The organism is Allobosea sp. 2RAB26, assembly GCF_052115465.1.
In the GTDB taxonomy this organism is placed as follows: domain Bacteria; phylum Pseudomonadota; class Alphaproteobacteria; order Rhizobiales; family Beijerinckiaceae; genus Allobosea.
Genome location: NZ_JBFRGS010000015.1, coordinates 1 through 113,781 on the forward strand (window position 1 = coordinate 1; position 113,781 = coordinate 113,781).

Annotated in this window: 100 protein-coding genes and 2 pseudogenes; 62 read left to right on the top strand and 40 right to left on the bottom strand. The window is 65.3% G+C overall.

Annotated elements, in window-relative coordinates; genetic code table 11:
- Positions 1–223, bottom strand: a pseudogene (locus AB4118_RS24695) (hypothetical protein); the annotation flags it as partial.
- A gap of 730 nt (positions 224–953) precedes the next feature.
- On the opposite strand from AB4118_RS24695, the gene AB4118_RS24700 reads away from it, so the two are divergent.
- From AB4118_RS24700 to AB4118_RS24710, 3 genes are all read left to right on the top strand, one after another.
- A complete protein-coding gene (locus AB4118_RS24700) occupies positions 954–1,322 on the top strand; it encodes a hypothetical protein (RefSeq protein WP_441492217.1) in 369 nt (122 codons plus the stop codon).
- A gap of 151 nt (positions 1,323–1,473) precedes the next feature.
- Positions 1,474–1,782 carry a BTB/POZ domain-containing protein gene (locus tag AB4118_RS24705; RefSeq protein ID WP_441492218.1) on the top strand — a complete coding sequence of 103 codons (309 nt, stop codon included), beginning with the start codon at positions 1,474–1,476 and terminating at the stop codon, positions 1,780–1,782.
- Between the two features lie 345 nt (positions 1,783–2,127).
- Complete coding sequence (locus tag AB4118_RS24710) at positions 2,128–2,262, top strand: hypothetical protein (protein ID WP_441492219.1); 135 nt, start codon at positions 2,128–2,130, stop codon at positions 2,260–2,262.
- A 23-nt stretch (positions 2,263–2,285) separates the two neighbouring features.
- Here AB4118_RS24710 and AB4118_RS24715 read toward each other — a convergent pair whose 3' ends face one another.
- Entirely contained in the window at positions 2,286–4,241 is a 1,956-nt protein-coding gene (locus AB4118_RS24715) for a DUF2252 domain-containing protein (protein WP_441492220.1), read from the bottom strand.
- Between AB4118_RS24715 and AB4118_RS24720 the strand changes: the two genes are divergently transcribed.
- Entirely contained in the window at positions 4,168–5,688 is a 1,521-nt protein-coding gene (locus tag AB4118_RS24720; RefSeq protein ID WP_441492221.1) for a phospholipase D family protein, read from the top strand. The two genes, AB4118_RS24715 and AB4118_RS24720, sit on opposite strands and share 74 nt — an antisense overlap.
- Positions 5,689–5,797: 109 nt before the next feature.
- Here the strand turns inward: AB4118_RS24720 and AB4118_RS24725 are convergent, their stop codons facing one another.
- Positions 5,798–7,180 (bottom strand): TAXI family TRAP transporter solute-binding subunit, encoded by a 1,383-nt coding sequence (locus AB4118_RS24725; RefSeq protein WP_441492222.1) that lies wholly within the window; start codon positions 7,178–7,180, stop codon positions 5,798–5,800.
- 503 nt (positions 7,181–7,683) lie between these two features.
- Between AB4118_RS24725 and AB4118_RS24730 the strand changes: the two genes are divergently transcribed.
- Positions 7,684–9,120: a DUF1254 domain-containing protein gene (locus AB4118_RS24730; RefSeq protein ID WP_441492223.1), complete on the top strand. Its 1,437-nt coding sequence runs from the start codon at positions 7,684–7,686 to the stop codon at positions 9,118–9,120.
- A 504-nt stretch (positions 9,121–9,624) separates the two neighbouring features.
- Positions 9,625–10,671: a sensor histidine kinase gene (locus AB4118_RS24735; RefSeq protein ID WP_441492224.1), complete on the top strand. Its 1,047-nt coding sequence runs from the start codon at positions 9,625–9,627 to the stop codon at positions 10,669–10,671.
- 210 nt (positions 10,672–10,881) lie between these two features.
- Here the strand turns inward: AB4118_RS24735 and AB4118_RS24740 are convergent, their stop codons facing one another.
- Genes AB4118_RS24740 through AB4118_RS24755 form a run of 4 tightly spaced genes read right to left on the bottom strand, consistent with a single transcriptional unit; the run spans position 10,882 to position 15,364 of the window.
- Complete coding sequence (locus tag AB4118_RS24740; protein ID WP_441492225.1) at positions 10,882–12,015, bottom strand: serine hydrolase domain-containing protein; 1,134 nt, start codon at positions 12,013–12,015, stop codon at positions 10,882–10,884.
- Between the two features lie 55 nt (positions 12,016–12,070).
- The gene (locus AB4118_RS24745; protein WP_441492226.1) at positions 12,071–13,588 is read right to left on the bottom strand and encodes an aldehyde dehydrogenase; all 1,518 of its coding nucleotides are present in this window, start codon (positions 13,586–13,588) and stop codon (positions 12,071–12,073) included.
- A 20-nt stretch (positions 13,589–13,608) separates the two neighbouring features.
- Entirely contained in the window at positions 13,609–14,964 is a 1,356-nt protein-coding gene (locus AB4118_RS24750) for an NAD(P)/FAD-dependent oxidoreductase (protein WP_441492227.1), read from the bottom strand.
- A complete protein-coding gene (locus AB4118_RS24755; protein ID WP_441492228.1) occupies positions 14,951–15,364 on the bottom strand; it encodes a RidA family protein in 414 nt (137 codons plus the stop codon). Before AB4118_RS24755 ends, AB4118_RS24750 begins: the two co-directional genes overlap by 14 nt.
- Before the next feature lie 258 nt (positions 15,365–15,622).
- Between AB4118_RS24755 and AB4118_RS24760 the strand changes: the two genes are divergently transcribed.
- From AB4118_RS24760 to AB4118_RS24790, 7 genes are all read left to right on the top strand, one after another.
- Positions 15,623–16,759, top strand: coding sequence for an NAD(P)/FAD-dependent oxidoreductase (locus AB4118_RS24760; protein WP_441492229.1), 1,137 nt, complete (start codon positions 15,623–15,625; stop codon positions 16,757–16,759).
- A gap of 189 nt (positions 16,760–16,948) precedes the next feature.
- A complete protein-coding gene (locus AB4118_RS24765) occupies positions 16,949–18,619 on the top strand; it encodes a peptide ABC transporter substrate-binding protein (RefSeq protein ID WP_441492230.1) in 1,671 nt (556 codons plus the stop codon).
- 10 nt (positions 18,620–18,629) lie between these two features.
- Positions 18,630–19,580, top strand: coding sequence for an ABC transporter permease (locus AB4118_RS24770; protein ID WP_069881350.1), 951 nt, complete (start codon positions 18,630–18,632; stop codon positions 19,578–19,580).
- A 3-nt stretch (positions 19,581–19,583) separates the two neighbouring features.
- Positions 19,584–20,474 (top strand): ABC transporter permease, encoded by an 891-nt coding sequence (locus tag AB4118_RS24775; protein ID WP_441492231.1) that lies wholly within the window; start codon positions 19,584–19,586, stop codon positions 20,472–20,474.
- 84 nt (positions 20,475–20,558) lie between these two features.
- Entirely contained in the window at positions 20,559–21,461 is a 903-nt protein-coding gene (locus tag AB4118_RS24780; protein WP_441492232.1) for a LysR substrate-binding domain-containing protein, read from the top strand.
- Between the two features lie 377 nt (positions 21,462–21,838).
- The gene (locus AB4118_RS24785; RefSeq protein ID WP_441492233.1) at positions 21,839–24,007 is read left to right on the top strand and encodes a TonB-dependent receptor; all 2,169 of its coding nucleotides are present in this window, start codon (positions 21,839–21,841) and stop codon (positions 24,005–24,007) included.
- Positions 24,007–25,218, top strand: coding sequence for an ABC transporter substrate-binding protein (locus tag AB4118_RS24790; protein ID WP_441492234.1), 1,212 nt, complete (start codon positions 24,007–24,009; stop codon positions 25,216–25,218). Before AB4118_RS24785 ends, AB4118_RS24790 begins: the two co-directional genes overlap by 1 nt.
- A 102-nt stretch (positions 25,219–25,320) precedes the next feature.
- Here the strand turns inward: AB4118_RS24790 and AB4118_RS24795 are convergent, their stop codons facing one another.
- Together AB4118_RS24795 and AB4118_RS24800 are read right to left on the bottom strand one after the other, a co-directional pair.
- A complete protein-coding gene (locus tag AB4118_RS24795; protein WP_441492235.1) occupies positions 25,321–25,545 on the bottom strand; it encodes a hypothetical protein in 225 nt (74 codons plus the stop codon).
- 1,081 nt (positions 25,546–26,626) lie between these two features.
- Entirely contained in the window at positions 26,627–26,944 is a 318-nt protein-coding gene (locus AB4118_RS24800; RefSeq protein ID WP_441492236.1) for a hypothetical protein, read from the bottom strand.
- Between the two features lie 346 nt (positions 26,945–27,290).
- On the opposite strand from AB4118_RS24800, the gene AB4118_RS24805 reads away from it, so the two are divergent.
- The gene (locus AB4118_RS24805) at positions 27,291–27,866 is read left to right on the top strand and encodes a YHS domain-containing (seleno)protein (protein ID WP_441492237.1); all 576 of its coding nucleotides are present in this window, start codon (positions 27,291–27,293) and stop codon (positions 27,864–27,866) included.
- A gap of 75 nt (positions 27,867–27,941) precedes the next feature.
- On the opposite strand, the gene pip is transcribed toward AB4118_RS24805, so the two are convergent.
- Entirely contained in the window at positions 27,942–28,904 is a 963-nt protein-coding gene (gene pip / locus AB4118_RS24810; RefSeq protein ID WP_441492238.1) for a prolyl aminopeptidase, read from the bottom strand.
- A 172-nt stretch (positions 28,905–29,076) separates the two neighbouring features.
- Between pip and AB4118_RS24815 the strand changes: the two genes are divergently transcribed.
- From AB4118_RS24815 to AB4118_RS24830, 4 genes are all read left to right on the top strand, one after another.
- Positions 29,077–29,748, top strand: coding sequence for an HAD family hydrolase (locus AB4118_RS24815; RefSeq protein WP_441492239.1), 672 nt, complete (start codon positions 29,077–29,079; stop codon positions 29,746–29,748).
- Positions 29,749–29,850: 102 nt separating this feature from the next.
- A complete protein-coding gene (locus AB4118_RS24820) occupies positions 29,851–30,231 on the top strand; it encodes a VOC family protein (RefSeq protein WP_441492240.1) in 381 nt (126 codons plus the stop codon).
- A 128-nt stretch (positions 30,232–30,359) separates the two neighbouring features.
- On the top strand, positions 30,360–30,884 hold the full coding sequence (locus tag AB4118_RS24825; RefSeq protein ID WP_441492241.1) for a hypothetical protein: 525 nt from the start codon (positions 30,360–30,362) through the stop codon (positions 30,882–30,884).
- A 128-nt stretch (positions 30,885–31,012) separates the two neighbouring features.
- Positions 31,013–32,602 carry an arylsulfatase gene (locus tag AB4118_RS24830; protein WP_441492242.1) on the top strand — a complete coding sequence of 530 codons (1,590 nt, stop codon included), beginning with the start codon at positions 31,013–31,015 and terminating at the stop codon, positions 32,600–32,602.
- A gap of 158 nt (positions 32,603–32,760) precedes the next feature.
- Here the strand turns inward: AB4118_RS24830 and AB4118_RS24835 are convergent, their stop codons facing one another.
- The gene (locus tag AB4118_RS24835; RefSeq protein WP_441492243.1) at positions 32,761–32,961 is read right to left on the bottom strand and encodes a hypothetical protein; all 201 of its coding nucleotides are present in this window, start codon (positions 32,959–32,961) and stop codon (positions 32,761–32,763) included.
- Between the two features lie 159 nt (positions 32,962–33,120).
- Here AB4118_RS24835 and AB4118_RS24840 point away from each other — a divergent pair, with 159 nt between their 5' ends.
- Positions 33,121–33,960 carry a carbon-nitrogen hydrolase family protein gene (locus tag AB4118_RS24840; RefSeq protein WP_441492244.1) on the top strand — a complete coding sequence of 280 codons (840 nt, stop codon included), beginning with the start codon at positions 33,121–33,123 and terminating at the stop codon, positions 33,958–33,960.
- A gap of 125 nt (positions 33,961–34,085) precedes the next feature.
- Positions 34,086–34,871, top strand: coding sequence for an ATP-grasp domain-containing protein (locus tag AB4118_RS24845; protein ID WP_441492245.1), 786 nt, complete (start codon positions 34,086–34,088; stop codon positions 34,869–34,871).
- A 24-nt stretch (positions 34,872–34,895) separates the two neighbouring features.
- Here AB4118_RS24845 and AB4118_RS24850 read toward each other — a convergent pair whose 3' ends face one another.
- Positions 34,896–35,732, bottom strand: coding sequence for a helix-turn-helix transcriptional regulator (locus tag AB4118_RS24850; protein ID WP_441492246.1), 837 nt, complete (start codon positions 35,730–35,732; stop codon positions 34,896–34,898).
- Positions 35,733–35,829: 97 nt separating this feature from the next.
- On the opposite strand from AB4118_RS24850, the gene AB4118_RS24855 reads away from it, so the two are divergent.
- The 3 genes from AB4118_RS24855 to AB4118_RS24865 are packed head-to-tail and all read left to right on the top strand — an operon-like array spanning position 35,830 to position 38,403.
- Entirely contained in the window at positions 35,830–37,293 is a 1,464-nt protein-coding gene (locus tag AB4118_RS24855; protein WP_441492247.1) for an MFS transporter, read from the top strand.
- Positions 37,290–37,463 (top strand): hypothetical protein, encoded by a 174-nt coding sequence (locus tag AB4118_RS24860; protein WP_441492248.1) that lies wholly within the window; start codon positions 37,290–37,292, stop codon positions 37,461–37,463. The genes AB4118_RS24855 and AB4118_RS24860 overlap by 4 nt, the downstream gene beginning before the upstream one ends.
- Positions 37,464–37,515: 52 nt before the next feature.
- Complete coding sequence (locus tag AB4118_RS24865) at positions 37,516–38,403, top strand: aldo/keto reductase family oxidoreductase (RefSeq protein ID WP_441492249.1); 888 nt, start codon at positions 37,516–37,518, stop codon at positions 38,401–38,403.
- 76 nt (positions 38,404–38,479) lie between these two features.
- Here the strand turns inward: AB4118_RS24865 and AB4118_RS24870 are convergent, their stop codons facing one another.
- A complete protein-coding gene (locus AB4118_RS24870; protein WP_441492250.1) occupies positions 38,480–39,175 on the bottom strand; it encodes a FadR/GntR family transcriptional regulator in 696 nt (231 codons plus the stop codon).
- 233 nt (positions 39,176–39,408) lie between these two features.
- Here AB4118_RS24870 and AB4118_RS24875 point away from each other — a divergent pair, with 233 nt between their 5' ends.
- The 6 genes from AB4118_RS24875 to AB4118_RS24900 all read left to right on the top strand — a co-directional run bounded on the left by AB4118_RS24875 (position 39,409) and on the right by AB4118_RS24900 (position 44,056).
- Positions 39,409–40,401 (top strand): ABC transporter substrate-binding protein, encoded by a 993-nt coding sequence (locus AB4118_RS24875; RefSeq protein ID WP_441492251.1) that lies wholly within the window; start codon positions 39,409–39,411, stop codon positions 40,399–40,401.
- A gap of 91 nt (positions 40,402–40,492) precedes the next feature.
- On the top strand, positions 40,493–41,311 hold the full coding sequence (locus AB4118_RS24880; protein ID WP_441492252.1) for an ABC transporter permease: 819 nt from the start codon (positions 40,493–40,495) through the stop codon (positions 41,309–41,311).
- A gap of 17 nt (positions 41,312–41,328) precedes the next feature.
- Complete coding sequence (locus AB4118_RS24885) at positions 41,329–42,132, top strand: ABC transporter ATP-binding protein (protein ID WP_441492368.1); 804 nt, start codon at positions 41,329–41,331, stop codon at positions 42,130–42,132.
- A 9-nt stretch (positions 42,133–42,141) separates the two neighbouring features.
- A complete protein-coding gene (locus AB4118_RS24890; RefSeq protein WP_441492253.1) occupies positions 42,142–42,894 on the top strand; it encodes an ABC transporter permease in 753 nt (250 codons plus the stop codon).
- Between the two features lie 32 nt (positions 42,895–42,926).
- Entirely contained in the window at positions 42,927–43,631 is a 705-nt protein-coding gene (locus AB4118_RS24895; protein ID WP_441492254.1) for a fumarylacetoacetate hydrolase family protein, read from the top strand.
- Positions 43,632–43,825: 194 nt separating this feature from the next.
- The gene (locus AB4118_RS24900; protein WP_441492255.1) at positions 43,826–44,056 is read left to right on the top strand and encodes a hypothetical protein; all 231 of its coding nucleotides are present in this window, start codon (positions 43,826–43,828) and stop codon (positions 44,054–44,056) included.
- A 49-nt stretch (positions 44,057–44,105) separates the two neighbouring features.
- Here the strand turns inward: AB4118_RS24900 and AB4118_RS24905 are convergent, their stop codons facing one another.
- The 10 genes from AB4118_RS24905 to AB4118_RS24950 all read right to left on the bottom strand — a co-directional run bounded on the left by AB4118_RS24905 (position 44,106) and on the right by AB4118_RS24950 (position 59,865).
- The gene (locus AB4118_RS24905) at positions 44,106–47,267 is read right to left on the bottom strand and encodes an efflux RND transporter permease subunit (RefSeq protein ID WP_441492256.1); all 3,162 of its coding nucleotides are present in this window, start codon (positions 47,265–47,267) and stop codon (positions 44,106–44,108) included.
- Between the two features lie 2 nt (positions 47,268–47,269).
- A complete protein-coding gene (locus AB4118_RS24910) occupies positions 47,270–48,400 on the bottom strand; it encodes an efflux RND transporter periplasmic adaptor subunit (protein WP_441492257.1) in 1,131 nt (376 codons plus the stop codon).
- A gap of 184 nt (positions 48,401–48,584) precedes the next feature.
- Complete coding sequence (locus tag AB4118_RS24915; protein WP_441492258.1) at positions 48,585–48,848, bottom strand: hypothetical protein; 264 nt, start codon at positions 48,846–48,848, stop codon at positions 48,585–48,587.
- Between the two features lie 156 nt (positions 48,849–49,004).
- Positions 49,005–51,188 carry a hypothetical protein gene (locus AB4118_RS24920; RefSeq protein ID WP_441492259.1) on the bottom strand — a complete coding sequence of 728 codons (2,184 nt, stop codon included), beginning with the start codon at positions 51,186–51,188 and terminating at the stop codon, positions 49,005–49,007.
- Complete coding sequence (locus AB4118_RS24925) at positions 51,179–52,165, bottom strand: family 8 glycosyl hydrolase (RefSeq protein ID WP_441492260.1); 987 nt, start codon at positions 52,163–52,165, stop codon at positions 51,179–51,181. The genes AB4118_RS24920 and AB4118_RS24925 overlap by 10 nt, the downstream gene beginning before the upstream one ends.
- A 29-nt stretch (positions 52,166–52,194) precedes the next feature.
- Positions 52,195–54,675, bottom strand: coding sequence for a cellulose biosynthesis cyclic di-GMP-binding regulatory protein BcsB (locus AB4118_RS24930; RefSeq protein WP_441492261.1), 2,481 nt, complete (start codon positions 54,673–54,675; stop codon positions 52,195–52,197).
- Positions 54,672–56,855 carry a UDP-forming cellulose synthase catalytic subunit gene (gene bcsA / locus AB4118_RS24935; protein WP_441492262.1) on the bottom strand — a complete coding sequence of 728 codons (2,184 nt, stop codon included), beginning with the start codon at positions 56,853–56,855 and terminating at the stop codon, positions 54,672–54,674. Before bcsA ends, AB4118_RS24930 begins: the two co-directional genes overlap by 4 nt.
- A gap of 26 nt (positions 56,856–56,881) precedes the next feature.
- Positions 56,882–57,880 (bottom strand): cellulose biosynthesis protein BcsN, encoded by a 999-nt coding sequence (gene bcsN, locus AB4118_RS24940; protein ID WP_441492263.1) that lies wholly within the window; start codon positions 57,878–57,880, stop codon positions 56,882–56,884.
- Between the two features lie 280 nt (positions 57,881–58,160).
- Positions 58,161–59,072 (bottom strand): NAD(P)/FAD-dependent oxidoreductase, encoded by a 912-nt coding sequence (locus AB4118_RS24945; RefSeq protein WP_441492264.1) that lies wholly within the window; start codon positions 59,070–59,072, stop codon positions 58,161–58,163.
- Positions 59,073–59,079: 7 nt separating this feature from the next.
- Positions 59,080–59,865: a transglutaminase-like domain-containing protein gene (locus AB4118_RS24950; RefSeq protein ID WP_441492265.1), complete on the bottom strand. Its 786-nt coding sequence runs from the start codon at positions 59,863–59,865 to the stop codon at positions 59,080–59,082.
- Between the two features lie 214 nt (positions 59,866–60,079).
- Between AB4118_RS24950 and AB4118_RS24955 the strand changes: the two genes are divergently transcribed.
- From AB4118_RS24955 to AB4118_RS24980, 6 genes and pseudogenes are all read left to right on the top strand, one after another.
- Positions 60,080–60,340 (top strand): GlsB/YeaQ/YmgE family stress response membrane protein, encoded by a 261-nt coding sequence (locus tag AB4118_RS24955; protein ID WP_441492266.1) that lies wholly within the window; start codon positions 60,080–60,082, stop codon positions 60,338–60,340.
- 23 nt (positions 60,341–60,363) lie between these two features.
- On the top strand, positions 60,364–60,840 hold the full coding sequence (locus tag AB4118_RS24960; RefSeq protein WP_441492267.1) for a YidB family protein: 477 nt from the start codon (positions 60,364–60,366) through the stop codon (positions 60,838–60,840).
- Between the two features lie 192 nt (positions 60,841–61,032).
- The gene (locus AB4118_RS24965; protein WP_441492268.1) at positions 61,033–61,461 is read left to right on the top strand and encodes a VOC family protein; all 429 of its coding nucleotides are present in this window, start codon (positions 61,033–61,035) and stop codon (positions 61,459–61,461) included.
- Between the two features lie 82 nt (positions 61,462–61,543).
- Positions 61,544–62,467, top strand: a pseudogene (locus tag AB4118_RS24970) (hypothetical protein).
- Positions 62,468–62,623: 156 nt separating this feature from the next.
- Positions 62,624–64,243: an OpgD/OpgG family glucan biosynthesis protein gene (locus AB4118_RS24975; RefSeq protein ID WP_441492269.1), complete on the top strand. Its 1,620-nt coding sequence runs from the start codon at positions 62,624–62,626 to the stop codon at positions 64,241–64,243.
- A 153-nt stretch (positions 64,244–64,396) separates the two neighbouring features.
- Positions 64,397–65,053, top strand: coding sequence for a DUF1345 domain-containing protein (locus AB4118_RS24980; protein ID WP_441492270.1), 657 nt, complete (start codon positions 64,397–64,399; stop codon positions 65,051–65,053).
- Positions 65,054–65,534: 481 nt separating this feature from the next.
- Here AB4118_RS24980 and AB4118_RS24985 read toward each other — a convergent pair whose 3' ends face one another.
- Complete coding sequence (locus tag AB4118_RS24985; protein ID WP_441492271.1) at positions 65,535–65,777, bottom strand: hypothetical protein; 243 nt, start codon at positions 65,775–65,777, stop codon at positions 65,535–65,537.
- Between the two features lie 297 nt (positions 65,778–66,074).
- Between AB4118_RS24985 and AB4118_RS24990 the strand changes: the two genes are divergently transcribed.
- Both AB4118_RS24990 and map read left to right on the top strand, forming a co-directional pair.
- Positions 66,075–66,287: a ParD-like family protein gene (locus AB4118_RS24990; RefSeq protein WP_441492272.1), complete on the top strand. Its 213-nt coding sequence runs from the start codon at positions 66,075–66,077 to the stop codon at positions 66,285–66,287.
- Complete coding sequence (gene map, locus AB4118_RS24995) at positions 66,284–67,084, top strand: type I methionyl aminopeptidase (protein WP_441492273.1); 801 nt, start codon at positions 66,284–66,286, stop codon at positions 67,082–67,084. Before AB4118_RS24990 ends, map begins: the two co-directional genes overlap by 4 nt.
- A gap of 122 nt (positions 67,085–67,206) precedes the next feature.
- On the opposite strand, the gene AB4118_RS25000 is transcribed toward map, so the two are convergent.
- A complete protein-coding gene (locus tag AB4118_RS25000; RefSeq protein WP_441492274.1) occupies positions 67,207–67,683 on the bottom strand; it encodes a hypothetical protein in 477 nt (158 codons plus the stop codon).
- Between the two features lie 263 nt (positions 67,684–67,946).
- Here AB4118_RS25000 and AB4118_RS25005 point away from each other — a divergent pair, with 263 nt between their 5' ends.
- Complete coding sequence (locus AB4118_RS25005) at positions 67,947–68,375, top strand: DUF1236 domain-containing protein (RefSeq protein ID WP_441492275.1); 429 nt, start codon at positions 67,947–67,949, stop codon at positions 68,373–68,375.
- Between the two features lie 94 nt (positions 68,376–68,469).
- Here AB4118_RS25005 and AB4118_RS25010 read toward each other — a convergent pair whose 3' ends face one another.
- Positions 68,470–69,798 carry a PQQ-dependent sugar dehydrogenase gene (locus AB4118_RS25010; protein WP_441492276.1) on the bottom strand — a complete coding sequence of 443 codons (1,329 nt, stop codon included), beginning with the start codon at positions 69,796–69,798 and terminating at the stop codon, positions 68,470–68,472.
- Between the two features lie 203 nt (positions 69,799–70,001).
- On the opposite strand from AB4118_RS25010, the gene AB4118_RS25015 reads away from it, so the two are divergent.
- The 3 genes from AB4118_RS25015 to AB4118_RS25025 all read left to right on the top strand — a co-directional run bounded on the left by AB4118_RS25015 (position 70,002) and on the right by AB4118_RS25025 (position 70,843).
- Positions 70,002–70,190, top strand: coding sequence for a hypothetical protein (locus tag AB4118_RS25015; protein WP_441492277.1), 189 nt, complete (start codon positions 70,002–70,004; stop codon positions 70,188–70,190).
- A 68-nt stretch (positions 70,191–70,258) separates the two neighbouring features.
- Positions 70,259–70,471, top strand: coding sequence for a hypothetical protein (locus tag AB4118_RS25020; RefSeq protein ID WP_441492278.1), 213 nt, complete (start codon positions 70,259–70,261; stop codon positions 70,469–70,471).
- A 108-nt stretch (positions 70,472–70,579) separates the two neighbouring features.
- Positions 70,580–70,843 (top strand): hypothetical protein, encoded by a 264-nt coding sequence (locus tag AB4118_RS25025; RefSeq protein ID WP_441492279.1) that lies wholly within the window; start codon positions 70,580–70,582, stop codon positions 70,841–70,843.
- 87 nt (positions 70,844–70,930) lie between these two features.
- Here the strand turns inward: AB4118_RS25025 and AB4118_RS25030 are convergent, their stop codons facing one another.
- From AB4118_RS25030 to AB4118_RS25040, 3 genes are all read right to left on the bottom strand, one after another.
- Positions 70,931–71,122 (bottom strand): DUF3008 family protein, encoded by a 192-nt coding sequence (locus tag AB4118_RS25030; protein WP_441492280.1) that lies wholly within the window; start codon positions 71,120–71,122, stop codon positions 70,931–70,933.
- 284 nt (positions 71,123–71,406) lie between these two features.
- Positions 71,407–71,829 (bottom strand): hypothetical protein, encoded by a 423-nt coding sequence (locus tag AB4118_RS25035; protein WP_441492281.1) that lies wholly within the window; start codon positions 71,827–71,829, stop codon positions 71,407–71,409.
- Between the two features lie 376 nt (positions 71,830–72,205).
- Positions 72,206–73,264: a hypothetical protein gene (locus AB4118_RS25040; protein ID WP_441492282.1), complete on the bottom strand. Its 1,059-nt coding sequence runs from the start codon at positions 73,262–73,264 to the stop codon at positions 72,206–72,208.
- A 371-nt stretch (positions 73,265–73,635) separates the two neighbouring features.
- On the opposite strand from AB4118_RS25040, the gene AB4118_RS25045 reads away from it, so the two are divergent.
- From AB4118_RS25045 to AB4118_RS25055, 3 genes are all read left to right on the top strand, one after another.
- Positions 73,636–73,968: a potassium channel family protein gene (locus tag AB4118_RS25045; protein WP_441492283.1), complete on the top strand. Its 333-nt coding sequence runs from the start codon at positions 73,636–73,638 to the stop codon at positions 73,966–73,968.
- Between the two features lie 255 nt (positions 73,969–74,223).
- Positions 74,224–75,276, top strand: coding sequence for an alpha/beta fold hydrolase (locus AB4118_RS25050; protein WP_441492284.1), 1,053 nt, complete (start codon positions 74,224–74,226; stop codon positions 75,274–75,276).
- A 288-nt stretch (positions 75,277–75,564) separates the two neighbouring features.
- Complete coding sequence (locus AB4118_RS25055) at positions 75,565–77,967, top strand: multicopper oxidase family protein (RefSeq protein WP_441492285.1); 2,403 nt, start codon at positions 75,565–75,567, stop codon at positions 77,965–77,967.
- A 218-nt stretch (positions 77,968–78,185) separates the two neighbouring features.
- Here the strand turns inward: AB4118_RS25055 and AB4118_RS25060 are convergent, their stop codons facing one another.
- Positions 78,186–78,626, bottom strand: coding sequence for an HD domain-containing protein (locus tag AB4118_RS25060; protein WP_441492286.1), 441 nt, complete (start codon positions 78,624–78,626; stop codon positions 78,186–78,188).
- A gap of 520 nt (positions 78,627–79,146) precedes the next feature.
- Between AB4118_RS25060 and AB4118_RS25065 the strand changes: the two genes are divergently transcribed.
- Positions 79,147–80,772 (top strand): MFS transporter, encoded by a 1,626-nt coding sequence (locus AB4118_RS25065; protein ID WP_441492287.1) that lies wholly within the window; start codon positions 79,147–79,149, stop codon positions 80,770–80,772.
- A gap of 167 nt (positions 80,773–80,939) precedes the next feature.
- On the opposite strand, the gene AB4118_RS25070 is transcribed toward AB4118_RS25065, so the two are convergent.
- Together AB4118_RS25070 and AB4118_RS25075 are read right to left on the bottom strand one after the other, a co-directional pair.
- Positions 80,940–83,912 (bottom strand): autotransporter family protein, encoded by a 2,973-nt coding sequence (locus AB4118_RS25070; protein ID WP_441492288.1) that lies wholly within the window; start codon positions 83,910–83,912, stop codon positions 80,940–80,942.
- A gap of 583 nt (positions 83,913–84,495) precedes the next feature.
- Complete coding sequence (locus tag AB4118_RS25075) at positions 84,496–84,813, bottom strand: hypothetical protein (RefSeq protein WP_441492289.1); 318 nt, start codon at positions 84,811–84,813, stop codon at positions 84,496–84,498.
- Positions 84,814–85,030: 217 nt separating this feature from the next.
- On the opposite strand from AB4118_RS25075, the gene AB4118_RS25080 reads away from it, so the two are divergent.
- Positions 85,031–85,678 carry an SGNH/GDSL hydrolase family protein gene (locus AB4118_RS25080; protein WP_441492290.1) on the top strand — a complete coding sequence of 216 codons (648 nt, stop codon included), beginning with the start codon at positions 85,031–85,033 and terminating at the stop codon, positions 85,676–85,678.
- Positions 85,679–85,788: 110 nt separating this feature from the next.
- On the opposite strand, the gene AB4118_RS25085 is transcribed toward AB4118_RS25080, so the two are convergent.
- Positions 85,789–86,406, bottom strand: a complete 618-nt coding sequence (locus AB4118_RS25085; RefSeq protein ID WP_441492291.1) for a GntR family transcriptional regulator — start codon at positions 86,404–86,406, stop codon at positions 85,789–85,791.
- 105 nt (positions 86,407–86,511) lie between these two features.
- Here AB4118_RS25085 and AB4118_RS25090 point away from each other — a divergent pair, with 105 nt between their 5' ends.
- The 3 genes from AB4118_RS25090 to AB4118_RS25100 all read left to right on the top strand — a co-directional run bounded on the left by AB4118_RS25090 (position 86,512) and on the right by AB4118_RS25100 (position 90,685).
- Positions 86,512–87,375, top strand: a complete 864-nt coding sequence (locus AB4118_RS25090; RefSeq protein ID WP_441492292.1) for an alpha/beta hydrolase family protein — start codon at positions 86,512–86,514, stop codon at positions 87,373–87,375.
- Between the two features lie 43 nt (positions 87,376–87,418).
- A complete protein-coding gene (locus tag AB4118_RS25095; protein WP_441492293.1) occupies positions 87,419–88,957 on the top strand; it encodes an ABC transporter substrate-binding protein in 1,539 nt (512 codons plus the stop codon).
- 132 nt (positions 88,958–89,089) lie between these two features.
- Positions 89,090–90,685 carry a gamma-glutamyltransferase family protein gene (locus AB4118_RS25100; protein WP_441492294.1) on the top strand — a complete coding sequence of 532 codons (1,596 nt, stop codon included), beginning with the start codon at positions 89,090–89,092 and terminating at the stop codon, positions 90,683–90,685.
- A 64-nt stretch (positions 90,686–90,749) separates the two neighbouring features.
- On the opposite strand, the gene AB4118_RS25105 is transcribed toward AB4118_RS25100, so the two are convergent.
- Complete coding sequence (locus tag AB4118_RS25105) at positions 90,750–91,637, bottom strand: GntR family transcriptional regulator (RefSeq protein ID WP_441492295.1); 888 nt, start codon at positions 91,635–91,637, stop codon at positions 90,750–90,752.
- Between the two features lie 439 nt (positions 91,638–92,076).
- On the opposite strand from AB4118_RS25105, the gene AB4118_RS25110 reads away from it, so the two are divergent.
- The 6 genes from AB4118_RS25110 (at position 92,077) to AB4118_RS25135 (ending at position 98,920) form a co-directional block, all read left to right on the top strand.
- On the top strand, positions 92,077–93,627 hold the full coding sequence (locus AB4118_RS25110) for an ABC transporter substrate-binding protein (protein WP_441492296.1): 1,551 nt from the start codon (positions 92,077–92,079) through the stop codon (positions 93,625–93,627).
- A 131-nt stretch (positions 93,628–93,758) separates the two neighbouring features.
- The gene (locus AB4118_RS25115) at positions 93,759–95,264 is read left to right on the top strand and encodes a serine hydrolase domain-containing protein (RefSeq protein WP_441492297.1); all 1,506 of its coding nucleotides are present in this window, start codon (positions 93,759–93,761) and stop codon (positions 95,262–95,264) included.
- 68 nt (positions 95,265–95,332) lie between these two features.
- Positions 95,333–96,418, top strand: coding sequence for an isocitrate/isopropylmalate dehydrogenase family protein (locus AB4118_RS25120; protein WP_441492298.1), 1,086 nt, complete (start codon positions 95,333–95,335; stop codon positions 96,416–96,418).
- Positions 96,419–96,480: 62 nt separating this feature from the next.
- Positions 96,481–96,918, top strand: coding sequence for a cupin domain-containing protein (locus tag AB4118_RS25125; RefSeq protein ID WP_441492299.1), 438 nt, complete (start codon positions 96,481–96,483; stop codon positions 96,916–96,918).
- Between the two features lie 266 nt (positions 96,919–97,184).
- Positions 97,185–98,024, top strand: a complete 840-nt coding sequence (locus tag AB4118_RS25130; RefSeq protein WP_441492300.1) for a hypothetical protein — start codon at positions 97,185–97,187, stop codon at positions 98,022–98,024.
- Positions 98,025–98,287: 263 nt separating this feature from the next.
- Positions 98,288–98,920 carry an HAD-IA family hydrolase gene (locus tag AB4118_RS25135; protein WP_441492301.1) on the top strand — a complete coding sequence of 211 codons (633 nt, stop codon included), beginning with the start codon at positions 98,288–98,290 and terminating at the stop codon, positions 98,918–98,920.
- Between the two features lie 186 nt (positions 98,921–99,106).
- Here AB4118_RS25135 and htpG read toward each other — a convergent pair whose 3' ends face one another.
- The 3 genes from htpG to AB4118_RS25150 all read right to left on the bottom strand — a co-directional run bounded on the left by htpG (position 99,107) and on the right by AB4118_RS25150 (position 103,580).
- Complete coding sequence (htpG, locus tag AB4118_RS25140; RefSeq protein ID WP_441492302.1) at positions 99,107–100,987, bottom strand: molecular chaperone HtpG; 1,881 nt, start codon at positions 100,985–100,987, stop codon at positions 99,107–99,109.
- Between the two features lie 201 nt (positions 100,988–101,188).
- On the bottom strand, positions 101,189–103,366 hold the full coding sequence (gene katG / locus AB4118_RS25145) for a catalase/peroxidase HPI (protein ID WP_441492303.1): 2,178 nt from the start codon (positions 103,364–103,366) through the stop codon (positions 101,189–101,191).
- A gap of 79 nt (positions 103,367–103,445) precedes the next feature.
- Entirely contained in the window at positions 103,446–103,580 is a 135-nt protein-coding gene (locus tag AB4118_RS25150) for a hypothetical protein (protein WP_441492304.1), read from the bottom strand.
- 91 nt (positions 103,581–103,671) lie between these two features.
- Here AB4118_RS25150 and AB4118_RS25155 point away from each other — a divergent pair, with 91 nt between their 5' ends.
- The 7 genes from AB4118_RS25155 (at position 103,672) to AB4118_RS25185 (ending at position 111,179) form a co-directional block, all read left to right on the top strand.
- Positions 103,672–104,577 carry a hydrogen peroxide-inducible genes activator gene (locus AB4118_RS25155; RefSeq protein WP_441492305.1) on the top strand — a complete coding sequence of 302 codons (906 nt, stop codon included), beginning with the start codon at positions 103,672–103,674 and terminating at the stop codon, positions 104,575–104,577.
- A gap of 143 nt (positions 104,578–104,720) precedes the next feature.
- Positions 104,721–105,728 (top strand): substrate-binding domain-containing protein, encoded by a 1,008-nt coding sequence (locus tag AB4118_RS25160; RefSeq protein WP_441492306.1) that lies wholly within the window; start codon positions 104,721–104,723, stop codon positions 105,726–105,728.
- A gap of 79 nt (positions 105,729–105,807) precedes the next feature.
- Positions 105,808–107,091 (top strand): extracellular solute-binding protein, encoded by a 1,284-nt coding sequence (locus AB4118_RS25165; protein WP_441492307.1) that lies wholly within the window; start codon positions 105,808–105,810, stop codon positions 107,089–107,091.
- Positions 107,092–107,167: 76 nt separating this feature from the next.
- Positions 107,168–108,016: a carbohydrate ABC transporter permease gene (locus AB4118_RS25170; protein ID WP_441492308.1), complete on the top strand. Its 849-nt coding sequence runs from the start codon at positions 107,168–107,170 to the stop codon at positions 108,014–108,016.
- A complete protein-coding gene (locus AB4118_RS25175; protein ID WP_441492309.1) occupies positions 108,013–108,819 on the top strand; it encodes a carbohydrate ABC transporter permease in 807 nt (268 codons plus the stop codon). Before AB4118_RS25170 ends, AB4118_RS25175 begins: the two co-directional genes overlap by 4 nt.
- 11 nt (positions 108,820–108,830) lie before the next feature.
- The gene (locus AB4118_RS25180; protein ID WP_441492310.1) at positions 108,831–109,877 is read left to right on the top strand and encodes an ABC transporter ATP-binding protein; all 1,047 of its coding nucleotides are present in this window, start codon (positions 108,831–108,833) and stop codon (positions 109,875–109,877) included.
- 3 nt (positions 109,878–109,880) lie between these two features.
- Positions 109,881–111,179, top strand: a complete 1,299-nt coding sequence (locus tag AB4118_RS25185; protein WP_441492311.1) for an MGH1-like glycoside hydrolase domain-containing protein — start codon at positions 109,881–109,883, stop codon at positions 111,177–111,179.
- 125 nt (positions 111,180–111,304) lie between these two features.
- Here AB4118_RS25185 and minE read toward each other — a convergent pair whose 3' ends face one another.
- The 3 genes from minE to minC are packed head-to-tail and all read right to left on the bottom strand — an operon-like array spanning position 111,305 to position 113,168.
- Positions 111,305–111,580, bottom strand: a complete 276-nt coding sequence (minE, locus tag AB4118_RS25190; RefSeq protein ID WP_441492312.1) for a cell division topological specificity factor MinE — start codon at positions 111,578–111,580, stop codon at positions 111,305–111,307.
- Positions 111,577–112,392, bottom strand: coding sequence for a septum site-determining protein MinD (gene minD, locus AB4118_RS25195; RefSeq protein WP_113516688.1), 816 nt, complete (start codon positions 112,390–112,392; stop codon positions 111,577–111,579). Before minD ends, minE begins: the two co-directional genes overlap by 4 nt.
- Before the next feature lie 35 nt (positions 112,393–112,427).
- Positions 112,428–113,168: a septum site-determining protein MinC gene (gene minC, locus AB4118_RS25200; RefSeq protein ID WP_441492313.1), complete on the bottom strand. Its 741-nt coding sequence runs from the start codon at positions 113,166–113,168 to the stop codon at positions 112,428–112,430.
- Positions 113,169–113,781: the final 613 nt, after the last annotated feature.

Sequence of the window (113,781 nt, forward strand, 5' to 3'; positions counted from 1 at the left end):
TCGACTTGCCCGAGCCTGAGGGTCCGCAGATCACCAGCTTCTCGCCGCGCGCCACCTTCAGGTTGATGTCGCGCAAGACATGGAACTCGCCATACCACTTGTTGACCCCGATCATCTCCACGGCCGTATCCGTGTTCAGGGAGGTCTGCCTCAGCCCGACAGGGCGATCGGCCGTCGCGCCGTGATCTCCCGGGCGAGGGTGCGCGGTGGTCGCATGTGCCATGAAGAGCTGATCCGAAGTGAGTGTATCTTTGAGCCGAGCATAGGAACCACGCCCCGGCGGGCAATCCGCCGGCAGGCATGACTTCATGCCGGAATGTTATGCCGGCGGGCGCCCACGATCGCGACGCCGGGGAACGCCCCTCATCGGCGCCGTCGATGGCGCCGCTGCTCCACGCGAGGCTCCCGTTCTGACCCGGCTGCTCCATGGGCGCAGGGCGCGGCGGCGATTGGCCCGGGCGCCATGCCGTGATCGCATCGACTGTGGCATCCCTGCTCCTTGTGGGCTCCGGGCGGGTAACAAAAGCGTAATCGGGTAGAGAAATCCCTGTACAAATTTTCGTACTTGACGTTTCACTGCCCCGCTTTCTCAGGGGATATCAGGCTTTTAAAAGGTATTCATTCCTCTGGTGATTTTTTGATCATGAAATCTGTCCGAGATTAAAGTTTGATCGGAAAGATCTGGCTGTAATGAGTATTTTAGTTGCAGTTCTTGGTGATCGTCCACTTCTGGTAGAGGGCATCGCAGCTCTGCTGAAACGTCGCGCGGGATCGCGAGATCGCCAGCGCAGTCTTGCTCGGCGAGATGACGATCACGAGGCCTGCACGAAACCGGATGGACAGGATGGGGGCTCGCAACGCGTCGAGGCGGTGATCGCAGCACGGGCGTTACCGCCCGGGCGTGCCTGAACTCCGCGCCGACCCGTGACCGGATGGAAGGACTGCCGATGCACATGATCCCGATCGTGGCCGCGGTTTCCGCCCTCGCACTCACCGGTGCCGCCCAGGCCCAGGCTCCGCCTGAAGAAGCTGCTGTCGACCGCGAGGTCGGGCTCAGTCCCGTGGCTGCATCGGGACCCTTGAGGAACCGGTCGGTGATCGTCGTCGATATCCGCGCGCTGCCAAAGCCGGAACGGCTACGCGTCACCCGGATCGTCGCAGCACGCGGCGATGACGAACTGCAGAAGCTCCGGACGGCGATCGATGCAGCACCGCTCCTCGCCCTTGCGCTTCGGGCGCAGGGGCTGTCATCGCTGCAGGTGCTCGTCGCCGAGACCGGTGCCAATGGGCGGCTGACCCTGATCACCAGGAAGAAGTTCTGACGGCGATGGCGGCCGGCAGCGCCAGGGGGCGTGAACGCCCTGGCCTCGTCGCGGCGGCTGTATTCCCGGCTGGCGACCTTATCGGCATGACCCGGCAACCCCATATCCTGGCGACCGGCGCAAGCGCGCAACCGGCCGGCCGGAGGCGTTCATGGACATCGTCGTCACGCAGCTCGAGCACAGCGTTTGGGAAATGAAGGACCGGCTCGGTCGCCATTTCGGAACGATTGTCGCGGAGCGGGATGACGACTTCTGGATCGGCCCGCAGAACCGCGGCGTGCTGGCGCTCCCCATGATCCGGTTTGGCCCCTACGCCTCGCTTGGCGCCGTGATGACCGCGATCCAGGCCTATATGCGCTACGAGACCGGCGACCTCAATCAAAGGACGAGCTTCGCACCGCGGCGCCCCCGCGATCGGTTCACGGTCGTGCCTGTCAGCCCGTCGGCAGTCCGCGCCTGAGGCGTGGCCAAGATGACGCGGGCGGGCTGCTTGCTTAATCCGCCGATTGAGCGTCCAGTGAAGGGGCCGTCTCGCTTCGGACCGAACTGAGACCAGCCCCGACGCCGACCTTGCCTCGGCCCACCGCAATTCCAGTCGAGCCCGGCAAGGGCCAGGCATTTGGCGCGATCCCGCGCCATGTCCGATGCCGCTTAGATGATATCGCCGGCGGCCTGACCCAGGTCTCCGGACGATCGCTCGCGGAGCGGCGACCAGCCTCGGCCTTGGCCTCAGCTTTAGCCTCAGCCTTAAGGTTCAGCCTCTCCGCGGATGGTCCGATCCCGGCAACATGCGATGGAGACCACCATGACAAGCCTGTGGTCGAGTCTGGATCATTGCCGCGCGCTCGGGCTGTGGATGGCACCGCGCTATCCCGCCTGGCTCGCTCTCTTCACCCTTGCCGCAGCCTTCGCCCTGATTGCGGCGGTCGTGATCCATTGAAGCGCCATCCGTGACCGGTTCCGCTAGGCGTCCAGATAGGCCTTGACCTTGCCCAGGCGCACGGCGGCCTTGAGGGCGGCATGGTCGCGCTCCGCCTGGTCGGCATAGCTCACCGAGAAATCGCCCAATGCCTCGTCGAACTGGTCGTTCGATCCGAGATAGCCGCTGATGCCGTCGGCGTTGCCGGCGACAGCATGCGCGCGTGCCAGCACCCAACCGCAGGCGAGGGCGTAGCTCAGGAGCAGCTCGGCGTCGAAGGTCACGACCAGCGGCTTGATCTTGGCGTCGCGCAACTGGCGCACATAGAACTGCTTGCCTGAAAGCTCGGCGGTGACCCAGCCCAGGAACAGATCCGATGCAGGCTGCATCAGGCGCTGCCCGACGACGACGCGCTGGCCGTGCTGGGAATAGGCGCTCGTGCCGGCATAGGGCTCTAGCACCGAAGCCACCGCCTCCTTGAACTGCAGGAACAAGGGGTCGTTGCAGGAGGACATCATTAGGACAACCCAGCAGCGGCGCCCGACACTGCCGACGCCGACGACCTTGATGGCTGCGTCGACCAGATGATAGCGGTCCAGCAGGACGCGACGGTCCTCGGACAAGGTCTCCCGATAATCGCGGAAGATCCGCTTCAACTGCTCCTCGAAATCCGGACGCCGCGATCCCTCGGGATGGTAGATCAGGGGCGGCATGTCGCGAATGCGGACGCGACCGCCAACCATGTCCGTTATCTTGGGAAAATCGGTTTCCGAGCCGTCCTGCTGGGCCGCCTTCGCGATCCGCTTCTGAATTCGGCCCCGTTCGCGCGCGGGCGCCACGGAGACGAGATCGTCTCCCGTGACGCGCGCGTACCAGACGTCGAGCGGATGCATGTCCGCGTAAGTCGCAAGGTGCCTGCGGTAGCTGCGCACGCAGGCGATGGCGGTGTCCCGCGCGGTCCTGGCCGGCAATCCGATCGACCGGGCCGCGAGGACGAACGAGGTCGCGAGCCGCTTGATGTCCCACTCCCAGGGGGCGGGCAAGGTCTCGTCGAAATCGTTGATGTCGAAGAGGATGTTGCGTTCGGGCGTGGCAAAGCCGCCAAAATTCATCAGGTGGCAGTCGCCGCAGGCCTGCACCTGGATGCCGGTGTTCGGCGTGGTGCTGAGATCGGCTGCCATGATGCCTGCCGATCCCCGGTAGAAAGCAAAGGGCGACTGCAGCATGCGCCCATAGCGGATGGGGACGAGCTCGGGAATGCGATCGGCATCCGCCGCCTGAAGAAGGGCGAGCGGGTCGGGGCGGCTTCCGTTCGGCGCCCATGTCCGATGCTGCGGGCGGGGGACGCGATCGCGAAGCGCCTTTCCGGCCTCCATCCGCTCCGCCAACGACATCACCCGCGTGAATTCATCCGGTAGCGGCCGATTGGTGAGGATCTCGTCGGCGCTGGCGCCGTGCAGGACCTCCAGCTCAGACCTCTTTGGCGACGCGAGCCTGTTCGATTTTGCAGACATGACGCCCCCACACAGAAAACAGCCGGCGCAATCTTTGCGTAAGGTACGCCTTTTCGCGAATTCGAGAACTGCCTTTGAGGCCCTGATCGCACCGAATTGTCGGCTCGTTCCGCGCGTCGTCTCTCCGGTGTGGGCAGCGCCACGCCACAACCGCCGCGCCTGGCCGGGCATGGCCCAATATCCTTGCAGTATCCCCCACCGCATTGGCCGTGATTTTTCGAGGCACAGGCCAATTGGCCCGCGGCTTGTGCTTGACGGATTGCCCGCTGCCGCGCTTGCTTGCCAGCCAGGGATGGTGGAGAGCACCATGCGCCGCGAAAAGCCCAGCCCGATACGCGCCGATACGCAAGGAACCAGCCGTTCTGCAGGGTCGGTCCGGCCTCGGGCGCCCGGCGCGCGCGCAATCCCGCGCATGGTCGTGAATTGGCTGGGTAGGGTTTTCACCGGCCGCGCTGCCCGCCCTTGGTCCGACGACCAGCGCAGCATATCGACGGCGTTCGGCGACCCCGCCTCGACCAGGCTGGGACAATCCTTCGGCGCGGCTGCCGATCAACATCCCGGCCTCTCCGGCTTCAGCCTCCTGATCCACGGGCGTGAGGCCTTCATCGCCCGTCTCGCGCTGGCCGACCTGGCCGAGCGCAGCCTCGATATGCAGTACTATTCCTGGGACGGCGATATCACCGGCCGCATCATCGTCGACAGCGTGATGAAGGCGGCCGATCGCGGGGTCAGGGTTCGTCTTCTCGTCGACGACGCCTTCTACAAGGCCAGCGATGCCGTCAAAGCCGCCCTCGACGCGCATCCCAATGTCGAGATCCGCCTGTTCAATCCGGTGACAAACCGGCGCTGGTCTGCGCTCGACTATATCGTCGATTTCGGCCGGCTGAACCGCCGCATGCACAACAAGCTGATGGTTGCCGACAATGCTGCGGCGATCGTGGGCGGCCGCAATATCGGCGACATCTATTATGGCGTGAACACGATCGCCAGCTATCGCGATCTGGACGTGCTGGCGGTCGGGCCTGTCGTGCGCAATCTGTCCGATGTTTTCGACCGGTTCTGGAACAATCCCTCGACCGTGCCGATCGCGACGATCGTCGAGCGCAGCTATGGCGCCGCCGATCTCGATGCCATCCTCATTCGCCTGCGCGCGGAGATCGCCGCCGCCGAATACCCTTATCCGATCGACCAGGACCTCGACGAGCTGGCACTCCAGAGCGCGGAGCTTCGCGACAATCTCGTCTGGGCACAGGGCCGGGTCATCGCCGACGATCCGGAAACCATCGCGCCGGGCATCGAGAGCGACCATGTGGTTGCGTTCATCCGCGGGCGTGTCGCCGAGCTGAAGCAGGAATTGCTCGTCGAGACGCCGTATTTCGTGCTTCCCGCCAGGGCGCAGGCAACCGTCAAGGCGCTGCACGAGCGCCATGTCCGGGTGCGCGTGCTGACCAATTCGCTGGCTTCGAACGACATGCTGCCGGCGCATTCCGGCTACGCCAAGACCCGCCGGCGGCTGTTGGAGAACGGCATGGAGCTCTACGAGCTGCGCCCGGATACCGACGCCTACCGGCCGGGCTGGTCGCTCCGTTCCGGCCGGTCACCTGCAGCCTTGCATACCAAGGCCATGGCCTTCGACCGGCAGGCCGTGTTCATCGGCAGCTTCAACCTCGATCCGCGCTCCGCCGTGATCAACACCGAGGCCGGGCTCTATATCGAGAGCCCGGAGCTGGCGGAGAGGCTGGTCGCCTACATGGCGACCGGCGTCGGGCCCGCCAACAGCTACCGTGTTCTGCTCGAGCCGAATGGCGGGATCGTCTGGGAGACGGCGCGGGAGGGGCAAAGCGTCCACTATCGGGGCGAGCCCGAGACCCGTTTGCGCCGGCGCCTCGTCGCCGACCTGTTGAAGCTCCTGCCGATCGACTCGCAACTCTGACGCCCACAACCCGGCTCGCGCGGGCAATGTCCGGGTGCTCGTGGGCGGGGCATTCATCGCGAGCGTCCTTGCCGGGGCGGCCATCAGCGCCGTGCGACAGGGGCAGCGCTCACGGGCTGCGCTCCCGTTGCAGTGACTGGGGCCGCGCCACGGCTTCCGATGCCATGTCGCCGCGAGCCGTGGGCGGCGGTCCGGCGCGCAGTGCCGCGACAGCGTCCCGCGCGCTCTCATAGGCGAGTTGCAGCGGCGCGAACTCCTCGTAGCTGCATCGGCGCTTGTAGCCGAGGGCTGCCATGTCGATCGCCAGGACGCCGAGTTCCTGCGACAGCCCTTGCGCGTCGGCTGGATCGGTCGAGGCGCCGGCGCGTTCCGTGATGTCCTTCAGGCGGGACAGGATCCCGCCCATCGGATCGGCGCCGCCCTGGTTGAGGAAGCCGCCGGCGGCGGCGAGCATCGAGCTGATGACCCCGCCGACCAGCACGACATTCCAGATCTGTTCGCTGAACAGGGTCGACCAGCTCGTGTCCGTATCTTCCAGATAGGCGGCGGTTCCGGGGTGAAGTGGAAAGCGCGCGTCCTTCTCGCTGTCGGGCGGGGTGATCAGGCTGGCCAGCGGCACCTCGCGCGCCAGCTCGCTGCGCCGCTCCAGCAGGCCGCGCGTTACCTCCATGATCGCGTTGTTGTAGAGCCGCACGCGCATGGGGCCGGTCGAGGCGCGATTGGCGGCCAGCGCGGTTGGAACCCCGACCGTGTCGACATCGTCGTCGGGAATGGACAGGCGCGGAAAGGCGTTCTTCTCGATCGTCTCGGAGCTGGCGGCCGGGGTGTTCTGCTTCAGGGACTCGCCAAGCTCGATGCTGAGGATGGTCGGGGGTGTCTTGCGCTTGTCGCCGACCGCGGCGACCACGTCCCTGACCACGGGATCGGCCGGCACGCCGAGCACGACGACGCAATCGAGCTGTCCGCCGGCGACGAGCCGGGCGACATCCTCGGGCTTGATGATCGTCATGCGAACATCTGCCGGTGTGAGGCCCACCATGTCGAGCAGCCGGACGAAGGACGGCTCATCGAGCGGTGAGCGGGAGACAAGGCCGAGGCGCTTGCCCTTCACGTCGGCGAGGGTCTCCAGCTTGAGCCTGGCCGGTGCTGCAGCGATCATGAGATTGGTGCGCAGCATTGCGACCAGTGCAGCCCCGGTCGGTAGGGGATCGTCGAGCCGCAGCACGGCGAGGTCGACCTCCCGTTTCTCCAGCAGCTGACTGCTTTCGTGCATGTCGGCCGTCGTGACCAGGTCCAGGCGCGCCCCGGCCCGGTTGACGTCGAGCAGGCGATTGAAGGCGATCAGCAGCTTGGCATCGATCCCGTCCTTGGGGCCGGCCGCGACGCGCAGATGCAGGGGCTGCGACCAGGAGAGATAGCCGACGACGGCGGCGGTGAGCAGCGCGAAGGCCGCCGCGGAGATCAGCAGGAGACGCGACATCGAGATGTTCATGGCACATGTCCCGAACTGCGCCTCGCTTCGAAGACGTCGGCTCAGCACCTGCAAGCCAGGATAAGTCGGACCCTGAACCCATTCAGCAGGGGCAGCCCACGAGCTCGGCAGGGCAAGCTTAGCGCACTATACGGCCACGTCACCCATGGCATTGGCACGTGCTCCGCTCTCGCAGGGCTGCAGAGCCGCGCATTCGGATGGTCGGGATGGCGAACTGGCGCAGGAGGCCAGCAGGAATGGCGCCGAGGCGCGTCGCGTAACGGCCAGGATCGGCCTTCATGGCAGAGGCCAAGCATGTCGGCTCTCCCGCTCCATTACGAATTGACGCGGTCTCCTTCTCAGTCACAATGAATTCTGCGTGGCCTTTGTCGACAACAAATGTTCGCCGACTATCAAAGCGTTGATTATTATAGATCGGCGCATCGGTATCCTGATCTACGGAAGATAAATTCTGAGTTTCCGAATTTAAGCTCTGACATCTCTAGCGGAAGCGGGAGAGTGAAATGAATAAAATTGCGATTGGATTGTCTCTGGGTGTTCTTCTTGGTTTTGGATCTGTACATATCGCGATCGCTCAGGGTTCGCAGCCGGCGCTGACCGAAACTGAGGCGCAAGCCATTGGGGTCGATGCCTATCTCTACTTCTATCCGTTGCTCTCCATGGACGTAACCCGCAAGCAATCCACGAACATCGAGGCCGGAAAAGAATTCGGAAAGGGCCCGATGAACATGTTCGTGAACGTGCCGGCGTTCCCGCCGGCCGATATGAAGGTCGTCGTCCGGGTTAATTTCGACACGCTCTATTCCATCGCCTGGCTCGATCTGACCAAGGAACCGCAGGTCGTCTCCGCGCCCGACACGGGCGGCCGTTACTATCTTCTGCCCATGCTCGACATGTGGACCGACGTCTTCGCATCGCCGGGATGGCGGACGACGGGGACGCAAGCCGGCAATTTCCTGATCACACCTCCTGGCTGGACCGGGACGGTACCAGCCGGGATGGCGCGTATCGGCGCGCCGACGCCCTATGTCTGGATCATCGGCCGGACGAAGACGGACGGTCCGCCGGATTATGAGGCCGTTCACAAGGTCCAGGCCGGCTACAAGGTTACGGCCCTGTCCGACTGGGGTAAGGCGCCGAAGCCGGTCGAGGTGAAGATCGATCCCAGCATCGACATGAAGACGCCGCCGAAGGTTCAGGTCGACACCATGCCGGCGGCTAAGTACTTCGCCTACGCCGCCGAGTTGTTGAAGCTTCATCCGCCGCATTCCACGGATCAGCCGATCATCGCTCAGATGAAGCGCATCGGCATCGTGCCGGGCGAGAGCTTCGATATCGACAAGCTCCCGCCGGCGGTAAAGAAGGGCCTCGAAGCTGCACCCGAGGCCGGGCAGAAGCTCATGGAATGGAAGATCCCGACGCTCGCCCGGGTGGCGAACCATTGGTCGATGAACACCGATACCATGGGCGTCTACGGAAACTACTATCTCAAGCGCGCTATCGTTGCGCAGGTAGGCCTGGGCGCCAATCTCCCCGAAGATGCGGTCTACCCCCTCAATCTCGGTGACGAAGCTGGCAAGCCGCTCGACGGCGCCGGCAAATACACGCTGCATTTTGAAAAGGGCGCCCTGCCACCCGTGAACGCCTTCTGGTCGGTCACGCTCTACGACCCGGAGGGATTTCAGGTCGCCAACAGTCTCGATCGCTTTGCGGTCAGCAGCTGGATGCCGTTCAAATTCAACGCCGACGGATCGCTCGACCTGTATTTCCAGAATGCCAATCCGGGCAAGGACAAGGAGGCGAACTGGCTTCCGGCGCCGAAGGGCGAGTTCAATCTGACGATGCGGCTCTACGGCCCGAAATCCGAGGTCTTGACCGGCAAATGGAACCCCCCAGCCATCACCAGGGCGCAGGGGCTTCCGGCCGTGGTGGGCCAGTAATCCCCAGGAGAGGGCACCGGAACGAACCCGCTCCGGTGCCCCGGCATGTGAAGCCCTCGGTCTCGCGGTTGCCCCGCGTGAGTGAATGGCGCGGAGGCTGCGGTCGGTCAGTCAGCCCTGGTCGCGGCGGGGCAATCCGCAAACGCCCTTCGACCGGACTGGACCCGCTAAGGCATCGGCCCGAAAAGTGGATTGCGGTTTTCGAGAAAGCCGATGCAAACACAAAGGGTTAGATCATCGAACCGGATACGATATCCGGTCCGATGATCCAGGACGTCAGTTACTCCAGACCGCAGGCTCGGCGGTGATCGAAGACGGCCATCGGCGGTGTCATTCGCGATGAGGGCATTGGACCCTTCTGGAAGTCCGAAACCCCCGCTCGGGCTGCGACAGTGATCACTGCAAGGTGTATCATCCCTCAGAAACGGGCCGGTTGCCGGCCCGAGAATGCGCTTGTGATCCCCGCCGGGGGGCTTGCCGCGTCCCAGAAGGATTTCTCAAGACATGGCAGACCCACGCACATTGGCGCAGGCGATCGTCAATACGATCCCCGAGCCATTTGCTGTGCTCGACGATCAGCTTCGTGTCCTGGCAGCCAGCAACGCCTTCTGCACCGCCTTCCGCATCGATCCTGACGAAGCGCCGGGCCGTCCGCTCTCCACTCTGGGCGACGGCCAATGGGACATCGCTGCCCTTCGCGTTCTTCTGGAACGGATCATTCCCACGCATGCCGTCATGGACGGGTTCGAGGTCGAGCATGATTGTCCCGATCTCGGCCGGCGGACCATTCTCCTGAATGCCCGGCAGATGGTCGACGAAGACGGCTCGGCCACAAGGATCCTGCTCACCTGCACCGACGTCACGGCGCGTCGGGCGGTCGAGCGGGAGAAGGAGGAGCTTCTCAGGCAAACCGAAGAGCTGCTGCGCCAGAAGGATGTCCTGCTTCAGGAAATCCAGCACCGCGTCGCCAACAGCCTCCAGATCATCGCCAGCATCCTGCTGCTGAAGGCGCGGGCTGTCTCATCGGAGGAAACCCGCCGGCATCTGAAGGATGCGCATCAACGCGTCATGTCGGTCGCCGAAGTGCAGCGGCATCTCCACACCTCCGAGGCGATCGACCAGGTCGAGGTCAACTCCTACCTCACCAAGCTTTGCGGCAGCCTCGCTTCGTCAATGGTCGGGGAGGGCCAGCCCATCACGGTCAAGGTGATGGCGGATTCAGGGGCGATCCGTTCCGATCAAGCCGTGAGCCTCGGCCTTATCGTCACCGAGCTTGTCATCAATGCCATCAAATACGCATTCCCCGTCGTCCGGGCCGATGCCATGATCCTCGTCACCTACGAGATCAACGGTGCCGACTGGAAGCTGATCGTCTCCGATAATGGCATCGGAAAGACGGCAAGCGACGCCGGCACCGGACTGGGCACGGCTATTGTGCAGGCGCTCGTCAAGCAGCTCGACGCCGTCATGGAGGCGCAGAGCGGGGCCGGGGGCATGAAGATTTCGATCACCCGGGCGAGCTTCATCTCGCGCATGCCGAGCGCGGCCTGAAACTCCCTTGAGGTCTCCCGGGCGCTGGATGCGATGAGCAGCCTATTGCCCGGACAAGCTGCGTGATCTGTCGTCGCAGACCTACCTGCTCGTCGGTTCGCCTCTGCCCTCTTCTCGCAATCCAGGCCAATATGGTGCCAGTTCGGGCAACAGGATGCCGCGCGAACGCCCTTGTCCATCGTTGCGGGAAACGCACTCCAGCCCTGTCCCTCACAAGGCGCGGGCAAGCGCCGCGAAAAAGGCGTCGTCATTGATCTCGAGGCGCTGACGGTAGCTCGGCTTCGAGCGCGCGCTCAGCACCACGACGACCAGGCGCTTCTGCGGGTTGATGTGGATGTACTGGCCATAGATGCCCTCGGCCTGGAAGGTGCCCTTGAGCGCGGGATCATCGAGGACGGGAATCCACCACATATAGCCATAGGGGATGAGGGTGTCGCCGATCGGGAAGGGCGAACCCGCTTCGCCGGTCCAGCCTTCGGGCAGCAGGGTCTCGCCGCCGATCCGCCCGCCATCGAGCACGAACTGCCCGAAACGGGCGTAATCGCGCATGGTCGCGTGCATGCCGCTGCCCGACACGGTCATTCCGTCCGGGCTCTCCGACCACCAGGTCGCGTCGGCTTCCGCGCCCATGCGCGACCACAGCCGCGTGGAGAGGTAATCGGCGAGGTTCGTGCCGGTGGCGCCTTCCATCACCGCGCTGACGAGGTAGGATTCACCGGTATTATAGGTCCAGGACTGCCCCGGCGCCGTCTCGGCGGGGAGGCCGGCCATATGCCGGGCGATGCCGCCTTTCTGCCACTGCATCTGGATGTCCAACAGCTGCCTGCGGTCGGAGGTCGGGTCGGTATAGGCCTCGCGCCAGCGGATGCCGGACGCCATGCGCAAGAGCTGCCGGATCGAGACCTGCGCATAGACGCCGCCGAGCGGGGCGTAGCGCGTCACCGGGTCGTCGAGGCTCGCGATGGCGCCCTCGCGCAGCGCGATGCCGACCAGCGTCGCGGCCACCGATTTGGCGAGCGAGCAGGAATTCCACATCGTCTGCGGGCCGATGCCCAGTGAATAGCTCTCCTGCACCACCTCGCCATCGCGCAGCACCATCAGCCCGGCGACGCGGTTGACCGAGAGATAGTCGTAGAGGTCGAAGCTCGTGCCGTGGTCCTGGATGGCGAGCGGTGGCAGGGCCTGGCCGGATCGTTTCAGCACGGACGGCGTCGATGCGCGTGCGATGGTTCGCGAAGGAAACCAGCCGCCATCGGTCGACATCGTCGCGACCATCTCGTCGGGCAGCAAGGTGCCGTCATAGAAGCGCTCGATCTGAGCGCGGGTGGAGCTGTCCATGCTCATCGCCTTATCCATTGCCCGTTCCTGGCCATGATCCCGGCCTGCCTGTCCCGCCACATCATCCCTGCCGTGTCGGCGCGCTGATGCTGATCCAGGTCGTCTTCGTCTGCAGGTACTGCCCCATGGCTTCCAGGCCCTTGTCGCGCGCCAGCGAGCCCGAGCGCTTATAGCCGCCGAACGGCGTCTTGAGATCGCCTTCGGTGAAGCCGTTGATCGCAACGGTGCCGCAGGCCAGCCGCCGGGACATGAACAGCGCCCGGTCGAGATCCCTGGTGTAGAGCGTCGCGTGCAGCCCGTAGTCGCTGTCATTCGCGACCGCCAGCGCCTCGTGCAGACCGTCGACCGGGAGCACGCCGAGCACCGGGCCGAAAATCTCCTCGCGCGCGATCGTCATCTGTGGGCTCAGGTCGCCAAAGACGGTCGGGCCAAGGAAATGCCCGGGCCGCTCCTGTAGCGCTTGCGAGGATGCCAGGACGCAGCGCGCGCCCTCGCGATGCCCGGCCTCGACAAAGCCCAGCACCGTCCGGCGATGCTCGGCCGAGACCATCGGGCCGAGTTCCGTCGCCGGATCGAGCGGATCCCCGACGACCAGCGCCCGGGCGCGTTCCGTGACCAGATGGAGATATTCCTCCTGGCGGCTGCGGTCGATGATCTGGCGCATATTGGCGGAACAGTTCTGGCCGCCATTCCAGAAGGCCGCAGTCACGGCGTTCTCGATCAGCTCCGGCGAAAGTTCGGCATCATCGAGCACGATGAAGGGGCTCTTGCCGCCCATTTCGAGGCCGATCGATTTCAGGTTGCTTTCTGCGGCATAGCGCAGGAACAGCCGGCCGACCTGCGTCGAGCCGGTAAAGGAGACGGCGTCGATATCGTTGTGCAGGCCGATCGCCCGGCCGGTGGTCTCGCCGAGACCGGGCAGGACGTTGAGCACGCCGGCGGGAAGACCGGCATCAGTCGCCAGCTCCGCCAGCCGCAGCAGCGACAGCGCGGTCTGCTCGGCCGGCTTGACGACGACGGAGCAGCCGCTGGCCAGCGCCGGCGCCAGTTTCCAGGCCGCCATCAGCAGCGGGAAATTCCAGGGCAGGACGGCACCGACGACGCCGATCGGCTCGCGCGTGATCAGGGCACAGGCGTCTTCGCCGGTGGGCGCGACCCTGCCAAAGCTCTTGTCGATCAGCTCGGCATACCATTGGAAGGTGGCGGGAACCTCGATCGCGATCTCCTTCAGGCAGTCCCTGATCGGCTTGCCGCTGTCGAGGCTTTCCAGCACAGCGAGTTCGGTCGCGTTGCTGCGGATCAGCTCGGCGAGCCTGAGCAGCACCGCCTTGCGCAGCTCGGGCGTGGCGCGCGACCAGGAGCCATCGCGAAAGGAGCGCCGCGCGGCGGCCACGGCCCGGTCGACATCGGCAGGTCCGCAATGCGCGATCGTGGTCAGCACCTCGCCCGTCGCCGGGTTGACGGTTTCGAGGAGCTTTCCGTCGGCCGGGCCGGCGCGCGCGCCGTCGATGAAGGCCCCGGCGGGCAGCGCCAGGCTGCCGGCGATGGCCCGGTAATGGGCCGCGGTCTCAAAATTCATGACGACATCCCGGATGAGGCTCAGAGGGGGGCGTGCGGGCGCGAATAGGTGCCGCGCGCGAAACGGTCGAAGCGCAGCGGCGCGAGGATCGCGGCCGGAGCGTCACCGCTGGCGAGGCTGGCGACATGGCGTCCGACGGCCGGGCCGAGGCCGAAGCCGTGCCCGGAGAAGCCAGTCGCGACGATCAACCCGGCGATCTCCGAGGGGCTGTCCAGGACCGGCAGCGCGTCCGGCATCACGTCGATCTGGCCGGCCCAGGATTTCACGATCTCGATGCCGTCCGCTCCGGCGAAGAGCTGCCTGACGCTCTCGCCGGTCCTGGCCGCCCGCGCCTCATTGGCCGGGATGCGCGGACGCCGGCGCGCCACCGGCCGCTCGCGCTTCGGCACGGATAGGCGCTCATGCAGATCGTCGAGGAGCGGCCGCCCGAGCCTGAAGGCGAAGCCGCTGCGGTAGCGCAGCAGCTCGGGCAGGAAAAAGCGCGAGGCTCGGAATGAATCGAGGGAGAGATCGATATCCGAGCTTGAATCGGCCGCGATGATGCAAGAGCCGTCGGCGCGCTGCCGCAGCCCGATGCCGAAGCCGCAGAAACAGGCGTCGCTGAGCGGCGGCAGCGGGGCGGTGAGCGAGACCGTGCTGCGCACGCCCTGCTGTGGCAGGACGAGGCCGAGCGGGGCGAGCAGGCGGTGGCTTTGCAGGCCAGCCGCGCAGACCACGGTGCCGCAGCGGATCAGGCCATGCTCGGTGACGACGCCGCTGACCCGGCCGCCGGAGACCTCGATGGCGAGCGCCCCGCAATCGTCGAGCACGCGGACGCCGCGCCGCATCGCCGCCCGGGCGAAGGCCGTGGTCGCGAGCGCGGGCTCGGCCTGTCCGTCCGAGGGGGTGTGCAGCGCGCCGGGCGCCTGGCCGCGCAGCGACGGCATCAGGCTCGCGAGCTGTGGGCCAGACAGCATCCGGGCATCGACGGCGATGTCGCGCGTGACATCGTGCCAATGCGCGAAACTCTGGAGCTCCGCGTCGGTCTCCGCCACGAAGATGCAGCCGGTCCGGCGCCAGCCGATCGGCTGGCCGAGTTCCTGTTCCAGCTCCGGCCAGATCCTGAGCGCCTCGATCGCCAGCGGCAATTCGAGCGGATCGCGATACTGCGTCCGCACGAAACCCCAGTTGCGGCCCGATTGCTGGGACGAGACCTTGTCCCGCTCGATCAGGATGGTGCTGAGCCCGGCGCCGGCGAGATAATAGGCCGATGCCGCCCCCATGATGCCGCCGCCGATGACGACGACATCGGCCTGGCGCGGCAGCGCGACCGGTTCGGCGCCGAGCTGCGCGACGACATCGTCGGGGGCGTGCGGGAACAGGCTAAGCGCGGACATCGAGGATGGCATCCATGTCCATCTCGACGAGGATCTCCGGATCGAACAGCCCGGCCTCGACCGTCGTGCAGGCAGGGTTCACGCCCCGGAAAGTCTCGGCGAAGACGGCCATGATCTCTTCGTAGTGAGCGGCCTGGGACAGATACATCCGCACCCGCACGACATCGGAAAGCGTCGCGCCGGCCTGGGAGAAGGCGGCCGAGGCATTGCGGAAGAGCTGCAGGGTCTGCTCGCGGGCGCCCTTTGCCAGCGTGCTCGAGGCATAGTCATAGCCCGTGGTGCCCGACAGCATGACATGGGGCCCGACGACCACGGCCCGGCTGTAGCTATAGGTCTGTTCGAATTCGCTGCCCGAGGAAATCAGGCGCCGGCCGCCCGTTGATGGTCTGGTGTCGCTCATGATCGCTTTCGCATGACGTTGCCTTGCGCCAAGAGGGAGCGCGGCGACGGGCGCCTTGTCGATTTCAATTATTGGAGGCGGAGGGCCAGAAATTCGGTCCGGGAATTTGGGGCGGGAAAGCGGGCGAGGGCGGTCCCAGTTTTTCAGCCCTCGACCTCCAATTATTGAAATCGACAAGCCGGCGTCCCGGTGCCCTCCTTCAGATCAGCGCAACCGGTCGTCGGTTGCCGGGCAGCAGTGCAGGGAAGCGTTCGGCCGATGCAGGTTGACGTCATCATCATCGGCGGCGGGATAGCGGGCGCGTCAGCGGCCTATTTCCTCTCCGCCCATGGCTCGGTCGCCGTGATCGAGCGTGAGGAGCATTTCAGCTATCACAGCTCCGGCCGCACCGCGGCCCAGTTCACGGTCGGGATCAGCGCCGCGACCATGCGCAAGATGGCGCAGGCGAGCCGCGCCTTCCTGGAGACGCCGCCCGAGGGCTTCACCGATCACCCGATCATGACGCCGCGCGGCTGCCTGACGGTTGCGAAGGCGGGGCAGGAGGCGGCGCTCATCCGCCTGCGCGACAATCTCCACTCCGTCGGCGCCCGTGCCGAGTATCTCGGCGGTCGTGCCGCGCTCGCCCATTTCCCGGCGCTGGTCGCCGACAAGGTCGATGCGGGGGTCTATGAACCCGATGCGATGGATATCGACGTCAATGCGCTGCTGCAGGGCTATCTGCGCGGCGCGAAGGGCAATGGCGCCTCGCTCCTGACCAAGGCCGATGTGCAGTCGATCCGCCGGGAGGGCGAGTTCTGGAGCGTGCGCCTGGGCGATCGCGAGCTGCGCGCCCCGCTGCTGCTCAACGCGGCCGGCGCCTGGGTCGACGAGGTAACGCGGCTGGCGGGGCTTGTCGCGCTGGGCGTCGTGCCGCACCGGCGGACCGCCTTCACTTTTGCGCTGCAGCCCGGCTTCGACACGCGCGACTGGCCGCATGTCAGCAATGTCGGCTACGGCTGGTATGTGAAGCCGGAAACCGGCTGCCTGATGGGAAGCCTGGCCGACGCGGTGCCGACCGAGCCGGGCGATGTCTATCCCGACGACATGGATGTCGCGCAGGCGATCGAGATTATCGAGCAGGATACGCTTTTGCGGGTCGGCCGGCCGCTCAGCCAATGGGCGGGCCTGCGCAGCTTCGTCGCCGACAAGAACCCGGTGGCCGGCACGCGGCCGGACGCGCCGGGCTTCTACTGGCTGGCGGGGCAGGGCGGCTGCGGCATCCTGACCTCTCCGGCCATGGGGCAGGCGATCGCCGCGATCATGGCCGGAAGCAGCCTTCCGGCGAACCTTTCCGAACTCGGCCTCACCGCCGCGGATCTTTCACCGATGCGGGACGGGCTGCAACGAGCGGCCTAGAGCGTGCCGCGAAAAGTGGCGACGGTCTCTCACGAGAAAGATGCTCTAAGATATTGGATTTGATTACGTATTCTGCGTTTTGACGTACTTTCCTGACCGCAGAAGACGTGATCCAGGGCCTTTGCCGGCACGAGCCGGCCATCCTTCGAGGCTGAACACAGCCCGTGCCGATAAAAGGGGATAGAAGCGATGATCGATAGCAAGGCAGGCAGCGGCGCCAGTCGCCGTGAACTTCTGGGCCTTGGCCTCGGCGCCGGAGCAGCCTCGCTGCTCGGCGGGCTCAACGCGGCCCAGGCGCAGGCCCGTCCATTGGTGCAGCCGCAAAAGCCGCGTGGCCAGGTGATCGCGGGGATTTCGCAGGAACCGACCGTCTTCAATCCGCTGATGCCCGGCAGCGAGGTCGACCAGGGCGTCTGGTGGCAGCTTTTCAACCCGCTCTGGTCGATCGATCCGCAGGGCAGGCTCGTCGCCGATCTCGCGACCGAGGTTCCGAGCGTCGGCAATGGCGGGCTTTCCGCCGACGGGCTGATCTGGAAGATCAAGCTGCGCCGGGACGTGAAATGGCATGACGGCACGCCGTTCACCGCCGAGGACGTCAAATACACGCTCGACCTGATCAACACCCCCGGCTTCAGGGTCCGCAACCGCGTCGGCCACAGCCTCGTCAGGGATATCGTCGTCGTCGCCCCCGACGAGATCCACTGGCGCATGGAAAGCGCTTATTCGCCCTATCTCTCGATCCTGGCGCTGACCTTCATCGTGCCCAGGCACATCCTGGAAAAGGCGCAGGATCCGAATACGGCGCCGTTCAACAGCGCGCCCGTCGGCACCGGCGCCTTCCGCTGGGGCGAGCGTGTCGCCGGCGACCACCTGCTGCTCCAGGCCAACCCGGCCCATCACGGCGAGGGCCCCTATCTCGAGCGCGTCGTCTTCAAATACATCCCCGACCTGACGATGCTCTACACCCAGTTCCGGACCGGGCAGATCGACTATCTGGGGCTCAGCGGCATCTCCGCCCATTTCGTCAAGGAGGCGCAGGGCTTGCGCGGCCGCAAGCTCTCGCTGTCGCCGACCGCCTTCATCGAGCATATCGCGCTCAACCTCGAATTCGCGCCCTTCGCCGACAAGGCGGTCCGGGAAGCGCTCTATCTCGGCATGAACAAGCAGGCGCGGATCGAGGCCTTGTATTACGGCCTGCCGGTGCCGACCGAGTCCTTCCTGCCGCAGCAATCCTGGGCCTATGATTCAAGCCTGCCGGCGCAGCGCCATGATCCCGCCAAAGCCAACGCGCTGCTCGATGCCGCCGGCTGGGCCCGCGGCTCCGACGGCATCCGGCAGAAGAACGGCGCGCGTCTCGAATTCGCCAACTCGACCACGGTCGGCAATCCCGGCCGCGAACAGTCGCAGGAGCTCCTGATGCAGGATTGGCGGGCGCTCGGCGTGGCCATGCGCATCAACAACATGCCGGGAGCGGTGATCTGGGGCGAGTTCTGGCAGAAGTCGAAATTCGAATCCGTGATGGTCGGCTCCAACTTCATGCTCGGCAACGATCCGGACGTGACGCCGCGCTTCAGCAGCAGGGCGATCCCGGCCAAGGCCGGCAGCGGCCTGAACACCTATCAGTACCAGAACCCCGAGATCGACCGGCTGCTGGCCGAGGGCGCGAGCCAGTTCGACCAGGCTGAGCGCAAGGCGACCTATGGCAAGATCCAGAAGATCATCCGCGACGATCTCGTCCTGCTGCCGATCTACCAGACGGTGATGGCCGAAGGCATCAAGGACGGGCTGCAGGGCTTCGCCGCCAATATCAACTGCTCGTCGAATTGCTGGAACATGCGCAGCTGGTTCTGGGCTTCGTGAGCGGGCACTGATGATCCCCTTTCTCCTGAGGCGGCTCTGGCAGTCCCTGATCCTGCTGACCATCGTCTCGATGATCGGCTTTGCGATCCTCTATCTGGCGCCGGGCGGGCCGATGTCGCAATTCGCCCAGTCCGCCCAGATGTCGCAGGAGGATCTCGACCGCATCGCCCGCCAGCTTGGGCTCGATCGGCCCTTGCCGGTGCAGTACTGGGACTGGCTGCTGCGCATGCTGAGCGGCGACTGGGGCCGCTCCTTCCGCGACAACAGCCCGGTCTGGAGCGTCATCGGCTCGCATCTGCGCGCCACCTTCGAGCTGATGGCGGTCTCGACGCTGATTGCCATCGCGCTCGGCTGCTGGATCGGCATCCTGGGCGCGATCCGGCGCTATTCCATCTTCGACATGGTGGCGACGGTGGGCGCGATGGTGGCGCTCTCGATCCCGACCTTCTGGTTCGGGCTGATCGCGATCTACCTGTTCTCGGTCCAGCTCGGCTGGCTGCCGGCCGGCAATCGCCAGACCATCGGCGACGGCTCCTTCCTCGATGTCGCGCATCATCTCATAGCGCCGGCGCTCGTGCTGGCGTTGGTCGAGACCGCGATCTGGGCCCGCTTCATGCGCTCGGCCATGCTCGACGTGATCGGCCAGGACTATATCCGCACCGCCCGCGCCAAGGGGCTGCCGGAGCAGGCGGTGCTGCGCGGCCATGCGATGCGCAATGCGCTGCTGCCGCTCATCACCCTTGCCGGCCTGCAGTTCCCGACGCTGCTCGGTGGCGCGCTGGTGACCGAGACGGTCTTCACCTGGCCGGGAATGGGGCGGCTCTTCCTCGATTCCGTGGAATACCGCGACTATCCCGTGGTCATGGGCATCCTGATGTTCTCGGCCGTGATGGTCCTGCTCGGGTCGCTGCTGGCCGACATGCTCTACGCGGTGGCTGATCCGCGCATCCGGATGGGGTGAGCCATGACCGACGCAGCAAGCCTGATCGACCTGGCCGACACCCGCGCGGGAAGCGAGCACAAGAGCGCCTGGAGCCGCTTCCGGCGCCACAAGCTCGCCATGGCCGGAGCCGTGACGATCGCGATCCTGGTACTCGGCTCCTTCCTCGGGCCCTATCTCCTGCCCTTCGACGACACCCATATCGATGTGATGCATCGTTTCGCGCCGCCGCTGTCCGGCGCCCATGTCCTCGGCACCGATGAACTCGGCCGCGACATCCTCGCCCGGCTGATGATGGGCGGGCGGATCTCGCTCGCGATCGGCTTCACCGCCATGGCGATCGCGATCGCGGCAGGGACCGGGGTCGGGATGATCGCAGGCTATTACGGCGGCATCATCGGCTCGCTCCTGATGCGCTTCGTCGATGCGATCCTGTGCTTTCCGACGATCTTCCTGCTCCTGGCGCTGGCCGCACTGGTCAAGCCCGGCCTGCTCTCGATGACGCTGCTGATCGCGGCGACATCCTGGATGAATGTCGCGCGCATCGTCGAGGCGCAGATCAGGGCGCTGCGCGACCAGGATTACGCGGTCGCCGCCAGGGCGATGGGGGCGTCGAGCCTGCGGATCATGTGGCGCAACCTCCTGCCCAATGCGGTCGCGTCGATCGTGGTTGCAGCGACGCTCAATGTCGCCAAGGCGATCCTGCTCGAATCCTATGTCAGCTTTCTCGGCTACGGCATCCAGCCGCCCAACGCGAGCTGGGGCAATATGCTCAACAACGCGCAGATCTACCTGTCGAGCGCGCCCTGGCTTGCCATCATGCCCGGTCTCGCCATTACACTGGCGGTGACGAGCTTCAATTTCGTTGGTGATGGCCTGAGGGATGCCCTCGACCCGCGCATGGAGATCAGCTGAAGACGTCGCCGGGGCGTGGTGACGCCTTCTGGCGCGGCCGGCAGCGGCCGGCTCCGCGACCCGGACACATAGCAGGAGGTCGCTTTGACCCGCAGGCTCCCCTCATTGAATGCGCTGCGCTGCTTCGAAATCGTGGCGGCCGAGCTCAGCATCAAGAAGGCCGCACTCGCTCTGCATGTCAGCGAGAGCGCGGTGAGCCGCCAGGTCCGCATCCTGGAGGAGCAGCTCGGCGCCCAGCTCTTCCTGCGCACTCACAATGGCCTGGAGATCACCGATGCGGGCCAGCGTCTCGCGGTCAGCGTCAAGGAGGCGTTCGATCATATCGCCAATGCGGTGAACCCGTTCCAGAACGACCGCGAAGCCGTGACCATCAAGGTGCTGCCGACCTTCGCGCTGCGCTGGCTGCTGCCGCGGCTGCGCTCCTTCCAGGAGCGGCACCCGCTGATCAAGGTGAATGTCCAGACGCGCCTGAACGACATGACGCTGAACGATACCGATGCCGATCTCGGCATCCGCTATGGCGTCGGCAACTGGCCGCGCGACTACACGACCGAGCTCTATGCGGAATGGATCCTCCCGGTCTGCGCGCCGGGCTATCTCGCCGGGCGCCAGGCCAGCGAGACTGACCTCGCCCAGGCGACGCTGCTCCACCCCTTGCCGGATCGACAGGACTGGGCGACCTGGACGGAGAAATCGGGGACGAATCTCGATCCGCGCAGCGGCCTCGATTTCGACGCCCTCGACATGGCGCTCAGCGCCGCCGAAGCCGGGCTCGGGGTCGCCATGACCGATGTCGTGCTGGCCCATGAGGCGATCCAGGCCGGCAGGCTGGTCGTGCCGCTGCGCAAGGCGGTGCCGACCGGCGCCTCCTATTACCTCGTCCGTCCGCCCGACATGCGGCGCCGGCGCGAGGTCAAGCTGGTCGACGAATGGATCTGCGACGAAATCTCGTCGGCGCGCGATCTCGTCCGTCTCTACGCGGCCTGACGCTGCCGCCCTCCCGTCGGTCGGCTGCCTCTGATTTTGTCCGGGCGGCCTGCAAAAATTGAAATCGACTGGCCCTCGGGAATCCGGTGCGAGTGCCCGGCCGGCGCGAGCCGGGGCCTGCGCCGGTGTGCATGATCCGTTTTGGGCTGAAATGGGCTCGCGCCAAGTGGTTGTCTGGTCAGATTTATTTCCTGATATCGAAGTCATTTTTGAATTAGTCGAAAGTAATAATCGACACTACGAATGATGTTTAAAATGTATGTTTGTACATCATTCCCGTGTTGTTGACGGTTAATAAGGATTGATCGATACGAAGCCCCATGAACCACGCCGCTATTGTTCGATGCGGCATGTTTTTGAATTTTCATGAGGGCGTGATGAAGCTTCGAAGCGATCCAATGGTGAGCCGCGTGGTCCCGGCGCTGCTGGGCATGGGGATGTTCGGCCTGGGCGCAACGGGCGCCCTGGCTCAGGGCGCCGCGCCGACGCGCGTGCAGCTCGACGAGATCGTCGTGGACGGGCAGGGCACGAAGAGCGAGGTCCCGCCCCCCTTTGCCGGCGGCCAGGTGGCTGAAGGGGCCAGGCTCGGCCTGCTCGGCAATACGCAGACCCTGAAGTCGCCGTTCAACATGACGAGCTTCACGGCAGCCCTGATCCGGAACCTGCAGGCGGCGACGGTCGCCGATGCGCTGATCCTCGATCCCTCGGTGCGCAGTTCGCACCCGTCGGGCGGAATCGTGGATTCCTTCAACATTCGCGGCTTTCCGATCTCGGAAGGCAATAATGGTGAGATCGCTTTTGACGGCGTCTTCGGCGTTGCCCCGAACTATCGCGTCTTCACCGATTATGCCGAGCGGATCGAGGTCCTGAGGGGGCCCGCGGCGGCTCTCGGCGGCATCGCCCCGAATGGCGGTATCGGTGGGATCATCAACATCGTGCCGAAGCGGGCGGAGGGCGATCTCACCCGGATCGGCGCGGAGTTCGCGTCAAAAGCCTATGGCGGCGCCACATTCGACGTCGCCCGGCGCTATGGCGCGGGCCGCGAGTTCGGTGTCCGGGTCAATGGCAGCTTGCGCGGCGGCGATACCGCCGTCGACCGGCAGTACAACGGCACGGGCATCGGCTCGCTCGCGCTCGACTACCAGGGCGAGCGCTTCCGCAGCTGGCTCTATGTCCTGGCGCAGCGCGATTACTGGGACGCGCCCACGCGACCCTTCCTGGCCAGCCCCGGCGTTGCGGTGCCGGCGGCCCCGAGCGGGCGGCGCAACGTGATCCAGCCCTGGGAGCATTCACGGATCGACGACGGCTCGGTGCTGTTGAAGAACGAGTACGATCTCACTGATAATGTGACGGTTTTCGCCAATGTCGGCGGCTCGCAATCCCATGTCGACCGGTTCTTCGGCAACTCGCCCTTGCCGACGATCCTGAACGGCCGAGGCGATGTCACCTACACCCCGCAATATCTCGATCTGGCGATCGGCCGGCAGACCTATGATGGCGGCCTCCGGGCCCGCTTCGAGACGGGCTTCATCAAGCATGAGCTGACCTTCCAGGCGTCCTATTATCACGACGAGATCGAGCGGGCATTGACCGCCGGCCGGCCCGTGAGTTCGAACATCTACGCCCCCGTCCTGACCCAACCACAATATGCGACCCGCGTCCCCCGCGCGCGAACCTCGGACAGCGATCTCACGAGCGTTGCGCTGGCCGATACGCTCTCCATCCTGGACGAGCGCGTCCTGCTGACGCTGGGGGTGCGCCGCCAATCGGTGGAGACGAACAATTACTCGACCACGACCGGCGCCGTGACCTCGTCCTATGACGAGCAGGCCACGACCCCGGTGGTCGGACTCGTGCTGCGTCCGCTGAGCAACGTCTCGCTCTATGCGAATTATGTCGAAGGGCTGAGCCGCGGCGATATCGCGCCGACCAATGCGACCAATGCCGGCGAGGCCTTCGCGCCCTATCGGGCAAAGCAGTACGAGGCGGGCGTGAAGGCGCAGTTCGGCACGTTCGGCGCCGGCATCAGCGCCTTCCAGATCACCAAGCCGAGTGCCGAGCTGAGCGGCAGCGGAGTCTTTTCGGTGAGCGGGGAGCAGCGCGTGCGCGGTCTCGAGCTCAATGTTTACGGGGAAATCACCCCCGAGCTTCGGCTGCTTGGCGGCGCCACCCTGCTGGATGGAGAACTGACGAAGCCGGCGCTCGCGGCCAATCTCGGCAACCGGCCGATCGGCGTTCCCTCGATGCAGCTCAATCTCGGCGCCGAATGGGATCTGCCCTGGGTGAAGGGGCTGACCCTGACGGGCGCGCTGATCCACACCGGCAAGCAGTTCATCAATACGGCCAACACCCAGTCGCTGCCCGACTGGACAAGGGTCGATCTCGGCGCGCGCTACGCAACCGAGATCGCCGGGCGCAAGACGACCTTCCGCGCCACCGTCCAGAACGTCGCCGACACCAGATACTGGTCGAGCGTCGCCTCGTTCGGGACGTTCTATGCGGGTGCGCCGCGCACCTTCCGGCTCTCGATGTCGGTCGACCTGTAATGGCGGGTCGCGGCGAACTCGATCGGCGCCCCGGTATCGGCGCATGCGGGCAGGGGCTCGCGGCGCTCCTGCACTGCCTCGCCCTGGTACTCGTGGTGATCACGAGTGCCGTGCCGGCATCGGCCGAGCAGGTCTCCGTGACCGATGTGCTCGGGCGCGTCGTCACGGTGGCGGTTCCGGTCCAGCGCGTGATCCTGGGTGAGGGGCGGCAGATCCACGCCGGCGCCGCCCTCGACCGGGAGGCGCCGTTCCGCCGCATCGTCGCCTGGCGCGACGATTTGCAAAAGGCCGATCCGGACAGCTACCGCGCTTATCTCGAGCGCTATCCCATTATTGCGGCGCTGCCGGCGCTCGGGGCCATGAGCGAGGGTAATCTCGATATCGAGACGGTGATCGCCCTGAAGCCCGATGTGCTGTTCCTCAATGTCGAGGCCCAGATCGCGAGCGCGGAGACGAAGCTTGTCGAAAAGCTCGCTTCCGTCGGCATTCCCGTGGTCTATGTCGATTTCCGCCATGCGCCCTTCGTGAACACGGAACCGTCGCTCCGGCTGATGGGCCGCCTGTTCGGCCGCTCGGAGATCGCCGAGGAACTCATCGCCTTTCGCTCTCGCGAGATCGCGCGCGTCACCGATCGCCTGGCCGGGGTGGCCGATCTCAGGCGGCCGCTCGTCATGGTCGACCGGATACCCGGCTATTCCGACGATTGCTGCATGACGTTCGGGCCGGAGAATTTCGGCAGAATGGTCGAGGTCGCCGGTGGGCGGAATCTCGGCAGCCTCCTGCTGCCCAGCACCTTCGGCACGGTGAACCCCGAAACGATCATCGCCATGAATCCCGATGTGGTGATCGCGACCGGCGGCAATTGGAGCGCGCTGGCGCCGGGCGGCGCCTGGGTCGGGCTCGGGCCAGGCGCGGACCTCGCGGAGGCGAAGCGAAAACTCGCCAATCTCGCGAAACGCCCGGCCTTCGCCCATACGGCCGCGGTGAAGAGCGGGCGCGTCCACGCGATCTGGCATCAGTTCTACAACAATCCCTATCAGTTCGTGGCGATCCAGAGGATCGCCCGCTGGCTCCATCCCGATCTGTTCCCGGATCTCGATCCCGAAGCCACGCTGCGGGAACTCCACGAGCGCTTCCTGCCGCTGCCCTATCAGCCGGGCTACTGGGTCGAGCTTGGCGGGGAGGGAGGAGCCGGCCACGCCGCGCCCTGATTGCCGGCGGCCGGCTCGCGCGCTTCGGCACCGGCGTAGAGCCGGCATCCAAAAAAAGAGGGGCCGCTGGGGCGGCCCCTGCCTCCGAGAGGTGCTTGCCTCTCAGCTGTGATGGCGCCGCATCGCCGGTGCGTAATATTGATGCTCACGCAGCTCCTTCATGTGCTCATGATAGGCGCGATACTGCTGCTGCTCCTGCAGGGCGAGCGGGTTCTCGTACTGCTCGTGGATGATGCTTTCGGGGCCGAACTCGTAGGCCTGCGCCGTGTTGGCCATCCCGAACAGCGCGAGAAGGCCTCCGACAAGGGCAATCCTGTAAGTGATCATGACTGATCTCCTGCGTTCCAAAGCACGAGGCCGGGTTGAAATCCGACTTCGTATCCATATTACCGTCGCGAAGCTGAAATGTTCATGCAAATAACCGTGATCTGATTTCCTGCGAAATTCATCAAATACGCAAATTGCCGCCTCAATGTGGGATTCAATCTTGGATTAAATCTCTGTGAACAGAGCATTAACAAATGTTAACTTGATGATGCCAAGACTTCGGCACTGCGTGTCTTTGCTGGCAGACCTCTCGTCGAGTGAAATAAAACCGGCGAGAGCGGCAAACCAGGCACGCGTTCTGTGAGCGGAGCTTGCGACAAGCGGCCCGGAGATGTCTTCCCTAAGTTGCACGAGCGAGCCGGCACGACAGTAGAGGCCGCAAGGAATGACAGTACCTCGCAGTCGCGAAAGATTTTGTGCTGCAGCGCACTCGTCATTGACTGAGACGGCGAGGGCGGGTTGGGGCGCCGGAATCGCCGCCCTTCCGCCCAGGGGCCGAACCGGCCGCTATCGCTTGCGCATGATGGGCGCAATCATCCTCCGCGACTGCGTCAGGTGCGAGAGTGTCAATCGAGATGCCCTGGGGACGCTGAGCGACGGTGAAACCCTTGTTCAGGCAAGCCGTTACGCAGCGTGAAACATCTCGTATCTGGTTCCGCGAACAACAAGCCCGGCGAGTAGACGCTGCTCATGCAGGTCGCCTTGGCGTTGTCGCTCTCTCGATGCAGTTCGACACTGAACATTGTCTCCCCGATGCATCCCGAGAGAACCGCAACTGACGCGATGACAAGGGCATATCGGGTGTTGATCATCGCGGCTCGCGGGCAAGGCAGGAGGAGAAACCGGGTGAGCATGGCATCGTGACATGAAGGTCCACGTCAATCAGGTGCACGATATGGTCTCATGAAGTGCTGTCGGTACCGTTGCGCTCAACTGACACCGGAGATGGGGGGCGTCGTATTCGCGGATTCCGGTTTTCCTCTTCTGAGTTCCTGCACCACGCCACGCTCTGTTCTTTGAAACCGAGGGCGGCGCGGGCTCCCAGATGAAACCGGTCATTGGACCGGAAACTACAACCAACCTATTGCGCAAATGACGTCCACACCGACATCGCCGTAACGGTCAGGCCGAAAAGCGAATAGAGCAATGACCCAGATAGCTCCTTCAAGCTCGCTGCGAGCGACGCATCGTCGGAATGTCCGCCCTCCGTTCGCTTGACGAGCGTTTGCATCGCGACAAACGCGCCTGCGAAGAAGAAGCTAGCTGCGCCGATGTGTTGAATGGGCCCCATGTCTTGAAACAGGTCCGGGAATCGCACGCTTGCGGCCGCAATCAGGATGCCCAAAAGGAAACTCACCGAACCAACGGCCTTTGCCACCCTGGAAAAACTCAATTCCATCTCCTCGTATCGCGGTGCTGGGGACGTAGCGCAGGACTGTAAACAAAGCTGCTCGGCGGCTCCGGCGGGATTTCTGCGAAGGGGGGCGCGCAGATCACGAAAGGGCCGAGAGAGTTCTGGGGTGGAGGCTGGCCGTTTCCATGTGCCGCGGGAACAATGGGCRCACCCGATCCTTCCACGCCGCGATGGTCGAAGCTGCGACCCAGGGCTGTGCCTGGCGATGGTTGTGTCGGCACTCATCTCCGTCCCGGCCAGGCGCTCACGTCTGCGTGACGGTGTAACCAAATCGCCCCGCCGAGCGATCTCTCCCCAAAGCCGCCTGGGGCGGCTGCGCCGGAGAGACGAGATGCACCACGAAACGATGTCACCGGTCCGCAGCACGGGGGCGGCCGAAGACGATCTCGGCACAGGACGCGCGCTCGTCGCGAACGGCGAGAGGGACGGGAGACGCGCCATGCTCGGCAGGCGCAGCTTCATCCTGCTCGCTGGCGCGGTGCTCGCAGCATCGGGTGTCCGGGCCGATATGCCCCGCCCGGTCAACACGCTCGGCTCACCGGACGGGCTCGCGATCCGCGGCTACGATCCCGTCGCCTATTTCCACGATGGCGGCCCGAGGCTGGGCAGGCCGGAATTTTCCGTCGCCCTTCACGGCGCCACCTGGCGCTTCGCCAGCGCCGAGCACAAGGCCTTGCTCGAAGCCGATCCGGCGCGCTACCTGCCGGCCTATGGCGGCTTCTGCGCCTATGGCACCTCGCGGGGCTATCTCGTGAAGATCGAGCCGGAGGCCTGGTCCATCGTCGATGGCACGCTCTACCTCAACTACGATCGCGATGTCCGGAAGACCTGGCTCGGCGATCCCGCAGGGTTTATCGCCAAGGCCGAGCGCCATTGGCCGCAATTGAACGCGGCGCATATCCAGTAGGAGACGCGGCCGCCGCGTAGCCACAGGCCTTCACGCACCAGAAAGCAGATGGACGGGGCAGGGTTGCCGCGCCCGTCACCGACCCTGCGCGAATGCATCGAGCGCGAGGCGCATCTGCTCGTAGCATTGTGGCCCGCCATGCCCTTCGGCCTCGACGATGACCAGGCGACTGGCCGGCCAGCGCTGGTGCAGGTTCCAGGGGGTGATCGCGGGTCCGCTGACATCGCGACGGCCATGGATGAGAACGGCGGGAATATCGGCGATCTCGGCGATACGGCGCAGGATCTCCTGCCCATTCCGCAGAAACCCGTCATGGGCCCAGTAATGCGTGACGAGCGTCGCAAACGCCAGGCCGCGTTCGTCGTCGGGCGGTTGGCTCGGCGGCTCCCAGCCCGGGTCGAGCGAGATATGGGTCGCTTCCCATGTGTTCCAGGCGCGGGCTGCGAGCACGCGCTCCTGGAGGCCGCAGGTGGCCAGCCGCCTGGCATAGGCTTCGACGACGCGCTCGCCGGGGCGCCGGCCCGAATCCCGCTCGAAACGTTGCCAGGCTTCGGGAAACAGGCGCCCGACGCCTTCGGTGATCCAGTCGACCTCCTCGCGGCTGGTCGTGGTGACCGCGACCAGCACCAGTTCGGAGACCCTGCCGGGATGCGCCTGCGCATAGGCCAGCGCCAGCGTCGAGCCCCAGGAGACGCCCGAGACGAGCCAGGACGCGATACCGAGATGCGTCCTGACGGCCTCGATATCCCCGATCAGCGCCTGCGTCGTATTTCGGTGCAATTCGCCGGGAGCGTCCGAGGCGAGGGGGCGGCTTCGTCCGCAGCCGCGCTGGTCGATCCCGATGATGCAGTAGCGTTCCGGGTCGAAATGGCGGCGATAGCTGCCCGAGCGGAGCCCGCTGCCCGGGCCGCCATGCAGGTACAAGGCGGGCTTGCCGTCGGGGTTGCCCGAGATTTCCCAGTAGATTTCGGTTCCATCGCCGACGGCGAGAAGCCCGGCATCGAACGGCTCGGGCAGGGGGCGGGGTTCTGCGTTCATGCCGGTGCTGTGGGGCAGCGGGGGAAGCGCCGTCAACCGGCCGATGGACCTGCTCGTCCTGGAATGCGGCCGATCGAGCCTTCCATGGTTGCATCGGCCTTCTCGAAAATCGCAATGCACATTTCGGGGCGATGCTTTAGCGAGGACATCGCCTGAAACCGGACGGCCCTCGATGACGCTCATCATCTTCGATTGCGACGGCGTGCTTGTGAACAGCGAGGAGGTCTATCTCGCTGCCGAGCTTGAGTTCCTGGCCTCGGTCGGCGTCGTCCTCGAACGCGATGTCTATACGGACACGTTCATGGGGCTGTCCCCGCCGTTGTGGCAGGCAAGGCTCCAGTCGATCATCGCGGAGCAGCGCAGCGCGCCCCTGCCATCCGATTTCTTCGTGCGGCTGGATGACCACACGACGGCACGCATAGAGGTGCATCTGGCCGCCCTTCCGGACGCCCGGCAGACCATCGATGGCATCGAGGCGCGCCGTTGCGTCGCATCGAGCACGCCGTCCGCGCGGCTGCGCTGGAAGCTGCAGCAGACCGGCCTGATCGGCCTGTTCGATCCGCATATCTTCTCCTCGGACATGGTCGCGAACGGGAAGCCCGCGCCCGACCTGTTTCTCCATGCCGCAGCCGCGATGGGCGTGCAGCCCGGTGAGTGCGTGGTTGTCGAGGACAGCGTCAACGGCGTCATGGCGGGCAAGGCCGCCGGCATGCAGGTCATCGGCTTCACCGCTGGCGCTCACTGCGCCGGCAATCATGGCGACCGTCTGGGGATGGCGGGGGCCGATCGCATCGTCGGCAGCTATGGCGATCTCGCCGCCGCATTGGACGGGTTGGGGGCATAGTGACTGCTCGGGGCCGCCCGATAGCCTTGGCCACGGCACAGGCGGTTTGTCGCGCTTTCTCCGTCGGTGGATTCCGGCCCCTGCCGAAACTAAACTGCGACAATGACCATTACGCGCCTCGACCACGTGCAACTCGCCATGCCAGCCGGCGGCGAAAGCGAGGCGCGCGCCTTCTATGCGGACATTCTCGGCATCAGCGAAGTCGCCAAGCCCGCTCATCTCGCCGGCCGGGGCGGATGCTGGTTCGAACAGGGGGCGTTGAAGGTCCATTTGGGAGTGGACGCCGATTTCAAGCCAGCCCGCAAAGCGCACCCGGCCTTCATCGTGAGCGATCTCGCAGCGCTGGTCACCACGCTGAAGGCGCGCGGCTACCACGTGGCCGAGGACCAGCCCTTGGACGGATATGACCGCATGTATGTGGACGACCCGTTCGGGAACCGCATCGAGTTGATGGAGCCGCTGTCGGCGGCGAAGCTCGGCTGAGGCTGAAAACAGCGACCCGGATGCCCTGCCTCCTGCGGTGCTCGATTGCGGCTCGGGGTCAAAATGATGCGGGGCGTGGGGATGTGTCGCTTGCGGGCGGCGCGCATCGAGGGTTCGATGCGCGGATGATGAGCGAGCAGGCCACGGCAACCGACGACAAGGCTCTGACGGAGCAGGTGGGACATGTGCTCCGCCACATCTGGGACCCGATCGGGCTCGGCGCGGAAGGGCCGGCCGATGAATATGACAGCTATGTGCCCGGCCTCATTGCGCTGGTGCGGAGCACGACGGCGTCCGAAGCCGAGATCCTGGCCCATCTCCTGCTGATCGAGAGCGAGATGATGGGGCTGGCTCCCGCGAGCGTCCCGGCGACACGGGTTGCGCGGGCGCTGCTCGGGCTACGCGATGCGTGGAGGCGAAAGCCCGATGTCCTCGTGAGCCAGGTCTTGAGCGCGGACGGGCTACATTGCCTTTGGCTGTTTCGACGTCCCGACGGCCTCTATTCCTACGAGCATGCGGCACTTCGGCACGAGGTGGACGTGAACGGCTCCTGGTCATGGTGGGCTGGGGCGGGCAAGGGGCGATCGGGACTCTTTGCCACCACAGACGCTGCCGAGCACGATGCGCGCAGCGTGACCGACTGGATGTGCTGAGGGCGGCCATCCGCCAAGGCCGTCCAGACCGGCCGTTCCCGCTCACGCAAGCTTTGCGCAAATACCGATTGGCCTCCCGGGCGATGCGGCACTAGCCTGAGTTTCTCTGCCTGACCAAGGAGGAAACCATGGCGACCGATGGACCGGACCTTATTCGCAGACGCATTCTTCTAGGCGGCACCGCGCTTGCCGCGTCGGGCCTTGCATCCGCCCCGACGATCCAGACAGCGCAGGCCCAGCAGCCCGCGCCCGCGCCGGCCTCCGGGCGCAAGCCCAATATCCTGATGATTATGGGCGACGATATCGGCTGGTTCAATCCGAGCATCTATCACCGCGGCATGATGGGCTATCGCACGCCGAATATCGACCGCATCGGCAATGAAGGCGCGATGTTCACCGACTGGTACGGCGAACAGAGCTGCACCGCCGGGCGCGCCGCCTTCATCACCGGCCAGTCGCCGATCCGTACGGGCCTCACCAAGGTCGGCCTGCCCGGCGCCGATATCGGCCTGCAGCCGCAGGATCCGACGGTGGCCGAACTGCTGAAGCCGCTCGGTTATGTCAGCGGCCAGTTCGGCAAGAACCATCTCGGCGACAAGGACGAGCACCTGCCGACCAATCACGGCTTCGACGAGTTCTTCGGCAATCTCTACCACCTCAACGCCGAGGAGGAGCCGGAGAACCCCGACTACCCCAAGGATCCGGAGTTCAAGAAGCGTTTCGGACCGCGCGGCGTCATCCGCTCCTCGGCCGACGGCAAGATCGAGGATACCGGGCCGCTGACCAAGAAGCGGATGGAAACCATCGATGACGAGACGACCGCCGCCGCGATCGACTTCATCGACCGGCAGAACAAGGCCCAGAAGCCGTGGCTCTGCTACTTCAACTCGACCCGGATGCACGTCAACACGCATCTCAAGCCGGAATCCGCCGGCAAGACCGGCAAGGGCATCTATCCCGATGGCATGGTCGAGCATGACGGGCATATCGGCCAGCTCCTGAAGAAGCTCGACGATCTCGGCATCACCCAGAACACCATCGTCGTCTATACCAGCGACAACGGCGCCGAGGTGATGACCTGGCCGGATGGCGGCTCGACCCCGTTCCGCGGGGAAAAGGCGACCAATTGGGAAGGCGGTTTTCGCGTGCCCACCCTCATTCGCTGGCCCGGCGTGATCAAGCCCGGCACGATCTATAACGAGGCCTTCTCGCATTACGACCTGATCCCGACCTTCTGCGCTGCGGGCGGGGAGCCGGATGTCGTCGCCAAATGCCTGAAGGGGCACCAGGCCAATGGCAAGACCTTCAAGGTGCATCTCGACGGCTTCAACCTGATGCCGTTCTTCACCGGCAGCGCCAAGGATTCTCCGCGCCGCGATTTCCTCTACTGGAACGACGACGGCGAGCTGGTCTCGGTGCGCATCGCCGACTGGAAGGTCGTGTTCAAGGCGCAGGAGCACGAGGGCATCGATGTCTGGCGCCGGGAGTTCACCAATCTGCGGGTGCCAAAGCTGTTCAACCTGCGTGCCGATCCTTTCGAGCGCGGCGATGTATCGCTGGAATACGAGAAATGGCTCGTCGATCGCTCTTTTGTCGTGGTCCCGACACAGGCGGTTGTCGGGAAATGGCTGGAAAGCTTCAAGGAGTTCCCGATCCGGCAGAAGCCGGCGAGCTTCAACCTCGATGACGTCATGCGGAAGCTGACGCCCAAAAACTAGTCGGCGCAGAGAGTGGCCGCCGCCGATGCTGTCCATTGGAGAGCAGTGTCAGCGGCGGCCGTCATGGCCCGGTCCGCGAGCAGCCCAGCAGACAAAGGCCAGTCCGCCTGCGAGGCCAGCTAGATCATCGAGCCGGAAATCGTATCCGGACCGATGATCTAACCCTTTGTGTTTGCATCGGCTTTCCCGAAAACCGCAATCCACTTTTCGGGCCGATGCTTTAGCAGCAGGAAGGCAACGACGCCGGTGTGCCAAGCGGTCACTTCGTAGAGCCCGACGAGCACGCTCACGCCGAGCAGGACGGCGAGGCTCGGGCGGAGCTGCACGCGCCATACAGAGCTGATGATCGATTTCAGCACGGGCATGAGCTCCGTCGCGGTGCGGTTTGGCACGTGCTGACCTCAGCCCGGGTTCCGGCATCATGATGCAAGCGCCACAGGACTGCCCCCCTGCGGTAAGCGGTTTCACTCCGCTTCACATCTTGCGAAGTCTATGGGACGAGACGGAAGGGGGCGCGAGTGTTGAGGATAGCGGCCGCACAAACCGTTGTTTCGCCCGACATCGCCGCCAATGGCAGCGCCATCCGCGCGATGATTGCGCGTGCGGCGGGCGAGGGGGCTCGCCTGATCAGTTTCAGCGAAGGGGCGCTGTCGGGCTACGCAAAGAGCCAGATCCTGAAACAGGGGCATTGGCAGGCCTTCGATTGGGCCATTCAGGAAGCCGAGCTTCGCGCGATTGCTGAGCTTTGCGGGCAGCTCCGCATCGTCGCGGTCGTCGGCGGGGCCCATCGGCTCGGTCGGGGATATCCGCCGCACAACAGTCTCTACGTCTTCTCCGATACCGGCGCTCTGCTCACCCGATACGACAAGCGATTTCTCTCGAATACCGAACTTGCTGGCTGGTACACGCCTGGAACGGAGCCGGTCATGGTCGACGTCGATGGCTACAGGTTTGGCTGTGCGATCTGCATCGAATCCCAGTTCCCCGAGATCTTCAGCGACTATGAGCGTCTCGGCGTCGATGGGGTTCTGTTCGCGTCATACGGCCTTCCCGCGTATTTTCAGATCGCGCTCCGGGCTCATGCCGGCCTGAACTGCATCTGGATCGCTGCTGCCACCCCCGCGCAGGACGCCGCCAAGGGCCCTGCCGGCATCATTGGACCGGACGGGGCATGGGCCGCGCAATCGTCGCCATCCCCAGAGCCTGGTCTGGCCATGGCAATGCTGGACCGGAACGACCCCGCCTACGAAATCGCGCTTCAAAGGGCGCGGCCCTGGCGCGCCAGGGCAAGAGAAGGCGAGATCTATCGCGAAAAGCTGGCCGACGATCCCAGGAGCGCAAACCGAAGCGGATATTGAACCGTCCAAGTCCTTGGCGGGAATTGAGACCCGCCGCTGTGGTGCCTGACACTGCAGTGATGCTACGGCAGCTTCGTCAAACAGCGTCTTGATCGTCCAACGGGTTGCAAAGGGCAAGTAACAGGGTGCAGTGGCTTCTCCAGGAATTCGAGGATACCGCCAAGCTGGCCGAGGCGCTTGACCGGCTCGGAATCTCCTACACCTGGCACAAGTTCGTGCCGTTCGTCGGAGAGCTTATCCCTGAGCCGATCGTCGCGGATCCTGGCTCAGTGGTCATGTTCGGCTCCTACACGCTGTGGAAGAACGCCGAGGTGAACGGTTACTGGCCCGGCGTGTTCAAGCTGCGTCCCTTCGTTCAGGAACAGGTTTGGCACCCATACCTCCTCAACGGAGCTGACGCACTGTTCATGACCCTTAGGGACATCCCCGAGGGTCTGGCTGACGACGGGAGGGACTGGTTCTTGCGTCCGGTCGATGACAGCAAGGCGGAACCTGGCAACGTCAAATCGACCGGCGAAATCATCCGCATGGCGGAGAGGGTCCTTGCGCTGGACGAAGATGAAATCCCGATGGGATCACTTCGCCACGACACGCGCCTGATGCTCACCAAGCCTGTTCGCATCCTGCGGGAATGGCGCCTCTGGGCCGTCAACGGTCGGATCGTGACCTATTCGCTCTACAAGGATGGATCGCGCGTCGTCTACCGCCCCGAGATCGACGACGATGCACTGGATTTCGGGCAGCGCATCGTGGACATCAATCCGGGCTATTCGCCGGCTTATGTCATCGATCTCTGCCGCACCGAGGAGGGACTGAAGCTCCTTGAGACGAACTGTCTCAACGCCGCTGGGTTCTACGCCGCAGATCTCGTGAAGCTCGCGACGGCGATCGACGGCCTGGTTCGCGACTGACGTTTCGCAGAGGGCGCGAAGCGCTCAGCTCTGCTCCAATGCAGGCAGGCACTCGGTCCGTTCGTTGGAGGTTTGAGCGGCAAGGGCGGCATAGACCACCAATCTCAGATGCCGTCCGCCATCGACGGTGAGCGACGTGTGTTCGAAGGTGACGGGGCGGCCCCCGACGCGAAGCGTGCGCGTGCCGGTGCAGGGTGCGTGGACGTCCGGGCTGCGCCACCATGTCTTGAATTCCGGCGAGACATCTTCCAGTTCCGCGACCAGGGCGCGCATATCCGCATCGCCGCGCGCGCCTGCAAAATCCCGGCGAAAGCTCGCCAGCATGGCTTGCGCCTGGTTTTCCCAATCCACAAGCGTATCGGCGAGGTGCTGATCGCAGAACAGCATCCACAGCAGGTTGCGCCGGTTTGAAGGCTGGCTGCCGAACCGGAACAGGGCTTCGGCCGCGTCGTTATAGGCCAGCACGTCCCAGCGCAGGTTGAGAATATAGGCCGCGTGTGGGGCGAGGTCGTCCATCAGCCGGTTCACGAGGGACGGAACCGTGCACCATGTCTTCCCCGGCTCGGCCGGTGGGCGCTCCTGGGCGAGCAGGAAGAGATGCCGTCGCTCAGCACCATCGAGCTTCAGCACCCTGGCGAGATTGTCGAGGAAACCGGAGGAGACGCCGATATTGCGACCCTGCTCGAGCCATGTGTACCAAGTCAGGCCCACCCCGGCGAGCGCGGCAACCTCCTCGCGCCTGAGGCCGGCCGTACGCCGACGCTTGCCGGAGGGTAAGCCGGCATCCTCGGGCGTCAGCCGCTCGCGGTGCGCACGCAGGAACTCTGAAAGCTCGGGTCGGGTCCGATCGAAGGTCGCCATGGCCCAATCCGTACAAAAAGTAATAGCATAATGAGTTAAATTGTATCAGCGTCAATGCCGCTTCATGGCTGTTGCGTCGTTAATCCGAGGACGCAACATGAGTTCCGATACCGCTACGGCCCAAACCCTGCGCAGCCCGGCAGAAAGCTGCGGGGTCCGCCCGCCCTGGCTCGGTTTGTCCGTTCTGCTTCTGGCGGGATTCGTGACGATCTTCGATCTGTTCGTGGTCAATGTCGCGATCCCGGCCATGCAGGCCAGCCTCGGCGCCAGCCTGTCACAGATCGGCTTCATCGTCGCGGGCTATGAACTTGGCTTCGGGGTGCTGTTGATCACCGGTGGGCGGCTCGGCGACATTCACGGCCGCCGGCGGCTCTTCGTCGTCGGAATTGCCGGTTTCACGCTCGCCTCGGCGCTCTGCGGATTGGCGCCGACGATCGAAATCCTCATCGCTGCGCGCGTGGTGCAGGGACTGACGGCAGCACTCCTGTTTCCGCAGGTCTATGCCTCGATCCGGGTAAGTTTCTCTGCTGACGACGCTCGTCGCGCCTTTGGACTGCTCGGCATGACCTTGGGCCTTGCCGCCATCGCGGGCCAGGTGGTCGGCGGCTTTCTCGTCGAGGCGAACCTGTTCGGTCTCGGTTGGCGCATGATCTTCCTCATCAATGTTCCTATCGGTGTCATCGCCATCCTGATGGCGCCGTTCATTCCCGAGACCTACGCGCCGGAGCGTCCGAGCCTCGACTGGTCCGGCGTGGCCCTCGTGAGCCTGGGGCTGACGCTTTTGCTCGTGCCACTGATCGAAGGGCCGGCGCAGGGCTGGCCGCTTTGGACCCTTGCATCGCTGGCAGGGGCCGCCGTCCTGATCGCTGCGTTCTACGGGCAGCAGGAGAGCCGGCGCCGGGCGGGCGGCGAGCCTCTCGTCGATATGAAGCTCATGCGTCAATCGCGCTTTGCCCAAGGCGGTCTGTTGGTCGTCCTGATCTATTCGACATCGTCCTCGTTCTTTCTATGCTTTGCTCTCCTGGCGCAGACCGGGTTCGGTCTCAGTCCTTTCGAGGCGGGTCTCACTTTCGTCCCCTGCAGCATCGGGTTCGTCATCGCCTCCATGGCGGCGCCCCGTCTCGTCGCGCGCCTTGGCACAGCCGCAATTGCCGCAGGCGCACTTCTCTATGCCGTGTCGCTTGGCATTCTGATCGCGCAGGTCTGGCTTGCCGGAGCAGGGCTCGTGGTCGCGCATCTGATCCCGGCCTTGATCGTGGTCGGCGCGGCCCAGGGCCTCATCATGACGCCGCTGCTCAACCTCGTCCTCGGTTTTGTGGGGGAGGGACAGGCAGGCATGGCCTCTGGCGTCGTCGCAACGCTGCAGCAAGTCGGTGCGGCGCTGGGAGTGGCCGTCGTCGGCATCCTCTTCGGTGCGGCGCTTGCCGCCGGCATCGACGCAGGAGGGCAAGCCCAGCTCTACGCCTCTGCCTTCGTCGGCGGGATGGCCTACAACCTCGCCGCCGCGATCGTCGCCGCTGTCCTGATCTTTGGGATTGCGCGCAGGAGATTGCCGCGATGACCTTGAAGCCTGGCCTGGGATCGAGGCTCAAGCCGTGCCCGGACCTTCCCCAGATGATCGCCCTCGCCAAAACCCTTGGCACGCGCAACAATGTCGGGCGCCTTGAGGTCTTCGAGATGGATCTGCAATGCATGGAATTCCGCCTGGCCGGCGCCGATCGTGCGCTCTGATCCGGCGGTCATCCAGTCGCTGTCTCGTGCCTTCATCGACAGGAGAGCGACCATGTCTGGCAGGAACCCATCTCCGACCTGGCGCCTCGGTGCCCGCCAGGTGAGAAGGCTCGGCTACGGTGCCATGCAGCTTGCCGGGCCTGGCGTATTCGGCCCGCCGAAGGACCGGGATGCGGCGCTCGCGGTGTTGCGCGAGGTGATTGCCTGCGGCGTCGACCATATCGACACGAGCGATTACTACGGCCCGCATGTCACCAACCAGCTGATCCGCGAGGCGCTGTCGCCCTATCCCGACGATCTCGTCATCGTCACCAAGATCGGCGCCCGGCGCGGCGCTGACGGATCCTGGCTTCCCGCGATCTCGCCGGACGCGTTGCGGCAGGCCGTGCACGACAATCTGCGCAATCTCGGGCTCGAGGCGCTCGATGTCGTCAACCTGCGGCTCTGGGGCGATGGCCATGGCCCGGCTGAGGGCAGCCTGGCTGCCGAGCTGACCGTGCTCGCCGAACTCCAGCAACAGGGCCTTGTCCGCCATATCGGTCTCAGCAATGTCACCGCCAGGCAGGTCGGGGAGGGGCGCGGCATCTGCGAGATCGTCTGCGTCCAGAACCACTACAATCTCGTTCACCGCACAGATGACGCGCTGATCGACGAGCTGGCGGCTGCGGGCACGGCCTATGTACCCTTCTTCCCGCTCGGAGGCTTTTCGCCCCTGCAATCGGCTGGGCTGACCGAGGTGGCGGCGCGGGTCGGCGCAACGTCGATGCAGGTCGCGCTCGCCTGGCTGCTGCAGCGCGCGCCGAATATTCTGCTGATCCCGGGCACCGGCTCGGTCCCTCATCTCCGCGAGAATATCGCCGCCGGCGCGCTGGACCTGAGCGGTGAGGCGATCGCGGCGTTGAACACCATCGCAGCGGGATCCGCTTCGGTCCGGACCTGACGGCAGCGCGTGGGGCATGCTTGCCGGGCCCATGCGCGATGGCGGTATCAGACGGCAATCGAGGAGGTGCCCTGCCTCAGGGCGAGCGCCCGATCAGCCGGTCCTCGACATTCTGCAGATGCCGGCGCATCGCGTCCGCGGCGCCCCCGGGCTCGCGGTGGGCGATCGCGTCGACGATCCGGTCATGGTCCTCGAAGCTGTGATGATCCGCAGGCGGGCTTGAATGGCTCGGTCGCGGCCGCCCCCAGGTGACGGCGCGGCGCACAGCGTTCAGCGTTTCCAGAAGCGCGATCAGGATCGGGTTATGCGCGGCCTCGGCGATCTGGTGGTGGAAGCGCGCGTCATAAGCCTCGTATTCGCGCCAGCTCGTCGCGGCGCGGCAGGAGGCGTTCAGTTCGGCGAGCGTCGCGATCTCGGCCACCGTGGCGTTGATCGCCGCGAGGCGTGAGAGCTCGGGCTCGAGGCCGATCCGCGCCTTCATCACCTGGACCGGATTGCTGCGCTGCACCAGGTCCGCGATATCGACCAGTTGCGGCGGCTTGGGGCCGACGAACGTGCCCTTGCCGACGTGGCGCCAGAGCTGGCCCTCGCGTTCGAGCGCGGCGAGGCCCTTGCGCAGTTCTGTGCGCTTCACCCCTAGCAGTTCGGCCAGCTCCCGCTCCGGCGGCAGGCGCCCGTCATCCGGCAGCTGCGCCGCGGTGATGTAGCCATAGAGCTGCGTCAGGACGCCCGAGACATCGGCATCGGGCGGGATGGGGGCTTTCTGATCCATGATGTGCGACCGGCAATGGGGAACGTGATCGTGATCCCATGGATCGCGGGCGAGCGCAACCATTTTGAATATTGGTTGTGATTATTGCTGCGCTGCGCAAGGATTATCGGGCAAATTACTGCAAATCGAAGTCTTGACAGGATCAATCCGGCACATGACAGTGCCCAAAATAAAATTGGTTGCGACCAAGATCGCGCAAAAAACCAAAACAGAACTCTGGGAGGAGTCAGATCATGAAGCTGTTGAGGAGAAGGTCCGTCCTGTTCGGCGCCGCCGCAGTCAGCGCTGCGCTGATGCTCGGAAGCGCCGCCGCGCAGGCGCAAGCGAAGGTCAGGGTTGCGCTGGGAGACGTGCTGTCGACCGAGACGCTCTCGATGATCATCGCGCTGGAGCGCGCCAAGGAGAAGGGCGTCGATTACCAGGTGACGCATTTCTCGAAGGAGGACCTTGCCATCCAGGCCGTGATCAACGGCCAGGCGGATCTCGGCGTCGGCACGCCCTACGCGGTCGTCCAGAAGAGCAAGGCGCCGCTGCGCGTGCTCTTCCAGGGCACGCGCCTCGTCTTCTTCCCGGTCGCGGACAAGTCCTACAAGACCTGGAAGGACATGAACGGCCAGCCGATCGCCTTTCACGCCCGCGCCACCGGAACCGAGGCGATCGGCAACATTATCGCCAAGCGTGAGGGCATCCAGTTTGGCGAGCGCAGCTATGTGCCGGGCTCGGAGAACCGGATCATCGGCATGATGAAGGGCCAGATCAAAGCCACCATCGTCGATCTCGCCAACAAGAACCTGCTGCTGGAGAAGGCGGGCGACCGCTTCCATGTCCTGCCCGGCGTTAGCGAGCCGGCTTCCGACGAGACGCTGTTCGGCCGGACCGACTGGATCCAGAAGAACGAGAAGCAGGTCGATGTCATCGTCACCGAATTCCTGCGGCTCTGGCAGGAAATGGCGGCCAATCCGGCGATCGTCGAGCAGGAGAGGGTCAAGCGCAAGCTGATGGCCGACCAGCCGAAGGAGGTACTGGAGGGCATCACCAAATTCTACACGCTGGCGACCAAGGAAGGCGTCTATGCGCCGGCCGGCGGCAGCGCCGAGGTCGCGAAGGCCGATTTCGAGTTCTACACCGAGGCCGGCCAGCTGCAGGGTCCGGCCGCCGAGCTGAAGGTCGAGGATTTCTGGTACCTCGCGCCGCTGGAGCGGGCACGCAAGGCCCTGGGCAGCTAGCCTCGTCCGGACCCGTCCCCGGGCCGGTGCATGCAGCATCCGGCCTGGGGACCCCTCGTTTCGAAAACGCGCACAAGCGGAGTGCTCTCCCTTGCAGATTTCCGAACTTGCTCCTGCCCTGCCGGCGCTTGGCAGGGCTCCGGCCCAGCGCTGGCGCGATCTCCTGATCCATCCGCTCGTGCTGCGCCTGGTGTCCTTCGCGGCCGCTCTCGCGCTTTGGGAATATGCCGGGCGGATACCGCTCAGCCCCGCCTTTCCGACTTTCCTGGAAACGCTCGGTGGTCTTCGCGCGATCATGGCCGATGGAACCCTGTTCAAGGCCTTCCTGATCACACTCCACCCGCTCGTCATCGGGCTGACCGCCTCGATCCTGTGCGGCGTCGCGCTTGGCGTGCTGATGGGGTTGCACGAACCCTCGGAATGGCTGTTCGCGCCGATCTTCGTGATCGCCCAGGCGGCGCCGCTGGCGGCCCTCATCCCGATCCTGACCTTCGCCTATGGCATCGGGCTGACCGCCAAGGTCATGACCGTCTGCATCATGGCGATGCCGGTCATCGTGCTGAACACGCTCGGCGCCGTGCGCAACACGCCGAAATCGCTTCTCGAAATGGGCAGCTCGTTTCTCGCGACGCGCAGCCAGAGCATCCGCCTCATCATCCTGCCGGCAGCCAGCCCGATGATCTTCGCAGGCCTTCGGCTCGGCTGCGCCGCCGCCTTCATCGGCGTGATCCTCGCCGAACTGCTGATCACGCCGACCGGCATCGGCGACGTGATCTCCTACAACCAATCGGTCGCCGACTATCCCAAGATGTACGCGGCCATCCTCGCCATCATCGTGTTCTCGGTCCTGTTCATCGAGCTGCTCGAGCGGATCGAAGTCACCCTGTTTCGACCGGAGGTGCGCAGATGAACCCCAACGCAGCCATCATGCCGCAGCACCTCGGTGACCGTCCGCCGTTTCCCGCCCGCGCGGCCCGGCCGATCGTCGAAGTGCGCAGCGTCTCGAAAACCTATGCCGGCGGCGTCGAGGCGCTGAGCGGCATCTCGCTCGAGTTTCCGGAAGGGCGCCTGACGACGCTGCTCGGCCCCTCGGGCTGCGGCAAGACCACGCTCCTCAAGATCATCGCGGGCCTGATCCCGGCCACCGGCGGCCAGGTCCTCGTCGATGGCCGCGAGGTCACCGGACCCGGCCCCGAACGCGCCTTCGTCTTCCAGGATTTTGCGCTGATGCCCTGGGCCAGCGTCATCCGCAACGTCGCCTTCGGGCTCGAGCTGCGCGGTATCGCCCATAGCGAACGCGAGGCGATCGCGGAACGCCATATCGCGCGCGTCGGTCTCAAGGGTTTTGAAAAGAAGTACCCGCACGAACTCTCCGGCGGCATGCGCCAGCGCGTCGGCCTGGCGCGTGCGCTGGCGGTCGATGCCAAGGTCGTGCTGATGGACGAACCGTTCTCGGCCGTGGATGAGCAGACCCGCCGCAAGTTCCAGGAAGAGCTGCTCGAACTCGTCGCCAATGAAGGAAAATCCTTCATCTTCGTCACGCACAGCATCGAGGAGGCGGTCTATGTCTCCGACCGGATTGCGCTGCTCTCGCGCCGGCCGAGCCGCGTCTCGGCGATCATCGAGCCGCAGATCGTCCGTGGCGGCGACCCCGAGAAGATCAGGCGCGACAGCGCCTATCTCGATGTCGTCGAGGCGATCTGGCAGCAGCTCCGGCATTACTTGGACTAGGAGTCGGCCATGGTCATTTCAGGTATCCGCCTGCCGATGATGGCGGCGCTTCTCGTCTGGGCCGTGATCTGGGAGATCGCCGGTCATACCGATGCCGGCTTCATCCTGCCGCCGCTGTCGCGCATCATCTGGCGCGTCTTCGAGATCGTCCCGACAGCCTCCTTCCTCGACGCACTGCTGATCACCGGCCGCGCCTTCCTACTCGGCAACACGATTGCGATCTGCGTCGGCGTCCCGCTCGGCATCGTGATGGGCCGCTCGGTCATTGCCGACCGACTTCTCCTGCCCTGGGTGAATCTCTTCCTCTCCGCGCCGCTCAGCGCGCTGGTGCCGGTGATCATGGTGCTGTTCGGGCTGGGCGAGACGACGATCGTGCTGACCGTCGTGCTCTTCTCGATGTGGATCATCGTCCTCAACACGCGCGCCGGCATCCGCGCCATTTCGCCCTCGCTGGTCGAGATGGCGCGCAGCTTCGGCGCCAATCGCTGGCAGGCCTTCAGCCGGATCTATCTCTGGGCGGCACTCCCCGAAATCCTGGCGGGCATCCGGCTCGGCATGATCCGCGCCGTCAAGGGCGTGGTCATCGGGCAGCTGCTGGTCTCCGTCGTCGGCTTCGGCACGCTCTTCGAAATCTACCAGTCGCATTTCCTGATGGAGCATTTCTGGGCGCTGCTGCTCGTGCTCTTCGCCTTCGCCTTCACCCTCAACGAACTGCTCGCCCGGCTCGAACGTCGGTTCGGCTATTACGCCGCCGCGCGCTGAAGACCTCTCTTGCCAACGAAGGATCCCGCAAGATGAATATCGCCACGCCTCAGAACCATGTCGTCCAGGCCCCGGAACAGGTCACGGTCCCGGTGCGAGGGACGCAAAGCCGTTTCCCCGTTCACCGCATCTACTGCGTCGGCCGCAACTATGCCGCCCACACCATCGAGATGGGCGGCGACCCCAATCGCGAGGCGCCGTTCTTCTTCCAGAAGAACCCCGACAGCGTCGTCCTCGATGGCGCCGATTTCCCCTATCCGCCGCGCAGCAGCAATGTTCACCACGAGATCGAGATGGTGGTCGCCCTTGCCAAGGGCGGCAAGGATATCCCGGTCGAGCGCGCGCTCGAGCATGTCTATGGCTATGCGGTGGGCCTCGACATGACGCGGCGCGATCTGCAGGACGAGTGCAAGAAGGCGGGCCGGCCCTGGGAGATCGGCAAGGCCTTCGAGCATTCCGCGCCGCTCAGCGGAATCGTGCCTGCGAGCACGATCGGCCATCCCGAGAACGGTGCGGTCTGGCTCAAGGTGAATGGCGAAATCCGCCAGCAGGGCGATCTCAACCACATGATCTGGAAGGTGCCGGAGATGATCTCGTATCTCTCCGGCCTGTTCGAGTTGCAGCCGGGCGACCTGATCATGTCCGGCACGCCGTCGGGCGTCGGCGCCATCGTCCGCGGTGACGTGATGGAGGGCCATGTCGAGGGCATCGGAACGGTGCACGCCAAGGTCGCCTGAGCGCGGCGACCGCGCCCCTCACGGCAGGCCGGCCTCGGCCGGTCGTGCCGTGAAGGGGCAATTTGCCTGATGGGCGCCGGCCGGTTTCAATATCGCGGCGCGACCGTCGGCGCCTTCGGCCAGGGCTGTTGCCGATAACGCCCTGGAACAGGTTCGCTGGCTGGCGGGTTACCCTGGAAACCAGGGAGGCTCCAATGGCCAAACAACCCGAATCCCTTGCCACCTTCGCGGCAACTGCCCGCAATGACGGCAAGAAGCCCAAGGATATCGGTCTCACTGCTACGCCCGAGACGGCACCTCTTCCCGGCGACACGAAGAAGGAGGCCGACGCGGCCACCAAGGTTCTGCGCGAAGGCGTGCTCAAGAAGGACCAGGGCGCGGACGAGGCGATCGACAAGCTCCCCGACCGCACGCGGGATCTGTGACCGAAGCTGAGCCGAGGGTGGAACGGACGCTCCGGCCCCGGACCCGGGCTCAGTGTCCGGGCCCCGGGGCAGGGGCCGGCTCGCTGGCCGTGGCCGCGTCCTTCGGCCCGCCCTTGCTGCGCTCGCGCATTCGCTGGAACACGACATAAAGCATCGGGATCAGGAAGATGCCGAAGATCGAGGCGAAGAGCATGCCGCCGAAGACCGGTGTGCCGACCGCCCGCCGGCTGAGTGCGCCGGCCCCTGTGGCAATCACCAGCGGCAGCAGGCCGAGGATGAAGGCAAAGCTCGTCATCATCACCGGGCGGAAGCGCAGCCTGGCGCCGGACACGGCGGAATCGATGATCGACTCGCCCTTGGCGCGTTGATCCAGCGCGAATTCGACGATCAGGATGCCGTTCTTCGCCGCGAGCGCGATCAGCACGACGAGGCCGATCTGGGCGTAGACGCCGAGGCTGACGCCGGTCAGCGCAACCGAGGCGACTGCGCCGAGCACCGCGACCGTGACCGAGAGCAGCACCGCGATCGGCACGTTCCAGCTCTCGTAGAGCGCGACGAGGAAGAGATAGGCGAAGAGCAGGGCGAGCGCGATGACGATCGGGGTGCCGCCGCTTGCGGCCTTCTCCTGCAGGGCCGTGCCGGTCCATTCGAAACCGAAGCCCGCCGGCAGGGTCGTCGCCGAGATGCGCTCCATGGCCTGGATCGCCTGACCCGAGCTGACGCCGGGCTTCGGCGAGCCGTTGACGATCGCGCCCCGGTAGCCATTGTAGCGCGTCAGAGCCTGCGGCCCGGTGACGAGGCGCACCTGCGAGAGCGCGTTCAGCGGCACCATCGCGCCGGTTTTGCCGCGGACATAGATCTTGCCGATATCGGTCACAGCCCGGCGGAAGGGCGTCTCGGCCTGGACATTGACCTGCCAGGTCCGGCCGAAGACGTTGAAGTCGTTGACGTAGAAGCCGCCGAGCGTCGCCTGGAGGGCGTTGAAGATGTCGGCGATCTGGACGCCGAGCACCTGCGCCTTGTCGCGGTCGATATCGAGATAGATCTGCGGGGTGTCGGCGGCGAAGGTGCTGAAGACCGCGGCGAGCTCGGGCTGCTGGTTGGCGGCGATGAGCAGGCCGCGCATCGTGGCTGCGATATCGGTCGGCGACTGGCCCTGCAGGGCTTCGAGCACATATTGGAAGCCGCCGGTGCTGCCGAGCCCGATGATCGGCGGCAGGTTGAACGGAAAGACCGTTGCCTGCTGCACGGCGGCAAGCTGCGGCCGCAGCGCCCCGATGATTGCGCCGACCCCTTGCGCCGGATCCTTGCGGTCCTCGAACGGCTTCAGGCGGATGACGAAGAAGGCCTGGTTGGAGGAGGCGAGGCCGTCGATGAAATTGAAGCCGACGACGGAAAGCACGCCCTGGACGCCGGCGACCGGCCGGACGATGCTCTCGACCTGCTCGACCACGGCCGCGGTCCGGTTCACCGAGGCGCCTTCGGGCAGGCGCATCGCGATGAAGAAGGCGCCCTGGTCCTCTTCAGGCAGGAAGCTCTGCGGCGTGGTCAGGAACAGCCCGCCGGTCGCGGCCAGGATGCCGGCGAGCACGAACAGGACGACGACGGCGACCCTGACCAGGCGCCTGACGATCGCGGCATAGCCGTCGCGGACCTTGTCGATGCCGTTCATCACATAGCGCATCGGTCCGCCGCCGCCATGGCCGCGCTTGATCAGGATCGAGCAGAGCGCCGGGCTCAGCGTCAGGGCGTTGATTGCCGAGATCAGCATGGCGGTCGAGACGGCGACCGCGAATTGCCGGAAGAGCTGGCCGCTGATGCCGGGAATGAAGGCGACCGGCACGAAGACCGCGAGCAGCACGAAGGTGATGGCGATGATCGGCCCGGTGATCTCGGCCATCGCCTTCTTGGTCGCGTCCGCGATCGAAAGCTCCGGCTCCTCCTCGACGACGCGCTCGACATTCTCGATCACCACGATGGCGTCGTCGACGACGATGCCGATGGCGAGCACGAGCGCGAGCAGGGAGACCGTGTTGGCGGTGAAGCCGATCACCAGCATGACGGCGAAGGTGCCGATGATCGAGACCGGTACCGCGACCAGCGGGATGATGGTGGTGCGCAGCTTGCCGAGGAAGAGGAAGACGACGAGGCCGACCAGCACGAAGGCTTCGAGCAGGGTGCGGATGACCTCGTCGATCGTGGCGCTGACGAAGACCGTGGTGTCGAAGAAGATGCCGTAGGCGAGATCCTCGGGGAAGCGCTTGGAGAGCGCTTCCATCGTCGCCCGCACCTTCTTGGCGACATCGATCGCATTGGCGCCGGGCGACTGGTAGATGCCCATGGCGGCGCCCGGCGCGCCGTTGAAACGGCTGTAGCGATCGGCCGTGCGGGCCCCGATCTCGACGCGCGCCACATCCCTGACGCGCACGACCGAGCCGCCCGGATTGGTGCGCAGCACGATATTGGCGAATTCCTCCGGCTTGGTGAGGCGGCCCTGCGTCTTGACCGTGAGCTGGTATTGCTGGTCGCTGCTGACCGGGGCGGCTCCGATGCGGCCGAGCGCCGCCTGCACGTTCTGGCCCTGGACGGCGGAGATGACGTCGCTCGGCGTCAGGCTGAGCGCCGTCAGCCGGTTCGGATCGAGCCAGACCCTGAGCGAGTAATCGAGCGGGCCGAACAGGCTGACCTGGCCGACGCCGTTGATGCGTGCGAGCGCGTCGACCAGGTTGATCGTCGCGTAATTGCTGAGATAGAGCGAGTCGAATGTGTGCTTCGGCGAGTGGATCTCGACCACCTGCAGCAGCGCGGCGGATTTCTTGCGGACGGTCAGGCCCTGACGCGTGACCTCGGTCGGGAGCTGCGGCTGGGCCAGCGACGAGCGGTTCTGGACATTGACGGTGTTGATGTCCGGGTTGGTGCCGAGCGCGAAGGTGACGTTGAGCGTGTAGCTGCCGTCGGCGCCGCTGGTCGACTGGTAGTAGAGCGCGTTGTCGACGCCGTTGATCTGTTGCTCGATCGGCTGGGCGACGGTGGTCTCGACCACCTCGGCATCGGCGCCGGGATAGCTCGCGGTCAGGGTGACCTGCGGCGGCACGATATCGGGGAACTGCGCAACCGGGATCGTGAAGATGGCGATGAGGCCCGCCAGCGTGATGACGATCGAGACGACGAAGGCGAGGCGCGGCCGGTCGACGAAGATCGACGAGATCACGTCTAGCTCCCGCTCGCCGGAGCAACGGGCGTGGCGGATACGGTCAGGCCGGGGCGCACCTTGAGCAGGCCTTCGACGATGACGTTCTCGCCCTCGGTCAACCCGGATTCGACGACGACATCGGCGTCCTGCTGCGGGCCCAGCTTGATGCGGCGCTGCTGGGCCTTGCTGTCCTTGTCGACGACCATGACGTAGCTGCCGGCCTGATCGACCTGGACGGCCGCCTGCGGCACGACGAGGCGTGCCTGCTGGCTCCGCTCGCGGACCTCGACCGAGACGAATTCGCCGTCGATCAGCTGGCGATCGGGGTTGGGCAGCGAGGCCCGCATGGTCACGGTGTCGGTCTGCTGGTCGACCTGCGGGTCGGTATAGTTCCAGACGCCGGGATGAGGGTATTCCTTGCCGGAGGACAGGCGAACGGTGATCGCGATCTTGCTCTGGCTGCCATCCTCGCGCCGGCGCGCCTCGCGGAGTTCCTCGAGCTGGCGCACGCTGACCTGGAACAGGACATACATCGGGTCCTGGCTGACGATGGTCGCGAGCGGGTTGCTGCTGGGGCCGACGAGATTGCCCTGCGTATAGGCCGTGCGGCCGATCCGGCCGGCGATCGGGGCGATGATGTCGGTGTAGCCGAGATTCTCCTTGGCCTGGGTCAGCGCCGCCTGGTTCTGCAGCACCGAGGCATGGGCGACGTCGAGAGCGGCGCGGTTGCTGTCGAGCGTCGCCTGCGAGACGGCCTGCGTCTTCACCAGGTCCTGCGAGCGCGCATAGGTGAGCTGAGCGTTGAGCTCCTGGGCTTTGGCGGCGGCGAGGTTGGCCGTCGCCTGGTCGAGCTGCGCCTGATATTGCACCTTCTCGATCTGGTAGAGCGTGTCGCCGGCCTTGACCTCCTGCCCCTCGGTGAACTGGATCTTGTCGAGGAAGCCCTGCACGCGGGCGATCAGCGCCACGCTTTCGGGCGCCTTGATGCGGCCGACGAAGGAATAGGACCAGGTCACGCCCTTCTTGGTGGCGGGCTGGATGCCGACGGCGGGCGCAGGCGGGGCGGCCGGAGGTTGCGCGGCTTGCCGGTCGTTGCAGGCGCCGAGCGCCAGCGCCATCAGCGCAATCGAGACAAGCAACCGGAACGTCATCCGCATGCCCCGCAATAATCAATCCCGGGGATGCAAGCCCCCAGGAACCCAAGTCCCGTAGGATCGAGACCCGCTGGGACCTGCGCCCATGGTGACAAACTTCCGGGCGCTTGCACAGAGCCCGGCTGATGCCGAAACCGCGAGGGGCTGGGTTCGCCGAGGCTGTCGGCGTCTCCGTGGCGGTTCAGAGCGGTTCGACCACGTCCGGATTCATGGCGATGAAGAGTTCAGCCTGACGCGCGAACAGCATCCAGGCCGGATCATTCTCCGAGCGTCCGGAGTGGCAGTGCATGATCGTGAAAATCGCCACCGTCCCGGCCGGTTGTTCAGGGTCGATCCGCGCCGCGCGACACATCGCCCTGGCAATTCTCTGGATGCGCGGATCAGCCCGACGACCTGCCGCGCTCACCCCCGCGGCTACGGGTTTCAATTCGTCGATCAGAGGCATGGCGGACCTCCCGTCCTGGCATAAGCCGATGCGAGACAGTCAAACGATCGGCCCGGCCATCGGTTCCCGCGGCAAAGACGCGCGCCTTTGTCGGTTGGCCATACGCGGGAGATGAAGCGGTGCTCGCCCGGTCTCAGTCACTGGCCGCGCGCGAAATCAGTACCTGTTCTGGCGCGTCACATCGCCGATCGCGGTCAATCCGGCCAGCGCCTGCGGCGACCCGTTGCTCCTGTAGAGCGCCGTGAAGACCCTGCTGGCATCGGTGTAGCGGCCGAGATGGAAGTAGGACCAGCCGCGCATCATCATCAGGTCGGTGGTTTCGGGAGCAAGACGGGCACGTTCCGACAGGGTCACCAGGGCGCCGTTGAAGTCCTTGTTGTCATATTGCGCATAGAACCGCTCGGAGAGCAGCAGCGCCGAGAGTTCGCGGCGCTGCGCGGGAGCGGGATTCGCCTGCGCGGCCGCGACATTGGCCTCCGCCGTCAGCCCCTGCTGAAGACTTGCATAGGTCTTGCCCATCGCCGCATCGGCCGCGACCTGAGCCGAGCCGGTGCGCATGGCAGCCTCGAAGGCAGCGGCTGCCGCTGCAGGGCGCTTCAGGTTGAGCAGGCACCAGCCGCGCTGCAAGGCGGCTGCGCCCGACTGACCATTGCCGCAGCTGCCGGCGACGGGCGCTGCCGCCTGGCGGCGCCGGACAGGCTCGGCGTCGATATCGGCCTGGACGGTCTGCCGGGCTGCCCGGGAGCGCAGCGGACGGCTCGGTGCGGGTTCGATCGGGTCTCGCTCGCGTATGACCGGCACCGCCGGCGCGGCGACATCATCTCGGCGCTGCTGCTGGTCACGCGCATCCTGGACTCGCGCATCTTGCCCGCGCGAGGCGCGGTTGCGGCGCGGATCGAGCAGCGCGGCAATCCGTTCCGAGCGGCCGCCCCAGTCGTTGACGATCGCGCGCAGGCCGGCCTGATCGCGCAGGCGCTGCCGTGCCAGGGCAAGCCCATAGGCGGCCGGCTCATAGCCACGGTCCCAGGAGAGGGCGGTTTCGAACCATGTCTCGGCCGGGGAGGTCTGGCCGGCATTATAGGCATACCAGCCGAGGCCGGCCGCGCCCGGCGCGTAGCGGTCTGTCGCAACGGTCTTCGCGATCCGCTCGACGACGGCGCGATCCAGTTTTGGAGCGGGCTCCTGCGTGATCAGCGACGTCACCGCGTCGAGATAGGCCTTGCGGTTGGCGGCGCCTGCGTCCAGCCATTGCGAACCCAGCGCCTCGGCCTCGCGATATTTGCGATTGGCGGCCAGCGCGAGCACCGCGCCTTCGGCCGCCTTCGCCCCGCCCTTGCGCTGCAAGGCGGACTGGAACAGCGCTTCCGCCTTGACCGGATCATTGTGGCGCAGCGTGTAGAAGCCGAACAGGATGGCATCGTCCGGCGTCGTCGCGGCGTTCGCAAGCGCCTCGACCCGCCGGATGTCGTCGGCGGATACGGTGAGCTTGGTATCTTCGGCAGCCCGCCCGATGCGCCGCCGCGCGATCTCGTCGCGGATGCTGGAGAATTCGGTCTGCCTCTCCTGCGCCAGAAGCGCGTCCGTCAGCGGGTCGGGCAGCGTCGCCAGCGCCTTCTGCATCGTCCCGATCCGTTCTGCGGGGGTGTTGCAGTTGCCCAGCACATAGGCATAGGCGTCCCGGGCCCGCTCGGGCTTGCCGGTCTGCACGAAAGCCTCGGCCACCCGCCACAGCGCGTCGACATTCGCGCAGGTCAGCAAGGCCGGCGTCTCGGTGCCGATCCGGATCACCTGCTCCCATTGCCGCGCGTTGGAGGCATTGACCAGCCGCTGCGCGGCTTCGGCGGCGTCGAGCCGGGCGACGAGATCGACAGGCGCACGCCAGTTCGGCTCCCTGGTGCCGCGTTGCGCAATCGCGGCCCGGACCTCGGCGATCTTGCCCTCAGAGAAGAGCTTCCACAGCCGCTCGAGCTCGGGATCGCCGGTTTGTGCCGGAGACGTCAGGTCGGCGGGCGGCTTCCATTCCGGGTAGAGGGCTCGCAGCCGGGCTAGCTCGGCCTCCAGGCGCCGCGTGTCGCCCTGAGATGCGAAATAGCGCAAGGCACTCTCGTCGACGACGGGGGGCCGCTGCGCCGGTTGGCCGGGCGGGGTCGCCGGCGCCTGCGCCTGAGCGAGTTCCGGCGCGGGTTGCTGGCTGTCAGGGGAAGAGCTTCCGGCCGCGGCCGCCTGACGGATCGCCGCAGGCGGCGTCAACGACAGATCGACCTCCCGGCCATGGCGGCCGAAGGCGTAGAACGCGGCACTCGCGAGGGCGATCGCCAGGACGGCGTATTTCACATGCATTGCGGATACCTCTCGCGGAGCATCGAGAGGGACAAAAGATGCAGGGTCGAGGGATAATAGGCCGTCGGCTGGAAGGTCTTCAATTCCGCCGGGATCGCGGTCTTGTCGAGCGCGCAGGCCATCGCGGCCGCGAGAATGCGATAGCCGGCGTCGGGCAGCGGCTCGACGGGATTGCCGGTCTTGACGTCGATCACGGCAGTGCCACCGGCCCATGCCTTGCGGAAGGGCTCCATGCGCGCCTTGTCGGCAAGCCCCGCCCGCATCAGATAGAGCGGGATGCGGATGGCGTTGTAGCCGAACTGGGGCGGGAAGCCGTCGGCAGGCCTGGGCGTGTCCTTGATCGAGACCCAGTCCGGGGCCAGCATCTTGGCCTTGGCAAGCGTGTCGAGCAGTTTCAGGCCGCTCGCCTGCACCTGCATCCAGCTCTGGTCGCCGGTGAGCTGCGCGAGCGCCGGCAGCGCCTCGAAGACCCAATAGGACGGGTTGACCACGGGCCCGTCGGGCCGGTCCTTCTCGGAAAAGCCGACTGCGCCGGGCATGAGCCAGGTCTCGCCGCCGCGCTTCAACAGCGCGACCTTGGCCAATGACCGGGCGATCTGGCGCGCCGCTGCCGTGTAGGCCGGCATGGCCCAGCGCGCCCCGGCGCAGGCGAGGGCCTCCGCGATCAGCAGGTCGCCGTCGCTGGCATTGTTGATGTCGGTGATATGGGGGCTCGCCTTGGGGTCCCAGCGCCAGGCCGCAAGCCCGTCGTCGCGGATCAGGAGCTCTGTGCGCGTGAACGCGAATATGCTGGCGAAGCTGCTGCGGTCGCCCGCGAGACAGGCCAGCAGCAGGCCATAGCCCTGGCTCTCGCTATGGCTGATCCCGCCATTGGCATCGTCGATCACGCGCCCTTCGGGCGTGACGAATTTTTGCCGGTAGAGCTCCCATGCGCCGTCGGGGAGGGAGGCGGACAGGGCCGACGTGAGAAGCATCATGGTGGCTGCGAATGTAGCCAGGAGCTTTCTCATGAGCGCCGCCCCAACCGTCCGAGCATCAACGCGGTGCCGATGCCGAGGGTGATGCAGGCGGCCAGGAGCGTCAGCGCGTAGGTGCCGATATTGCTCGACATCCAGTTGGCGAGGACGAGGCGCATATTGGTCAAGCTGAAGGGCCGCGTCATGAAGAAGGAGGTGCGGTCGGCGGAGAGGACATGTGTCTCCTGCCCACCCCGGAAAGCCGTGATCCTGCCGGCCATGGCAGCCCAATTGCCCGGCGTCACGATTCGGGCGACGCTGCTCTCGAGCGCCTCTTCGCGCCGGGCGACGAAGGCGGTCCAGACCTGCCGGGTCTCCGGATCGGCGGCCTGGGCTGCGATCAGGTCGGTTCCCTCGGCAGGCTCGTAGAGCGAAGACGAGCGCGACGGTGTGCGCAATTGGGCAAATGACAGGTCGAAGGTGCGCTGCAGCCAGCCGTCGAAGGCAACGAGATAGCGGGCCAGCGGGCCACCGAGCGAGTTCCGCCACCGGTCGCGGATCTCGTTCGTGGATTGCGGCACGCCGCCTGAATCTTCCGGTGTGGTCTGGCGGCCCTGGAAACGGTTGAGCACGGCGTCGAACACGGCCGTGCCATCCGCATCGGGCGGGACCACGACGGCGTCGGCGCGCTGTGGCCATGTGGCGCGGACGGTGTCGGCGATGCCGACGCGCGGCAGCAGGCCGCTTGGCAACTGGCCGGCCGCTCCGACGATCAGCGCCGGGCGATCTCCCACGGTGGCGGCATTCGCAAGCGGATCGACCGCGATGGGCCGGCTGGCGCGCTGGGCCAGGCGCGCCAGCAGAGTCGCCGCCGCACCGTAATTGGCGGCATCGAGCCGGCCCATGACCAGGGCCACGCGCGGCGCCACCGAGTAGGGAAATCCCGTGCCGGAAACGGCGGCGAGGTTTGGCTTGACGCCGATCTTCGCGAAATCCGGAACGGCAAGCGAGGTGGTATCGAACAGCGCGAAACGGCTCTTGCCCGGCAGCGTCGCGCCAGGCCCGCAGCTCAGATCGGTCTTCGCGATCGTGACGGCCTCGAGCCAGAGCTCATTGATCCCCGGCCTGAAATGCCGCATCGGCACGGTGATCGGGAACTGCTGGAACAGGCCGCCGGTCGTCGTGTTGAGCGGCACGGTCGCGGCGACATTGCCGTTGACGAAGATCTCGATATGGCTGACGCCGGGCAGGACCTCCGCGGAATAGGCTCCGTCGAGAAGAAGCGTGGCCTCACCGTAGGCGTTCGCAAAAAAGTCGCCGGGCATGGCGACGACGGCGCGCACCCGCATGCGCCGGCCGGTCGATTCCTGGGTGGGGACGCCGAGATCGGCGAAGCGCAGCACCTGCCGGCCCGTGACGTAAGGCGGATTCGGCGTGTGCCAGCTCGCCGTATCCATGCTGGTGCGGTTGATATTGGTCGGCCTCGAAACCGGCTCGGTCAGGATCTTGGCGACGACCGCCTCGATATCCGGCCAGCCCTGGCCCGTGACGAGAAGTGTGGCCGGACCCAGCTTCGGACTGGCGACGAAACCGAGGAAGCTGCGGGTGGCGGCCTCCTCCGGGATCGTGCCGAGCAGTTCACCCAGTTCGTTCGCGGTTCCGATGACAACCGTCAGCGAGCCCGGCCGCAGCCGCTCCGGTGGCCGTTCGGAGACCCGCACCACGACCTGCCCGAAGCGCCCGCGCAGGGCTACTGCCTGGGCGACGGCGAGGATGGTATTTCCCGCGATCGCCCGCGACGCGCTGGGCGCCACGATGTTGATCGTCGTCTGGCCGCTTTCGTCCCCGCCGATCGACGGCAGATCGTCGATGCCTCGCAAACGCGGTTTCGCTGCATCGGGGCTGCGAAATCTCAGTCGCGTGCCGGCGCCGTCGATGCGGGTCCAGAGCTCGTAGGTGGAGGCCAGGGTGCAATCCGTGCGGTGGCGCTGCACGACCTCGAAACCGATCGTATTCTCGCCTGCGCGCAAAAGAGCCTTGCGGATCGCGACCGAGAGCCGCGCCAGGCGGTCCGACGATGCGATGGGCTGCTCGATAACGCGCTCGCCATTGATCCGGACGGTCAACCGCGAGGCTTCCGGCATCACGACGAGCGCATTCTGGAATGCCACGTCCAGGTTCAGATCGGCAGCGGCTTCGTCCTGCGTCAGGAAGAAAGCCCAGTTGCGGGTGTCGCTCTCGCCTTCCAGGGTGACGCGGGCGGCAGGAAGCAGCGGCTTGAACGCAAAGGGGGCGGGCGCAGTCGCTGCCGCCGCGTGTTTCGGCGGCTGGCTCGGGGCAGGGGGCTCGGCAGCAGGCGCAGCCGGTGCCACGGGGGCGGGCTTCTCGGCCGGCGGTTGCTTCGGCGGCGCGATCATGAACGGCGCCGGTTCGACCGGTGTCGGCTGCACGCGCCCGTCCTGTGCCATGCCGGCGCCGCCGAGCAGCGGGAGGGCCATGGTGGCCACGAGGGAAAACTGCCCCAGCCTCATTCCGCTGGTCTCGCTGGTGCTGCGGGCCGTGTCAGGCGGTAAAGGCCGAAGAAATAAGACAAGCCGCGGCTCGTCTGGAAGATCGCGATCCGCAGGAAGCGGATCGTGCCGTAGACGACCCCCATGTTCTGGCGCCGCGCCTTCTGGAACAGGGTCCAACGCTCGGCGTCGGAAAAGGCGAGATCGGCGATCATGCGGCTGTGCAAGGCTTCGCTCGGGGCGTAGCGACAGCCCATCAGCAAACCCTTGTCGTCAGGCGCCAGGCGCATCACACGCACCGGCAGCGTACCGGCCGGCATGTTGATCGTGGTCTCGAAAGAAATGAGCGCCTCGCTGCCGACAGGCAGCTTGTCGAAAACATGGGACAGAACGCGGATGCCGACGCCGTCGACGGAGGCGTTCTCGGTGACGATCGGCGCGGTCTGCCCGTCGATGGTGATCTCGCCGCGTCGCCGCACTGCGAAGCGCCGGGCCGCGCGCCCCTCCGGCCGCTCGGAGACGACGCCGAGCGCGCAGCCCGCCATCAGCAGGTTCAGCAGGTTCCAGAGGCCGACGACCACCGTCGTGTCGGCATTGTAGGGCTCGGTGATGATCCGCCAATAGGTCGCGACGACACCGAGCGCCAGGACGCCGAAAATGATGAAGAACGGCAGCCCCAGCTCGGAGACGCGACGGGTTTCCAGAGATTCGTTCTTGGCCGTGACCTTGAAGGTCGGCTTGCCCGGATTGATGAGGACCGAGACGACCGCGGGCAGCAGGTAGACCGACTGGATGAACTCGTAGAGTTCCGAGATCCATGGCCAGCGATAGCGGCCATAGAGATAGTTCTGCATCATCAGGTTCACGACCATATAGCTCAGGATATAGGCGAAGAACTCCGCCCCCGATGCCGTGAAGATCTGCAATCCGAAGAACAGGTAGAACAGAGGCGAGATCAGGAAGATCCAGCGCGCGAAGGGAAACAGCCAGAACAGCGCCGAGGAGCAGTAGCAGAGCCGCTGCGGCAGCGAGAGACCGGTTTTGAACAGCGGGCGATGATAGATCAGGATCTGCATCATGCCCTGCGCCCAGCGCGAGCGCTGCCCGATGAAGCTCGCAAAGGTCGCCGGCTGCAGCCCAGCGATCAGCGGCTTGTCGACATAGACGCTGTGCCAGCCGGTGGCGTGCAGCGTGATCGCCGTCTCGGCGTCTTCCGTGATGCTACGTCCAGCGAAGCCATTGGTGGTCTTGAGTGCCTGGCGGCGCAGCACCGCAGCCGAACCGCAGAAGAACGAGGCGTCCCATTTGTCGAGACCGCGCTGGATGATGCCGTAGAACATCTCGTTCTCGGACGGCATATATTTGAAGGTCTGGAGATTGCGCTCCAGCGGGTCGGGGTTGATGAAGAAATGCGGCGTCTGCACCAGGAACAGCTTCGGGTCCTGGCCGAAAAAGCCCACGGTCTCCGTGAGGAAGGACCGCGCGGGCGCATGATCGGCATCGAAGACGACGATCAGCTCGCCTTCGGAGTGAGCGATGCCGTTATTGAGGTTGCCTGCCTTGGCGCTGATATTGCGCTCGCGCGTCAGATAGGTGACGCCGAGGCCCTCGCATAGCTTCTGCAGCGTCGCCCGGCGCTCTTTGGCAGCGTTGGCGGCCACGAAATTATCCGCGTTGCACTTCTCGTCGGTTCCGCCATCGTCGAGGAGAAAGACCTTCAGGCGATCCGCCGGGTAATCCATCGCGAGCGCAGCCGCGAGCGTCGTCGCCAGCAGATCCGCCTCTTCGTTATAGGTCGGCACAAAGACGTCGACCGTGGGCGCATTCTGCAGGTCGACCGGCGGTGTCTTGCGCGGTGGCAAGGGAAGCGCGACCACGAACAGGCTGAGGAACAGCATGCCGATATTATAGAACTCGGCGAGATAGAGGATCATCGCCGGGATGAAGTCCTCGATCTGGTTCGCCGGCGGCAAGGTGCTCGTCGTGCGCCAATAGATGTAGCGCAGCACGATCGCCGTTCCCAATCCCAGCGCGATCAGCCGCCAGACGCCGTCAGGCCGCAGGAACTTCAGCGCGATCATCGCCGTGACCACGATCGCCCCCGCGATCAGATGCGCCTGCAGGCTGATCGGCAAGGTGATCAGCACCACGACCAAGGCGGCGATCACAGCCCAGACGATGACGTAGATCGTTGTTCGCATCGGTCTTCAGGTGATCCTGGTTGCGGTCAAGGCGACAAGGGCGGCGGAACGGTCGGGTATCCTTCCAGGGGTCGGTCCGGCAGAGGCCTGTCCGGGACAGGGTCTCTCACCTCGGTACGGGCCGGCTGCGGACGTTTCGGGCGGGCAGCCCGAGGTGGCCGCTCGACCGCATCAGGCAGGAATGTCTGGGGCATGGATGCCTGGGGCAGGGGATAGATCGGCGCGCCGGCCTCGCCGAGATCGGGGGAGGGCGATGGCGCATCCCCGATCGGGTTCCAGCCTGCGCGCCTGAGCGAGGCGTTGACGGAAAACCCATAGGCGAGGCGCAGCAAGGCGGCTTCCGACGCTCCCGGCGCACAGATCCGCAGGCGCACGGAGATCACGCCCGATCTGGGGCGGAAAAGGCTGTCATCGCTTGCGACGCGCTGCCAGGCGTAAAGACAGCCATCGCCCCCGGGGCCGCGGCCAAAGGCATAGCCGAACGGGCCGTAGCGGTTCTGCACATAGGCGGCCGACGGCACCATGGCGACGCCCGGAAGCCGCTCCTCCATCTCGCGCGCGATCGCGAAATCCTCGATGCTGGGAAGCGAGAGGAGCCTGCCTTCCACACCATTCGTATCGGGAACATCCGCCGCCGTCAGGAAGGCGGCATAGATCGCATTCTCGCCCGGCGTCCGGCCTCGCGTGGCGAGCGTGACGGTCTGGGACACGGCATTTTCGTAGCTGCGCTGCGTGACGTTCACGACCGCTGGCCCGCCCGGCGGCAGCACGATGAGGGCGCGGCTCGGGTCGACGGCGATGGAGCGTGTTGCAAACGACAGTTCGGCATCCGTCAGCCTCTGCTCACCGCAGCCTGCCGCCATCGCACCCAGCAAGGCCGCGGTGGCAAGGGTTGCGAGCCGCCCCCTGGTCTGGCCGCGAGCCGGGCCGAGCGCCGGACGCAGGCCGGACACGCTCATCGGCACGCAGGCCGGTGTCTTGGAGCGATCGACATGTCGGAACCATTGATTAACAAAGATTAACACGTTCTTACCGCAGGCTGATGCGGCCAGTCTTTGGCCCTCGATCGAATCATGCCTGCCAGTACAGACAATTCCGGCACCGGCACCAACCCCTGTCGAGCGAGCGCAGTGGGAGATTTTGTGCGACAGGCGATCTCATCCCCCATAATCTTTGCAATGGCCATCCGCCCGTGCCTCAACAATGGGCAAGCCTTCTGCGTGCCGGATTGGAAGCCGGCGAAGCGGATCACCTGGAAGATCCTTTTGCCTGGCGTCGCAGAGAGAAGGGGGCGTGCCGCCATGACTAGCGCAGCTGCGGACGGGATGCGGCGAGATCGTTGCGGATCGCGGTTGCGGCCACGCCGGCCTGCCCCATGGCATGACTGATCTGGTCGAGACCGATCACGACATCGCCGGCCGCGTATAATCCCGCGATGCTGGTGCGCTGGTGGCGATCGACCTGGATGCAGCCATCATCCGTCACGGCCCCGCCCAATGCGGTCGCGAGGTCGGAATGAACGACCGAGCCAAGGGCGGGATAGACGGTGTCGAAGCGCAGCCGCCCCGCGGCCGAAGACAGGCTCAGGCCATCCTCCTCCAGCGCGAAGTCCTGCGCCGGTCCGCCGATGATGCGAACCCCGAGACCCGCGAGACGCTCATACAGGGGGGCGGCAAGGCCCTCGGTTCCATCGAGGACAAGGCTGACCAGCGCCGTATACGACCGCAGGAATTCGCATTCATTCGCAGCGCCGGAATCGGAGCCGATGACCGCGACATCCTGCCCGGTGACCTCGTAGCCGTCGCAAACCGGACAGTAGCGCAGGCGGCCCAGCATGAGCGCCTCGGCATGGAGCGCGTCGGTCATCGGGGGGCGACGGTTCGTGACGCCGGTGGCGAGCAAAACCGAGCGCGCCTTGATGTCGACGTCCTGCCCGTGCGCCGCGAAGCCGGAACCGTCGTGGGTCAGCGCCTCGACGCGGCGATCGACAATCCAGGTGCCGTACCGGATCGCCTGCGACCGCATCCGCGAGAGCAGCTCGCGACCGGAAATGCCCTCGGGAAAGCCGGCATGATTATGGGTGCAGGGGATCTGCAGCGCGCGGCCATGGCCCGCGTCCATGACGGTGACGCTGAGATGAAAGCGCGCAAGATAGATCGCCGCCGTCAGGCCCGCGGGGCCGCCGCCGATCACGAGGCAATCGAGCTGGTTTGTCATGCGTCCCTCAGGCTGCATCGCTGCGCCGGACCTGGACGGTCTGCGAGATCACGGTACAGGCGCTATCAGTGGTCAGGAAGGCGGTATCCGTCGAATCCCTGCCATGGGCGATGCGGATGATGCCCTCGATAGGGGCGAGGCGCGTCGGGTCGACTAGCCACCAGGCGTTCTCGAGATAGACTTCCATCACGGCGTGAAAATCGGGCGGTTGGACATCGAGCGAATAGGCGCTGACTGCGCGAGCCGGTATCGACAGGGCACGGCAGAAGGTGATGCCGAGATGGGTGAAGTCGCGACAAACCCCCGCCCTGACGGTGAAAGTATGCGCCGCCGTCGATTCAGGCGTGCTGACGCCCGCGACGTAGTCGACATGGGACGCGATCCAGTCGAGAACCGCCATCACCCGGCTGACGCCGTCGCCCGCGCCTGCGAACTCGCGCTGGGCAAAGCGCTGAAAGCGGTGGCTCGGGCAAAACCGGCTAGGCAGAAGATAGGACAGCGCCTCGGCCGGCAGTTCGTTCCACGCATGCTGGCGCCCCGACGCAGGCAGCAACTGGCGCACGCCGTTATCGACCGTGGCAGTATAGCTGATCGTCGTCTCGCCCGAGAAGCAGGCCCGGAACCGGCGATCTCCCGCGGGTGTCTCGTCTGCGATGGGCCGCACATCGCCGCTGACAGTCAATTCTTCCGCAAGGATCGACTGATCGCTGGAATGTGACGCCTGGATCAGCCCGATCACCTGCGTCGGCGTAGAAAAGCCATAGACGAGTTGAGCCGATGCGATCAGCTTCATCTTGAACTCCGGACTGTCCCAGCGATCCAAACGGAGTTGGCAGTGGTTTCGTTCCGAACCGCCGGCGCGGATTAAGCCCGGGCTGACGAACCAAAGGGAACCTCTGTGCCGTTCGCCGGTTCAGAACCTGCGCTTGCGCGTCGTTTGCGGCGGCTCTTGCGCCTTCAGATGTGGCCAAGCTTCGGATGTGACCAGACGCTTGAGGGAGGACATTATGGGCATTCTCGGGACCATCCTCGTCGGCTTTCTCGCCGGCGTGGTCGCCAAATTTCTAACCCCTGGATCGAACGAGCCTTCGGGCTTCATTCTCACCACCATCCTCGGGATCGTGGGTGCCTTCGTTGCCACATACATCGGGCAGGCCATGCATTGGTACGCCCCCGGCGAAGGTGCTGGCTTGATCGGGGCCATCATCGGCGCCGTCATCGTCCTGGCGGTGTGGGCGTTTTTCGCGAACCGCCGACACACGGTCTAACCCCGGCAGCAGGAGCAAATTTCATGAGCGACAACCAGGGCTTTCCGTCGATGACGGCACTGCTGGGCCTGCTGGCCCTCGCAGGCTACCAGAACAAGGACAAGATCGCAGAGTGGCTCGGCCAGGCCAACCAGCCGGCGCCCACCGGTGCACCGGCCGGCGATATCCCGAAAGGCGCGGATTCCGTGCTCGGCAATCTCGGCGGCACATTGGGCGCAGGCGGGATCGGCGGCTTCCTGAACGGAGGTCTGGGCGAGCTGATCGATCGCTTCAAACAGGCAGGCCAGGGCGAGAAGGCCGATTCCTGGGTGCGCCAGGGCGCCAATCAGGAGGTTGCGCCGCCGGATCTGGAACAGGTGATCGGACCCGATGTCCTGGCCAAGCTCGAACGCCAGACGGGCCTCTCCCGCGACGAGCTGCTGTCCCGGCTGTCCCGGCAACTGCCTGACGCCGTGGATCGCTATACGCCCGACGGCAGGCTCCCCGCCGCCGGGGCCTGATCCCGCCCCTGCATGACCGGCAGAGCCGGCGACCGTCGACACGTCCAGCGACCGGCTCCCGTCATCGGGAGCCGGTTCGTCGTCAGGGTTTCTCGAGGCTGCCAGGTACTGCCAGATCGGGTACTGCCAGATCTCGTCACGGCCTGGAGCCACACTGTCTCGCCTGAGTTGATGCGCAATCGGGAGGAACAGATGGAAACCCAGGAACTACATCGCGGCCGGCTGATCGATCATATCCAGCTCGTTGTCGCGGACCTCGGCGCCTGCCGCCGCTTCTACGAGGGCATCTTCCGCGAACTTCACATTCCGATCGGCGGGACGGCCGAGGATTATTTCTGGGTGGACGAACTCTTCGTCTCGAGCGCGCAGAGCAAGGCGGCGCAGGGCGAGCTCACGGGCCGGCACCATATCGCCTTCCAGGCCAGGAACCGCGCCATGGTCGACGCCTTCTACAAGGCTGGCCTCGACAGCGGCGGCAGGGATAACGGCGCGCCGGGCGAGCGCCCCTATCATCCCGGCTATTACGCCGCCTTCCTGCTCGATCCCGCCGGCAACAATATCGAGGCCGTCTTCCATGGCGAGGCCGAACGCAGCGCTCCATCGGTCAAGATCACGTTCTGAGTGATCGGCAGGTGGTGCCACGCGCGCCACGATCCGTCATGCTCGCATTCCGATCGTTGGTGTGAGCGAGGGCGGAGCGACGATGCCATCCCCGCAAGACAGCATCACCGTCGAACCGGCCGGCGAGGACAGGGCTGGGGCGACCGCGTCTTTTCCCTATGACACGGCGCTGGTCGAGCGCTTCCGCGCGGCCTTTCCCCGGGCGCGCTGGCGCGATGATCGCCGTGCCTGGTTCGTGCCAGGGAGCACGGCCGAGAGGCGGCTCGATCGCTGGCTGCAGCGGGAACTTTCCGGCGTTCTCTCCCATGCCGATGCGCGCGGCAGGGACGCCTTCGCATTCGATCCGATCGTGAGCGACTATCTCGTCCCGGCAGAGGATCTCATGGTCCGTACGCCTTATTCCAGGACCGTCGTCGCGGAATTGCGCGCCGTGCCCTGAGCCTGGTGGGACGGCGAGGAAAGGCTCTGGCGCATTCCCTATCGCTCGCTGGAGGAACTGCGGCGCCGTTGGCCGGCGATCGAGGAGGCCGCCCGCCGCGCCGAGCCGGTCGAGCGGAAGCGGCGGCGAGACGAGTTGAAGGGCTCGGCAGAGCACCACGCGTTGCGCGCGAAAACCAGGGAGCGGCAGCGCCATCGCTATCCGGTCCTTGCCGATCAGCTCCCGCCCGGCGACCGCCCATTGATGTCTCATGCCGGCGCGCTCGTCTTCACCGAGGTCACGGGGGAGCTGGTCGACGAGGAAAGCCTGCACCAGCATTACCTCTGGAGTGCCGGCGCGACCGGCGATTTCGTCTGGGCAAGCTGGCGCAGGCCCGGCCATGACGAGCTGGTGCGGACATGGCCGGCGCGGCAGCCGGCGAGCGGGGCGGAGCTTGCCCGGGGCTGGTGGCAGCCGACCGTCGAGGAGTTACGGGACGCCCGTCGAAAGGCGAGATCGCTCGAGCGCGCACAGGCGACACGCAGGCAGCGGCAGATGCAGGGAAGGCAGGACGAGAAGCCCGTATAGGCAATGCGTTATGGCATTCCGCTTGCCTGGATCGTCAGATGCAGGCCAAGCGGACATCGTTCAGGAGATTGCACGCCCTCGTTCATTGGACCTGCGGAACATAATGAGGCAGGCCGAGGTTAGGCTCCTACCCAATCACTGTCGAGCCGAACACTCATGAATTCAGGCGAAAGCCTTTTCCACACCCGCCGCTCCGCTCTCGCGACGCTGATCGCAACCGCCTTGCTTGCGAGAGGGCAGCCTTCGCTTGCCGCGCCAGCGCCCCAACCAGGGGCTGCCCGTTTTGGTTTCGACGACGTCGTCGCGCAGGCGCGCATTCTGGGCGAGCGGCCCTTCGATTCCGGTGGCCTGACGATCCCGTCGGAGTTGTCGAAGCTGACCTATGACAGCTATCGCGAGATCCGTTTCCGTCGGGAAAAGGCCTTGTGGCAGGAGAGCGGTTCCGATTTCCGCCTGCTCCCGTTCCATCTCGGCTTTCTGCACGACAAGCCGGTGCAGTTGCATGTGGTGAAGGAGGGCAACGCCATCCCGATCCCGTTCACGACGAGCCTGTTCGAATACGGCAAGGTGCCGGTGCCCAAGCAGCTTTCGCCGTCGCTCGGGTTTGCCGGGTTTGCGGTGACGACCACCCTCAACGATCCCAAAATCCAGGATGAGGTGATTTCGTTTCTGGGGGCGAGCTATTTCAGGCTGATCGGGCGGGGCCACCGTTACGGGCTTTCCGCGCGCTCCCTTGCTATCGACGTCGGCGGCAAGCAGCCTGAGGAGTTTCCCTTCTTCCGTGCGCTTTGGCTGGAAGAGCCGAGGGCAGACAGCCTCGATCTGGTGATCTACGCCCTGCTGGATTCCCCGTCCGTGGCGGGGGCGTTCCGCTATGTCGTTTCGCCTGGCCGCACGACTGCGATGTCGGTCACGGCTGCCCTCGTGCCGCGCGTGGAGATCCCGCGCATCGGCATCGCGCCGCTGACCTCGATGTTCCTGGCGGGCGAGGGCGATCTTGGACACCGAACCGATTTCCGGCCCGAAATTCACGATTCCGATGGGCTGTTGATGCAGAACGGCTCCGGAGAATGGATCTGGCGGCCGATCCGCAATCCCGCGAGCCTGCGGATCTCCAGTTTTGGCGACCGCGATCCGCGAGGCTTCGGCCTGATGCAGCGCGACCGCGAATATGGACATTACCAGGACCTGGAAGCGCATTATCACGCACGTCCGGGATATTGGGTCGAACCCATCGGTGACTGGGGCGAGGGCCGGGTCGACCTGATCGAGATACCGACCAACAACGAGGCATTCGACAATATCGTGGCGTGCTGGACGCCGGCGCGGCCGCTCGACATCGGCAAGGCCAGTGAGTTCACCTATCGGATCACCGCCTTGTCGACGACCAACGAGCTCCATGCCATGGCGCAGGTCCGCAACAGCTTCAGCGGTTGGGACATCCGGGAGCCCGATGCCGACGGAATGGGCAAGCAGCGGTTCATCATCGATTTTGGCGATGGCGATCTGGCGTATTTCGTGAGCGACCCCAAGCGTGTCGAGGTCGTCGCCTCGACGACCGCCGGTTCGATCGCCCATACCATCATCGCCGCCAATCCCGCCGCGAAAGGCTTTCGTGTCATCCTCGACGCGACCTTGCCAGTAGGGCAAACTGCCGACTTGCGCGTCTATCTCAAGTCGCGAAACCGCACCCTCTCCGAGACGTGGACGCAGTCTTGGTCGGTTCCTGCCCCTGCTGTCCGAGATGCGCCAGGCCATGTGGTCACTCGGGATTAGAGCTTCTGCCCGAAATGTGGATTGCGGTTCTTGGGAAAGCCGGCGCAAACATGAGGGGCTGGATCATCGACCCGGATGCGCTATCGCGCCCGATGATCTGACCGGCATCGCTCCGTCCTGGACAGGGTCATTGGCCTGCAGGCGTGAGATCCGATGAAGCTCCTCCCACAATCCCTGCTCATTCGGCCCCGCCTTCTGATGGCGCTGGTGGCGGTGATGTTGCTGACGATCGTGCTGCCGCGCGACTGGGGCTGGGTGACGCGGCTTCTGGTGGCGTGGGACGCGGGCGCAATCCTCTATCTCGGCCTGCTGACGACGATGATCTTCGGCGAAACCGTCGAGCAGATCAGGGCGCGTGCCGCCGAGCAGGATGAAGGCGCGCTCGCCATCCTGATCATCGCCTGCCTGGCGGCCGCCGCGAGCGTCGCGGCCATCGGCATTCAGCTCGCCGGCCTGAAGACCGTGCCGCCCGACGAAAAGACACTGCACCTGGCACTGGGCGCCGTGACCATCCTCAGCTCATGGGCGCTGGTGCATGCCTTCTTCTCGCTGCACTACGCCCATGATTTCTACAGCGATGACGGTGCCGAGGGCGGCCTGGATTTTCCGGGCAAGGGCGAGCCCGACTATGTCGATTTCCTCTATTTCTCCTACACGATCGGTTGCACGTCGCAGACATCGGATGTCGGCGTCACCACACGCGAGGTCAGGACGATCGTGCTCGCCCATTCCATCCTCTCGTTCTTCTTCAACACCACTATCCTGGCCTTCGGCATCAATGTCGGCGCCTCGCTGCTGTCGGGGTCCTGAGGCCGGTCCGGGCTGGCTCTCCGGAGTGCCCATGGCGCATTCCCCGCAGCATGACGGTCAATCGGACCGCCGCAATGGAAGGGGCGGCCTGATGGTCAAGAACGGTTGGGGGAGGGGCGCCGCGGGAGGCGGTTTTCCAAGTAGACAGGCGGTCGATTACATCTCAGTGTCGTAGCGGCAATCTCAGAATTGCTTCTAATTTTGAAATAATGAACGCATGGCGATATTGCATTTGTTGCTGTTCTCTTGGTCATGAAGCGCGCTAATCTCGCATTGCTCGCTTTCCCCTCCCATCGCGGGCAAGCCGGTCGGCGCGGCCTTGGCCGCTGCGCTGGCCGGCATTTTTTTCTGAATGATGTGCTTTGCGCAAAGACGCGAGCGACGGCTGCCTCAAGCGTTGGTCGCTGGAGCGCGCAGAAGTGAGGGCCGATCCAGAGCGAGATACCCTGGCGACAACTCTCCCGTATCCGCCGCGGCTGCCCTAGTTGAAGGCAGCGTATTCGAGCAGCGCGATCAGGTCGTCATCCCGGATGATGATGGCGCAACCATTGGTGTGATCGATGATGATCTCCACGATTGCGCCACCCAGAAAGGCTGCGTTCGCATAGCGCGCAGCCGCGCGGATGCCGGTGAAGGTTGCGGTGGGGCTCTCACCCGTCCAGACAGCAACCGTGCAGTTCACGGACTCGAACTGTTCCGCCATGAGCCAAGGATTGATCGTCACCTCTTGTCCCGCCCCTTTGGCTGAAGGAGAATTATGAATCCATACTGAGGCCATCGGTGACGCTGAGGGTCTCACAACTCGTCGGATGCGTCATCCGACCAAAGTCGATCCTGATATTTGGGCGCGGGACCTTCCAGACGGCCTGCCTGGCGGCGGTCATGCCACGCTGTACGATAGGCCATGCATTCTCGGGACCAGTGTCAGGCGGCTCGCACCGGGCGCTTGCGATGCCGCCCCTTGGCTTTCGTATCCTCGACATATATACGATCCATATATGAAACGTATATGGAGACTCCGATGGGCATCGTGAACATCGATGACGACCTGCACGATCAGCTGCGCCGGGCGAGCAAGGTATCGTTTCGGTCGATCAATGCGCAGGCTGCCTACTGGATCAAGCTCGGCATGCTCTGCGAGACCAATCCGGGGCTCAGCTTCACTGAGATCATCGAGCGCGAGCTGAATGCCGCAGGCGTCAAGGCTCAGCCGCTCGCCGAGACTGACGCATGACGAAGCAGCCTCGCGAACTGGCATTGCTGGCCGAAGCCGGGAGGTTACTGGCCTCCGTGTTCGGGATGCTGGATCGAACCGCGCTCGCCGGCCTGTCGACACTTCAGGTCAATGAACTGGTCGAGCACTTCATCGTCCATGATCTTCAGGCCCGACCTGCAAGCAAGGGCCAGTATGGCTATGATTTTGTGTTGAATGCTTCGGTGAACGATGTTGTCTGCCACGGTGTTCCATCGCAATCGACCGTGCTTCGGGACGGGGACATCGTCAATTTCGACATCACGCTCGAGAAGAACGGCTATATCGCGGATTCCAGCAAAACCTATTTCGTCGGCGAGGTGAAACCAGCCGCTAGGAGGCTGGTCCAGACCACCTATGAAGCGATGTGGATGGGCATCAAGGCGGTTCGGCCGGGTGCGCGGCTCGGAGATATCGGCTGGGCGATCGAGCGACATGCCAAGCGGAACGGCTATTCGGTGGTGCGCGAGTATTGCGGTCACGGCATCGGCCGGGAGATGCACGAGGAGCCGCAGGTCTTGCATTTCGGAAAGCCAGGAACCGGCCTCGCCCTCCGCGAGGGCATGGTTTTCACGATCGAGCCGATGCTCAACCGCGGCCGAGGGAGCGTGAAGACGGAGGCTGACGGCTGGACTGTCGTGACGAGAGACGGCTCGCTGTCGGCTCAGTTCGAGCACACCGTTGCCGTGACAGCGTCCGGCGTCTCGGTTCTGACGCTCCGTCCCGACGAACAAGGCGCAGGGCCAATGAAGTGGCGTGCGCTGGCGGCGGTCGGCTGATCCGGCAGCGCGCGGAAGCGCCGTCTGCGTGATCTGATCTGGTCGTCGAAGGCGGATCGGTCGGATCGCCTGCCGCATCATGCGGGGATCCGCGGTCGCTCGGGGTTCAGGTCCCCTTGCGCCTAGTCCCATTCTCTCTCCTGGGATCGGATGTCGCGCAAGGAGTGAACGAGATCGATCGCCTTGCCGAACAGGCGCGCCCTCGGGATCGGGAGCGCGGCGCCGCCGGCGCAGGAGATCACCTCGGCAACGTCTTCATGGGAATTGCCGACGAACTGCCGCTTGCCGCTGATGTGAAGCGAGGACAGGATTCCATCCCCCTGGTGTCTGGAATCGAGTGGAAGCGGGCCCGATGCCTTCTCGGCGTCGAACCAGACCGGCGATCCGTCCGGTAGCGCAAGCTCGGCGAGTGTCGGCAGTTTCTCGCCCACCACAGCGGCGACATAGTCCGGCAGCTCGATCACCAGCAGCACATCGACGCAGTCGATGCGGGTCTTGGCCAACGGGTCGCCATCACCGGGAACAGCCCGCCTGATCCGGGCGACCCGGCGGGCCAGCACCTGAACCTGAGATCCGTCAGACAGTGTCAGCGAGATCATTGTCGTTCCCGGGCGCACGTTTCACGATAGCCAGCCTCAACGTAATGCGCCTGCTGGCCGATACTCAATAACGGCATGATCGTAACCTTAAGGCAGGACGACCTTTGTTGCCCGCCACCGCAGGAAAGCGGAGCCGACCCTGCCGCCGCAAGATCGCCCGAGATTCGCCGGTCTGAAAACCCCGTTCCTGAATAATTGTTCATGGAACCAATGGCTTAACAGATTGTTCCCTTCCTCGGCCGGGGGCTAACAGGAGATCGACTATGATCAGGAAGATTGTCCTTGTGGCTGCGCTGGTTGCCTTGCCTATGGCCGTGTCGGCGCAGCAACCCAATGCTGGTGCGGCCGGTGGCGCCGCTGCCGGCGCGGGAACCGGAGCCGTTGGTGGAGCCATTGTCGGCGGGCCGGCCGGAGCGGCCGTCGGGGCTGTCGGTGGCGCTGCGGCGGGGGCGATCGTCGGCGGCATCGCGGCCGACCGGCGCTCCGAGTTCCGCACTTATGTGACGGAGCAGAAGGTGCCGTCGGTGGCCTATCGCGAGAAGGTCGTCGTCGGAGCGACGCTTCCCCAAACCGTCACCTATCGAGAGGTCCCGGAGCGTTTCGGCAAGACCCAGTATCGCTACACCGTCGTGAACGATCAGACGGTGCTGGTCGAGCCGAAGACCCGCAGGATCGTACAGATCATCGAATGATCGGCGGATAGACGGGAAAGGCCCGCCATCGATGGCGGGCCTTTCCTTGTGACTGAAGCTCGACCTGGGCAAGCGGCCCTCGTCCCTGTCGCAATCAGCCTCCCGGCAGGGCAACCCGCCAGACCGTATTGCCGACATCGTCGGCAACCAGCAGGCCGCCCCGCCGGTCGACCAGCACGCCGACGGGCCGCCCCCGTGCCTCGCCCTTCTCGTTCAGGAAGCCGGTGAGGATCTCCTGCGGCATCCCGGCTGGCTTGCCATCGCTGAAGGGGACGAAGATCACGCGGTAGCCGACCGGGCGCGAGCGGTTCCATGAACCGTGCTGGCCGATGAAGGCGCCGCCCTGATAGCGCGGCCCGAGGCGGCCCGGCGGCACGAAGCCCAGCCCGAGGGAGGCGGTATGTGAACCCAGAGCGTAATCCGGCTTGATCGCCTTGGCGACCAGTTCCGGCTTCTGGGGCTCGACGCGCCTGTCCAGATGCTGGCCATAATAGCTGTAGGGCCAGCCATAGAAGCCGCCACGCTTCACCGAGGTCATGTAGTCCGGCACCAGGTCGTCGCCGATCTCGTCGCGCTCGTTGACCGCAACCCAGAGTTCCCTGGTCACGGGGTTCCAGTCGATCCCGACAGGGTTGCGCAAGCCCGTCGCAAAGAGCTGCGTCGCCCCCGTCGCCGGGTCGATCTCGAGCACGGCCGCGCGCCGCTCCTCCTCGTCCAAGCCGTTTTCGGCGACATTGGAGTTCGAACCGACGCCGACATAGAGCTTCGAGCCGTCCGCGCTGGCGGTCAGGCTCTTCGTCCAATGGTGGTTCCGGCCGGCGGGCAGGTCGGCGACCTTCACGGCTGCGCCCGCGCTTCTGGTTTCGCCTTGCCGGTAGGGGACGCGGACAAGCGCATCGGCATTGGCGATGTAGAGTTGGTCGCCGATCAGGGCCATGCCGAATGGCGAGTTGAGGTTCTCCAGGAAGACGCTCTTCGTCTCGGCGACGCCGTCGCCGTCACCGTCCCGCAGCAGCATGATCCGGTTGGCGCTGAGCGTCTGCGATCCGGCCTTCTTCATGAAGACGCCCTGCACCCAGCCGCGGATGCCGCCGCTCTTCTCCGCCGGCTTCGGTGGCGCGTCGCTTTCGGCCACGAGCACATCGCCATTGGGGAGTTCGTAGAGCCAGCGCGGATGCTGCAACCCGCTGGCGAATGTGCTCACCTGGCCGCCGCTGGGCGTGGTCGGCTTCTCCCCGAGCTTCCAACCGATCGCATCGGCGATCTTCACGGTGGGAAACCACGTCGTCCTGGGCTCGGGCAAAGTCGGGTTGGGGCCGTAGCCCGCCTCCTCGGGCAGGGTGGAGCGACTGTCGCAAGCGGCGAGCATGAGCGCCGAGGCCGCGACGCTGGCGATGAGCATGACGGGGCGCTTGATCGCCATATGCGGTTCTCCTCCCTGGCTGCGGGAAGCACTGCCCGCCCGCATCATGGGGTGAACGTCAAACCCCGTCACTTTGTTCGCGATGGCTTGGTTCACGACGGCCCCGGGCCGCGTCCTCGACTGAGATCGAAGTGGAACGGATCAAACCGCGCGACGTTACCCCTGGACGCCTGTCGGCGATGACACGGAAATGGAGACGAGCGATGCGCCCAGACACGAACCCGGCGATTGAGAGCCTCCGTAAGGAGCAACACGCGCAACGCCAGGCCGGGCGCGAAGTCACGGCAGATCAGCGGCTCGACCAGGCGCTGAAGGAGACGTTTCCGGCGAGCGATCCGATTGCCGCCCAGAGCCCGGCGAAGCCGGGTGCGCCCCGTCAGCGGCGGCAGTAACGCCGTTCAACGCACAGGGCGAGACTGTCCTGGTGCGGTCGTCTCATGGTTTGCAGAAGGGAAGATGCATGCGCGCCCTCGTTCATCTCGTCGGGTTATGGCTGGCTCGCGACATTGCCGCAGGAAAGTACCCCAAGCAGTTTGCCGTTCCGCTCGGGTTCCTGATCGCGCGGTTGCGGACGCCGCCCCTGATGATCGCGGTGTTCGGCTGCGTGCTGGCCAAGCTCGCCATGGACCGGCGCGGACGGGGCGCCAGGCGCGCACCCGCGCGGTCCCGCTGAGGCCGCCGGCGCCCCGCCATTCAATGAGGCGGAGGCGAAGCCCACGTCACTATTTGCACTTGCATTTGAGGAGGGCGGCGCGCTCACTGCTCGTCGAGGGGAAGGTCGATGCCGTTCCGCTCGATTGTCGCCACGCCAGAAGAGGTCGCCGTCATCGTTGCGGCGTTCGAGACCGCGTGGGGCCAGATCGACGCACGCGGCGAGATCGATCGACAGAGAACGTCCATCCAACGGGAACGCCTCGGCTATATCGTGGTCGGGCTCTGGGATGCCGGCGGAGCCGGCCAGCTCGCGGAGCGGGCCGTTCAGCAATTCGACGCCACGGCGGCGAACGCGCCAAGGCTCCAACGAAGCACGGGTGACAGCCGCTGACCGCAGGCGTCAGTGCTCGCTCGACCGTCCCCCGCATTCACGCCAGGCGGCCATCGGCATGCAAGCACCCGGGCGCCGGGGCGAGGTTCAGTGCGCCTTGGATACGTGCTCGGGTTTGCCCTTGCGCTTGGTCGAAGCCATGTCGTGCAGCTCCTCTTCGGTCATCGACTTCGCCATCGATTTCGACGCGCCCTTCAGCTCGCTGGTTTTGATCTCGCCGCGCTTGGCGGCGAGCGCCGCTCCCGCGGCCTTCTGCTGGGCTTTGGATTTCGCCGGCATGATGCACCTCCTTTGAAAGGTCGGACCGAGATCAACTGCCGGGCTGCGTCTGCGTTCCCGGCCGGCTGAGCGATGCTGAGGCTCTGGCGCGCCCGCAGGGGACATGGCGGGAACAACTGCTGACGCTGCGGGTTATCCCGGCATCTCCCAGAGACCCCAAGATCTCTGAGTCCCAAGACACAAGGGGGGCGGGCTTTTTGTCGGCGAACGCAGTGCTTGCATTCTTGAGCGCGATGGCCAGATTTCCGATGTAGTTTGGTGTTGGGGGAGCGACCATGCCATTCTCATCGCTCACGGATCCGGTGGACATTGCGCGCGCCCAGGCGGCCTTGGATGCGGCCTGGGAGGCCATCAGGCCAGCCCTTGATGACGGCCACGACCTGCAGCTCGAACGGGAGCGATTGGCCTATATTGTCGGGAACCTGGTGATGATCGCCATTGATGATGAGGACCTGGCAAGGCGTGCGCTGCAAAAGTTCAGGGCCCACGCCTGACGCGTCATCATCGTCTGCGGGCGGGCCGACTGCACGCGGCGTCTCATCGAAACTGGCGAAATCTTCGAGCCGGCGCGAATGTCCGGGCAGGCATGGAACCGGAGGCGCCGTCATGTGTTTGTGGGGCGTCCCGGCGCCGCAATCCCCTTCTGGCGTCATGACTGCCTGAGCCCCGCCGCTTCTGCCGGACGGCGGGGCGCTGGTTTTGGCCATCGGCCGCTCCATCCCGCTATCGCACGGCGGGTTTCGCTGGCCCATCGGTCCTGCCGGTTGCCGGTGGGGATGCCTTCAGAGCCGCCCGGCGTTTCGAACCGAGGCGGCCGACCAGATCGCCGACGAACAGGACCTCACGGGTGAGGCCAGATGCGCCGCCTCGATCGGTCTCCTTCAGGCGCTGAGCAGTTCCTGCGCCGAACGCTCTGCTTTCACTAGGGAGGCTGCCGGGGGACGATGAAGAGGTAGGCCGTCTATCAAATCCCGGATTCTCGTGCGGGATTTCGATTGGCATGTTCGCCGCTTTCAAAAATGAACGCCGGCGAGCGCGCGTGGCGCGCTCGCTATAGGGCTCGGGCTGTCCGGACCTGCCCGCCTATTGCGGGTTTGTCGCAACCGTCTGCGTTGCGCCCGCCTGCTGTTGCCGTGGGAAGCGCGGCTGGAGCTGGTCTTCCGGATTGACCGGGAAGGGGAAACCAAGGACCGTTGACCGGCCGCGAACCCGGTTCTGCGCTTGGCATTTCTTGACGCATTCCGTGGCTGGCGGAGCGACCTCGACCGCATCCTCGCCCATCACCTGGCCCATGCGACCGCCACTCGCCACGTCCCAGCGGGATACGCCGCCGCAATGACGCACGGTCGCGGGGCTGTTGGGGACGCGGGTGGCGATCAGGTTCACGCAGTCCGGTTCCGACCTGCGCGTGGCAACCTGAGGGCTGTCCCTGCCGACGAACTTGCGGGAGAAGTTATTGCCGAAATTGACGCGGGCCGGGACGGTGACCGTGATGTCCTTGTAGGGAACCTCGTCGCCTTCCCGGTTCCGGAAGTTGCGATTGTCGAAATAGAACGCCTTCAGTTGAGGGTTGGCGCCCTCCGCCAGGATATGGGTGAAGAGGGTCGGCGTTCCATCTTCGCGTTCCACCTCCATCTGGAATATGCCGCCAGTCGCGCAGTCCTTTGCCTGAATCTTCATGCTGAGGTTTTGGCCCGTTCTCCCGATCTCGATCTCGGTCTCCTTGATCTCGACGGTGAGTGAACTGGTCAGCGACAACCCGCGATGGTCGGGGAGCTTGCTGGCGAAGACCGGGGTCGGCACTCCTCCCGTGATGTCGAGGGGATTTGGCGCACCGGTCAGCGTGAAGTTGCGGATGCCGAGGGTCGCCGAGTCGACATCGAATTGGGCATATTTGCCCTGCACCCGAAAACTCGTCCCAAGAGCGCTGGCGGGGAGGGTGGCATTCTGAGTGCGTCCCAGCACGGTAAAGCCGCCGCCCTCGCACCCTTCCGATGACGCGGCCTGGGCTGAGCCTGCTGCGAGGAGCAGCGGCAGCGCGACCAGCGCGACGGTTCCCAGATGACCGCTCGCGCGACCGCTCTCACCCGCTGCCCGTGCGCAGGGCGTTGTGCGAAAATGGCAAATACGTCGCATGACCATGAGTAACCTCCCTGGGTTCTATGATTGACAGTCCCGATTTGGGCCGGATGCGTATTCCAGCAGCATCGCTCGGCAGGGCGAGCCGGCCGAATACGCTTTGGATGACGTCGTGTTCGCTGTGTTCTTCGCAGGTGCGTGAAGGGTTTCTGGGGCATGCAGGTGCGGCGACCGGCGAACCCTACGCCGATGAACCTGACATTTACCTGACGCGACCTGTCAGGTTGCGCGTGCACCAGGGCAATGATTGGCGAGGCCAGCGAAACGCGTCGCGGAAACGTCCGGCGCCGGCCACGCGTAGCTCTCTGCAACTGGCAATTACTGCTCGGCGAGGCTATCCTCGGCTTACGAAATCTTACGCGGTTCTCAGATCCATGGATGCCAGGCAGAAGCGGCACGCTTTCTTCTTCGCGCTGATTGGGAGTTTCCGCGTGATGTGGCCGGTTCTCTCCGGTGTGCTCGCGACCATGCTCGTGCCGGGATTTCTGATCGGGCGCATCGAGGACTGGGGTATCGGGGACTCCCTCTATTTCACCTTCGTGACCGGCTTCACGATCGGCTATGGGGATTTCACGCCGACGCATTTCAGCTCGCGCATGCTTGCCGTCGTGATCGGTTTCGCCGGCATCGTGATGACCGGGCTTATTGCGGCTGTCACTGTCGAGGCGCTGCGAGCGACGGAAGTCGAGCCGCCCGAGCACAAATAGGGTTCCGCCTGCTTGCTTCGTGAGGTGCATGCGAGCTCAGTGTGCACGTGCGAGCATCGCCGTGGCCGGAACGACCGCCGTCACGCCGGCCGCCGACGCCCGCGATGGCTGCGCAACGGCGGCGAGCCGATTTTCCCCCGGAATCGCGACCGCCTGATCCGACGCGCGATTTCGATTTCGGCTGCGCCGCGACGCAGCCGGGATACAATGGCTCCGCGTCCTTCCCCTACCATTCAAGCCATCGGGAGAAGAGCCATGCCCGAGCAGATCGATCACCCGCGCAGGAATGTCCTCGGCGCCCTGGCGCTCGGAGCGGCACTTGCCCCGTTCAGTGCGATCGGCGGTGCCCGCGCCCAGACCAGTCCACCCTCCGTCACACCTGCGGGCAGCGCGGGGCAGGGCGTGCAGGCCTCGTTTGCTCCGCTGAAGCGGATCGTGGCGGGCGTTCTCGAGGTCAGCTATGCCGAGGCTGGCCCGGCGGATGGTCCGCCGGCGCTGCTGCTGCATGGCTGGCCCTATGACATCCACAGCTATGTCGAGGTTGCTCCTCTTCTCGCCGGGGCCGGCTACCGCGTGATCGTGCCTTATCTGCGCGGATATGGAACGACGCGCTTCCTCAGTGACGGCACGCCGCGCAACGGCCAGCAGGCGGCCCTGGGCCGTGACCTCATCGCCTTGATGGATGCGCTGAAGATCGAGAAGGCGGTCCTCGCCGGCTATGACTGGGGCGCGCGGACCGCCAATATCGTCGCCGCGCTCTGGCCGGAGCGCTGCAAGGCGATGGTCTCGGTGAGCGGCTATCTCATCGGCAGCCAGGAGCTGAACAAGGCGCCGCTGCCGCCGAAGGCCGAACTGCAATGGTGGTACCAGTATTATTTCGCCACCGAGCGCGGGCAGGCGGGGTACGCGAAATACACGCATGAGTTCGCGCGCCTGATCTGGGAGTTGGCCTCGCCGAAATGGGCCTTTGACGACGCGACCTTCGCGCGCTCGGCCGCGGCCTTCGACAATCCCGACCATGTCGCGATCTCGATCCATAATTATCGCTGGCGGCTCGGCCTGGCCGCGGGCGAGCCGCAATATGACGAGCTGGAAAAGAAGCTCGCCGCCTTTCCAACGATCGGCGTGCCGACGATCACCATCGAGGGGGATGCCAATGGCGCGCCGCATCCGGAGCCTGCCGCCTATGCGAAGCGGTTCACCGGAAAATACGAGCACCGGCTCTTCACTGGCGGCATCGGCCATAATCCGCCACAGGAGGCGCCGCAGCCCTTCGCCCAAGCGGTGATCGCCGCCGACAGGCTCTGACGGCTGATCGGGAGCCCGCTGCTTTGCCGGCCTCATGGGGACGGAAGAGGGGCTCCTGGCGCGAGCGGGCGCGCGATCGAAGGCGGATTCCTGCCCTGAATCCGGGCATCGCGCCCCGAATGGCGCCGGACTGCGCAGAGCGCTGTCGCGGCCCCATCGTAAGTATAGATTCGTGGTCTGACCTTCGCCGCACGGATTGAGCGACCATCATCTCTACAATTCGCGGCGTCCTCCAGCTATCACCGGCACGGTATTTCTGCCGCAATTGCGGCATCGGGGGAGGTCGGCATGTATCTACCGCGTCTGACCAAGGGTTTACGGCTAAGGGAGGCCCAGCGTGCTCTCGAGAACCGGCTCGAGATCGTCAAGGCGCTGTCGGTCGGCGAGATCACCAAGCGCGATTTGCTGCGCTGGGGCTATTTCACGGCGGGTGGCCTGCTGGTCGCCAAGAATGGGCTGAGTCCCTTTGCCAGGAGTGCCTATGCCCAGGTGCCGACGGGCGCGCCGCGCAGCCCGACCTTCGGTGTCGACAAGTTCCATGACCTGATGCCGCGCCCAGAGGTGCTGAAACCCGTGCCGCTGACGCGCATGTCGAATGGCGACGCCGCCTGGGGCGGGGCTTCGGGTGCGCAGGAATTGCCGGCGAAGAATTTCTCCTACCACACCGATTACACCAACTCGGGCGGTGGGCTCTACCGCAACCCGGTCACCAATGCGGGGCCGTTCGAGGGCCGCCCGCCCGGCGAATTCTTTGCGCATCAGCGTTGGGAGGAGCTCTATCCCAAGAAGGGCTATCTGCTCTCACTCGGGCAGGTCAAGGCCGGCTGCTATTTCTGCGACGGCATGCCGGAACAGGCGGCGACCTCGATGTGGACCTTCGGGCCGCGCGCGCCTGGCCGGGAAGGGCGGACCGCCGGCCTGCGCACCGGGATCGGCCAGCCGACCCTGATCAAGGCGCGCTATGGCGAGCCGATCCTGACCCGGATCTATAATGATCTGCCGGTCGACCGGAGGAAGAATGGCGGCTTTGGGCGCAACGAGATCTCGATCCATCTCCATAACGCCCATAACGGCGCCGAAAGCGACGGTGCCTGCAACGCCTATCACTTCCCCGGCACCTTCTACGATTACCACTGGGGCATGGCGATGGCCCGGCGCGACATGCCGAATGTCTGGCTGACCGGCGACCGCGACTATGCCCGCAAATGCTCGGGGCCCGATGACCGCGAGGGCCTGGTCCAGGTCCCCGGCGATTTCCGCGAGATCCAGAGCAGCCTCTGGTTCCACGACCATCGCTTCTTCTTCACCGCCGAGAACGTGCACAAGGGCATTTTCGGGCTGTGCAATATCTATAGCGGCCCCGATCGCGGCCGCGAGGACCTCAATGACGGCATCAACCTGCGGCTGCCCAGCGGCTCACAGCTGAAATGGGGCAATCTTGATTTCGACGTGAATCTGGCGGTCTCGAACCCCGCCTTCGACGCCAATGGCCAGGCCCGCTTCGATATCTTCGACACTGACGGCTTCCTCGGCGACATGCTCTGCGTCAACGGCACCTATTACCCCTATTTCGAGGTGCTGCCGCGGCGCTACCGCTTCCGCATCCTGAATGCGGCGATGGCGCGGTTCATGAAGCTGGCGCTGGCGGTCAACAAGAGCCGGCGCTTTGCACGCATGACCAATGTGCCGTTCTACTTCATCGCCAATGACGGCAACCTGCTGGTCAACCCGATCGCCCTGACCGAGACCGACGAGATGGGCGTGGCGGAGCGCTTCGACATCGTCGTCGACTTCGCCGCCTTCGAGCCCGGTGACAGCGTCTATCTGGTCAACCTGCTGAAGCAGACCGACGGGCGTCTCCCCAAGGGGCCGGTCTCGATAGCCTCGGCCTTCAAGGGCGATGACGACGACCCCTGCATCGGTCCCTTCCTGGAGTTCCGGGTGGTGAACCAGCTCCAGAGCGTCGACAATCCGAGCAAGCTCTACAATGCCAGCAACCCGCTCGACGCCGATCGCAGCGCCAATTTCGCCGATCCCGACTGGCGTACGGGCACGAAGACGCTGACGACCCAGATCCCGATCGTCGCACCGGTCCGTGAGCGGGTGATCGAGTTCGGACGATCCGGCACCGGCGATTCACGGGGCGCCGACGGCCAGTGCATCCCTGAATGCGGCGACATCGCGAGCTTCCCCTGGACGATCAAGATTAATGGCGAGAACGCGCATTCGCTCAACGCCAACCGGATTTCGATGCTGATCCCGAAGCCGGGCGAGGTCGAGCATTGGACGCTGATCAATGGCGGTGGCGGCTGGGATCATCCCATCCACCTGCATTTCGAGGAGGGCGTCACCATCGATCGCGGCGGTGCGCCGATCCCGGCAACGGAGCGGCTGGCGCGCAAGGATGTCTGGCGGCTGCGGCCTTCCGGCCGGGTCAAGTTCCAGGTGCGCTTCGGCGAGTTCGGCGGCGCCTATGTCAGCCACTGCCACAACACGGCGCATGAGGACTTCGCGATGCTGCTGCGCTACCAGATCCAGACCGAGCAGCCGGGCGACCCGAACTTCCGCGGCCAGCCGCAATACCAGCTGACGATGACGCCGATCCCGACGCCGAACGGCGTGGTCTGGAAGCAGCCCGAGGTCTTGCCGGAGGGCGATCCGCGCAGCACGCGCTTCGCCAGCGCTGGCTGAGGGCTCCGGGCATCGGCCCGAAAAGTGGATCGCGGTTTTCGGGACAGCCGATGCCAACACGAAGGCATCGGCCCGAAAAGTGGATCGCGGTTTTCGGGAGAGCCGATGCCAACACGAAGGCATCGGCCCGAAAAGTGGATTGCGGTTTTCGGGCCGATCCAAAGACAGCCATGGCAGCCGTCGCCCTTGGTGACGGCTGCTGTTTCAGGGATTGCGCCCTAGCGCTTGAGCGGTGTCTCAGCGATCACGCGCAACCCCGCGGAATATTTGTTGAAAAGCCTCTCGCGGTCATAGACCTTGTTCATCCGTTCTTCCGCCAGGTTGTCGCGGATATCCGCCTCCTTGACGAAGCGCGCCAGCGGATGGGCTGCGGCGCGCCGGATATAGTCCACATATTCCTCGCCGTCGCGACGGGTCAGGGCTTCGAGCGCAGACAGGATCTCCTGGGAGAAGCCCTCGCGGTGAAGGTCGTGGAAGGTCCATTTGGAATCCTGCACGACATCGTGCAGCGCCGCGATGATCGCCGATTCCTCATTCCCGCCTGCCAGGAAGCGCACCATCAGCCGCATCGGGTGCGCGATATAGGGTGCGCCGGTCTTGTCGAGCTGGCCGGCGTGAGCCTCAGCCGCAATGCCGATCGCGCGTTCAAGGGTAGCCATCGTTCACTCTCCTCCGATGCCACAGCTTAGGCCGTAAGGTGTCCGGCAAGAAGGTGGAACGTGATCGGCGCCTGGGCGGTCTCCAAGAGGCCCGTCTCAACCCACCGTCCAGCCAGGCGCCGTGTGCCAGAGATATCGAACCCTGCATTCCATCGAGCAGAAGCCGAAAAATCCCGTGTTCCTACGACAAGGCGGTCTATCGCCAGCGCCACAAGGTCGCGAACCTCTTCGCCAAACTCAAAGAGTGGAGGCGCATCGCCATAGATTACGACTGATACGCCCCCATTTTCTTCTCGGCCATCTATCCCGCCACAGCCGTCATCGTCTGGTTCCGATCATCGAATTCTGAGTCTAGTCGTACGACAAACGATGCAAGACTAAGTGCCGGATTGCGCAAGTGCAGATCTCGGGCAATCGTTTGATCCGGCCCGAATGATCAGGCTGCGGGGGGATTGAGCAGGGAGATCGCGTTATGAACGTGGCTGCGCAAGCACCGGGGGCGGCTGACGCGCCCCGACCGATGTCCAGGGAAGAACGCAAGGTCATCATCGCCTCGTCGGCCGGCACGGTCTTCGAGTGGTACGATTTCTACCTCACCATCCCGCTCGCCGCGAACATCGCCGCCAGTTTCGTGCCCGGTGACAACGATACGGCGAAATTCATCTTCGTGCTCTTCAGCTTCGCAGCCGGTTTCGCCGTGCGGCCGTTCGGCGCCCTCGTGTTCGGCCGAGTTGGCGATTTGGTCGGCCGCAAATACACCTTCCTCGTCACCATGACCATCATGGGCCTCGCGACCTTCCTCGTCGGCGTCCTGCCTGGCTATGCCACGATCGGCATCGCGGCCCCGATCGCCTTTATCGTCTGTCGCCTGCTACAGGGCCTGGCGCTCGGCGGCGAGTATGGCGGCGCCGCGACCTATGTCGCCGAACACGCCCCGCAGGGCCGTCGCGGTTTTTACACGAGCTGGATTCAGATCACCGCAACCTTCGGCCTCTTCCTGGCGCTGGCGGTCATCCTGGGGCTGCGCTTCAGCATGTCGACCGAATCTTTCAACGCTTGGGGCTGGCGTGTGCCGTTCCTGCTTTCGATCATCCTGCTCGGCTTCTCCATCTGGATCCGGTTGCAGCTCGCTGAATCGCCGGCTTTCCAACGCATGAAGGAAGAAGGCAGCCAGTCAAAGGCCCCGCTCACCGAGGCGTTCGGCACGTGGTCCAACGCCAGGATCGCGATCATCGCGCTCCTCGGCGGTACGGCGGGCCAGGCCGTGGTCTGGTATGCCGGGCAATTTTATGCGCTCATCTTTCTTACGCAGACGCTGAAGGTCGACGCGACCACGACCTACCTGATCCTGGCCTTGGCGCTTTTGCTCGGCACGCCCTTCTTCGTCTTCTTCGGCAGCCTGTCGGACAAGATCGGCCGCAAGCCGGTCCTGCTGGCTGGATTGCTGGTCGCGGCGCTGAGCTATTTCCCGCTCTTCACCAAGATCGCCACCGTCGCCAATCCGAAGCTGGTGACCGCGACGGAGAGTGTGAAGATCGACATCACCGCCGATCCCGCAACCTGCGGCTCGCTGTTCGACCCGGTCGGCGTGCGCGTCTTCACTGCGCCCTGCGACCTCGTCCGGCGCACGCTCGCGTCGACCTCGATGCACTATGATCTGAAGCCCGGCGCGGCCGGCTCACCGGTCGCCGTCAAGGTGAATGGGACCGATGTCGCCAATCCCGGCGAGAAGGCAGGCGCTGCGGTCGTCGATGCGGCTTACGCCGCCGGGTATCCCAAGGCCGGCGATGCATCGATCCTGAAGGTTCAGTCGCTGGGAGCCCTGTTCGCGGATGGCCGGGCACTGACCCTTGTCGGCCTGCTGTTCCTTCTCGTTATCTTCGTGACGATGGTCTACGGGCCAATCGCCGCGCTGCTCGTCGAGCTCTTCCCGACACGCATTCGGTATACGGGCATGTCGCTGCCCTACCACATCGGCAATGGCTGGTTCGGCGGCTTCCTGCCCCCCACCGCCTTCGCCATCGTGGTGGCCACCGGCAACATCTTCTCGGGCCTCTGGTATCCGATCATCATCGCGATGATGACCTTCATCATCGGCCTGATCTTCCTGCCGGAGACCAAGGATCGCGACATCTACAAGATGTAGCGGCCACCAACTCGGGCTTTGCGCCACGTATGGAAGCCCCGCCTCTCCAGGCGGGGCTTTTCGACGGTCATTGGGCGAACCCGGCTTCACTGACGCCGTGCGAGTGATCTCCACGCCCGGGTGGGCCGGGCGCACGGGCTGCGGCGGATGTCAGGCCCCGATCGCCGCTACCATGTCACGCGCAGCCCGACATTGCCGCCGAAGCCGCGGCTACGGTTCGAATCGGCATTCGTCAGATAGCTCGCCTTGGCGTAGAGGCTGATGGCTTGCGTGACCTGCGCGGTGACGCCGCCGCCGATTTCGAATGCGGTCGCGCCGCGTTGTGTCGTGACGAGGTTGGTGTCGAACAGCGTCTTGTCGTTGCCGCCGAAGCTGCGCCAGAGATTGGCGGTGAGATAGGGTCTGATCTCGGTCGTGCCCCAGAGCAGGCTGCCGCGCAGTCGCGCGCCGATCCTGCCCGTCAGCGCGTCGCTGCTGTCCTGGCTGATCGCGGAAAACAGATCCCGGGTCTGATCGAACGATGTGCGTTGCCAGATGAGCTGGCCCTGCGGCTCCAGGATAAGGCCGCCGCCAAGCGCGATCGGGTAGCCCGCCTCGACCGAGCCGGTGAAGACCGTGCCATCGGCGTCCGACCGGATGCCGCGGTCGGAACGGGGCGTGCCATTGAGCCAGCTGTTCATCAAGACGGTGTCGAGATACCAGCCGGCCGGCCCGACATGGGTCCAATAGGCGCCAAGGCTGTAGGAATCGAGCCCGAGCTTGCCGGTGGAGGCGCGCAATTGCCCAAGGGCGAAGCCGCGGACATCACCCTCGGCCCGTCCATAGCCGAAGAAGGCGCCGAAACGGTCGCGATGGCCGCTTAGCCAGTCGACACCGTAGAGATCGAGGCCGGTCTGCAGGCCGATGATGCTGCCCTTGAACTCCGGACTGACATCGCCCGAGAAGCGCTGCTCGCGATGCTGGCCGAAGACGCGTCCCCAGCCGGCAGAGGCGATGCCTGTTCCCAGAAGCAGGTCCTGGTCGCCCTGGCGCTCGTGGAAGGTGCCGAGCGTACCAAGCGCCAGCATGCGCGCGGTCGCGGGCGTGATCGCGTTGGTCGCGACTTCCGGACGATAGAGCGCAACCACCGGCCCGTCCGGGCTTGCAATCGTCGGCGCGCCCAGCGACGGCGCCAGGATGGCATTCTCGGCGCCTGCAGCCAGTTGTGGCTGCGGCACCACGGTTGTCGGTGGGGGCAGGGTGGAGCGGAGATACCAATTCTGCTCGGTGCCGGCCGCGATGCCGCCGCGATAGAGCGCGTATTCGAAGGCGCCGGCCGCAATCGGCCCGGCCTGGCTGAAGGCTCCAGCTGCGGTCGTCGCGCCGTTCAGGGTGTCGACCACCTTGATGCCGCTGCCGAATGTCAGGGCGCCGGTTCCGCCGAGGTTGAGGATCGTGATCCCGGTCTGCCCGCTCGCCGAGCCGCCGGAGATGATCAGCTGGTCCGATGGCGAGGCGCTATCGCCGAGCACCGTCTGCAACCGCATCCGCGCATTCTGGCCGGCATAATTGCCGATGATGGTGAGGCTGTCGCTCGCGGCGGCCGGGCCGTTGGTCAGATCGAACGTGCCGGCATTGGCGACCGTCACCAACTGGCCCGGCGTGAAGGGCGCGATCGCATGCACACCATTCCCGGCGAAGACGGTGCTGGTCGCATCGATCGACAGCGTGCCCGTCCCGGTTCCCGCATCGCCGAGGGTCAGCGCGCTCGCGAAAGTCAGCTGCGAGTTGTTGGTGAGCTCGAACAGCTCCCAGTTGATGAAACGCGCGACGCCGGTGGCGCTCGTATTGTTCCAGGTCAGCCGATCGACGCCGGGCCCGCCATCGATGATGGCCGTCGAGACGATATTCGCAGCCGTCAGGCCGGTGAAGACGGCCACGTCGTTGCCCGCGCCGAGCCGGAAGCCGGATTCGAGCACGCCGCCGCCGGTCCAGTTCACCGTGTCGGTTCCGGTTCCGCTGAGCAGGAAACCGCCGACGCTGCCCCCCGTGATCGTGAAGACGTTGTTGCCATTACCGAAATTGACGAAGCCGCCGATGCGCCCGCCGGACAGGTTGAGCGTGTCGTTGTTCTGGGCAGCCAGCACGTTGGTGACGACCAGCCCGCCAGACATGGTCAGCACATTGTTGGCGAGCGTCATGTCCATGGAGCCGATCTGGCCGCCGGTGACCGTGACGAAGTCGCCTTCGTTCAGCCCACCGGTGATGACGCCGCCGGACACCGTCGCGAAATCGAGTTCGCCGCCCTGGTTGACGTTGCCGTTGATCGTGCCGCCGGTCATCACGAAGCGGTCGACGCCGTCGCCGAGGCCGCTGCCCTGGTCGACAGTGCCGTTCACCACGCCGCCGCGCATGATGAAGGTATCGGCGCCGTTGCCCTGGCTGACATTGCCGTTGATGATGCCGGAATTGTCGATGACGAGCGGCGCGTTCCCCGTGCTCACGATAGTGCCGTTGATCGTGCCGGTCGCGAGGTTGTTGAGGGTGTTGAGGCCGTTGCCGGCAAAGGTGATTGCGGGGCCGGTTCCGCCGTTGATCTGCGCGGCCGCGCCGCGGACGCCATTGTTGATGGTGATGGTCTGAGCCGGGCTGGAGGCGCCGGTGCCGGCAGCGATGCCGTTGGTCGTTCCGCGAATGATCCCGCTATTGTCGATCACCAATGCGCGCGTCGAAGCGCCGGCGGCAAAATTCTGGTTCACGCCTGTGCCTGCGCCGCCTCCCGTCGCAGTCCCGGCAATCGTCGCACCGGCGGCATTGACGATCTGGATAGTGGAGGCCGCATTGCCCTGCAGGAAGGACATGCCGAGCGCATTGCCGGCTCCGGCGTTCGTCGCGGAGATGATGCCGAGATTATTGAATATGCTCGTGCCGGCCCCGGTCCCGGACAGGAAGGTCACGCCCGTGAACGTTGTGACGGCGTTTCCGGTCGAGACAATCGAGCCATTATTGCTGAGCAGGTTTCCGGCCGTGTTCAGCCCGAAGGTGACGGCCTGACCGGTCGCCGGCGCCTGCTGGACGGTTGCGCCCGGCGCGACCGTGATGGTGACGGGGGTGTTGGCCGGCGCCGCAAAACCATCGGCGTCCGTACCCGAGCAGGTCACGATCGCCCCGGCTCCGGGCGGATCGGGTGCGCACTGTGCCTGCGCGGGCAGGGACGCGAAGAACCCGATGAGACCGGAGGCAAGGGCGGAAACAGGGCCGTGAGCGGAATGTCGCCTTGCCCCGGTCGCTCGAAGCCATCGCCCCATATGCACGCCCCGCTTGTAGCCGAGTCAGGGCATGATGAAGCCGGTTGAGCATCTAGTCGACCGGAAAAGCGACTGAGGAGCCGCCCGGTCCCCGTATCCTGTCAATACCTGCCAGGCGGAAGCTCCGGGTTCCTTCCGTTCAAAATGTCTGCTCTCAACCATTCCGGGCACAACCGAAGGGCCCCCGACTGCCGCCGCCGGTCGCAGACCTATTCGCCGAGCAGAAGCACACGCCAGAACCGGTCCGTGGCAAACGCCGGCCGTCATGAACGACAGGACCGCCAGCATCCGGTGTCCTTCGGCGAGCGGCGAGGCCCATGGCACGCCCGTGAGCCAGATGAGGCCGGCAAAGCTGGCGCTGAAGCTCGCTGCGAAAAACAGCGCGTAGAGCAGCAGGGGCCCAAGAATGCGCTTGAGGATCATGCGTCCTAAAGTCCTAGGAACCGCGCCCCGATCGATTGGTGCAGTTCATGAAAGCCATATGCGCGGGCGTGCGCCGGGGTGCTGCGTTCCATTTGATCTTGCCCGGGCGATGCGGATCGGCAGTTATCGAGCCACCATTGTTGAGAGCACAGCTGCAGGCGCGCATATTCTTGACGCCCCTGCATTCCGGCCTCGTGCCGCCCGACTGCGCTGACGCAGCCGAGGCCAAACCCAGCATGCCAAACAGCACGCTGCTCACGACCAAGCTCATCTTCACGGCAATCTCTCCCCAGCCTGACGTAGCGTTCCATGCCGTGCTGCGGCTGTCCATGGGGCAGCGCCTCCTAGTTGAGCCCTTGGTCCCTCGTCCCACGCTCGCCACAAGGGGATAGGGGCGGCTACCCGCTTCCATGCCTCCGTCGTCCCGCGATCTGCGACAGGCTTGATCGCGTTCGTCCCGGCGGATACGGCAATGCGTCCGGCCGGGAAGAGCAGTCGGACGCTCCTCGGCAGTGTTGACCCGTGATCGGCAAAATGTGGAACGAATGATGAGCTTCAACATTCTGGTATTCGGGGACAGCCTTACCTGGGGTTCGGACCACCAGCGGGGCGGACGGCATGCCTTTCAGGATCGATGGCCGAATGTGCTCGCAGCCGGGCTAGGGGGCGCCGCGACCGTCGTGACTGAGGGGCTGGGCGGACGAACAACCTGCTTCGACGATCATATGTCGCCGTCGGACCGGAATGGCGCGCGGATCCTGCCGACGCTGCTCGGCAGCCATTATCCGCTCGATCTGCTCATCATCATGCTGGGCGCCAACGATCTCAAGCCGCATATCTGCGGGCGGGCCGCGGGCGCTGCAGCGGGAATCGACCGGCTGATCGAGATCGCGCAGAGCTTTCCCTATGGCTGGGATGCAGCGGCGCCCAAGGTCCTGGTGGTATCGCCGCCGATCTTCGCTGCGTCGCGCGCGGCGGACGGGTTGCCCGCCGGCGGGCGCGACATTGCCGAGTCGCAACGCCTGGCAGCGGAATATGAAGCGGTCGCCCGACGCCGCGGCTGCAGCTTCTTCAACGCCGCATCGGTCGCGAAGGCTTCGGTCATCGACGGTGTTCATCTGGACGCCGAAAACACCTGCAATATCGGGCTGGCGCTCGTGCCTGTCGTCGCCTCGATCATCGAAGCGTCGAGTTAGATCATCGGACCGGAAATCATGTCCGGTCCGATGATCTAACCCTTCGTGTTTGCATCGGCCTTACCCCGAAAACCGCAACCCACTTTTCGGGCCGATGTTTCAGATTCACGTCAGCGTTCATCATCGCCATGCCGTCCCTTGATGACATGGTTCTCGATCAGTGCCGACAGCAACGCCTCGTCCTTCACTGCCAGGGCGGCGACGATCGCATGATGCTCCTTGTCGCTGCGGACCAGCGCCTCATGGGACGTCCACAAGGTCAGCGGCTCGGCGCGCGATCGTTCGCGAAGCGCCCAGATCGCCTCTTCGAGAACTGTATTGCCGGAGACGCGGAAGAACTTGCGATGGAAATCGCGGTTCGTGCGACTGCGATCGAGATAACCGCCGAGTTTCACCGCCTCTGAAAATATATCGGCGAGTTTCCAGAGTTCTTCGAGGTCGGAGGAGGTGGCGTTCTGGATGATCAGGGGCGCTGCGCCGCGCTCCAGGATCGCCCTGACGGTGCGGATTTCATTCAGGGTGGTGTCGTCGACGATGGCGACCCTGTAGCCGCGATTGCGCACATGCTGGATCGTCTTGCGCACGACCAACTCATCCAGGGCCGCGCGGACGTCGGAACGGCCGACCTCGAATTTCTCCTCGAGATCGATCTGCCGCAGCCATTCCCCAGGCCGTAGCTCGCCCGCTTCGATCGCTTCGACAATCTTTGCAGCCAGTGGTCGCTTCATCCTGTCGGTCCGAAATGCTGATGGCACGCTGGAATAGCCCTTGCGGGGCCAAAATCAATCTGCAATAAAATTGGTACCAATTTTGGTGTGACGTGGGGATGGGTCATGGACCAAGAGCGTGTTGGAGAACGGGGCAGGCTCCACGTGTTCGAACTCGGGGTGACGCCGACCGCGGCCAGCAGTGCCGATCCGCGCTTCTGCTATTGCCTCTACGTTCCCAGCAGCGTCGAAAGCCGGCCCGAAAGCGTAGAACTCGTCGTGGCGATGCATGGCACCGGGCGCAGCTTCACGGAGTATCGCGACGCCTTCTCCGCGTTCGGCCGCTGGAACAATTGCATCGTGCTAGCGCCGCTCTTCCCGATCGGGCCGCTCGGCGACGGCAATCGCGACGGCTTCAAATACATGCGCGAGGGTTCGATCCGCTGTGACCATGCATTGCTCGCAGTGGTCGATGAAGTCGTGCAGCGCTACGGCCTGTCCTGCGACCGCTTCGGCCTGTTCGGCTATTCCGGTGGCGGCCACTTCGCACATCGCTTCCTGATGCTGCAGCCGAATCGGCTATGGGCGGTCGCTATCGGCGCGCCAGGTTCCGTGACGCTGCTCGATCCGACGCGCGACTGGTGGGTCGGCACCCGCAATGTCGCGGAACTCTTTGGCGCGCCGGTCGATTTCGATGCCATGCGGCAGGTCCCGGTCCAGATGATCGTCGGCGACGCGGATCTGGAGACATGGGAGATCACCCATAAGCCGGGCGGTCCCCATTGGATGCTGGATGCCAATCATGCCGGCGCAACCCGCCCGGAACGGCTCGCCTTGTTGCGCAAATCCTTCGAGGCCCACGAGATCAATGTTCGGTTCGATCTCGTGCCAAACATGGCCCATGACGGGCTGAAGGCCGTCAGCCGCGTCGAAGAGTTCTTCGCCACCATTCTTGCCAGGCGCCGCGCCGAAGCGGTGAAGGCTGCCTGAATACCATTGTTGCTCGACGAAAAAGAGAAAGAAGGGGATTCTCATGAACCGCTTGCTCACCTCGGCCTGCTTGTTACCTCTCCTCTCATCCCCCGGAATTGCGCAGACCATTACCGCCGCGCTCAGCCAGGACATTCGCAGCTCGAACCCTGGAGTAAACCGGGACGGCAACACCGATATCGTCATGCTGCATGTCGTCGAGGGTCTCGTCGGCTACTCGCAGGGAGGAATCCCCGGCCCACTCCTTGCGGAGAAGGTCGACGTCTCACCAGATGGCAAGGTTTATACCTTTACGCTCCGCAAGGGCGTGCGTTTCCACAACGGGGCGGAACTGACCTCCGCCGACGTGCTCTGGAGCTGGAACCGCTACATGGATCCAAAGACGGAGTGGCGTTGCCTTGCCGATTTCGACGGTCGCAACGGCACCAAGGTTGTGTCAGCCGAGGCTCCGAGCCCCGATACCTTCGTGCTGACGATCGACCGGCTGGACGCGATGTTCCTCGACACCATGTCCCGCCCGGACTGCGGCGGAACCGGCATTGTGCACAAGAGCTCGGTGAAGGCCGACGGCTCCTGGGACAAGCCGATCGGAACCGGACCGTTCAGCTTTGGCGAATGGAAGCGCGGGCAATCCGTCCAGCTCCTGGCCTTTGACGGCTATGCATCGCCGAAGGGCGACAAGCGTGACGGCTTCCTGGGCGCGAAGAAGGCGCTGGTGAAGGAGGTCAGGATCCTCGCCATTCCCGATGGCGCCACCGTGAAGGCCGGACTGCAGTCGGGCGCGATCGATATTTCCTCGGTCCCCGAGAGTGAAGTGTCAGAGGTCCGCAAGAATCCAAATCTCGACATCAAGACCGGGACAAACCCGGTCAGGCATGGGTTCATTCTTCAAACGCGCGACCCGCTGTTGAGTAACGTAAAAATTCGGCAGGCCCTGGCCATTTCCATCGACTATGAAGAGCTGGTCGGCACCGTCACCAGCGGCTTGGGCAAGGTCAATAATTCGCCGGTCTACGACACCTCGCAGTATTTCGGCCAGGTCGAGAAAAAAGGATTTTCATACGATCCCGCGAAAGCTCGGGCCCTGCTGAAGGAGGCTGGGTACAAGGGCGAGAAGATCTCGATCATCGCCAACAAGCGCGCGACGGTGCCGAGCTTCAATTCGGCGGTGATTGCCCAGCAGATGTGGCGGTCGGTCGGCCTCAATGTCGATATCGACGTGTTGGACTGGGCGACCCAACTCGATCGCTACAACAAGGGCAATCAGATGATGGCGTCGATCACCTATTCGCCCCGCTTCGATCCGGCGTTGGGATTCGAGCAGATATCGGGCCCGAAGGACAAGCAGCCGCGCAAGGTCTGGGAAAACCCGAAGGCCCTCGCGCTGATCGAGAAGGCGAGCCAGACGACCGATGCTGCGGTCCGCCAACCGATCTTCGACGAATTGCATGCGATGCTGCTCGAGGATGTGCCGGTGATCTTCACGCATAACGACATCGACTGCCTTGCGCATAACAAGCGCATCACGGGGCTCGCGCCCTGGGCATCGAACCTCATCCTGTGGGGCGTGGCCAAGAACTGACCGAACAGGCCGCGCGCGCCAACGCCGCCGGCTGTCAATCAGCCACTATCGACGCCGCGGCCCCCAAGGTCGCGGCAGCGCTGACGCACCCTGGCGTCGCAACGCACTCCTCTTCCCTGGCGCAGTGAAACGATGCGAGATTTCGAACAATCCGGACGGTCCCTGGCCGCAGCAAGGTCCGGGATGGCGGCGACTTCCCATCCGGCGGCAACGCTCACGGCGATCGACATCCTCCGGCAAGGCGGCAACGCCGTCGATGCGGCCGTTGGCGCTGTCGCCGTGCAAGGCGTTGTCGAACCCGGTTCGACGGGCATCGGCGGCGATTGCTTCGCGCTGCTGTCCAAGGGAGGCTCCGCCGACATCATCGCCTATAACGGTGCCGGCCGCGCGCCGGCCGCCGCGACGATCGACAGCCTGAACCAGCTCGGCGTTGAGCGTATCGACGGCCAGTCCGTGCATTCTGTCACGGTACCAGGTGCGGTCGAGGCTTGGGGCCGGCTCGTCGCAGACCATGGCAGGCTGGACCTCGGCGCAGTGCTGCAGCCGGCGATCGCGCTGGCGCGGGACGGCTACGCAATCACGCCGCGCGTCGCCTATGATCTGCGCCATGCCGTCGAACGGCTGAGGGCCAACCAGGCTGCGAGTGAGATTTTTCTCGCTGAGGGCCGGGCTCTGGAATTCGGGCAGCTCCATTCCCAGCCGAGGCTTGCCGCGACGCTCGAGGCGATCGGGCGGAACGGTCCCGAAGCCTTCTACAGGGGCAGGATCGCAGAAGCGATGCTGGAGACCCTGCGGGAACACGGCGGCTTGCACAGCCTGGAGGACTTCGCCTCTGCGCAGGGCGAATACGTCACGCCGATTTCGAGCAGCTTTCGCGGTCGGCAGGTCCATGAATGTCCACCGAACGGACAGGGCGTGATCGCGCTGCTGATCATGAACGTCCTCTCGCGCTTCACGCTGAAGGGCGACCCGCTCGGGATCGACAATCTGCATGTCGAGATCGAGGCCGCGCGCCTTGCCTATGCCGCCCGCAACCGCTTTCTCGGTGACACGCCGAACGCGGGCGCCGCCACCGTGGCCCATCTTCTCTCCGACCGGTTTGCCGACGAACTTGCGGCCAGGATCGACCCGAAGGGGGGTGCGCTCAACCTGCCGAGCTTCGAAGACGTGGTCCACAAGGACACCGTCTATGTCTGCGTCGTGGATAAGGACCGCAATGCGGTCAGCCTGATCAACTCGCTCTTCTCGGGATACGGCAGCGGCATCGCCTGCGGGACGAGCGGCGTGCTCTTCCACAACAGGGGGCAGAGCTTTTCGCTTGAGCCGGGGCACCCCAATGCCATCGCAGCGGGCAAGCGGCCGATGCACACGATCATCCCAGCCATGGTGTCCGAGTGCGGCCGCGTGACGATGCCATTCGGCGTCATGGGCGGTCACTACCAGGCGATGGGCCATGCCTATTTCCTGTCGCGTCTCTTCGACCATGGCCTGGACATGCAGAGCGCCATGGCGCTCCCGCGCCTGTTTGCCTTGCCGGGCACGCGCATCGTCGAGGCCGAGCGGGCCCTGCTCGCGCGCCACGGCGCAGAGCTGGAACGCCGCGGCTTCGAGGTGAGGGCGGCCGCGAGGCCGATCGGTGGCGCCCAGGCGATCCAGATCGACTGGGCTAAAGGTTCGCTGATCGGCGCCTCCGATCCCCGCAAGGATGGCTGTGCGCTGGGATGGTAGCCAATGGGCGGGACTAAGCGGCTGTAGCAATCCGTTAAAATAACTTCTTCAGAAGAAAAAACACTTACGGCGAGGTTGGGATCATGCTGACAGCGATCTCCAGATGGCGCCTCATCAGTACGGCGGCCAGTTCCGCATCTCCTGCCTCCAGCCTCGACAGGATCTCCATGTGCTCGCTGTGGTTGGCCCGCACGCGGTCAAAGCCGTGTTTCCAGTTATAGATCGAGAAACGCCGCAGCCGGTTCTGGCGTCGCATGGCCTCGAGGAAGAAGCGGTTGCCGGAGGCCTCGGCCAGGCCCTCGTGGAATGCCGCGTTCATCTCGAAGAAGGCGACGCTGGAGGATTCGCTCCAGGGCAGGGACAGGCTTTCATCGTGCTGGCGCCGCATCTCTTCGGCAAAGCCGGGCAGGAGCGCAAATCCAGGCTCGAGAAGCGCGGCCGGCTCGATGATCAGCCTGAACCGGTAGCTCTCCCGGCGTAGTTCTGCGCTCCAGCGCGTCAGGAACCGCCAGCCATAGCCCGGTTTGCGCTCCACCATCTTCAGATCGGCAAGCAGGTCGAGCGCCCTGCGGACCGTGGGGCGCACGGCATCGTAGCGCTGCATCAGCTCCGTTTCCGAGATGTCGTCGCCAAGCCTGCCATTGTCCCGGTCGGCGGCGATACGCACCAGCAGGTCGTCATCGCCGGAGCGTTCGCCGGGTGCGGTCGCTTCCGCCGGCAAGGCGGCAAGCAGCTCGACGCCGCGCTGCGGCCGCCGGATGACGAGCCCGCGCGTGGCCAGCAGATCAAGCGCGGCGCGCACCGGCGAGCGGGAGACGTTCAGGCGCTCGGACAGGGTCTTCTCGTTCAGGCGGTCGCCCGGAGCGACGCCGTCGGCGCGGGCGAGATCCATGATGCGCCCGGCGAGCTCTTCCTGGAGGCGCGTGGGCTGGCGGCTGGTTTCATTGTTCATAATGGTCATTGTATCACAAAAAACATTCTGATACGTCTCGTCAAGGCTGCGGCGGGCCCGGGCAGCCCTTGAAGGGGAGAGCTTAGCAACAATGCCGTTTTCCTCGCACTGCCCGCCGAGTGAAATCGCCAGCCCGTCGCGGCAGCGCGGCCGCCCATGCGGCGGGGGCACGCGGGATCGCAGCGGGCAGGGCGCTGGCCACCCGGCGATCCGGATGCCAGCCATTGGCGTCGCAGGGCGCCTGATCCGCGCGCTGAGCATTCTGGCCAGGCCGCGCATCGCGGTCTGTTCGCCGGAAACGAGGATCGAAGTGCCGCGCGCAACCGTCGGATTCCCGAGTGAGACGGCACGATCGGCGGCCTTGAATCGATCATGCCCATGGGCCGCGGAGCGATGGCCCCGTGGAGCTGAAGCCAACTCAAGAAACGAGGGGAGCAAGATGAGACTGCCCACGCTGCTGGTACTGTCCTCCGGCCTCCTGGCCGGCATCGCGAATGCCCAGGAGGCGCAGCCGCTCCGCCTTCGCCTCAACGCCGATATCCGTTCGCTCGATCCGGGCGTCAATCGCGATGCCAATACCGACGCGGTCCAGAACCATCTCTTCGAAGGGCTGGTCGCCTTCAGGGAGGATGCGAGCGTCGGTCCGCTCCTGGCGAAATCGATCAGCGTCTCCGAGGACGGCAGGACCTATACCTTCGTGCTGCGGGACGATCTCCACTTCAGCAATGGCGAGCCGGTCGGCAGCGACGACGTGCTGTTCGCCTGGAAGCGCTACACCGATCCCGCCACCGGATGGCGCTGCCTCTCCGAGGTCGATGGGCGCGGCGCCGTGAAGGTGACGGATGTCGTCGCCAAGGACGCCAGAACCGTCACATTCACGCTTGCAAAACCCTCCGCGCTCTTCCTCGGGACCCTGGCCCGTCCCGATTGCGGCGGCACCGGCATCTACCACAGGAGCTCGCTCGGCCCCGATGGCAAATGGCTTGCGCCCGTCACGACGGCACCCTTCAAGCTCGGCGAATGGCGGCGCGGCCAGTTCATCGATCTGGTCCGCAACGACAGATATTCCGCCTTGCCGGGGGCGCGGGACGGCCTCACCGGCAACAAGTCCACCACGCTCCAAAAGCTGCGCTTCGCCATCATCCCGGATGAGTCGACGGCGAAGGCAGCCCTGCTGGCGGGCAATATCGACGTCAATTTCGATGTCCAGAACGCCGATCTGGCCGAGTACAAGGCCAATAAGGACGTCACCCTGGACTCGGCATCGGTGATGAATGTCAACGACATCCTGATCCAGACCAAGGATCCGCTGCTGTCCGATGTCCGCATCCGACGCGCCTTGCAGCTCGCCCTCGACCTGCCCGTCCTGGTCGACCAGGTCAGCGAGGGAACGGCCAAGCCCAACAACTCACCGATCCCGCCGGCGAGCGCCTATCACCGGAAGCTCCAAGCGCAGCCGATCGCGCGCGATCTCGCCACCGCCAGGAAACTTCTGGCGGAGGCGGGCTACAAGGGGCAGCCGATCAGGATGATCACCAACAGGCGCTACCAGAGCATGTTCGACCAGGCGGTGATCGCGCAGGCCATGGCCAGGGAGGCCGGAATCACGATCGATCTCGACGTGCTGGAATGGGGCGCGCAGCAGGACCGCTATCTCGCGGGGTCCTATCAATTGATGTCGCACGGCTTTTCCGCGCGGCTCGACCCGTCGCTGTCCTTCGAGATGTTCACCGGTTCCAAGGCGGAGCAGCCCCGCAAGGCCTGGGACAACCCCGAGGCGCAAAAGCTCCTTGCTCAAAGCATGGAGGTCGCCGACCCGGCGCAGCGTCAGGCGATCATCGACGGGCTCGAGGTGATGTTTCGCGAGGATGTTCCGATGATCGTGCTCTACTCGGAGGTCCGGACCAGCGCTGCCCGCTCCTATGTCTCTGGGTACAGGAGCTGGGCCATGGGGCAACCGCGAGCCTGGGGTGTCTCCATCGCCAGGTAGCCCATGCCGGGCACCGCCATGATGGCCGACAGGCTGGCGCCGGTGCCGAAGCTCATCCCCAAACTCTCTCGTCAGGCGCGGATGCCGGGCGCACCGCCCCTGACGCTCTTTCCGCTGAACAGGATTGGACCATGACTTTGACACGACTGCCGCGGGCGACGCCTTCATCGCGCGATGTCGACGCTGCCGGGATCACGCGCTTTCTCGACGCTGTGCAGCTCGCCGGCCTCGAACTGCACAGCTTCATGGTCTTCAAGGACGATGCCGTCGTTGCCGAGGCTTTCTGGAAGCCGTTCGGTCCCGACCGCCCGCATATGCAGCATTCCGCCACGAAGAGCTGGACGGCCGTCGCGGTCGGCTTCGTCCATGCCGATGGGCTGCTCGACCTCGACGACAAGGTCGTCGATTTCTTCCCCGAGCATCTGCCGGCCGAAATCAGCCCGAACCTCGCAGCGATGACGGTCAAGGACCTGCTGACCATGCGCACGGGCCACCGCACCGGCCTCTCCGGCGGCGAATGGCGCTACCTCACCGGAAGCTGGATCGAGGCGTTTCTGAACGAGCCGGTCGTCGAACGCCCCGGCACGCGCTTCGTCTACAGCAGCGGCTCCAGCTACATGCTGTCGGCCATCGTCACGAAGCTGACCGGGCAGACCGTCAGCGACTATCTGGAACCGCGCCTGTTCCGCCCGCTCGGCATGGGGGAGATCAGCTGGGATGTCTCGCCGGAAGGCATCAGCACCGGCGGGAACGGGCTGAGCTGCTCCGCCGAGGACATGATGAAGTTCTCCGTCCTGCATCTCCAGGACGGCATGTGGAACGGCCAGCAGGTGATCCCGGCCGATTGGGTCCGGGCGACACGGCATAATCATGTCGGCGAATTCGAGATGATGTCGTTCGACGGCAAGCGCTATCGCCCGGCCGATCCCGCTGGCGTGCCCGATATCCGCCCGGGCTATGGCTACCAGTGGTGGATGACGCCCCATGGCGGCACCCGCGCCGCCGGCGTCTTCGGGCAATATTACATCCTGTTGCCCGAGCAACGCGCCGCGATCACGATCACCGCGGCCCTTCCGCTGAGCGAGAAGCGGCTTCTGAGCACGGTCTGGGCGGAGCTGTTCCCGGCCCTGACGCAGCCGGGCTCCGCGGCAGCCGACGCGGCCCTTTCGTCACGCCTGGCGACGCTGGCGATGCCGGTCGAGGCGGGAGCGCTGCAGAGCCCTCGCGCGTCCGAGATCAGCGGCCGCACCATTCGCTTCGCGCCGAATGCCAACCACGTATCGGAAGCGTCGCTGAGCTTCGCGGCAGGGCACTGCGAATTCCGTCTCGTCGACCACCGCGGCACGCACAAGATCACGCTCGGCCTCGGGCATGGCATCGAAGGCCAGACGACGATGAGCGGGCAGGACCTGCATCACGCCTACCAGCCGGACCTCATGCGGGTGATCGCAAGCGGCGTCTGGCGCGACGAGGCGACCTTCGTCATGACGTGGCGCTATGTCGAGACCGTGTTCTGCGACACCGTCATCCTCCGCATCGAGGGCGACACGGTCGAGCTCGACCGCAGCGTCAACGTCAATGCCGGCCTGACGAAGCACCCGACGTTGAACGGTGCGCTGTCGCGGGCAGCAGCCTGAGACGAGCCCCCGGGGGCACCACCCGGGGGCGGATCGCGCGGCGATGAACACAACCCCACAGGTTCACGATGAAAATCCTCGTTCTTCCCGGTGACGGCATCGGACCCGAGATCACCACCGCCACCCTTGCGGTACTCGACGTTGCCGATGCGGCGCTGGCGCTCGGGCTCGATATCGAGACCCGCGAGATCGGCCTCGCCAGCCTGAGGGCGCACGGCACGACCTTGCCGCAGGACGTCATGACCCGGATTCCCGAGGTCGACGGTGTCATCCTCGGCCCGGTTTCGCATTACGAATATCCGGCCCGCGACAAGGGCGGCATCAATCCGTCCGCCGAGCTGCGCGTCGTCTTCGAGCTCTTCGCCAATCTGCGCCCCTGCCGGTCGCGCGCGGGCCTGAGCATTCTGCGCAAGCCGATGGACCTGGTCATCGTGCGCGAGAACACCGAGGGATTTTACTCCGACCGCAACATGTTCGCCGGCGGCGGCGAGTTCATGCCCGATCCCGACATGGCGTTGTCCATCCGCAAGATCACGGCGAGATCCTCGGCCCGCATCGCGCGCGCCGCCTTCGAGCTGGCGCGTGGCCGGCGCCGCAAGGTCACCGCCGTCCACAAGGCCAATGTGGTCAAGCTGTCGGATGGCCTGTTCCTGCGCGAGGTCCGCAAGGTCGCGGAGGATTTTCCGGATGTGGAGCTGGAGGAACTGATCGTCGACGCGACGGCCGCGTTGCTCATCCGCTCGCCGGATCGCTTCGACGTGATCGTGACGACCAACATGTTCGGAGACATCCTCTCCGACGAGGCGTCCGAGCTGTCCGGCAGCCTCGGTCTCGGCGGCTCGATCAATACCGGCCATGACATCTGCGTCGCGCAGGCCCAGCACGGATCCGCGCCCGATATCGCAGGCCAAAACCTGGCGAACCCGACCTCCCTCATTCTCTCGGCTGCGATGCTGCTGGACTGGCGAGGCCGGCGCGACGCCAATGCCAAGCTGATCGCGGCCGCGGGCGCGATCGAACGCGCCGTTGATGTCGTCCTCGACGATCCAGCGACGCGCACCCGCGATATCGGCGGCACATTGGGCACGGACGCCTTCGCGGAGGCTGTGACCGCGGAATTGCGCCGGCAACTTTCGGGACGTGTCGCGGCCTGAAGCCGAACGCCGCTTGGATCGGGCCCGTCCGATCCTGAACCCAATTCATCAGGTGAGATCGCATGTCGACTAATCCGGATACGGCTCGCGCCAGGCCCGCCGTTCTTCGTCCGTCCGAGATCCCGGCGCGCCAGCGCGGCGGTGGGGCCAAAACGATTCCGCTCGTCACGCGTCGCACGGGCTCGACCAGCTTCATCAATGGCATCACCATCTTCGAGCCGGGGGCTGCGATCCCGCTGCACAGCCACAATTGCGAAGAGAGCGTCATGCTGCTGGAAGGCGAGGCCATCGCCGAAATCGACGGTGCCGAGTACCCGATCACGGCAGGCGACATCACCTTCATCCCCGCCAATCTGCCGCATCGGTTTCGCAACGTCTCGGCGACCGAGGGCATGAAGATCCTCTGGATCTATGCCTCGATCGACGCCACGCGAACGCTGGTCGAGACCGGCGATACGCGCTCGATCGACGATGAGCACCTGGCGCCCGTGGCAACCTGAGCAGGGAGCGTACCCAGCCGGCTGAAGGTGATCGGGACTGAGCCCTGAACCGAAGGGAGGGGGGCTGCCCCGGTCTTGGCAGAGGTTCCTGGAGGGCAATCGCTTATGTTGCGGCGATTGGAGATGCGGCTCAATCTTCGCGCAGATGTGTCCCGCAAACAACGGAGGCTCAACTTTACGTTTGCCAGGTGTCGTGTGGTCTAGCGTCCCAGACTGAACTCTGTTCCACTGTCTGCAGGCGGTCTGGACTTCAGACGGAGCGTCTCATGTCTGCACGGCGCGATGGCTGCGGGCGATTGGCACTGAGGTTCGCGCTCGCCATCTCAATCGGCTTGGCGAGCTCTTTCGCGGTCGCGCAGGAGGAACCTGGGAAAAGCACGGCCGATCTGGCCAAGGCGGCGCAGAACCCCGTTGCCGACATGATCAGCCTGCCCTTCCAGAACAACTTCAACTTCAATGTCGGGCCGCATAAGCAGATGCAGAACGTGCTCAACATCCAGCCCGTGGTCCCGATCACGCTGAACAAGGACTGGAACCTGATCACGCGCTGGATCACGCCGGTGATCGCGCAACCGGCCCTGACGGTGAATGGCGACCGCGAGTTCGGCCTCGGCGACATCAATCCGAGTTTCTTCTTCTCGCCGAAGCAGCCGACGCACGGCATCATCTGGGGCATCGGCCCGACCTTCGTATTCCCGACCGGCACCGACAAGACCCTGACCGCCGGCAAGTACTCGGCGGGTCCGGCTTTCGTCGCCCTGGCCATCGAAGGCCCCTGGGTCGTCGGCGTTCTCGTCAACAATGTCTGGTCCTTCGCGGGCAAGAGCAACCGCAGCGCGGTCAACGCGATGACGCTGCAGCCCTTCGTGAACTACAATTTCCACGGCGGCTGGTACCTGACCTCGTCCCCGATCATCACCGCCGACTGGGAAGCCGGCCATGGCGACCGCTGGACGGTGCCGATCGGAGGCGGCTTCGGACGCGTCTTCAAGATCGGCCATCAGCCCGTCAATGCCCAGCTCGCAGCCTATTACAATGTCGCAAAGCCCAGCGGCGCCGCCGATTGGCAGCTCAGGGCCCAGCTCCAGTTCCTGTTCCCGAAATAGCCCGGCGCCAGAAAGCCACCTCGCGCCTCCCGCCGCCGCCGGTTCGCCGGCGGAGCAGTGAGCTTCGCCCCGCTCTGCCGCGGGGCTCCGGATCGGACCCGCAACGGCGATGGGCCATGCGCAGAACCCGAACATTGCGATAATGCCTCTGTCATCCACGACCACGAAGCGATACCGGACAAGCGGCGTCTCATTCGAATGAATGTCCTCCGCCACCGCAGTTCGGGTTATCCCCGCAAACCTCTCACACTCCACTCTCAGCCATGCCTCGCTACGCGCTCGCCATCTTCGATTTCGACGGAACGCTGGCCGATAGCTTTCCATGGTTCTGTTCGGTGCTGAACGAGACCGCCCGGCGATTTGGCTTTCGCGAGGTCCTGGAGCAGGAAAGGGACGATCTGCGTGCCCTCGGTAGCCGCGAGATTGTGGCCCATCTCGGTGTTCCCCTGTGGAAGATCCCCGCGATCGCCGCCCATATGCGCCAGCTCAATGCGCAGAGCCAGGGCGAGGTTCGCCTCTTCGACGGTGTCGAACAGGCGCTCGCAAACCTCGCCCGTCACGGCATCAGGATCGCCGTCGTCAGCTCCAATGCGGAGGAGACGATCCGGCGAACGCTGGGCCGGGCTGCGGAGCATGTCAGCGCCTTCGACTGCGGCGCCTCGCTCTGGGGAAAGAGCGCCAAGTTCAAGGCTGTTGCGAAGCGGCTGGGCGTCCCCCGGGAGCGCGCGATCGCGATCGGCGATGAGCTCCGCGACATCGAGGCCGCCCGCAAGGCCGGGATGGCCTGCGGGGCGGTGACCTTCGGCTACAACGCCCCTGCCGCGTTGCTCGCCCAATGGCCGGATCTGGTGTTCACGGATTTCGCCGATCTGCAGGCGCAGCTCACCAGCGCCTGAGGCTCATGCCTCCCGTGAGAGGCAGGTCAACCCAGGCGATTCAAAGTCGTAGAATCAGCAGACAACACCTTGATTTTACGTAGTAAAGCTGCGCTCGACGCCAGTCGGTAGCATCTGGCTCGGCGCCTTTCGCCTGGAGCCGAGAGGGCGTGCGCGCCGAACCGGCACGCACGCTGCATCCAGTTCCTACGAGGCTGCAAGGCCAAGCGCGACCAGCCGGCTCAGGCGCTCGGAGAACGCCTTGGCATCGGTGGGGCGCTCGCCGTCGAGCACGCGGGCGCAATCGAGCAGGAGGTTGGCGACATCGCTGCGCACGGCTTCGTTCTGCACGCCGGCCAGTCCCTGGATCATCGCGTGGCGCGGATTGACCTCGAGGATCGGCTTGCTGGCGCGCTCGATGCGCCCGCCCGCGGTCAAGAGCCGCTCGAACTGGCGATCCGGACCGTCTTCCGCCGCGACCAGGCAGACCGCGCTGTCGGTCAGCCGGTCGGAGGCCCTGACATCGGCGACCTCACCCGCGAGAACCTCCTTCATCGTCCCGAGCAAGGCCTGCACCGCCTCGCTCGTCTCGGCGGAGGGCGGCGTCGCATTGTCGAGCAGGGGGATCAGGCTGAGATCGGCTGCGCCCTGCGTCACCGACTTGAACGGCTTGCCCTCGAATTCCGGCGCTCCCGAGACCCAGAAGCTGTCGACGGGGTCGCTGAGCAGCAGCACCTCGATGCCGCGCGCCCTAAAACCTTCGAGCTGCGGGGAGTTCGCGATCCGGTCTGCGTCGTCGCCGGCGATATAGTAGATCGCCGTCTGGTTCTCCCTGAGCGCTGCGACATAGTCCTTCAGGCTGCGTCGGCCGTCGCTTGCGGCTGTCGTCTTGAAGCGGGCGAGGCCGAGCAATTGGGCGCGACGCTCGAAATCCTCGTAGATCCCCTCCTTGATGACCGCGCCGAAATTCTCCCAGATCTTGGCGAAGCTATCGCCGTCCTGTTCGGCGAGCTTCGACAGCTCGGAGAGGACGCGGCTGGTCACGCCCTTCTTGATCGCGCTCAGCAGCGGGCTGTCCTGGATCATCTCGCGCGAGACGTTCAGCGGCAGATCGGCGGTGTCGACGATGCCGCGCACGAAGCGAAGATAGCGCGGCAGGAACTCCGCCTCGTCGGTGATGAAGACGCGCTTCACATAGAGCTTGATGCGGCCCTTGCGGTCGGCATCGAACAGGTCGAAGGGGCGTCCGCCCGGCACGAAGAGCAGCGCGGTGTATTCATGGCGGCCCTCGGCCCGGAAATGAACCGTCGTGGCCGGCTCGTCATATTGCGCGGCGACGCTGCGATAGAAATCCGTGTAGTCCTGCGCGCTGATCTCGTTCTTGGGCTTGGCCCACAGCGCCGCGCCGTCGGCCAGCGTGGTTGCCTCCGCACCCGGCTTCTCGATCAGCGAGATCGGCACCGGCACATGGCCGGATTGTTCCCTGACGATGCGCTCCAGCGTCCAGCGCTCGGCATAGGATTTGGCATCCTCCATCAGATGCAGCGTCACGCGCGTGCCGCGCAGAGGGGCATCATCCAGCGCGACGGGGGCGACGGTGAACTCGCCCTTGCCGTCCGATGACCAGAGCCAGGCCTCCTCGCTGCCCGCGCGGTGGCTGACGACCTCGACCTTGTCGGCGACCATGAAGGCCGAATAGAAGCCGACGCCGAACTGGCCGATGAGCTGCGCGCCTTCCTTGCCCTCGGCGGTCGCGATGCGCTCCATGAAGCCGCGCGTGCCGGAGCGGGCGATGGTGCCGAGCGCCTCGATCATCTCGTCGCGGCTCATGCCGATGCCGTTATCGGCAATGACGAGCGTGCCGGCCTCGGGATCGGCCGCGATCGTGATGGCGAGCTTCAGGTCGTCGCCGAGAAGCTCCGGCTTGGCGATAGCCTCGTAGCGCAGCTTCTCGCTGGCGTCGGCGGCGTTGGAAATCAGCTCCCGCAGGAAGACGTCCCGGTCCGAATAGACCGAGTGCACCATCATATGGAGCAGGCGGGAGACATCGGCTTCGAAGCTTCGGCTTTCGGCGGTCTGAGTTGTCATGGCTGCATGCTGTCTGGCTGGGGAACGCGGCCCATCAGATGGCCGGAATAGCCGGATCTTGCAAGACGGGGCAGGGGCCGTCGACGTCAGCGGCGCCGGGCTCTCGCTGACCCCTGGCCCGAAGCCGAGCCTGGCTCACGGGCAAGGACAGAGCTTCAGCGGCCGCCCGGGAGCGGCCGCTGAAGGTATTATTCGTCTGGATCAGACCAGATCGAAGCGATCGAGGTTCGTCACCTTGGTCCAGGCCGCAACGAAGTCCTTCACGAACTTCGCCTGCGCGTCCGAGCTGGCATAGACCTCGGCCAGCGCACGCAGCACCGAGTTCGACCCGAACACGAGATCGACGCGGGTGCCGGTCCATTTCGGCGCGCCGCTCTTGCGGTCGGTGCCCTCGAACACGTCCTTGGAGTCAGGCTTCGCCTTCCACTGCGTGCCCATGTCCAGCAGGTTGACGAAGAAGTCGTTTGTCAGCGCGCCGGGACGGTCGGTCAGGACGCCGTGGCTCGTGCCATCGACATTGATGTTGATCGCGCGCAGTCCACCGACCAGCACGGTCATCTCGGGCGCGGTCAGCGTCAGCAGCTGCGCCTTGTCGATCAGGGCCACCTCGGCCGGCACCTTGAGGGCCGCCTTCTGGTAGTTGCGGAAGCCGTCCGCCTGCGGCTCCATGACGTTGAAGGCATGGATGTCCGTCTGCCCCTGCGAAGCATCGGTGCGGCCCGGCGCGAACGGCACGGTGACATTCTGGCCGGCAGCCTTCGCCGCCTGCTCGACGCCGGCATTGCCCGCCAGCACGATCAGGTCGGCCAGCGAGACCTCCTTGCCGCCGGTCGCGGCCAGGTTGAACTCCGACTGGATGCCCTTGAGGACCTTGAGCACATTGGCGAGCTGCAGGGGCTGGTTGACCTCCCAGTCCTTCTGCGGCGCGAGGCGAACGCGCGCGCCGTTGGCGCCGCCGCGCTTGTCGCCGCCGCGGAAGGTGGAGGCCGAGGCCCAGGCGGTGCCGACGAGCTCGGAGACGCTCAGGCCCGAGGCCAGGACCTTGGCCTTCAGCGCCGCAACATCCTCGTCATTGATCAGGGGATGCTCGACAGCCGGCACCGGATCCTGCCAGGTCAGCTCTTCCCGGGGCACTTCCGGTCCAAGATAGCGCGAACGCGGGCCGAGATCGCGATGGGTCAGCTTGAACCAGGCGCGGGCGAAGGCCTCGGCGAAGGCCTGCGGATTCTGCAGGAAGCGGCGCGAGATCTTCTCGTAAGCGGGGTCGACGCGCAGCGACAGGTCGGTCGTCAGCATGGTCGGTTTGCGCTTCTTCGACGGATCATGGGCGTCGGGGATGACGTCCTCCGCGTCCTTCGCCTCCCACTGGATGGCGCCGCCGGGGCTGCGGGTCTGCACCCATTCGTATTTGAACAGGTTCTCGAAGAAGTGGTTGCTCCACTGCGCCGGCGTCTGCGTCCAGGTGACCTCGATGCCGCTGCCGACGGCGTCGGCGCCAAAGCCGCTGCCATAATTGCTGGCCCAGCCCAGGCCCTGCGCCTCCAGGCCGGCGCCTTCGGGTTCCGGTCCCTTGTGGGATTCGGGCGCTGCGCCATGGGTCTTGCCGAAGGTATGGCCGCCGCCGATCAGCGCGACGGTCTCCTCGTCGTTCATCGCCATGCGGGCGAAGGTCTCACGGATGAAATGGGCCGCCGAGAGCGGGTCGCCATTGGCGCCGGGGCCTTCCGGGTTGACGTAGATCAGGCCCATTTCGGTGGCGCTGAGCGGGGCGTCGAACGCATCGAGCGGGCGATGCGTCAGCCAGGCGGTCTCGGCACCCCAGTTGACGTCGAGATCCGGCTCCCAGGTATCGGCGCGGCCGGCGGCGAAGCCGAAGGTGCGGAAGCCCATGGTCTCCAGCGCGACATTGCCGGTGAGGATCATCAGGTCGGCCCAGGAGATCCGCTGGCCGTATTTCTGCTTGATCGGCCAGAGCAGGCGGCGCGACTTGTCGATATTGACGTTGTCCGGCCAGCTGTTGAGCGGGGCGAAACGCTGCTGGCCGCGGCCACCGCCGCCACGGCCGTCACTCAGGCGATAGGTGCCGGCTGCGTGCCAGGACATGCGGACGAATTGCGGGCCGTAATGGCCGAAATCGGCCGGCCACCAGTCCTGCGAGTCGGTCATCAGCTTGCGCAGATCGTTCTTCAGCTCTTCATAGTCGAGCTTGCTGAATTCCTGCCGGTAATCGAAGGCCTGGTCCAGCGGATCGGACTTGGACGAGTGCTGGTTCAGCAGGTCGACGCGCAGCTGGTTGGGCCACCAGTCGCGGCTCTGGGTGCCGCTGGTCCCGTGAGCGACCGGGCATTTCCCGGCTCCCCCCTCAGTCTTCGCATTCATGATTCTCTCCAATTCACATTACGCTGATTGCGCGTTTCTCGATCACAGGCGGGTCGGTGCCGGGACAGGCGATCCGCTTTCATGGCCTGCCTGGCAGGCCTGCCAGCCGGGCGGCTGGAAACAGGGACATCGACGGGTGCCGGCGGCTGGACTGGGCCAGGTCGGCCACGAGCGGAACGCCACCGGTCTTGATCATGCGGGGCGGTCTCGGCATTGCCTGCTCCTCATCGTCGCAAGGAGCCTCTTAGCAAAAGGGTTTCATTATATTAATTCCGATTTTCTGATTGCGTCGATAAGCTAAGATTATGACGAACCTGACACTGAAACAGCTGCGCTATTTCGAGGTGCTGGCCCGCCAGCGCCACTTCGGACGCGCGGCGGAGAGCTGCGCCATCTCCCAGCCGGCCCTGTCGATGCAGATCAAGGCCCTTGAGGAAGAACTCGGCGCCGAACTCTTCGAAAGGGACCGACGCCAGGTCCGGCTGACGAGTTTCGGCGAAGAGATCGCGCTGCGCACCAAGGATATCCTGCGCTCGGTCGACGAGCTGGAGGACTATGCGCGCAGCTCGCGCGGCGGGCTCGTCGCCAGGCTGCGCATCGGTGTGATTCCCACGGTCGCGCCCTATCTGCTGCCCGGCCTGATCGCCGACCTGACCGGCCTCCATGACGGGCTGGACCTCCATGTCCGCGAGACGCTGACGCCGAAACTCGTGCAGGAACTGAATGAAGGCCGGCTCGACATGGCGGTCGTGGCGCTGCCCGTCTCCGAGCCTTCGCTGACCGAGGCCGCGCTCTTCACGGAAAGCTTCGTCCTCGTCCGGCCACGCGAGGACGAGGGCAAGCCAGCCCCCAATCGCGAAGATCTTCAGGAAATGCGGTTGCTGCTGCTGGAGGAGGGGCATTGCTTTCGCGAGCAGGCCCTCTCGTTTTGCAACAAGAACCCGCGCGCCATGCAGCCACGCGACCTGCTGGATGCAAGCTCGCTCTCGACCCTGGTGCAGATGGTCGATGCCGGCCTGGGCGTGACCCTGATTCCGGAGATGGCGGTCCCGGTCGAGACACGCTCGGCCTCGGTCTGCGTGACGCGCTTCAAGGACCCCCAGCCATCGCGCACGATCGGCATGGTCTGGCGCAAGACGAGCCCGCTCGCGAAGCAGTTTGCACAGATTTCCGAGGCCGTGCGCCTCTCGGCCGCAGCCCGCCGGGCCTAGGCGCGAGCAACCTCAAGCCCGAAAGCGCGCCGCGCCGTCGCCGCAAGCCGTGACGCATGCCAAGCTTGAATCGACTTCCCAAAACGTTTTGGATCGGGTTATCCTGAACGTGAGGCGCCGATCGTCCAACCATTGAGATGCCGATGAGTTCGCTGCGCGCGCTGGCGCAAACGCTGGGATTGTCGATCACCACCGTCTCGCGGGCGCTCGACGGCTATGACGATGTTGCGCTCGCCACGCGAGACCGCGTGCGGGCAGCGGCGGAGGCGGCCGGTTACCGGCCCAATTCCGCAGCCCGGCGGTTGCGTCGTGGGCTGACCGAGATCGTCACGATGGTGCTTCCGGCCGGGCCGGGCCATTTCAACGAGCCGCTCTATCTAGAGCTGCTGGGCTCGATCGGCGAACGGCTGGCGGAGCAGGGCTATGATCTGACCTTGATCGCCGCGCTGCCCGGCCCCGACGAGCTCAAGACCTATCGCCGCCTTGTCGACGGCCGCCGCACCGACGCCATCATCGTCGTCCGCACCCGCCGCGAGGATGCTCGCCTGCGCTACCTCACAGATGCCGGCTTTCCCTTCGTCGCGATGGGGCGTAGCGATTTTCCAGAGCCTTATGCCTTTGTCGACGGGGATGGCGAGGCCGCGTTCCACGATGCCGTGCTGCGCCTGGCCGCCCTCGGCCACCGCCGGATCGGCCATCTTGCGGCGCCCTCGGCCTTCACCTTCGCGCATCTGCGCCGCAGCGGCTTCGCGCGGGCCCTTCGCCAGGCTGGCATTTTCGGCGCGATCATCGAGGGCAGCGCCGACGAGGCCGGCGGCTATCGTGCGGCGGGGCTGCTTCTGGCGCAGCCGGCGCAGCCTACCGCGCTGCTCTGTGCGACCGACAGCATGGCGCTGGGGGCGATGCGCGCCATCCGCGAGCGCGGTCTCGTTGTCGGGCGCGACATCGCGATCATCGGCCATGACAACATTCCCGCCTCCGCCTTCTCGGACCCCGCGCTCGCGACGATGGAGCTGCCGATCGCCGCGACCGGCCGCCGCCTCGCGGAGATGACGCTGGCGCGCATCGGCGGAGCCGATCCCCGCGACCTGACCGAGATCAATTCGGTCGAGTTCATTGCACGCGCCTCGCTGGGGGAGGCGCGTCGCTGATCCGATCACGGAAACGGCCAGGCGCTCGCAACCGGCCTTATCCCCCGCAAACCAGAACAAGCGAGGCAGGGAGGACGATATGAAGACGCTCAACCATCTGGCGTGCGCCGCCGTCGCGGCGGGGGCCATGCTCGCAGCGCCCGTTGCGAAGGCGCAGGATCTCGTTTTTCTCTCGACGCAGCTGCGCCCGATCGACGAGGCGCAGAAGGTGCGCGAGGTCCTGCTCAAGGGCGCGCCGAAAACCACCTATGTGGTCGAGGAGCCGCCGCAATTTGCCGTGCGCATGAAGGCGGAGCAGGCGGCAGGCAAGCGCACGATCAGCCTGATGGGCGCGCTGCACGGCGAATTGCAGCCGCTCGTGCCGGCAGGCTCGCTCGACGCGGTCGACGATATCGCGGCGAAACTCGGCTCGAGCGGCATTCCAGCCGGGCTGATGGAACTCGGCAAGCTCGGCACGCCCAATCAGCAATATATCCCCTGGATGCAGGCGACCTATGTCCTCGTCGTCAAGAAGGCGGCGCTGCCCTTCCTGCCGGCTGGCGCCGATGTCAACGCGCTGACCTATGAGCAGCTCGCGGCCTGGGGCAAGGCGATCCAGGAGAACACAGGCCAGCGCCGCATCGGCTTCCCGGCCGGGCCGAAGGGCCTGTTCGCCCGCTTCGTGCAGGGCAATCTCGTGCCCTCCTATACCGGCTCGATGGTGACCGAGTTCCGCTCGGCCGCGGCCGAAAAGGGCTGGGCCGATTTCAAGGCGCTCTGGGCGACGGTGAACCCCAACGCCAACAACTATAATTTCATGCAGGAGCCGCTGATGGCCGGCGAGGTCTGGATCGCCTGGGACCATATCGCCCGCGTCAAGGACGCCCTGACTGCCGAGCCTGACCAGTATCTCGTCGTGGCGCCTCCGGCCGGCACCAAGGGCCGCGCCTATATGCCCGTCATTGCCGGGCTCGCCATCGCGAAGGATGCGCCGAACCGGGCCCAGGCCGCGGCCGTGATCGAGCATCTGCTCAAACCTGCGACACAGCTTGCCGCGGCGCAGGAGGTCGGCTTCTTCCCGGTCGTCGATGCGCCTCTGCCGCCCGACCTGCCGGCCGGAGTCAAGCTGCTCGCCGACGGCGTGGCGAAGACGCAAGGCGCGAAGGACGCGATCGTCGCGCTCCTGCCGATCGGCCTCGGCGACAAGGGCGGCGAGTTCAACAAGGTCTATTTCGACACGTTCCAGCGCATCGTGCTGCGCAACGAGCCGATCCGCGCGGTTCTCGACGCGCAGGCCGAGATCCTGCGCAGCCTGATGATCCAGACCGCCGCGCCCTGCTGGGCGCCCGACAAGCCGAGCCAGGGCGCCTGCCCGGTCACCTGAGCTCAGGACGAGCTGCGCTCCGGTCATCCCGGCCGAAGCGCAGCCAGCCTGGAGCGCCTTGCAGAGGCCTTCGACCATGCTCCAGCCGCGCTGGCTGCCCTATCTGCTGATCGCGCCCTCGGTCGCCTTTCTTGCAGCCTTCTTCCTGGTACCGCTCGGCCAGACCATCCTGCTCTCCTTCGATGGCGGGCAGGGGTTTTCGCTCGCCAACTATGCCCGCATGGCGGGGGACCTCAATTTTCCGACCGCGCTGCGCAACACCTTCGCCCTCGTCGCGGTGGTGATCCCGCTGCAGGTGGCGCTCGCGCTCGTCATGGGGCTGATGCTCCAGAGGATGACGCGCGGGCGCGAGCTCGTGCTCTGGATCTGGACGATCCCGCTCGGCGTCTCGGATCTTGCAGCCGGCCTTGTCTGGCTCGCGATCCTGCAGGATTCCGGCTATCTCAACACGCTGCTGTTCCAGATCGGCGTGATCAGCGGCCCGACCGCCTATCTCAACAGCGAGACGCCGGTCGCGCTGTTCTTCGCCGTCGTCCTGGCCGAAATCTGGCGTGCGACCGCGATCGTCCTGATCATTCTCGTCGCCGGCATCCAGCTCATTCCCAAGGAGTTCGGCGAGGCTGCCGACATCTTCGGCGCCAGCCCCTGGGCCAAGTTCCGCAAGATCACCCTGCCGCTGCTGAAGCCCAGCCTGCAATCGGCGCTGATCCTGCGCACGGTTCTGGCCTTCGAGGTCTTTGCGGTGGTCTATGCGCTCGGCGGGCGCAATTTCCCGATCATCGTCGGCGAAGCCTACACCTGGCAGAACGAGAACCAGAATTACGGCGTCGCGGCCGCCTATGCCGTGCTCGTGATGGTGATCTCACTCGCGGCGACGATCATCTACCTCAAGGCGCTGCGCGTCGATCCGGAGACGCAAGCATGAGCGCGCCCCGCAGATGGCTTTATGTCACGGGCGTGCTGGCGCTCTGCGCCTGGGTGCTGGTGCCGATCTACCTGATTGGGCTCGGCGCCATGGGCGGGCGGCTCGCCGTGTTCAAATGGCCGAAATCCTTTGCCCCCGGCGAGGCCGGTTTCGCGGCGCTCGCCGCCTTCCTCAGGATCGAAGGCGTCTGGAACGCGGCCCTGAATTCGCTGATCGCCGCATCGCTGACCATGCTGTTCTCGATCCTCCTCGGCGCACCCGCGGGCTATGCCCTGGCGCGTTTCGCCTTCCGGGGGCAGAGCGCCTTTCGCCTGCTGGTCTTGCTGACGCGCGCCTTTCCACTGGCGATCCTTGCCCTGCCGCTGACCGTCATCTTCATCCGCGTCGGGCTCTATGACACGCCCTTCGGCGTCTCGCTGATCCATACGGCGCTGGCGCTGCCCTTCGCCGCTCTCGTGACCTCGTCGCTCTTCATGGGCATTCCCCGCGAATACGAGGAGGCGGCCTGGGTCTTCGGCTGTACGCGCTGGCAGGCCTTCCGCAAGGTGGTGTTGCCGCTGGCGCTTCCCGGCATCGCAGCTGCGGCGATCTTCGCCTTCGTTATCTCCTGGAACGAGGTTTTTGCCGCCTCGGTCCTGACGGTGCGCGAGCGCACGCTCACCGCCTATCTGCTGACGGTCCTCTCCGAGTCGCCGCTGCATTACCGCTTCGCCGGCGGCTTCATTCTCATCATTCCCTCGGTGCTCTTCATCTTCGCGGTCAGGAAATACCTGTTCGCGATGTGGGGCGTCTCGAGCAAATAGGGAGGAGACCGTTGGCCGGGATCCTGATCGACAAGGTCGCCAAGCAGTTCGGCAATGCGGTTGCCCTGCAGGAGATTTTGCTCACCGTCGAGGATGGCGAATTCGTCGCGCTGCTCGGCCCCTCCGGCTGCGGCAAGACCACGCTGCTGCGCATCATCGCCGGGCTGGAGGTGCAGAGCGCGGGCAAGGTCATGATCGGCGAGCGCGACGTCTCCTCGCTGAAGCCGGCCCAGCGCGGCCTTGCCATGGTGTTTCAGAACTATGCCGTCTTCCCGCATATGACGGTGTTCGAGAATGTCGCCTTCGGCCTGCGCATGAAGGGCGCCGACCAGGCGCGTGTTGAGGCGAAGGTGCGCAAGGCGGCCGAGCTGCTGCATATCGAGCAATACCTCGAGCGCTTTCCGGCCAAGCTCTCGGGCGGCCAGCGCCAGCGCGTCGCGGTGGCGCGTGCGCTCGCGGTCGAGCCGGCCGTGCTCCTGATGGACGAGCCGCTCTCCAATCTCGACGCGCTGCTCAGGCTGGAGATGCGGGCGGAGCTGCGCAGCGTCCTGCGCGAGGCCGGAACGACCACGATCTATGTCACCCATGATCAGACCGAGGCCATGGGCCTGGCCGATCGGATCGCGGTGATGCATGGCGGCCATATCGTGCAGATCGGCACGCCGACCGAGGTCTATTCGCGGCCCGCGACCCGCTTCGTGGGCGGCTTCGTCGGCTCGCCGCCGATGAATTTCGTCAACACGGTCGCGACCTCCGGCCAGGCCCGGCTCGGCGGGCTGACATTGGCATCGCCTGCCGACGGGCCGATCGTCCTCGGTTTTCGCGGCGAGGATGCGAAGCTGACCGATGCCGGCGGCGGCGTGCCCTTCACCGTGCGGGTCGCGGAGCCGATGGGCTCGCATCTCCTGCTCACCGGCAGGATCGGCGATGACCTTGCCCGTGTCGTTGCGCCCCCCGCTGCCCGGATCGCGGCAGGCGAAACGCTCGGTCTGGCGCTCGACCCTACCCGCATTGTCTGGATCGACCCGGAAACGGGCCGCACTCATCCCGGAGCCTGAGCCATGCTGTCGACCACACCTCCCTCCGACCGCGATGAGGCGGCGCGCGCCGTGCTGCGCCGCAATGACCGTGGCGGGTTCACCGTCCCCAATGGCCGCGTCTACCCGTTTCAGTGGAACTGGGATTCGGCCTTCGTCGCGCTCGGCTTCGCCACCTTCGATCTCGATCGCGCCTGGCGCGAGCTGGAAACCCTGTTCGAGGGCCAGTGGGACGATGGCATGGTGCCGCATATCGTGTTCCGCGCCCCGGCAGACGGCTATTATCCCGGCCCCGAGGCCTGGGGCATCCAGCGCCAGCCGCTGACGTCGGGAATCTCGCAGCCCCCCGTTGCAGCGACCGCGGCGCGGGTGCTGCACGGGCTGTCCGGCCGCGATGCCACGCGGATCCGGGCTCTCGTCCCAAAACTCTTCGCCTCGCATCGCTGGTGGCACGAGACCCGCGACCCGGACGGCACCGGGCTCGTCACCATGGTCCACCCCTGGGAATCGGGGCGGGACAATTCGCCGGACTGGGACGAGCCGCTCGCCAATGTCGTGCCACAGGTCGATGTCGCGCATCTGCGCAAGGATCTCGGCCATGTCGATGCGGCCCACCGCCCGACGCATGATTTCTACAACCGGGTCATGACCCTGGTCGAGGAAGCCAAGGCCCTGCGCTGGGACGGGGTGGCCGTGGCGCGCGGGCTTTCCTTCCGGGTCTGCGATCTCGGCATCCAGTCGATCCTGCTGCGCGCCGATCGCGATCTTCTGAAACTGGCGGAAGAACTGGGCTTCACCGAAGAGGCCGCCGCCCTGCAAGGCTGGATCGCACGCAGCGAGACGGCGATGTCGCGGCTCAAGGGGCTCGACGGGTTGTATCGGTCGCTCGACCTGCGCAGCGGGCGTCTCAGCGAGGCCGTCACCTGCGCCGCCTATCTCCCGCTCTACGCGCGCACGGCGAGCCAGGAGGATGCGCTCGCGCTCAAGCGCCATCTCGCGGCAAGCCGGGCCGCAGCCGGCTTCTCCGTCGCCAGCAGCGATCCGCGCGATCGCCGTTTCGATGCGACGCGCTATTGGCGCGGCCCGGTCTGGCTGATGATGAACCGGATGATCGCCGACGGCTTTTCTGTCTATGGTCTGACCGAGGAGGCCGGCCTGCTCCGGCGCGACAGCGGCGATCTCGTTCGGCAGAACGGCTTCTGGGAGTATTTCGACCCGCGCGACGGCACTGGATGCGGTGGCCCCGACTTCTCCTGGACCGCTGCCATGTGGCTGAGCTGGGCGGGATCGCAGGACGATCGTCAGGCCTTGACCGCGCTCTGAGCCAAGCCCGGGTGCAGGCCTGTTCGATGCGTGCAAACGCAAAATGCTGGACTATCTGACCGGATACGAGCTCCGGTCGGATGATCCAGCATGGCTGAGCCCCCAGGGAGGGGGCGGGGCGGCCGTCAGGCCGCCTTCTTCGTCTTCTTCTCTGCGTCGAACGGGATCTCAATATCGACGGCGAGCGTCGAGACCTTGGCGCCGCGCTCCATCTTGACGCTGACCCGGTCGTCATCGATCTGCATATGCTTCGAGATCGCACGCAGGATTTCGTCGCGCAGCTTGGTGACGAGGTCGGAATCCCCGACCGAGGCGCGCTCATGGGCGAGCAGCACCTGCAGGCGCTCGCGGGCGGCGGGGGCCGACGACTGAGAGCGGGTGAAAATACGAAGGAAGTTCATGCCGCTTTCCTTCCGAAAATCTTGCCGAAGAAGCCCTTCTTTTCACCAGGAATAGTTACCGGCAGGTTTTCGCCCTTGAGGCGGCGCGCAGCCTCGAAATAGGCGATCGCCGGCGCACTGCGGCCATCGGCCAGGGTGACCGGCGAGCCGACATTGGAGGCGCGCAGCACGTCCATGCTTTCCGGGATGATGCCGAGCAGCGGGATCGACAGGATCTCAAGAACGTCGTCGACCTTCAGCATGTCGCCGCGCTCGGCCCGGATCGGGTCGTAGCGGGTGAGCAGCAGGTGTTTCTCCATCCGTTCGCCTTGCTCGGCCTTGAGCGTCTTGGAATCGAGCAGCCCGATGATCCGGTCGGAATCGCGCACCGATGAGACTTCCGGATTGGTCACCACGATCGCGACATCGGCATGGCGCATGGCGAGCGTCGCGCCGCGCTCGATGCCGGCCGGGCTGTCGCAGATGACCCAGTCGAAGGCCGATTTCAGGGCCGCGATGACCTTCTCGACGCCTTCTGGCGTGAGATTGTCCTTATCGCGCGTCTGCGAGGCCGGCAGCAGGTAGAGCGATTCCAGCCGCTTGTCGCGGATCAGCGCCTGCGTCAGCTTCGCTTCGCCCTGGATGACGTTGACGATGTCATAGACCACCCGTCGTTCCGCACCCATGACGAGGTCGAGATTGCGCAGCCCGACGTCGAAATCAACGACCACGACCTTGTCGCCATTATGCGCAAGCGCTGCCCCCAATGCGGCGGACGATGTCGTCTTGCCGACGCCGCCCTTGCCCGATGTGACTACGATGACCTTGCCCATTGCACTCTCCCGCTTTCTGTGGATACGCCGTCGTTTCAGGCGAGTGATCCAACCTTGAATGTTTCGCCTTCGAGCCAGATCTGGACGGCCTTGCCGCGCATGTCGGGTCCGAGGTCCTCGGCCGTCTTGTAGAAGCCGTCGATCGCGAGCAGCTCCGCCTCGAGCTTGCGGCAGAAGATGCGCGCAGAGGCATTGCCCATCGCGCCGGCGATCGCCCGGCCCCTGAGCGTGCCGTAGACATGGATCGAGCCGCCGGCGACGATCTCGGCGCCCGATGCGACCGAGCCGATGACGGTGACGTCGCCTTCGGTGAAGATCAGCGACTGCCCCGAGCGCACCGGCTCGGTCACGATGATCGATGGCGTCGCCTTGACCGGCTGCGGGGCAGAGGCGGGAGGCTGCACGCTCTCGGCGACCTCGGCCTGCGGCGCCTGTTCGGCGGTCGGGGCTTCGATATCCGAGGCCGCGCGCCCGCCCGACATCGCCGGCGGCAGGTCCGCGCCAAGCAGCGAGGGTGGTGCGCCCTCGATGCCCATGATCCGCACATTGCGCTTGCCGAGCTGGCCGACGAGGTCGCGCAGCTGCGGCCGGTCGATATTCAGGCCCTCGACATCGACCACCACCGGCCGCCGCAGGAAAAATCCGGCGGACAGACCAGCCAGTTCGTCGAGCCGCGTCAGCCAATCCTCGAAGGGAAGCTCCGGGGTCAGCGTGAGAGCAAGATAGGAGCGCCCCTTGAGGCGGATCGGCCTAGGTTGAGTTAACACGTCAGTCATCTTGGTAAATTTTCAGTTGCCATGATCTAGGAATGGAATGGTTAACGAGTCGTAAAAATCCGCCCCTTCACCTACCGGAATGCGACCCTAGAAAATGTGCTGAAAGGCAGGAAACGCTTTTTCTGCCAATCGGTTGAATGCGGGGGATGATGTGTGTGGAGAGCTGTGTGGCTCCCGAGGGCCTGCGTGACCGGCGGCCTCGCGCGGGGGCCGTTCCACAGCGCTGCTGGCAGCGGTCCCGCCGCCCGCAGCACACGCGTTTGCGCCTCGGCTACTCGGTCGCTCCTGAGACGCCAGCGCGTTGCAGCGTATTGTCTCAGGTAGCTCCAGTGCTGGCCATGCGGGACGGGGCGGACAGGGACTCGCTGATTCCGTCGATCCGGAGCGGTCAACCTAGCCGCGACGATTCGATCGGCCGGGAATCAGTGCCCGGTGGAGGCTGTGCAAGATGAGGGCCCCAGACGCTCGTGATGGCCCCAGCGGTCGCAGCCTGACTAGGTGCGCCGGTGTCGCCGGGCGCGATATTTTGCACCCTGCGTCTGTTGGTCCAGATGTGGCCGCGCGTCGAATGTCGTCGTGCGTGGGTGTGGTTTGCGGGCGTGGAAGGTGAACT

Excerpts from the sequence above, each read along its gene's own strand:
- map (WP_441492273.1), top strand. The coding sequence starts at position 66,284 with ATGACGAAGCAGCCTCGCGAACTGGCATTGCTGGCCGAAGCCGGGAGG.
- AB4118_RS24850 (WP_441492246.1), bottom strand. The coding sequence starts at position 35,732 with ATGGCGACCTTCGATCGGACCCGACCCGAGCTTTCAGAGTTCCTGCGT.
- AB4118_RS24925 (WP_441492260.1), bottom strand. The coding sequence starts at position 52,165 with ATGATGCTTCTCACGTCGGCCCTGTCCGCCTCCCTCCCCGACGGCGCA.
- AB4118_RS24785 (WP_441492233.1), top strand. The coding sequence starts at position 21,839 with ATGAAGCTTCGAAGCGATCCAATGGTGAGCCGCGTGGTCCCGGCGCTG.
- AB4118_RS24760 (WP_441492229.1), top strand. The coding sequence starts at position 15,623 with ATGCAGGTTGACGTCATCATCATCGGCGGCGGGATAGCGGGCGCGTCA.
- AB4118_RS24955 (WP_441492266.1), top strand. The coding sequence starts at position 60,080 with ATGGGCATTCTCGGGACCATCCTCGTCGGCTTTCTCGCCGGCGTGGTC.
- AB4118_RS24990 (WP_441492272.1), top strand. The coding sequence starts at position 66,075 with ATGGGCATCGTGAACATCGATGACGACCTGCACGATCAGCTGCGCCGG.
- AB4118_RS24795 (WP_441492235.1), bottom strand. The coding sequence starts at position 25,545 with ATGATCACTTACAGGATTGCCCTTGTCGGAGGCCTTCTCGCGCTGTTC.
- AB4118_RS24900 (WP_441492255.1), top strand. The coding sequence starts at position 43,826 with ATGGCCAAACAACCCGAATCCCTTGCCACCTTCGCGGCAACTGCCCGC.
- AB4118_RS25020 (WP_441492278.1), top strand. The coding sequence starts at position 70,259 with ATGCGCGCCCTCGTTCATCTCGTCGGGTTATGGCTGGCTCGCGACATT.
- AB4118_RS24720 (WP_441492221.1), top strand. The coding sequence starts at position 4,168 with ATGGTCGTGAATTGGCTGGGTAGGGTTTTCACCGGCCGCGCTGCCCGC.
- AB4118_RS25065 (WP_441492287.1), top strand. The coding sequence starts at position 79,147 with ATGTCCAGGGAAGAACGCAAGGTCATCATCGCCTCGTCGGCCGGCACG.
- AB4118_RS24930 (WP_441492261.1), bottom strand. The coding sequence starts at position 54,675 with ATGAGGCTGGGGCAGTTTTCCCTCGTGGCCACCATGGCCCTCCCGCTG.
- AB4118_RS24820 (WP_441492240.1), top strand. The coding sequence starts at position 29,851 with ATGACCATTACGCGCCTCGACCACGTGCAACTCGCCATGCCAGCCGGC.
- AB4118_RS25015 (WP_441492277.1), top strand. The coding sequence starts at position 70,002 with ATGCGCCCAGACACGAACCCGGCGATTGAGAGCCTCCGTAAGGAGCAA.
- AB4118_RS25165 (WP_441492307.1), top strand. The coding sequence starts at position 105,808 with ATGAAGACGCTCAACCATCTGGCGTGCGCCGCCGTCGCGGCGGGGGCC.
- AB4118_RS25110 (WP_441492296.1), top strand. The coding sequence starts at position 92,077 with ATGAGACTGCCCACGCTGCTGGTACTGTCCTCCGGCCTCCTGGCCGGC.
- AB4118_RS24715 (WP_441492220.1), bottom strand. The coding sequence starts at position 4,241 with ATGCTGCGCTGGTCGTCGGACCAAGGGCGGGCAGCGCGGCCGGTGAAA.
- AB4118_RS24860 (WP_441492248.1), top strand. The coding sequence starts at position 37,290 with ATGACCTTGAAGCCTGGCCTGGGATCGAGGCTCAAGCCGTGCCCGGAC.
- AB4118_RS24865 (WP_441492249.1), top strand. The coding sequence starts at position 37,516 with ATGTCTGGCAGGAACCCATCTCCGACCTGGCGCCTCGGTGCCCGCCAG.
- AB4118_RS24950 (WP_441492265.1), bottom strand. The coding sequence starts at position 59,865 with ATGAAGCTGATCGCATCGGCTCAACTCGTCTATGGCTTTTCTACGCCG.
- AB4118_RS25030 (WP_441492280.1), bottom strand. The coding sequence starts at position 71,122 with ATGCCGGCGAAATCCAAAGCCCAGCAGAAGGCCGCGGGAGCGGCGCTC.
- AB4118_RS25115 (WP_441492297.1), top strand. The coding sequence starts at position 93,759 with ATGACTTTGACACGACTGCCGCGGGCGACGCCTTCATCGCGCGATGTC.
- AB4118_RS25080 (WP_441492290.1), top strand. The coding sequence starts at position 85,031 with ATGAGCTTCAACATTCTGGTATTCGGGGACAGCCTTACCTGGGGTTCG.
- AB4118_RS24725 (WP_441492222.1), bottom strand. The coding sequence starts at position 7,180 with ATGAACATCTCGATGTCGCGTCTCCTGCTGATCTCCGCGGCGGCCTTC.
- AB4118_RS24875 (WP_441492251.1), top strand. The coding sequence starts at position 39,409 with ATGAAGCTGTTGAGGAGAAGGTCCGTCCTGTTCGGCGCCGCCGCAGTC.
- AB4118_RS24735 (WP_441492224.1), top strand. The coding sequence starts at position 9,625 with ATGGCAGACCCACGCACATTGGCGCAGGCGATCGTCAATACGATCCCC.
- AB4118_RS24915 (WP_441492258.1), bottom strand. The coding sequence starts at position 48,848 with ATGCCTCTGATCGACGAATTGAAACCCGTAGCCGCGGGGGTGAGCGCG.
- AB4118_RS24885 (WP_441492368.1), top strand. The coding sequence starts at position 41,329 with ATGCCGCAGCACCTCGGTGACCGTCCGCCGTTTCCCGCCCGCGCGGCC.
- minE (WP_441492312.1), bottom strand. The coding sequence starts at position 111,580 with ATGAACTTCCTTCGTATTTTCACCCGCTCTCAGTCGTCGGCCCCCGCC.
- AB4118_RS25185 (WP_441492311.1), top strand. The coding sequence starts at position 109,881 with ATGCTGTCGACCACACCTCCCTCCGACCGCGATGAGGCGGCGCGCGCC.
- AB4118_RS25130 (WP_441492300.1), top strand. The coding sequence starts at position 97,185 with ATGTCTGCACGGCGCGATGGCTGCGGGCGATTGGCACTGAGGTTCGCG.
- AB4118_RS24890 (WP_441492253.1), top strand. The coding sequence starts at position 42,142 with ATGGTCATTTCAGGTATCCGCCTGCCGATGATGGCGGCGCTTCTCGTC.
- AB4118_RS25175 (WP_441492309.1), top strand. The coding sequence starts at position 108,013 with ATGAGCGCGCCCCGCAGATGGCTTTATGTCACGGGCGTGCTGGCGCTC.
- AB4118_RS24980 (WP_441492270.1), top strand. The coding sequence starts at position 64,397 with ATGAAGCTCCTCCCACAATCCCTGCTCATTCGGCCCCGCCTTCTGATG.
- AB4118_RS24790 (WP_441492234.1), top strand. The coding sequence starts at position 24,007 with ATGGCGGGTCGCGGCGAACTCGATCGGCGCCCCGGTATCGGCGCATGC.
- AB4118_RS25055 (WP_441492285.1), top strand. The coding sequence starts at position 75,565 with ATGTATCTACCGCGTCTGACCAAGGGTTTACGGCTAAGGGAGGCCCAG.
- minD (WP_113516688.1), bottom strand. The coding sequence starts at position 112,392 with ATGGGCAAGGTCATCGTAGTCACATCGGGCAAGGGCGGCGTCGGCAAG.
- AB4118_RS25025 (WP_441492279.1), top strand. The coding sequence starts at position 70,580 with ATGCCGTTCCGCTCGATTGTCGCCACGCCAGAAGAGGTCGCCGTCATC.
- AB4118_RS25120 (WP_441492298.1), top strand. The coding sequence starts at position 95,333 with ATGAAAATCCTCGTTCTTCCCGGTGACGGCATCGGACCCGAGATCACC.
- AB4118_RS24855 (WP_441492247.1), top strand. The coding sequence starts at position 35,830 with ATGAGTTCCGATACCGCTACGGCCCAAACCCTGCGCAGCCCGGCAGAA.
- AB4118_RS24870 (WP_441492250.1), bottom strand. The coding sequence starts at position 39,175 with ATGGATCAGAAAGCCCCCATCCCGCCCGATGCCGATGTCTCGGGCGTC.
- AB4118_RS25095 (WP_441492293.1), top strand. The coding sequence starts at position 87,419 with ATGAACCGCTTGCTCACCTCGGCCTGCTTGTTACCTCTCCTCTCATCC.
- AB4118_RS25170 (WP_441492308.1), top strand. The coding sequence starts at position 107,168 with ATGCTCCAGCCGCGCTGGCTGCCCTATCTGCTGATCGCGCCCTCGGTC.
- AB4118_RS24805 (WP_441492237.1), top strand. The coding sequence starts at position 27,291 with ATGCACCACGAAACGATGTCACCGGTCCGCAGCACGGGGGCGGCCGAA.
- AB4118_RS25125 (WP_441492299.1), top strand. The coding sequence starts at position 96,481 with ATGTCGACTAATCCGGATACGGCTCGCGCCAGGCCCGCCGTTCTTCGT.
- AB4118_RS24750 (WP_441492227.1), bottom strand. The coding sequence starts at position 14,964 with ATGTCCGCGCTTAGCCTGTTCCCGCACGCCCCCGACGATGTCGTCGCG.
- AB4118_RS25135 (WP_441492301.1), top strand. The coding sequence starts at position 98,288 with ATGCCTCGCTACGCGCTCGCCATCTTCGATTTCGACGGAACGCTGGCC.
- AB4118_RS24830 (WP_441492242.1), top strand. The coding sequence starts at position 31,013 with ATGGCGACCGATGGACCGGACCTTATTCGCAGACGCATTCTTCTAGGC.
- AB4118_RS24910 (WP_441492257.1), bottom strand. The coding sequence starts at position 48,400 with ATGACGTTCCGGTTGCTTGTCTCGATTGCGCTGATGGCGCTGGCGCTC.
- bcsA (WP_441492262.1), bottom strand. The coding sequence starts at position 56,855 with ATGCGAACAACGATCTACGTCATCGTCTGGGCTGTGATCGCCGCCTTG.
- AB4118_RS25100 (WP_441492294.1), top strand. The coding sequence starts at position 89,090 with ATGCGAGATTTCGAACAATCCGGACGGTCCCTGGCCGCAGCAAGGTCC.
- minC (WP_441492313.1), bottom strand. The coding sequence starts at position 113,168 with ATGACTGACGTGTTAACTCAACCTAGGCCGATCCGCCTCAAGGGGCGC.
- pip (WP_441492238.1), bottom strand. The coding sequence starts at position 28,904 with ATGAACGCAGAACCCCGCCCCCTGCCCGAGCCGTTCGATGCCGGGCTT.
- AB4118_RS24705 (WP_441492218.1), top strand. The coding sequence starts at position 1,474 with ATGGACATCGTCGTCACGCAGCTCGAGCACAGCGTTTGGGAAATGAAG.
- AB4118_RS25160 (WP_441492306.1), top strand. The coding sequence starts at position 104,721 with ATGAGTTCGCTGCGCGCGCTGGCGCAAACGCTGGGATTGTCGATCACC.
- AB4118_RS24700 (WP_441492217.1), top strand. The coding sequence starts at position 954 with ATGATCCCGATCGTGGCCGCGGTTTCCGCCCTCGCACTCACCGGTGCC.
- AB4118_RS24765 (WP_441492230.1), top strand. The coding sequence starts at position 16,949 with ATGATCGATAGCAAGGCAGGCAGCGGCGCCAGTCGCCGTGAACTTCTG.
- AB4118_RS25155 (WP_441492305.1), top strand. The coding sequence starts at position 103,672 with ATGACGAACCTGACACTGAAACAGCTGCGCTATTTCGAGGTGCTGGCC.
- AB4118_RS24755 (WP_441492228.1), bottom strand. The coding sequence starts at position 15,364 with ATGAGCGACACCAGACCATCAACGGGCGGCCGGCGCCTGATTTCCTCG.
- AB4118_RS25005 (WP_441492275.1), top strand. The coding sequence starts at position 67,947 with ATGATCAGGAAGATTGTCCTTGTGGCTGCGCTGGTTGCCTTGCCTATG.
- AB4118_RS24775 (WP_441492231.1), top strand. The coding sequence starts at position 19,584 with ATGACCGACGCAGCAAGCCTGATCGACCTGGCCGACACCCGCGCGGGA.
- AB4118_RS25090 (WP_441492292.1), top strand. The coding sequence starts at position 86,512 with ATGGACCAAGAGCGTGTTGGAGAACGGGGCAGGCTCCACGTGTTCGAA.
- AB4118_RS25060 (WP_441492286.1), bottom strand. The coding sequence starts at position 78,626 with ATGGCTACCCTTGAACGCGCGATCGGCATTGCGGCTGAGGCTCACGCC.
- katG (WP_441492303.1), bottom strand. The coding sequence starts at position 103,366 with ATGAATGCGAAGACTGAGGGGGGAGCCGGGAAATGCCCGGTCGCTCAC.
- AB4118_RS24895 (WP_441492254.1), top strand. The coding sequence starts at position 42,927 with ATGAATATCGCCACGCCTCAGAACCATGTCGTCCAGGCCCCGGAACAG.
- AB4118_RS24770 (WP_069881350.1), top strand. The coding sequence starts at position 18,630 with ATGATCCCCTTTCTCCTGAGGCGGCTCTGGCAGTCCCTGATCCTGCTG.
- AB4118_RS25045 (WP_441492283.1), top strand. The coding sequence starts at position 73,636 with ATGGATGCCAGGCAGAAGCGGCACGCTTTCTTCTTCGCGCTGATTGGG.
- AB4118_RS24710 (WP_441492219.1), top strand. The coding sequence starts at position 2,128 with ATGACAAGCCTGTGGTCGAGTCTGGATCATTGCCGCGCGCTCGGGCTG.
- AB4118_RS25000 (WP_441492274.1), bottom strand. The coding sequence starts at position 67,683 with ATGATCTCGCTGACACTGTCTGACGGATCTCAGGTTCAGGTGCTGGCC.
- AB4118_RS24965 (WP_441492268.1), top strand. The coding sequence starts at position 61,033 with ATGGAAACCCAGGAACTACATCGCGGCCGGCTGATCGATCATATCCAG.
- AB4118_RS25150 (WP_441492304.1), bottom strand. The coding sequence starts at position 103,580 with ATGCCGAGACCGCCCCGCATGATCAAGACCGGTGGCGTTCCGCTCGTG.
- AB4118_RS24730 (WP_441492223.1), top strand. The coding sequence starts at position 7,684 with ATGAATAAAATTGCGATTGGATTGTCTCTGGGTGTTCTTCTTGGTTTT.
- AB4118_RS24745 (WP_441492226.1), bottom strand. The coding sequence starts at position 13,588 with ATGAATTTTGAGACCGCGGCCCATTACCGGGCCATCGCCGGCAGCCTG.
- AB4118_RS25105 (WP_441492295.1), bottom strand. The coding sequence starts at position 91,637 with ATGAACAATGAAACCAGCCGCCAGCCCACGCGCCTCCAGGAAGAGCTC.
- AB4118_RS24945 (WP_441492264.1), bottom strand. The coding sequence starts at position 59,072 with ATGACAAACCAGCTCGATTGCCTCGTGATCGGCGGCGGCCCCGCGGGC.
- AB4118_RS24825 (WP_441492241.1), top strand. The coding sequence starts at position 30,360 with ATGAGCGAGCAGGCCACGGCAACCGACGACAAGGCTCTGACGGAGCAG.
- AB4118_RS24740 (WP_441492225.1), bottom strand. The coding sequence starts at position 12,015 with ATGAGCATGGACAGCTCCACCCGCGCTCAGATCGAGCGCTTCTATGAC.
- AB4118_RS24800 (WP_441492236.1), bottom strand. The coding sequence starts at position 26,944 with ATGGAATTGAGTTTTTCCAGGGTGGCAAAGGCCGTTGGTTCGGTGAGT.
- AB4118_RS25010 (WP_441492276.1), bottom strand. The coding sequence starts at position 69,798 with ATGGCGATCAAGCGCCCCGTCATGCTCATCGCCAGCGTCGCGGCCTCG.
- AB4118_RS24815 (WP_441492239.1), top strand. The coding sequence starts at position 29,077 with ATGACGCTCATCATCTTCGATTGCGACGGCGTGCTTGTGAACAGCGAG.
- AB4118_RS24975 (WP_441492269.1), top strand. The coding sequence starts at position 62,624 with ATGAATTCAGGCGAAAGCCTTTTCCACACCCGCCGCTCCGCTCTCGCG.
- htpG (WP_441492302.1), bottom strand. The coding sequence starts at position 100,987 with ATGACAACTCAGACCGCCGAAAGCCGAAGCTTCGAAGCCGATGTCTCC.
- AB4118_RS24960 (WP_441492267.1), top strand. The coding sequence starts at position 60,364 with ATGAGCGACAACCAGGGCTTTCCGTCGATGACGGCACTGCTGGGCCTG.
- AB4118_RS25050 (WP_441492284.1), top strand. The coding sequence starts at position 74,224 with ATGCCCGAGCAGATCGATCACCCGCGCAGGAATGTCCTCGGCGCCCTG.
- AB4118_RS25085 (WP_441492291.1), bottom strand. The coding sequence starts at position 86,406 with ATGAAGCGACCACTGGCTGCAAAGATTGTCGAAGCGATCGAAGCGGGC.
- AB4118_RS25040 (WP_441492282.1), bottom strand. The coding sequence starts at position 73,264 with ATGGTCATGCGACGTATTTGCCATTTTCGCACAACGCCCTGCGCACGG.
- AB4118_RS25035 (WP_441492281.1), bottom strand. The coding sequence starts at position 71,829 with ATGGCCAAAACCAGCGCCCCGCCGTCCGGCAGAAGCGGCGGGGCTCAG.
- AB4118_RS24920 (WP_441492259.1), bottom strand. The coding sequence starts at position 51,188 with ATGCATGTGAAATACGCCGTCCTGGCGATCGCCCTCGCGAGTGCCGCG.
- AB4118_RS25075 (WP_441492289.1), bottom strand. The coding sequence starts at position 84,813 with ATGGACAGCCGCAGCACGGCATGGAACGCTACGTCAGGCTGGGGAGAG.